The 115,343-nt window shown below is 64.3% G+C and carries 94 protein-coding genes and 1 other RNA gene (2 of these 95 running past the window's edge); 36 read left to right on the top strand and 59 right to left on the bottom strand.

All coding sequences use genetic code 11. The features are described from left to right. Together YH64_RS01525 and YH64_RS01520 are read right to left on the bottom strand one after the other, a co-directional pair. Positions 1-384 carry the 5' portion of an electron transfer flavoprotein subunit beta/FixA family protein gene (locus YH64_RS01525; RefSeq protein WP_046802734.1) on the bottom strand. 366 nt of this gene lie to the left of the window's left edge, so 384 of the gene's 750 nt are visible here — the first part of the coding sequence; its start codon is at positions 382-384; its stop codon lies off the left edge, out of view. A gap of 70 nt (positions 385-454) precedes the next feature. Further along, positions 455-1,378 carry a histone deacetylase family protein gene (locus YH64_RS01520; RefSeq protein ID WP_082134324.1) on the bottom strand — a complete coding sequence of 308 codons (924 nt, stop codon included), beginning with the start codon at positions 1,376-1,378 and terminating at the stop codon, positions 455-457. 10 nt (positions 1,379-1,388) lie between these two features. On the opposite strand from YH64_RS01520, the gene mltB reads away from it, so the two are divergent. Beyond that, positions 1,389-2,543 carry a lytic murein transglycosylase B gene (mltB, locus tag YH64_RS01515; RefSeq protein ID WP_046802733.1) on the top strand — a complete coding sequence of 385 codons (1,155 nt, stop codon included), beginning with the start codon at positions 1,389-1,391 and terminating at the stop codon, positions 2,541-2,543. A gap of 92 nt (positions 2,544-2,635) precedes the next feature. Here the strand turns inward: mltB and cysM are convergent, their stop codons facing one another. The 15 genes from cysM to gyrA all read right to left on the bottom strand — a co-directional run bounded on the left by cysM (position 2,636) and on the right by gyrA (position 19,296). Further along, positions 2,636-3,544, bottom strand: coding sequence for a cysteine synthase CysM (gene cysM, locus YH64_RS01510; RefSeq protein ID WP_046802732.1), 909 nt, complete (start codon positions 3,542-3,544; stop codon positions 2,636-2,638). 81 nt (positions 3,545-3,625) lie between these two features. Further along, positions 3,626-4,120 (bottom strand): DUF655 domain-containing protein, encoded by a 495-nt coding sequence (locus tag YH64_RS01505; protein ID WP_052945920.1) that lies wholly within the window; start codon positions 4,118-4,120, stop codon positions 3,626-3,628. 193 nt (positions 4,121-4,313) lie between these two features. After that, positions 4,314-5,303 carry an ADP-glyceromanno-heptose 6-epimerase gene (gene rfaD / locus YH64_RS01500; RefSeq protein WP_046802731.1) on the bottom strand — a complete coding sequence of 330 codons (990 nt, stop codon included), beginning with the start codon at positions 5,301-5,303 and terminating at the stop codon, positions 4,314-4,316. Next, positions 5,300-6,241 carry a D-glycero-beta-D-manno-heptose-7-phosphate kinase gene (gene rfaE1 / locus YH64_RS01495; RefSeq protein WP_046802877.1) on the bottom strand — a complete coding sequence of 314 codons (942 nt, stop codon included), beginning with the start codon at positions 6,239-6,241 and terminating at the stop codon, positions 5,300-5,302. The genes rfaD and rfaE1 overlap by 4 nt, the downstream gene beginning before the upstream one ends. Beyond that, entirely contained in the window at positions 6,238-7,452 is a 1,215-nt protein-coding gene (gene lapB, locus YH64_RS01490; protein WP_046802730.1) for a lipopolysaccharide assembly protein LapB, read from the bottom strand. The genes rfaE1 and lapB overlap by 4 nt, the downstream gene beginning before the upstream one ends. 66 nt (positions 7,453-7,518) lie before the next feature. Continuing rightward, positions 7,519-7,833, bottom strand: a complete 315-nt coding sequence (locus YH64_RS01485; RefSeq protein ID WP_046802729.1) for a lipopolysaccharide assembly LapA domain-containing protein — start codon at positions 7,831-7,833, stop codon at positions 7,519-7,521. Positions 7,834-8,010: 177 nt separating this feature from the next. Beyond that, positions 8,011-8,370 carry an integration host factor subunit beta gene (locus YH64_RS01480; RefSeq protein ID WP_046802728.1) on the bottom strand — a complete coding sequence of 120 codons (360 nt, stop codon included), beginning with the start codon at positions 8,368-8,370 and terminating at the stop codon, positions 8,011-8,013. A 3-nt stretch (positions 8,371-8,373) separates the two neighbouring features. Continuing rightward, positions 8,374-10,086, bottom strand: coding sequence for a 30S ribosomal protein S1 (rpsA, locus tag YH64_RS01475; protein ID WP_046802876.1), 1,713 nt, complete (start codon positions 10,084-10,086; stop codon positions 8,374-8,376). 251 nt (positions 10,087-10,337) lie between these two features. After that, positions 10,338-11,033: a (d)CMP kinase gene (gene cmk / locus YH64_RS01470; protein WP_046802727.1), complete on the bottom strand. Its 696-nt coding sequence runs from the start codon at positions 11,031-11,033 to the stop codon at positions 10,338-10,340. 12 nt (positions 11,034-11,045) lie between these two features. Beyond that, positions 11,046-12,368 (bottom strand): 3-phosphoshikimate 1-carboxyvinyltransferase, encoded by a 1,323-nt coding sequence (gene aroA / locus YH64_RS01465; RefSeq protein WP_046802726.1) that lies wholly within the window; start codon positions 12,366-12,368, stop codon positions 11,046-11,048. A 5-nt stretch (positions 12,369-12,373) separates the two neighbouring features. Continuing rightward, positions 12,374-13,276 (bottom strand): prephenate dehydrogenase/arogenate dehydrogenase family protein, encoded by a 903-nt coding sequence (locus tag YH64_RS01460; protein WP_046802725.1) that lies wholly within the window; start codon positions 13,274-13,276, stop codon positions 12,374-12,376. Next, on the bottom strand, positions 13,273-14,394 hold the full coding sequence (gene hisC / locus YH64_RS01455) for a histidinol-phosphate transaminase (protein WP_046802724.1): 1,122 nt from the start codon (positions 14,392-14,394) through the stop codon (positions 13,273-13,275). The genes YH64_RS01460 and hisC overlap by 4 nt, the downstream gene beginning before the upstream one ends. Positions 14,395-14,403: 9 nt before the next feature. After that, positions 14,404-15,489, bottom strand: coding sequence for a prephenate dehydratase (gene pheA / locus YH64_RS01450; protein WP_046802723.1), 1,086 nt, complete (start codon positions 15,487-15,489; stop codon positions 14,404-14,406). Next, complete coding sequence (gene serC, locus YH64_RS01445) at positions 15,482-16,612, bottom strand: 3-phosphoserine/phosphohydroxythreonine transaminase (RefSeq protein ID WP_046802722.1); 1,131 nt, start codon at positions 16,610-16,612, stop codon at positions 15,482-15,484. Before serC ends, pheA begins: the two co-directional genes overlap by 8 nt. Further along, a complete protein-coding gene (gene gyrA / locus YH64_RS01440) occupies positions 16,612-19,296 on the bottom strand; it encodes a DNA gyrase subunit A (protein WP_046802721.1) in 2,685 nt (894 codons plus the stop codon). The genes serC and gyrA overlap by 1 nt, the downstream gene beginning before the upstream one ends. Positions 19,297-19,709: 413 nt before the next feature. On the opposite strand from gyrA, the gene ompA reads away from it, so the two are divergent. The 5 genes from ompA to ssrA all read left to right on the top strand — a co-directional run bounded on the left by ompA (position 19,710) and on the right by ssrA (position 24,220). Continuing rightward, entirely contained in the window at positions 19,710-20,291 is a 582-nt protein-coding gene (gene ompA / locus YH64_RS01435) for an outer membrane protein OmpA (protein ID WP_006225153.1), read from the top strand. A 154-nt stretch (positions 20,292-20,445) separates the two neighbouring features. Then, positions 20,446-21,174 carry a bifunctional 2-polyprenyl-6-hydroxyphenol methylase/3-demethylubiquinol 3-O-methyltransferase UbiG gene (gene ubiG / locus YH64_RS01430; protein ID WP_046802720.1) on the top strand — a complete coding sequence of 243 codons (729 nt, stop codon included), beginning with the start codon at positions 20,446-20,448 and terminating at the stop codon, positions 21,172-21,174. Beyond that, positions 21,171-21,845 (top strand): HAD-IA family hydrolase, encoded by a 675-nt coding sequence (locus YH64_RS01425; RefSeq protein WP_046802719.1) that lies wholly within the window; start codon positions 21,171-21,173, stop codon positions 21,843-21,845. Before ubiG ends, YH64_RS01425 begins: the two co-directional genes overlap by 4 nt. Positions 21,846-22,539: 694 nt before the next feature. Beyond that, entirely contained in the window at positions 22,540-23,718 is a 1,179-nt protein-coding gene (locus tag YH64_RS01420) for an MFS transporter (protein ID WP_046802718.1), read from the top strand. A 112-nt stretch (positions 23,719-23,830) separates the two neighbouring features. Then, positions 23,831-24,220: a transfer-messenger RNA gene (ssrA, locus tag YH64_RS01415) on the top strand. Positions 24,221-24,387: 167 nt separating this feature from the next. On the opposite strand, the gene YH64_RS01410 is transcribed toward ssrA, so the two are convergent. Both YH64_RS01410 and YH64_RS01405 read right to left on the bottom strand, forming a co-directional pair. After that, positions 24,388-25,065 (bottom strand): carboxymuconolactone decarboxylase family protein, encoded by a 678-nt coding sequence (locus tag YH64_RS01410; RefSeq protein WP_046802717.1) that lies wholly within the window; start codon positions 25,063-25,065, stop codon positions 24,388-24,390. A 145-nt stretch (positions 25,066-25,210) separates the two neighbouring features. Further along, positions 25,211-25,735: a cupin domain-containing protein gene (locus tag YH64_RS01405; RefSeq protein ID WP_046802716.1), complete on the bottom strand. Its 525-nt coding sequence runs from the start codon at positions 25,733-25,735 to the stop codon at positions 25,211-25,213. Between the two features lie 131 nt (positions 25,736-25,866). Here YH64_RS01405 and YH64_RS01400 point away from each other — a divergent pair, with 131 nt between their 5' ends. The 5 genes from YH64_RS01400 (at position 25,867) to YH64_RS01380 (ending at position 35,062) form a co-directional block, all read left to right on the top strand. Then, entirely contained in the window at positions 25,867-26,775 is a 909-nt protein-coding gene (locus tag YH64_RS01400) for a LysR family transcriptional regulator (protein ID WP_046802715.1), read from the top strand. Between the two features lie 196 nt (positions 26,776-26,971). Next, positions 26,972-28,132: a non-hydrolyzing UDP-N-acetylglucosamine 2-epimerase gene (gene wecB / locus YH64_RS01395; protein WP_046802714.1), complete on the top strand. Its 1,161-nt coding sequence runs from the start codon at positions 26,972-26,974 to the stop codon at positions 28,130-28,132. Between the two features lie 141 nt (positions 28,133-28,273). Next, the gene (locus YH64_RS01390) at positions 28,274-30,490 is read left to right on the top strand and encodes a cellulose biosynthesis cyclic di-GMP-binding regulatory protein BcsB (RefSeq protein WP_046802713.1); all 2,217 of its coding nucleotides are present in this window, start codon (positions 28,274-28,276) and stop codon (positions 30,488-30,490) included. Positions 30,491-30,503: 13 nt separating this feature from the next. Continuing rightward, complete coding sequence (locus YH64_RS01385) at positions 30,504-32,198, top strand: glycosyl transferase family protein (protein ID WP_046802712.1); 1,695 nt, start codon at positions 30,504-30,506, stop codon at positions 32,196-32,198. Continuing rightward, positions 32,195-35,062: a tetratricopeptide repeat protein gene (locus tag YH64_RS01380; protein WP_143215211.1), complete on the top strand. Its 2,868-nt coding sequence runs from the start codon at positions 32,195-32,197 to the stop codon at positions 35,060-35,062. The genes YH64_RS01385 and YH64_RS01380 overlap by 4 nt, the downstream gene beginning before the upstream one ends. Here the strand turns inward: YH64_RS01380 and YH64_RS01375 are convergent. From YH64_RS01375 to YH64_RS01355, 5 genes are all read right to left on the bottom strand, one after another. Further along, entirely contained in the window at positions 35,059-36,009 is a 951-nt protein-coding gene (locus tag YH64_RS01375) for a DUF4434 domain-containing protein (RefSeq protein ID WP_082134322.1), read from the bottom strand. The genes YH64_RS01380 and YH64_RS01375 overlap by 4 nt on opposite strands. Positions 36,010-36,072: 63 nt before the next feature. Then, positions 36,073-36,486: a YidB family protein gene (locus YH64_RS01370; protein ID WP_046802709.1), complete on the bottom strand. Its 414-nt coding sequence runs from the start codon at positions 36,484-36,486 to the stop codon at positions 36,073-36,075. 119 nt (positions 36,487-36,605) lie between these two features. Continuing rightward, on the bottom strand, positions 36,606-37,847 hold the full coding sequence (locus YH64_RS01365; protein WP_143215210.1) for a lytic murein transglycosylase: 1,242 nt from the start codon (positions 37,845-37,847) through the stop codon (positions 36,606-36,608). Between the two features lie 2 nt (positions 37,848-37,849). Then, positions 37,850-38,563, bottom strand: coding sequence for an MOSC domain-containing protein (locus YH64_RS01360; RefSeq protein ID WP_046802708.1), 714 nt, complete (start codon positions 38,561-38,563; stop codon positions 37,850-37,852). Then, positions 38,560-39,405 (bottom strand): ferritin-like domain-containing protein, encoded by an 846-nt coding sequence (locus YH64_RS01355; protein WP_046802707.1) that lies wholly within the window; start codon positions 39,403-39,405, stop codon positions 38,560-38,562. The genes YH64_RS01360 and YH64_RS01355 overlap by 4 nt, the downstream gene beginning before the upstream one ends. A 95-nt stretch (positions 39,406-39,500) precedes the next feature. Here YH64_RS01355 and YH64_RS01350 point away from each other — a divergent pair, with 95 nt between their 5' ends. Beyond that, entirely contained in the window at positions 39,501-40,631 is a 1,131-nt protein-coding gene (locus YH64_RS01350; RefSeq protein WP_046802706.1) for a GNAT family N-acetyltransferase, read from the top strand. Between the two features lie 19 nt (positions 40,632-40,650). Here the strand turns inward: YH64_RS01350 and YH64_RS01345 are convergent, their stop codons facing one another. Both YH64_RS01345 and YH64_RS01340 read right to left on the bottom strand, forming a co-directional pair. Continuing rightward, on the bottom strand, positions 40,651-41,121 hold the full coding sequence (locus YH64_RS01345) for a DUF1854 domain-containing protein (protein ID WP_046802705.1): 471 nt from the start codon (positions 41,119-41,121) through the stop codon (positions 40,651-40,653). Positions 41,122-41,142: 21 nt separating this feature from the next. After that, the gene (locus tag YH64_RS01340) at positions 41,143-43,428 is read right to left on the bottom strand and encodes an ABC transporter ATP-binding protein (RefSeq protein ID WP_046802704.1); all 2,286 of its coding nucleotides are present in this window, start codon (positions 43,426-43,428) and stop codon (positions 41,143-41,145) included. Between the two features lie 269 nt (positions 43,429-43,697). Between YH64_RS01340 and cphA (YH64_RS01335) the strand changes: the two genes are divergently transcribed. Both cphA (YH64_RS01335) and cphA (YH64_RS01330) read left to right on the top strand, forming a co-directional pair. Then, complete coding sequence (gene cphA / locus YH64_RS01335; protein ID WP_143215209.1) at positions 43,698-46,313, top strand: cyanophycin synthetase; 2,616 nt, start codon at positions 43,698-43,700, stop codon at positions 46,311-46,313. Positions 46,314-46,327: 14 nt separating this feature from the next. Continuing rightward, positions 46,328-48,898 carry a cyanophycin synthetase gene (gene cphA / locus YH64_RS01330; RefSeq protein WP_046802702.1) on the top strand — a complete coding sequence of 857 codons (2,571 nt, stop codon included), beginning with the start codon at positions 46,328-46,330 and terminating at the stop codon, positions 48,896-48,898. 220 nt (positions 48,899-49,118) lie between these two features. On the opposite strand, the gene YH64_RS30435 is transcribed toward cphA (YH64_RS01330), so the two are convergent. Further along, entirely contained in the window at positions 49,119-49,247 is a 129-nt protein-coding gene (locus YH64_RS30435) for a hypothetical protein (protein WP_255444064.1), read from the bottom strand. 388 nt (positions 49,248-49,635) lie between these two features. Between YH64_RS30435 and YH64_RS01325 the strand changes: the two genes are divergently transcribed. From YH64_RS01325 to YH64_RS01315, 3 genes are all read left to right on the top strand, one after another. Further along, the gene (locus YH64_RS01325) at positions 49,636-49,836 is read left to right on the top strand and encodes a CsbD family protein (RefSeq protein WP_046802701.1); all 201 of its coding nucleotides are present in this window, start codon (positions 49,636-49,638) and stop codon (positions 49,834-49,836) included. Between the two features lie 45 nt (positions 49,837-49,881). After that, positions 49,882-50,046, top strand: a complete 165-nt coding sequence (locus YH64_RS01320; RefSeq protein WP_006218179.1) for a DUF1328 domain-containing protein — start codon at positions 49,882-49,884, stop codon at positions 50,044-50,046. A 93-nt stretch (positions 50,047-50,139) separates the two neighbouring features. Next, positions 50,140-50,478 (top strand): BON domain-containing protein, encoded by a 339-nt coding sequence (locus tag YH64_RS01315; RefSeq protein WP_046802700.1) that lies wholly within the window; start codon positions 50,140-50,142, stop codon positions 50,476-50,478. A gap of 254 nt (positions 50,479-50,732) precedes the next feature. Here YH64_RS01315 and YH64_RS01310 read toward each other — a convergent pair whose 3' ends face one another. From YH64_RS01310 to YH64_RS01265, 10 genes are all read right to left on the bottom strand, one after another. Then, positions 50,733-51,605, bottom strand: coding sequence for a PhzF family phenazine biosynthesis protein (locus YH64_RS01310; RefSeq protein WP_046802699.1), 873 nt, complete (start codon positions 51,603-51,605; stop codon positions 50,733-50,735). Between the two features lie 88 nt (positions 51,606-51,693). Continuing rightward, complete coding sequence (locus tag YH64_RS01305) at positions 51,694-53,106, bottom strand: 4Fe-4S binding protein (RefSeq protein ID WP_046802698.1); 1,413 nt, start codon at positions 53,104-53,106, stop codon at positions 51,694-51,696. 39 nt (positions 53,107-53,145) lie between these two features. Next, positions 53,146-53,997 (bottom strand): FTR1 family protein, encoded by an 852-nt coding sequence (locus YH64_RS01300; RefSeq protein WP_046802697.1) that lies wholly within the window; start codon positions 53,995-53,997, stop codon positions 53,146-53,148. Between the two features lie 13 nt (positions 53,998-54,010). Continuing rightward, complete coding sequence (locus tag YH64_RS01295) at positions 54,011-54,364, bottom strand: cupredoxin domain-containing protein (RefSeq protein WP_046802874.1); 354 nt, start codon at positions 54,362-54,364, stop codon at positions 54,011-54,013. A 2-nt stretch (positions 54,365-54,366) separates the two neighbouring features. Then, positions 54,367-54,903, bottom strand: a complete 537-nt coding sequence (locus YH64_RS01290) for an iron transporter (RefSeq protein ID WP_046802873.1) — start codon at positions 54,901-54,903, stop codon at positions 54,367-54,369. 232 nt (positions 54,904-55,135) lie between these two features. Beyond that, a complete protein-coding gene (gene phaR / locus YH64_RS01285) occupies positions 55,136-55,702 on the bottom strand; it encodes a polyhydroxyalkanoate synthesis repressor PhaR (protein ID WP_006218172.1) in 567 nt (188 codons plus the stop codon). A gap of 121 nt (positions 55,703-55,823) precedes the next feature. Then, complete coding sequence (gene phbB / locus YH64_RS01280) at positions 55,824-56,561, bottom strand: acetoacetyl-CoA reductase (protein WP_046802696.1); 738 nt, start codon at positions 56,559-56,561, stop codon at positions 55,824-55,826. A 76-nt stretch (positions 56,562-56,637) separates the two neighbouring features. Next, positions 56,638-58,272 carry an alpha/beta hydrolase gene (locus YH64_RS01275; protein WP_046802872.1) on the bottom strand — a complete coding sequence of 545 codons (1,635 nt, stop codon included), beginning with the start codon at positions 58,270-58,272 and terminating at the stop codon, positions 56,638-56,640. Between the two features lie 123 nt (positions 58,273-58,395). Next, positions 58,396-59,160, bottom strand: a complete 765-nt coding sequence (pgeF, locus tag YH64_RS01270) for a peptidoglycan editing factor PgeF (RefSeq protein WP_046802695.1) — start codon at positions 59,158-59,160, stop codon at positions 58,396-58,398. Next, a complete protein-coding gene (locus YH64_RS01265) occupies positions 59,148-60,179 on the bottom strand; it encodes an RluA family pseudouridine synthase (RefSeq protein WP_082134321.1) in 1,032 nt (343 codons plus the stop codon). The genes pgeF and YH64_RS01265 overlap by 13 nt, the downstream gene beginning before the upstream one ends. Positions 60,180-60,286: 107 nt before the next feature. Here YH64_RS01265 and YH64_RS01260 point away from each other — a divergent pair, with 107 nt between their 5' ends. Next, positions 60,287-61,075 carry an outer membrane protein assembly factor BamD gene (locus YH64_RS01260; RefSeq protein ID WP_046802694.1) on the top strand — a complete coding sequence of 263 codons (789 nt, stop codon included), beginning with the start codon at positions 60,287-60,289 and terminating at the stop codon, positions 61,073-61,075. Between the two features lie 142 nt (positions 61,076-61,217). On the opposite strand, the gene YH64_RS01255 is transcribed toward YH64_RS01260, so the two are convergent. Continuing rightward, positions 61,218-63,323 (bottom strand): ATP-dependent DNA helicase, encoded by a 2,106-nt coding sequence (locus YH64_RS01255; protein WP_046802693.1) that lies wholly within the window; start codon positions 63,321-63,323, stop codon positions 61,218-61,220. A 214-nt stretch (positions 63,324-63,537) separates the two neighbouring features. Here YH64_RS01255 and tex point away from each other — a divergent pair, with 214 nt between their 5' ends. Continuing rightward, positions 63,538-65,916, top strand: a complete 2,379-nt coding sequence (gene tex / locus YH64_RS01250; protein ID WP_046802692.1) for an RNA-binding transcriptional accessory protein Tex — start codon at positions 63,538-63,540, stop codon at positions 65,914-65,916. 358 nt (positions 65,917-66,274) lie between these two features. Then, entirely contained in the window at positions 66,275-66,781 is a 507-nt protein-coding gene (locus YH64_RS01245; protein ID WP_046802691.1) for a hypothetical protein, read from the top strand. Between the two features lie 78 nt (positions 66,782-66,859). On the opposite strand, the gene YH64_RS01240 is transcribed toward YH64_RS01245, so the two are convergent. The 5 genes from YH64_RS01240 to YH64_RS01220 all read right to left on the bottom strand — a co-directional run bounded on the left by YH64_RS01240 (position 66,860) and on the right by YH64_RS01220 (position 71,338). Next, complete coding sequence (locus tag YH64_RS01240; RefSeq protein ID WP_046802690.1) at positions 66,860-68,212, bottom strand: tryptophan--tRNA ligase; 1,353 nt, start codon at positions 68,210-68,212, stop codon at positions 66,860-66,862. 144 nt (positions 68,213-68,356) lie between these two features. Continuing rightward, positions 68,357-68,680 carry a DUF3325 domain-containing protein gene (locus YH64_RS01235; RefSeq protein ID WP_046802689.1) on the bottom strand — a complete coding sequence of 108 codons (324 nt, stop codon included), beginning with the start codon at positions 68,678-68,680 and terminating at the stop codon, positions 68,357-68,359. After that, positions 68,677-70,404 carry a PepSY domain-containing protein gene (locus YH64_RS01230; protein WP_046802688.1) on the bottom strand — a complete coding sequence of 576 codons (1,728 nt, stop codon included), beginning with the start codon at positions 70,402-70,404 and terminating at the stop codon, positions 68,677-68,679. Before YH64_RS01230 ends, YH64_RS01235 begins: the two co-directional genes overlap by 4 nt. After that, positions 70,401-70,682, bottom strand: a complete 282-nt coding sequence (locus YH64_RS01225) for a DUF3649 domain-containing protein (RefSeq protein ID WP_046802687.1) — start codon at positions 70,680-70,682, stop codon at positions 70,401-70,403. The genes YH64_RS01230 and YH64_RS01225 overlap by 4 nt, the downstream gene beginning before the upstream one ends. A gap of 23 nt (positions 70,683-70,705) precedes the next feature. Further along, positions 70,706-71,338 (bottom strand): DUF4198 domain-containing protein, encoded by a 633-nt coding sequence (locus YH64_RS01220; protein ID WP_046802686.1) that lies wholly within the window; start codon positions 71,336-71,338, stop codon positions 70,706-70,708. Between the two features lie 238 nt (positions 71,339-71,576). Between YH64_RS01220 and YH64_RS01215 the strand changes: the two genes are divergently transcribed. From YH64_RS01215 to YH64_RS01180, 8 genes are all read left to right on the top strand, one after another. Continuing rightward, entirely contained in the window at positions 71,577-72,491 is a 915-nt protein-coding gene (locus tag YH64_RS01215) for a dihydrodipicolinate synthase family protein (RefSeq protein WP_046802685.1), read from the top strand. A 264-nt stretch (positions 72,492-72,755) separates the two neighbouring features. Beyond that, entirely contained in the window at positions 72,756-73,688 is a 933-nt protein-coding gene (locus YH64_RS01210) for a 4-hydroxyproline epimerase (protein WP_046802684.1), read from the top strand. 109 nt (positions 73,689-73,797) lie between these two features. Then, positions 73,798-74,922: an FAD-binding oxidoreductase gene (locus YH64_RS01205; RefSeq protein ID WP_046802683.1), complete on the top strand. Its 1,125-nt coding sequence runs from the start codon at positions 73,798-73,800 to the stop codon at positions 74,920-74,922. Next, complete coding sequence (locus tag YH64_RS01200) at positions 74,919-76,496, top strand: FAD-dependent oxidoreductase (RefSeq protein WP_082134320.1); 1,578 nt, start codon at positions 74,919-74,921, stop codon at positions 76,494-76,496. Before YH64_RS01205 ends, YH64_RS01200 begins: the two co-directional genes overlap by 4 nt. A gap of 10 nt (positions 76,497-76,506) precedes the next feature. Then, on the top strand, positions 76,507-77,382 hold the full coding sequence (locus YH64_RS01195; protein WP_143215208.1) for an inositol monophosphatase family protein: 876 nt from the start codon (positions 76,507-76,509) through the stop codon (positions 77,380-77,382). Positions 77,383-77,424: 42 nt separating this feature from the next. Beyond that, positions 77,425-78,474 (top strand): ABC transporter ATP-binding protein, encoded by a 1,050-nt coding sequence (locus YH64_RS01190; protein ID WP_046802681.1) that lies wholly within the window; start codon positions 77,425-77,427, stop codon positions 78,472-78,474. Then, entirely contained in the window at positions 78,471-80,123 is a 1,653-nt protein-coding gene (locus YH64_RS01185; protein ID WP_046802680.1) for an iron ABC transporter permease, read from the top strand. Before YH64_RS01190 ends, YH64_RS01185 begins: the two co-directional genes overlap by 4 nt. 36 nt (positions 80,124-80,159) lie before the next feature. After that, entirely contained in the window at positions 80,160-81,179 is a 1,020-nt protein-coding gene (locus YH64_RS01180; RefSeq protein WP_052945919.1) for an extracellular solute-binding protein, read from the top strand. Positions 81,180-81,300: 121 nt separating this feature from the next. Here YH64_RS01180 and YH64_RS01175 read toward each other — a convergent pair whose 3' ends face one another. From YH64_RS01175 to YH64_RS01140, 8 genes are all read right to left on the bottom strand, one after another. Further along, positions 81,301-83,715, bottom strand: coding sequence for a TonB-dependent siderophore receptor (locus YH64_RS01175; RefSeq protein ID WP_255444080.1), 2,415 nt, complete (start codon positions 83,713-83,715; stop codon positions 81,301-81,303). Between the two features lie 183 nt (positions 83,716-83,898). Next, positions 83,899-84,870: a FecR domain-containing protein gene (locus tag YH64_RS01170; protein ID WP_046802678.1), complete on the bottom strand. Its 972-nt coding sequence runs from the start codon at positions 84,868-84,870 to the stop codon at positions 83,899-83,901. After that, a complete protein-coding gene (locus YH64_RS01165) occupies positions 84,863-85,396 on the bottom strand; it encodes a sigma-70 family RNA polymerase sigma factor (protein WP_143215207.1) in 534 nt (177 codons plus the stop codon). Before YH64_RS01165 ends, YH64_RS01170 begins: the two co-directional genes overlap by 8 nt. A 111-nt stretch (positions 85,397-85,507) precedes the next feature. After that, the gene (gene zapE / locus YH64_RS01160) at positions 85,508-86,599 is read right to left on the bottom strand and encodes a cell division protein ZapE (protein WP_046802676.1); all 1,092 of its coding nucleotides are present in this window, start codon (positions 86,597-86,599) and stop codon (positions 85,508-85,510) included. 79 nt (positions 86,600-86,678) lie between these two features. Beyond that, complete coding sequence (gene lpdA / locus YH64_RS01155) at positions 86,679-88,106, bottom strand: dihydrolipoyl dehydrogenase (RefSeq protein ID WP_046802675.1); 1,428 nt, start codon at positions 88,104-88,106, stop codon at positions 86,679-86,681. 129 nt (positions 88,107-88,235) lie between these two features. Next, entirely contained in the window at positions 88,236-89,471 is a 1,236-nt protein-coding gene (gene odhB / locus YH64_RS01150; protein WP_046802674.1) for a 2-oxoglutarate dehydrogenase complex dihydrolipoyllysine-residue succinyltransferase, read from the bottom strand. 103 nt (positions 89,472-89,574) lie between these two features. Then, positions 89,575-92,442 carry a 2-oxoglutarate dehydrogenase E1 component gene (locus YH64_RS01145; RefSeq protein ID WP_046802673.1) on the bottom strand — a complete coding sequence of 956 codons (2,868 nt, stop codon included), beginning with the start codon at positions 92,440-92,442 and terminating at the stop codon, positions 89,575-89,577. A 330-nt stretch (positions 92,443-92,772) separates the two neighbouring features. Then, entirely contained in the window at positions 92,773-93,243 is a 471-nt protein-coding gene (locus YH64_RS01140; protein ID WP_046802672.1) for an Lrp/AsnC family transcriptional regulator, read from the bottom strand. 192 nt (positions 93,244-93,435) lie between these two features. On the opposite strand from YH64_RS01140, the gene YH64_RS01135 reads away from it, so the two are divergent. Beyond that, positions 93,436-94,452 (top strand): 1-aminocyclopropane-1-carboxylate deaminase, encoded by a 1,017-nt coding sequence (locus YH64_RS01135; protein ID WP_046802671.1) that lies wholly within the window; start codon positions 93,436-93,438, stop codon positions 94,450-94,452. A gap of 76 nt (positions 94,453-94,528) precedes the next feature. Here YH64_RS01135 and YH64_RS01130 read toward each other — a convergent pair whose 3' ends face one another. Beyond that, on the bottom strand, positions 94,529-95,734 hold the full coding sequence (locus YH64_RS01130) for a urate hydroxylase PuuD (RefSeq protein WP_046802670.1): 1,206 nt from the start codon (positions 95,732-95,734) through the stop codon (positions 94,529-94,531). A 213-nt stretch (positions 95,735-95,947) separates the two neighbouring features. Then, entirely contained in the window at positions 95,948-96,298 is a 351-nt protein-coding gene (gene uraH / locus YH64_RS01125) for a hydroxyisourate hydrolase (protein ID WP_046802669.1), read from the bottom strand. Between the two features lie 195 nt (positions 96,299-96,493). Here uraH and puuE point away from each other — a divergent pair, with 195 nt between their 5' ends. The 4 genes from puuE (at position 96,494) to YH64_RS01105 (ending at position 102,177) form a co-directional block, all read left to right on the top strand. Next, positions 96,494-97,438, top strand: coding sequence for an allantoinase PuuE (gene puuE, locus YH64_RS01120; RefSeq protein WP_046802668.1), 945 nt, complete (start codon positions 96,494-96,496; stop codon positions 97,436-97,438). An 11-nt stretch (positions 97,439-97,449) separates the two neighbouring features. Further along, positions 97,450-99,228 carry a 2-oxo-4-hydroxy-4-carboxy-5-ureidoimidazoline decarboxylase gene (uraD, locus tag YH64_RS01115; RefSeq protein ID WP_046802868.1) on the top strand — a complete coding sequence of 593 codons (1,779 nt, stop codon included), beginning with the start codon at positions 97,450-97,452 and terminating at the stop codon, positions 99,226-99,228. A gap of 4 nt (positions 99,229-99,232) precedes the next feature. Next, positions 99,233-100,462, top strand: coding sequence for a M20/M25/M40 family metallo-hydrolase (locus YH64_RS01110; RefSeq protein ID WP_046802667.1), 1,230 nt, complete (start codon positions 99,233-99,235; stop codon positions 100,460-100,462). Between the two features lie 209 nt (positions 100,463-100,671). After that, positions 100,672-102,177, top strand: coding sequence for a nucleobase:cation symporter-2 family protein (locus YH64_RS01105; protein ID WP_046802666.1), 1,506 nt, complete (start codon positions 100,672-100,674; stop codon positions 102,175-102,177). A 61-nt stretch (positions 102,178-102,238) separates the two neighbouring features. Here the strand turns inward: YH64_RS01105 and YH64_RS01100 are convergent, their stop codons facing one another. Beyond that, a complete protein-coding gene (locus tag YH64_RS01100; RefSeq protein WP_143215206.1) occupies positions 102,239-104,314 on the bottom strand; it encodes an OPT family oligopeptide transporter in 2,076 nt (691 codons plus the stop codon). 219 nt (positions 104,315-104,533) lie between these two features. On the opposite strand from YH64_RS01100, the gene mdeB reads away from it, so the two are divergent. From mdeB to YH64_RS01085, 3 genes are all read left to right on the top strand, one after another. Continuing rightward, positions 104,534-107,221 carry an alpha-ketoglutarate dehydrogenase gene (mdeB, locus tag YH64_RS01095; protein WP_046802664.1) on the top strand — a complete coding sequence of 896 codons (2,688 nt, stop codon included), beginning with the start codon at positions 104,534-104,536 and terminating at the stop codon, positions 107,219-107,221. A 302-nt stretch (positions 107,222-107,523) separates the two neighbouring features. Next, a complete protein-coding gene (locus YH64_RS01090) occupies positions 107,524-109,821 on the top strand; it encodes an NADP-dependent malic enzyme (protein WP_046802663.1) in 2,298 nt (765 codons plus the stop codon). Positions 109,822-109,987: 166 nt separating this feature from the next. Continuing rightward, positions 109,988-110,440, top strand: coding sequence for a DUF2214 family protein (locus YH64_RS01085; protein ID WP_046802662.1), 453 nt, complete (start codon positions 109,988-109,990; stop codon positions 110,438-110,440). Positions 110,441-110,496: 56 nt separating this feature from the next. On the opposite strand, the gene YH64_RS01080 is transcribed toward YH64_RS01085, so the two are convergent. From YH64_RS01080 to sdhA, 5 genes are all read right to left on the bottom strand, one after another. Continuing rightward, positions 110,497-111,612 carry a hypothetical protein gene (locus tag YH64_RS01080; protein ID WP_046802867.1) on the bottom strand — a complete coding sequence of 372 codons (1,116 nt, stop codon included), beginning with the start codon at positions 111,610-111,612 and terminating at the stop codon, positions 110,497-110,499. 110 nt (positions 111,613-111,722) lie between these two features. Next, on the bottom strand, positions 111,723-113,033 hold the full coding sequence (locus tag YH64_RS01075; protein WP_006218129.1) for a citrate synthase: 1,311 nt from the start codon (positions 113,031-113,033) through the stop codon (positions 111,723-111,725). Between the two features lie 20 nt (positions 113,034-113,053). Further along, entirely contained in the window at positions 113,054-113,314 is a 261-nt protein-coding gene (locus YH64_RS01070; RefSeq protein ID WP_046802661.1) for a succinate dehydrogenase assembly factor 2, read from the bottom strand. 41 nt (positions 113,315-113,355) lie between these two features. Then, entirely contained in the window at positions 113,356-114,072 is a 717-nt protein-coding gene (locus tag YH64_RS01065) for a succinate dehydrogenase iron-sulfur subunit (protein WP_006218127.1), read from the bottom strand. 18 nt (positions 114,073-114,090) lie between these two features. Further along, a protein-coding gene (gene sdhA / locus YH64_RS01060) for a succinate dehydrogenase flavoprotein subunit (protein WP_046802660.1) crosses the window boundary here: on the bottom strand, positions 114,091-115,343 show its 3' portion. Its footprint extends 526 nt past the window's final position; only the last 1,253 of its 1,779 coding nucleotides appear in the window; its start codon lies off the right edge, out of view; its stop codon occupies positions 114,091-114,093.

The raw sequence follows: 115,343 nt of genomic DNA, 5'->3' as shown, positions 1-115,343 counted from the left end.
GCCGGTTTGGTTGGCGTCATCATCGATGGCTTGCTTGCCAAGGATCACCAGTTGCGGCTGCTCTTTATCGACCAAGGCCTTCAACAGCTTGGCGACGGCCAGCGGCTGGAGTTCGGCATCGGTCTGAACCAGCACGCCACGATCGGCACCAATGGCCATGGCGGTGCGCAGCGTCTCCTGGCATTGCGCAACGCCGCAAGAAACCGCCACGACTTCAGCGACGGCACCCTTCTCTTTGAGCCGGGTCGCTTCTTCGACGGCGATTTCGTCAAAGGGGTTCATGGACATCTTCACATTGGCGATATCCACGCCAGTCTGATCCGACTTGACGCGCACCTTGACGTTGTAGTCAACGACGCGCTTGACAGGTACCAACACCTTCATCCCGCTGCCTCCAAATGGAAATAAATACCCGGCATGCGCCGGGATCGCATTGCACAATTTTTTCCTGATTCTACAGCTTCGCCAGCGCTCGTATATGCGCAACGACACTGCGTCCCAGTGCAGATAAGTTGTAACCACCTTCAAGCGTGCTGACGATCCGGCCCTGACTGTGCCGTTCAGCCACCTCGACAAGCTGCTCGGTGATCCAGGCGTAGTCGGCCTCGACCAGGCCCATCTGGCCCATGTCGTCTTCCCGATGCGCATCGAATCCGGCCGACACCAGGATCAGTTCCGGGCGGAAAGCTTCAAGCCGGGGCAGCCACTGGTCGGTGACGATCGTCCTGACCGCCGGCCCCACGGTATACGCCGGCACGGGCACGTTCAGCATGTTGTCCGCGGGCTGGTCGGCGCCGCTGTTGGGAAAGAGCGGATGCTGAAAAAAGCTGCACATCAGCACGCGCTCGTCGCCCGCGAAGACGTCCTCGGTGCCGTTGCCGTGGTGCACGTCGAAATCAACGATGGCCACGCGCGACAGGCCATGAAAATCCAGCGCATGGCGCGCTGCGATCGCGACGTTGTTCAAAAAGCAGAAGCCCATGGCCTGCGACCGGCAGGCGTGATGCCCGGGCGGACGCACCGCGCAGAACGCCGTGCGGGCCTCGCCGCCCATGACGGCATCCACGGCCGCGACCCCCGCGCCCGCCGCGTACAGGGCCGCTTCGTAGGTGTGGGGATTCATCAGCGTATCGGGATCGATTGGGTAATACCCTTGGTCCGGCGTATGTTCGCGCAAACTGTCCAGATACTGGACGGTGTGCACGCGCAAAATGTCGTGGCGCGACGCCTGCGGCGCTTGCCGGTCGTCCAGATAGGGCATCAGGCCGCTGGCCAATAGCTGGTCGGAAATGGCATCCAGCCTCTGCGGGCTTTCGGGGTGCCAACTGCCCATTTCATGCAAGCGGCAAGCCGGGTGGGTAAGATACATGGTCTCCATAAGGAAGATTATGTTCATCTGTCGGCGATTACTGCAACTCGGAACGCTTTCCGCCCTGCTGGCGGGCTGCTCCACCACCGCCCCCTCTGCTCCAAATACCCTTTCGGCCCAGCCCGCGGCCGCTTCCGCAAACGCCGCTATCCGCATCGGACCCGCCACGCCGACACCCGGCTCCGAGTTGCCGGATGACGCCCCTGCCACGCTGACGGCCACCGGCGCGCTGCGTCCGGAAGTGCGCAGCTTCGTGCAGGATCTGGCGGCCGAACGCCAATTGCCGCTGGACCCGATGGTCAAGGCGTTGGAAAGCTCGCGCTACAACGCCACGGTATCCAGGCTGATCGCGCCGGCGCCGCCGGGCAAGAAAATCTGGCGCAGCTGGCTGACGTATCGCTCGCGCTTCGTGGAACCCAAGCGCATCGGCTGGGGTGTCGAGTTCTATAACGAAAACCGCGACCTGCTCAATCAGGCCGCCCAGCGCTTTGGCGTGCCGGCCCCCATCATCGCGTCCATCATCGGCGTCGAAACCCTGTACGGCCGCAACATGGGCAACTTCCGGGTGCTGGACGCGCTGGCGACGCTGGCCTTTGACTATCCCGATCCCAACAAGCCCGAGCGCGCCGCGATGTTCCGGGGCCAACTGGCCGACTTCCTGACGCTGGTCATGAAAGACAAGCTGGATCTTGAAACGCAGGGCTCGTACGCCGGTGCCATCGGCATGCCGCAGTTCATGCCCACCAGCATCATGCATTACGCGGTGGACGGCGACGACAACGGCCATATCGACCTGACCAACAACACGCAGGACGCGATCATGTCCGTGGGCAGCTTCCTGGCGCAGCACGGTTGGCAGCGAGGCTTGCCCGTATTTGCGCCGGTGGTGTTGCCGGCGGACCCCACTGCTTTGGTCGACGGCGGTCTTGAACCCAAACAAACCTGGGGCACCCTGTCGGCAGCCGGCGCGCGCTTGCAGCCGGGCGCCAGCAGCAATGGCTGGGGCACCCAACCGCTGGGGGTGGTGGACCTGGTCGAGGAAGCGCGCGGCACGGCGCAATACCGGGTCGGCACGCCCAACTTCTTCGCGCTGACCAAGTACAACCGCAGCTACTTCTACGCGACGTCGGTGGCGGACCTGGCGTACGAGATCGAAGCCCGCGTCGCGCGCTGATCTGCCCGTCCGGAAACGAAAATGCCCCGTCGGGATGAACGGGGCATTTTTTTATTGTGGGGCTGCATGCGCCCCACCACTGCCGTGCGTGATCAGTTGAAAACGCCCGTGGACAGGTAGCGGTCGCCGCGGTCGCAAACGATGAACACGATGGTGGCGTCGTTGACTCTTTCCGCGACACGCAAGGCGGCCACCAGCGCACCAGCGGACGAAATTCCGCCAAAGATGCCTTCTTCGGCAGCCAGCCGGCGCGCCATGGTTTCAGCTTCCGATTGCTCGATGGATTCGTAGGCGTCCACGCGGCTGCGGTCGAAAATCTTGGGCAGATAGGCCTCGGGCCACTTGCGGATACCCGGGATCTGCGAGCCCTCGGCCGGCTGTGCGCCGACGATCTGCACGGCGGGGTTGCGGGATTTCAGGTAAGTCGACACCCCCATGATCGTGCCCGTGGTGCCCATGGCGCTGACGAAATGCGTGATGCGCCCTTCGGTTTGCGTCCACAGTTCGGGGCCGGTGGTTTCCACGTGCGCGCGGGGGTTGTCGGGGTTGGCGAACTGGTCCAGTACCACGCCCCGGCCGTCGGCCTGCATTTCGGTGGCCAGATCGCGGGCGTATTCCATGCCGCCCTTGTCTGCGGGCGTCAGGATAAGCTCGGCGCCGTAGGCGGCCATGGCAGCCCTGCGCTCCACGGACAGGTTGTCGGGCATGATCAAGATCATGCGGTACCCCTTCATCGCCGCCGCCATGGCCAGCGCGATGCCGGTATTGCCGCTGGTAGCCTCGATCAGGGTATCGCCTGGCTTGATATCGCCACGCGCTTCGGCGTGCTGGATCATCGACAAGGCCGGGCGGTCCTTCACGGAACCGGCGGGATTATTGCCTTCCAGCTTGGCCAGGATGACGTTGCCACGCGCGTCGCCCGCAGCACCGGGAATGCGCTGCAAACGCACCAGTGGCGTATTGCCGACGGTCTGCTCGATAGTGGGGTAGGTAGTAGTCATGCAAAAGATAATAACTCTGCCTGGCGCCGGGCGCGGGCAAAAGCCGCGCTCGCGCCAGGGGTTAGCCGCCGACCCGCCTCGTCAGGGTCGGGCAGGCGCCGGTGCCGTGCTGGGCTTGCCCTTGGCCGGTTTGGCATTGGGCGCCGCCCCGCCCTGGCTCTGGCTTTGGCTTTGGCTTTGGCCCGATCCTGCCGCGCCGTCGCCCTCGCCCACCTGCAAGCCGGCCGCCTTCAAGGCCTGCGCCTTTTTCTCGCCAATGCCGCGCACGCGCTCGGCCAGATCTTCGAACGAATCGAAGCGGCCGCCGCGATCGCGTTCATTGATGATGATCTCGGCCGTGCGCGGGCCGATGCCGCGGATGGTCTCCAGCTGTTGCGCGGTGGCCTGGTTGACGTCCACCGCCCGGGCTTCTGGCGCCGTGAAGCCCAGCGCGGCGCTCACCAGCATGACGCCCAGCACGTGTTGCCACAGGCGGCGCCCCTTGTGTGCGCCAGCCGGCGCCTGCGGCAAGCGCGCTTTGCGCCACGGCATGGACACGCCGCGACGGACGATGGCGGGTACAAGAAAAGGGTTCATTAGGGTCTCCGGAAAATAAGGGTGCGGCGAATGCCGAACCACCCCCGGATCATGGACGTTTGCCCTGCCTGCGGGCCGCGCAGTGAACGGATTGATCCACCTCGGAAACTACGGGTGCAAAAAAAGGCCACCCTGAAGGGTGGCCTGGAATTCGCTCGGTGGCGCGCATAGGGCCGCGCTTGGGTAGCCCGTTTCAGCGGCGTGCGCGCCAGTAGCGCACGTACTCGGCAACACCAGTCTGCACGTCTCGCATCGGCGCATGGAAGCCGGCGGTGCGCAGCTGGGTGACGTCCGCCTGCGTATAGCTTTGGTAGCGGCCCTTCAGGTCTTCCGGGAACGGGATGTAGCGGATCAGATCCAGCTCGACCAACTGCGCCAACGTCAGCTCGGCCTCGCCGCGTTCGGCACGCAACGTGTTCACCACGGCAGCGGCCACGTCATTGAAGGGCTGCGCCCGACCCGTGCCGCAATTGAAGATGCCGGATTGATCGGGATGGTCCAGAAAATGCAGGTTGACCGCCACGACGTCTTCAACCGAGATGAAATCGCGGCTTTGGCCACCGTCCACATAACCGTCCCAGCCGGCGAACAGACGCACATGGCCGTGTTCCAGAAACTGGTTCATGTTGTGGAACGCCACCGAGGCCATGCGGCCCTTGTGCTGTTCGTGCGGGCCATAAACGTTGAAATAACGCAGGCCGACCACCTGCGCGGTCAGGCTGTCCATGCGCTTGCGCAATACCTGATCGAACAACAGCTTGGAGTACCCGTAGACGTTCAGCGGCCCTTCGTTGGCCGGGTCCTCGACGTAGACGGACGAGCCGCCGTAGACGGCGGCGGACGAGGCATACAGGAAGGGAATGCGTCGCGTCTGGCAGAACTCGAACAGTTCAAGCGTGACGCGGTAGTTGTTGTCCATCATGTAGCGGCCGTTGCGCTCGGTGGTGTCCGAGCAGGCGCCCTGATGCAACACCGCGCGCACGGCGGGCAGGCTGCCGTCGGCCACGCGGCGGCGGAAGTCGTCCTTGTCCATGTACTCGGCGATCTGGCAGTCGACCAGGTTGACGAACTTGTCGCCTTCGGTCAGGTCGTCGACCGCGATGATGTCATGGATGCCACGGCGGTTAAGCCCGCGCACCAGGTTGCTGCCGATGAAGCCCGCGGCTCCGGTTACGACGATCATGAAATTTCTCCTGCGAGTTCCGCGGCGGTGACGACGGAGGTGCCCAACTTGCCCACGGCGATGCCGCCGGCCTTGTTGGCCCAGCCCATCGATTCGGCCCACGGCAAGCCAATGGCGCGCGACACCGCCAGCGTGGCCAATACCGTATCGCCGGCACCGGACACGTCGAACACTTCGTGCGCCTGCGCATCGATGTGGTCACGTCCCGCATCGGTAAACAATGTCATGCCCTGCTCGGACCGTGTCACCAGCAGGGCTTCAAGATCCAGATCGGCGCGCAGGCGTTGCGCGCGATCGGTAAGTTCAGCTTCGGAATTCCAGCGGCCCACGGCCTGCTGCATTTCGGCCCGGTTGGGCGTGACCAGGGTCGCGCCACGATAGCGCGAATAGTCGTCGCCCTTGGGGTCCACCAGCACCGGTATGCCTGCATGGCGCGCCATGGAGACCAACGTTTCGACGCGCGTCAGCACGCCCTTGGCGTAGTCGGACAACACCAGCACATCGTGGTTGGCCAGATGACGCGCCAGCGCGGCGTCCACGCTGTCCAGGGCGGCTTGCTCGGGATGCTGCTCGAAGTCCACGCGCAGCAATTGCTGCTGACGGCCCAGCACGCGCATCTTCAACGTGGTGTGCAGCGAGGGGTCGGCAATCAGATCGGCACGGATGCCGGCTTCGGCGGACAAGCGGCGGATGCTGTCGCCCGCCTCGTCCTCGCCCAGCACGCCCACCAGCGTCACCTGCCCGCCCAGCGCCGCGACGTTGCGCGCGACGTTGGCGGCGCCGCCCAGGCGGTCTTCACGGCGCGCGACCCGCACCACGGGCACCGGTGCTTCCGGCGAGATGCGTTCGACTTCGCCAAACCAGTAGCGGTCCAGCATCACGTCGCCCACGACAAGGACGCGGCTTTGGGAAATGGCTTCGGCGGGAAAAGGCTTCATTCAAGTTCTTCCAGGCGGCGCGGCGCGTAGGTCTCCCAGGCGTTGCAACCGGGACATTGCCAGTAAAAACGACGCGCTTGAAATCCGCAACTACGGCACGCATAGCGGTCCAGGCGTTGCGTATGCTTGTGAATCAGGCTGCGCAGCAGCGTCAGGTCGGCGCCAGGCACCGGCCCGCCTTCCGCGCCGCTTTCCGGGTTGGCCAGTTCGGCTTCCAGCAGGCGGTCCAGGCCGAGCAAGGACGGATGGCTGCGCAACGCACCGCGCGCGAACGCCCACGCCACGTCCGCCCCCTGCTGCACGCGCAGTTCGCGAAACACCACGTTGAACAGGTCCAGCGACGCGTGCCGTTGATATTGCTTGAGCAGGAAATCAAGCCCCGCCACGACCTGATTGGCGGCGCGATAGTTGGCCAGAAGCGGCTCGGCCACCAGCCCGGCGAATTCCGGCGCGTCGGTCATGACCGATTCCAGATAAAGCCGCTCGCGCTTGGGGTCCTGTTCCAGCGACGCCAGGCGCGCACGCAGCATCGCCGTGCGCACCTTGGCGCCCTTGCCCACCGCCGCATCGGTGGTGGACAAGGCATGGTCGGCGGCGTCCAGCGCTTTGTGCGCCGCGTCCACGTCGGCCGGCTTGGCCGACAGCGCGGTCTGCGCCTGCTCGCAGTAGTAATGCACGATTTGCGGGACAGGCTCATCGACCAGGCCCTGCAAGGTCTTGACCGCTTCGATCGCGCGCGGCCAGTCGTGTTCGGATTCAAAGATACGGATCAAGGAGCGCAGCGCCGGCAAGGCGTAGCGCGTGTCCTTGAGCTGTTCGAAACCGCTTTCGGCGCGGTCCAGCATGCCGGCCTTCAGGAAGTCCTGCGCCAGTTCATGCTGCGCATGTTCACGCTCGGCCTCAGGCAGATCGGAACGGCTGAGCAAGCTTTGATGCACGCGGATGGCGCGTTCCATTTCGCCACGGCGACGGAACAGGCTGCCCAGCGCAAAGTGCAGTTCGGTTGTTTCCGGGTCCAGCTTGGCCACTTCGACGAAGGCGTCGATGGCTCGGTCCGGCTCTTCGTTGAGCAGGAAGTTCAGCCCGCGGAAATAGGAATCGGGCAGGCTGCGCGTTTCGCGAAGCATTTGCCGGATGTCAAAACGCGCGGCCAGCCAGCCCAGCGCGAACAACACCGGCACGAAAATCAGCCACCAAGGTTCAAAATCCACGTTTCGGGCTCTTGCTGTTATTCAGTGCGGGATGCGAGTGCGGCACGTACGGTGATCGGCGCGCCATCAAAGCGGCGACATCGGGGCAACGGCTTCGGGGGGCACGACGGGCGTGGTGCCGTTGGCAGCGGCCTGGACGCGATCCAGTTCGCGGCGCAAGCGCATGGCCTCGCGGCGGCGGCGCATGGCGGCGGGCACAGTCAGCAACAGGCCGAACAACGCGCCGGCAACGAACACGACCAGCATCACGACAATCAGCGGCACATCTTGCACGACGTAGTCAGCGTAGAACTTCACGGCGACCGGGTCGGTGTTCTTCAAGGCGAACATCAACACCGCAATAAACACGAGCAATCGCAGGGCCCAGACTAGATAGCGCATGACGCATGCTCCAGAGAATTCAAGACTGCCAATTGTAAGCGACGTCTTAAGCGTCCAAGAAAAAAAATCCCCGCAAAAGCGGGACGAATCCCAAGCGGAAAAAACAAAGCCCCTTGATTTCTCAAGGGGCCTGTTCTCGGTCCGATCTGCCCGTAGGCAGCCTTACTAGCCGATTCGTCAGTGCATGGCGTGCAAACTTGCCATTGACGTCATCGGTTCACCCGATCCAGAAGACTGGGCGTCCTCGTCATTGCCGCCGACCAGGTCAACCCGTTCGCGCAATTCCTTGCCTGCCTTGAAGTGCGGTACCTGTTTACCAGGCACCAGCACCTGTTCGCCGGACTTCGGATTGCGGCCGATGCGGGGAGACCGCTGCGACAACGAGAAGCTGCCAAAGCCGCGGATCTCGATGCGCTGACCCGAGGCCAGGGCCTGGGTCATCGCATCCAGCACGGTCTTGACGGCGTAATCGGTGTCGCGGGCGGCCAGCTGAGGATAGCGGGCCGCCAAGGCGGCGATCAGCTCCGACTTGGTCACGAATTAACCGTCGTTGCGCTGTTGGTCCAGCTTGGCCTTCAGCAGCGCGCCGAGGTTGGTGGTGCCGGACGAAGCGCTGGCGTCGGACATGCGCTGGATCGTATCGGCGGTCTCGGCGTTGTCACGGGCCTTGATCGACAGCTGGATCGAACGCGTCTTGCGGTCGATGTTGACGATCATGGCTTCGATGTTGTCGCCGGCGTTCAGCACGGTGGTGGCATCTTCAACGCGACCCGAAGAGATCTCGGAAGCGCGCAGGTAGCCTTCAACGTCCACGGACAGCGTGACAACAGCGCCCTTGGCTTCGACGGACTTGATGGTGCCCGGAACAACCGCGCCCTTGTCAAACGTGGCGACGAAGTTGTTGAAGGGGTCGCCTTCCAGCTGCTTGATGCCCAGCGAGATGCGTTCCTTGTCGGTATCGATGCCCAGAACCACGGCTTCGATCTCGTCGCCCTTCTTGAAGTTGCGCACGGCTTCTTCGCCCGTTTCCGTCCAGGACAGGTCGGACAGGTGAACCAGGCCGTCGATGCCGCCAGGCAGACCAACGAACACGCCGAAGTCGGTGATCGACTTGATGGCGCCGCGGACCTTGTCGCCGCGCTTGAAGTTCGTGGCGAACTCTTCCCACGGGTTTTGACGGCACTGCTTCATGCCCAGCGAGATACGACGACGGTCTTCGTCGATTTCCAGGACCATGACTTCGACTTCTTCGCCCAGGGTAACAACCTTGCGCGGGTCGACGTTCTTGTTGGTCCAGTCCATTTCGGACACGTGGACCAGGCCTTCGATGCCGGCTTCGACTTCGACGAACGCGCCGTAGTCGGTCAGGTTCGTGACCTTACCGAACAGGCGGGTGCCTTGCGGGTAGCGACGAGCCAGGCCCACCCACGGGTCTTCGCCCAGCTGCTTGACGCCCAGCGAGACGCGGCTCTTTTCCTGGTCGAACTTGAGGACCTTGGCTTCGACTTCTTGACCCACTTGCAGGACTTCGGACGGGTGACGCACACGACGCCATGCCATGTCGGTGATGTGCAGCAGGCCGTCGATGCCGCCCAGGTCAACGAACGCGCCGTAGTCGGTGATGTTCTTGACCACGCCCTTGACCACAGCACCTTCGTGCAGGGTTTCGAGCAGCTTTTGACGCTCTTCGCCCATGCTGGCTTCCAGCACTTGGCGACGCGACAGCACAACGTTGTTGCGCTTGCGGTCGAGCTTGATGACCTTGAATTCGAGGGTCTTGCCTTCGTACGGGGTGGTGTCCTTGACCGGACGCAGATCCACCAGCGAACCGGGCAGGAACGCGCGGATGCCGTTGGTCATGACGGTCAGGCCGCCCTTCACCTTGCCGGTGATGGTGCCGGTAACCAGCTCGCCGTTTTCCAGGGCCTTTTCCAGTTGCAGCCAGGCCGACAGGCGCTTGGCGCGGTCACGCGACAGGATGGTGTCGCCGTAGCCGTTTTCCAGGGAATCGATGGCCACCGAGACGAAATCGCCGGGTTGCACTTCGAGCTCGCCCTGGTCATTCAGGAACTCTTCCAGGGGGATCAGCGCTTCGGACTTCAGGCCGGCGTTGACGACGACGAAATTATGGTCGACGCGCACGACTTCGGCGCTGATGACCTCGCCGGACTTCATGTCCTGGCTCTTGAGGCTTTGTGCGAAAAGGTCGGCGAAACTTTCGCCGCCGGTGGCGGTAGTGGAAACGGAAGACATGGGGTTGAAATCCATTGGGCCGAAATGGCCGTTAAGAACACACCGCAGCGGATTGCCCGCCACAGTGGAGTCAAAATACCTGCCTGCCGGTTTGCCCTGCGGGGTGGCCCGTGGGGGTTGCGCCTGGCGAGGACAGGGCCTAATCAAATAAAACTAGGCCCGGACGTTGTACGTTCGTAATACGTTGTACCGTCCGGGCGATTTTGCAGCGCAGAATCCGACAAATCGGCTATTTGCCTGGGCTTGTAGCCTCAGCTATCTGCCTTATTGCCGGCCTGCTGCCAAAAATCCAGTATTGCCTGCACCGTTTCTGCAATCGTCAAATCAGAGGAATCCAGTACGTGTGCGTCTGCTGCGGGAGCCAGCGGCGCCGTGGCGCGTTCGGTATCGCGGGCGTCTCGCTCGCGCATGTCTCGCAGAAGGTCGTCTAGATTAGCAGAAATTCCCTTTTCGATCAACTGCTTACGCCGCCTCTCGGCCCGGGCCACCACATCGGCAACCAGGAACACCTTCAGCGACGCGTCCGGGAAGACCACGGTGCCCATGTCGCGACCGTCGGCGACCAGCCCGGGAGGCCGCCGAAACGCGCGTTGGCGCTCCAGCAGCGCCCGGCGCACGCCCGGAAACGCGGCGACACGAGAAGCGAAATTACCGACTTCCTCGCGCCGGATGTCGTGCCCGACATCGACGCCGGCCAGGTATACGTGCGGGCCGTCAAAGCGGACGTCCAGCGTTTCGGCCACGCGCGCCACACCGGGCTCATCGTCGACGGACACGCCTTGGTTCAAGGCTGCCAGGGCGGTCAGGCGGTACAGCGCGCCACTGTCCAGCACGGCCCATCCCAGCGCCTTGGCAACGCGATGAGCCACCGTGCCCTTGCCGGACGCGGTGGGGCCATCGATCGTGATGACGGCGGCAAAAGAGTCAGTCAATGAAGAGGAAGTCATGGTGAAAGTGCGCTAGGCCGACACGAGGCTTGCGTAAACATCAAAATAACCCGGGAACGTCTTGCTGACGCAACCCGGGTCCAAAATTCGAACGGCGGCGGGCCCGAAAGCCGCCAATGAAAAGCACATGGCCATGCGGTGATCGTCCCAGGTGCCGATGTGCGCGTCGCGCCAGGCGTCCTGGGCCGGCGGGATGACCCGTAGCCAGTCGGGTCCGGATTCCACCGTTGCCCCCAGCTTTTCAAGCTCGGTCTGCATGGCATGGATGCGGTCCGTTTCCTTGACGCGCCAGCTGCCGATGTTACGCAGCCGGCAAGGGCCGTCGGCATACAAGGCCAGCGCCGCAGCCGTCATGGCCGCGTCCGGAATCAGATTGAAGTCGGTATCGAAGGCCTTCAGACGCGCCCCGTCCGCCACGCTTACGCCGGCAACCTCGATCCAATCGGGCCCGTAGGTGACCGTGGCGCCCATTTGCGCCAGTGTGTCGGCGAAGGCGACATCGCCCTGAATGCTGTCCGCGCCCACGCCGGTCACGCGCAACGGGCCGCCGCCGATCGCGCCCAGCGCAAGAAAGTAGGATGCTGTCGAGGCATCGCCTTCGACCGCGATCTGGCCCGGGCTGCGGTAGCCCGCCCCGCCTTCGATCACGAACCGGCTCCAGCCGTCGCGCTGCACCTGCACGCCAAACCGCGCCATCAGGTTCAGCGTGATTTCGATGTAAGGCTTGGAGATCAGCTCGCCCACCACTTCGATGGTCACGGGCTTGCCACTGCTGCCGGCCTGCAACGGCGCGGCCAGCAACAAGGCCGTCAGGAACTGACTGGAAACCGAGCCCTGCACGCGCGTAACCGCCTCGTCGGCGATCTGGCCGCGGCCGATATGCAGCGGCGGATAGCCGGGCTGGCCCAGATAATCGATGCGGGCGCCCAGCGCATTCAGGGCATCCGCCAGATCACCGATGGGCCGTTCATGCATGCGCGGCACGCCCGACAGTCGGTAGTCACCGCCCATCAGCGCCAACGCGGCGGTCAGCGGACGGATCGCAGTGCCCGCATTGCCCATGAAAAGATCCGCGCTTTCCACCGGAAAACGACGCACGCCCTCTACCGTGACGCGACCGGCATCCAGGTCGGACACCTGCACGCCCAATTGGCGCAAGGCCCCAAGCATGACGCGCGTGTCATCGGAATCCAGCAGCCCGGTGATCAGCGTGCTGCCTTCGGCAATGGCCGACAACAGCAACACGCGGTTGGAAATGCTTTTTGAACCGGGCAAGGCCATTACGCCGTGCGCCTGCCGCACGCGCGGCAGGTCCAGATAAGGCAAAGCGCCCATGTCAGTTACTCCTGTTGCCACTTGCGGCGCGCCTGGGCCGCAGTGTCCAGCAAAGCCAGCAAGGCTGCGTCGTCGCCATTGGCAATGGCGCGTTCGGCTCGGTCCAGCACGGCGCGCACCTCGGCAAGCTCGGCCAGCATCGCGTCGCGATTGGATAAAAAGATATCGCGCCACATCTCGGGCGAACCCGCCGCGATGCGCGTGAAATCGCGAAACCCACTACCCGCCAGGTCAAGGCGCGTGCGGGCATCGGCGGCCGTGGCCACCTGCTTCATATAGACGGCGGACAGCAGATGCGGCAGGTGGCTGACCGACGCAAGCACGCGGTCGTGCGCGTCGGCGTCCATGTCGATGACGCTGGCGCCGCAGGCTTGCCACGCACGACGCACCAGCGCGATGGACGCGGCGCTGTTCTGCGGCAACGGCGTCAAGATGACGGTGCGGCCGCGATACAGCGAGGCATCGGCGGCGTCGGGGCCCGTGCGCTCGGCGCCGGCAATCGGGTGCCCCGGCACGAAGCGCCCGATTTGCTCGCCCAACGCTTGGCGCGCCGCATCGACCACTTCGGCCTTGGTGCTGCCCGCATCGGTGATGATGGTGTTGGCGCCCAGATGGGGAAGCATCCGCGACAACACGTTTTTCAGGCCACCGACCGGTGTGGATAGAAGAACCAGATCCGCGTGTGCGGCGGCATCTTCGGCGCTGACCGCTTCGTCGATCAGTCCCAGCTCAACAGCGCGCGCCAGCGATGCGGCGTTACGCCCCACGCCCAGCACGCGCCCCACCTGCCCTGCCTGACGCAGCGCGGCGGCAAACGAACCACCGATCAAGCCCACACCCACCACGGCCAATACAGGAATCAGGGGGCCAGCGGCCCCCTGATCGGAAGAAGGTAACGCGTCGTTCATGTGGCCAGGATGTCGGTCAGGGCATCAATAAAGCGGGCGTTCTCTTCAGGCAGCCCGATCGACACACGCAACCATTCCGGCAGGCCATCGCCCGCGACGGGACGAACGATTACGCCACGCTTGAGCAATTCCAGATTGATGCGGGGCGCGTCGCCCACGTGCACCAGCACGAAATTGCCGAAGCTGGGCACATAGCGCAGCCCAAGCCGATCGAAGGCGGTGCAAAGCTGCGCCTTGCCCGACTTGTTCGATGCGTAGGCTTCTTCCAGGTAGGCGGCATCGCCCAAGGCGGCGATAGCCGCTGCCTGTGCCAACGTGTTCACGTTGAACGGCTGACGCACGCGATTAAGCAAGTCGGTCAACGGCGGTTGCGACACCGAAAAGCCCACCCGCAACCCCGCCAGCCCATAGGCCTTGGAGAACGTGCGAGAAATGATCAGGTTCGGGAAACGGCGTGCCAGCGCGGTGCTGTCGAAGCGATATTCCGGATCCAGGTATTCGTTGTAGGCCTCGTCCAGCACCACGGTGACGCGATCGCCGTGAGCGGCGTGCACGCGCTCCAGGAAAGACGCAATCTTGTCGCCAGGCACGAACGTACCGGTGGGATTGTTCGGGTTGGCAATGAACAGCAAGCGCGTGTCGTCGGCAATGGCGTCAAACATGGCGTCAAGGTCATGACCGTAGTCTTTTGCCGGCACCACGATGTGGCGTGCACCGCGCGCTTGCGTGGCAAGCCGATAGACCGCAAACGAATGTTGCGCGTAGACGGCCGACGAACCCGGCTCCAGCAGCGCCAATGCCGCGATTTCCAGGATGTCGTTCGAGCCGTTGCCCAACGTGATCCAGTTCATCGGCACGCCATAGCGTTCGGCCAGCGCGGCCTTCAGATCGAAGCCGTTGGGGTCCGGATAACGCGCCAGGGACTCGGCTGCGGCCAACATCGCGGCGCGCGCCGACTTGGGCATGCCCAAGGGGTTTTCGTTAGAGGCCAGCTTGACGATGCCCGCCGGATCCAACCCGAATTCACGGGCCAGTTCTTCAATGGGCTTGCCCGCCTGATAGGGCGCAATGGCGCTGACGTGCGCCGGGGCAACGAGGGGCTTGGATGCGGTGGTCATGGTGTGGGCTCACGGCGCCGGGTACGAACCCAGCACCTTCAGGTAGGCAACCTGCGCCTGCAACGTGGCAAGCGCGCGCTGAACGTTCGGATCATTACGATGACCCAGGACGTCTACGTAAAAATAATATTCCCACTGGCCGGTGCGCGCGGGGCGCGACTCGAAGCGGGTCATCGACACGCCGTTGTCCGCCAGGGGCGCCAGCATTTCGTAGACGGCGCCGGCGCGGTTGGGCACGGCCAGGATCAGGCTGGTCTTGTCCTTGCCGCTGACCAGCGGCTGGATATTGCCGATGGCCAAGAACCGGGTGCGGTTGTGCGGATCGTCCTGGATGCCGGCCGCGATGACTTGAAGATTCCAGGCGGGCGCGGCCACTTCACCGGCAATCGCCGCGATGGTCGGGTCGCCCGCCGAGGCGCGCGCCGCTTCGGAGTTGCTGGACGCGGCAACCCGTTCCACATCGGGATAGTTGCGTGTCAGCCAGCCCTGGCACTGCGCCAGCGCTTGCGGGTGCGCGGAAATGGTCTTGATGCCGTCCATGGTGCCCGACTGCGACATCAGGCAATGGCGGATCACCAGCGAGCGCTCGCCCAGGATCGTCAGCGGCGTATTCAGCAGCAGATCCAGGCTGCGGTTGACGGCGCCTTCGGTGGAGTTTTCCACCGGCACCATGCCCACATCGGCCTGCCCGCCCTCGACGGCGCGGAACACCTCGTCAAACGACGCGCAAGGCAGCTTCTGGACGGCGTGGCCAAAATGCTCCAGCGCCGCCTGCTCGGAAAACGAACCTTGCGGGCCCAGGTAGGCAACTGTCATGCCGCGTTCCAGGCCTCGGCAGGCCGAGATGATTTCGGTCCAGACCGACGCCACGCCCGCATTCGGAAACGGGCCGGGGTTGATCTGCTGCAAGCGGCGGATGACTTCGGCCTCGCGCTCGGGGCGCAGCACCGGGCCATCGGCTTGTGCGGCGTGCTTGGCTTCGCCGACTTCCAGTGCGGCGCGGGCGCGCTGCGACAGCAGGTCGAGGATCTGCGCGTCCAGCGCATCGATGCGTTCGCGCAAGGGGCGCAACTTGCGTTGCAGGTCTTCATCCATAGCGGCGCTCGAATTCCTTCAGGTACTCGACCAACGCTTCAACCCCCGCAAGAGGTACGGCGTTGTAGATGGACGCGCGCATGCCGCCCACGCTCTTGTGACCCTTCAGTTGGGTCAGCCCCGCCGCATCGGCGCCTTGCAGGAAGGTGTCGTTGAGCGATTCGTCGCGCAGCACAAACGGCACGTTCATGCGCGAACGCACGGGCGCGTGAATGGGATTGCGGTAGAACCCACTGCTGTCCAGGTAGCCGTACAGCAGATCGGCCTTGGCCTTGTTGGCGGCTTCCATGCCCGCCACGCCGCCGTTGGCCTTGACCCACTTGAACACCAGGCCCGCGACATAGATCGCGAAGGTAGGCGGTGTGTTGTAGCGCGAATGTTCGGCGGCCACGTTGGCGTAGTCGAACGCCGACGGGCAGATGGGCAAGGCGTGGCCGATCAGGTCGCGGCGGGCGATGACCATGGTCACGCCTGCCGGGCCTGCGTTTTTCTGCGCGCCGGCATACACCATGCCGCAGCGCGTGATGTCCATGGGCCGGGACAGGAAATGCGACGACGCATCCACCACCAGCGGCACATCGGGCGCGCCCAGCGCGGCGGTGTCGGGCCAGCCCATGAACTCGACGCCGCCAATCGTTTCGTTGCTGCAAAGATGCAGGTAGGCCGATTCCTGGCGCACGTTCCAGGTGTCGACCGGCGGCACCCAGGTCAACGGCGCCTGCTCGCGGCCATCCAGCTGGATGGCTTGCTCGCTGCTGGCCGCCACGTGGGTGCTGCCGTAGCGAGCCGCTTCCTTGTACGAACGCTTGGACCAATGGCCCGTCACGACGAAGTCGGCGGCCGGCGTGCCCCGGCGCCCCATGAGATTCATGGGGACGATGGCGTTCTCCCCGGAACCCCCGCCTTGCATGAACATGACCGCGTAATCAGCGGGCAAGCCCAGCAGATCGCGCAAATCGGATTCGGCTTCGTCGCAGATCTGCACGAAGTGCTTGCCGCGATGGGACATTTCCATCACCGACATGCCACTGCCATGCCAATCCAGCATCTCAGCTGCTGCTTGCTGCAATACCACCTCGGGCAAGGCCGAGGGGCCTGCCGAGAAGTTCCAGGGGCGGGCCATTATTGCTCCGTAGGTTCCGTCGAATCCGTCGAGTCCGCTGCGCCGTTGCTATCGTCGCCGCCTTCCGTCTGACCGTCTTCGGCCTGGACGTCGTCGTCCAGTTCGCCGTCGTCGTCCGCGTCGCTTTCCACAACACGACGCACGCCGGACAGCGTGCTGCCGTCGTCAACGTTGATCAACGTAACGCCCTGCGTGGCGCGACCCATTTCGCGGATTTCCGCGACACGGGTACGCACCAGCACGCCGCCGGTGGTGATCAACATGATTTCGTCGGTCGGGTTGACCAGCACCGCGCCCACCACCTTGCCGTTACGCGAGGTGGTCTGGATGGCGATCATGCCCTTGGTGCCACGGCCGTGGCGCGTGTATTCGCCGATCGGGGTGCGCTTGCCGTAACCGTTTTCGGTTGCGGTCAACACGGTCTGCGTTTCGTCGCCGGCCACCAGCAGCGCGATGACGGTCTGCGTTTCTTCCAGCATCATGCCGCGCACGCCGCGGGCGTTGCGGCCCATCGGACGGACGTCGTTTTCGTCAAAGCGCACGGCCTTGCCCGAATCCGAGAACAGCATGACGTCGTGCTTGCCGTCCGTGAGGTCGGCGCCGATGAGGTAGTCGCCGTCGTCAAGGTCCACGGCAATGATGCCGGCCTTGCGCGGGTTGGAGAAGTCGGACAGCGGGGTCTTCTTGACCGTACCGCGCGAGGTCGCCATGAAGACGTAGTGATCTTCGCTGAATTCCTTGACCGGGAGCACCACCGTGACCTTCTCGCCATCAGCCAGCGGGAACATGTTGACGATCGGCTTGCCGCGCGAGTTGCGCGTGCCTTGCGGCACTTCCCAGACCTTCAGCCAGTACACACGGCCACGGTTCGAGAAGCACAGGAGGTAATCGTGCGTGTTCGCGATGAACAGCTGGTCGATCCAGTCGTTTTCCTTCATCGCCGTGGCTTGCTTGCCGCGTCCACCGCGCTTTTGCGAACGGTATTCGGACAGCGGCTGGCTCTTGATGTAGCCACCGTGCGACAGGGTCACGACCATGTCGGTCGGCGTGATCAGGTCTTCGGTGTCGAGCTCGGTCGCGTTCAGTTCGATTTCCGAACGGCGCGAATCCTTCGTGTTCGTCGAGAATTCGGCCTTGATGGCCTGAAGCTCGTCGCTGATGATGGTCGTGATGCGCTCGGGGCGTGCGAGGATGTCGAGCAGGTCGGCGATGGTGGACATGATGTCCTTGTATTCGCCAACGATCTTGTCCTGCTCAAGCCCGGTCAGGCGTTGCAGGCGCATGTTCAGGATTTCCTGAGCTTGCGTGTCGCTCAGACGGTACAGGCCGTCGCCTTGAAGACCGAACTCGTCGCCCAGGTCATCCGGACGGAAGGCCGCGCGGCCTCCCGGCGTGTCGCCATCGGCGCGCGAGAGCATGTCGCGAACCAGCGACGAATCCCACGATTTGGCCATCAATTCCTGGCGCGCGACGGGAGGCGTCGGCGCGGCCTTGATGATCGTGATGAAGTCGTCGATGTTTGCCAGCGCAACGGCCAGGCCTTCCAGCACGTGGCCGCGTTCGCGAGCCTTGCGCAACTGGAACACCGTGCGGCGCGTGACCACTTCGCGGCGATGCTGCAGGAAGTAGTCGATCATCTGCTTCAGGTTGAGAAGGCGGGGCTGGCCATCGACCAGTGCCACCAGGTTCATCCCGAAGGTGTCTTGCAACTGCGTATTCTTGTACAGGTTGTTCAGCACAACCTCGGGCACTTCACCGCGCTTGAGCTCGATGACCAGGCGCATGCCGTCCTTGTCGGACTCGTCGCGAATATCGGAGATGCCTTCGATCTTCTTGTCGTTGACGAGTTCGGCGATACGTTCCTGCAGCGTCTTTTTGTTGACCTGGTAGGGGATGGCGTCGATGACGATGGCTTGGCGGTTGCCCTTTTCCATGTCTTCGAAGTGCGTCTTGGCGCGCATGATGACGCGACCGCGACCCGTGCGATAACCCTCGCGCACGCCGGACATGCCGTAAATGATGCCGCCCGTGGGGAAGTCCGGCGCCGGGATGATCTCGATGAGTTCATCGACCGTGCAGGCCGGATTGCGAAGGCAGTACAGGCAGCCGTCGACCACTTCCTGCAAGTTGTGCGGCGGGATATTGGTGGCCATGCCCACGGCAATGCCAGAGCTGCCGTTCACCAGCAGGTTGGGCAGGCGCGAAGGCAACAGCAGCGGTTCTTGTTCGCTGCCGTCATAGTTGGGGCCGAAGTCCACCGTCTCCTGGTCGATGTCGGCCAGCAGCTCGTGGGCGATCTTCGCCAGGCGGATTTCGGTGTACCGCATCGCCGCGGCGTTATCGCCGTCGATGGAGCCGAAGTTACCTTGGCCGTCCACAAGCATGTAGCGCATGGAGAAATCCTGCGCCATGCGGACGATGGTGTCGTACACGGATTGGTCACCGTGGGGGTGGTATTTACCGATTACGTCCCCGACGATACGCGCCGACTTCTTGTAAGCGCGGTTCCAATCGTTGTTCAGCTCATGCATCGCGTAGAGCACGCGCCGGTGGACGGGCTTGAGCCCATCCCGCACATCCGGTAGCGCCCGCCCAACGATCACGCTCATTGCGTAATCGAGGTAACTGCGGCGCATCTCTTCTTCCAGCGAAACCGGAAGCGTCTCCTTGGCAAAGGAATCCATATATATAACGACAGAATCGTGTAAGGAGGAACCCGGGCCGGGTAAACAGGAAATTCTATCATTCGATTCCGTTCCCGTTTGCCCGGCTTGCTTGCGGTGTGCCGCAAGGCGTCGGCCCGGGTAGTTGGTCGGACAGGTCCTTGGACCGCCGGGCCACGCCCTCCGCCCCTGTTGTCAAAAACCAACATGGAAAACCGAACGAGCGCCGAAAACGCCGTATCCAGCATTAATGCGCCTCTCCAGGGAAGCCAAAGGTGCCCAAATGCCTTAAGATTGTTTCCAGCACGCAGGAAACCCAGTAGCTAATCCTTTGAACCAGCTCTTGGCGTTGCTATACTGGCCCCGTTTTCCTGATATGCGGCGGGGGTTCGCTGCGAGTCACTTATCCAGCTTCAAGCTCAACGAGGAGAAACATGAACAAACCCTCCAAATTCGCTCTGGCGCTCGCCTTCGCCGCCGTCACGGCCTCTGGTGTAGCTTCCGCGCAAACCGTGGACAACTGGCGCAACCCGTTCGGTAACGTTTGGAAAAACGGTACGAACGAACTGTGCTGGCGCGATGCTTTCTGGACCCCTGCCACCGGTATCCCCGGTTGCGACGGTGTCCCGGTTGCACAACAGAAGGCGAAGCCGGCCCCGATGGCGGCAAAGGTCGTGTTCAATGCTGACACGTTCTTCGACTTCGACAAGTCGACCCTGAAGCCCGAAGGTCGTCAGCTGCTGGATCAAGTCGCCCAGCAAGCTCGCGGTATCGAGCTGGAAACCATCATTGCTGTTGGCCACACCGATTCGATCGGTACTGACGCCTACAACCAGAAGCTGTCCGAGCGCCGCGCCGCTTCGGTCAAGACCTACCTGGTCAGCAAGGGTATCGACCCCAACCGTATCTACACGGAAGGTAAGGGCGAGTCGAACCCGATCGCTTCCAACAAGACGAAAGAGGGCCGCGCCCAAAACCGTCGCGTTGAAATCGAAATCGTGGGTAGCCGCAAGTAATTGCCGGACTAGCTACAATAAGGGGCCTCGCATAGCGAGGCCCTTTTTTTCGCCCGTCATGCACCAGCTTGGTGCCATGGCCTGCGGCTTGCCTCGCCCTTGGGCGTCAGCCGCCCCTCTATATATATAGCGTCGCCTTTCGCTGGACCTTCCCATGACCACGCAAATTCACGACTCCGACCGCCCTGCCGTCAACGCCGACCAAGCCGAACTGGACAAGTTCAGCGCCCTGGCCAGCCGCTGGTGGGATCCCGAAAGCGAGTTCAAGCCGCTGCATGCCATCAACCCGCTACGGCTGGAATGGATTCAGGAATGTGCGGGCAACCTGGCGGGCAAGAAAGTGCTGGACGTCGGTTGCGGCGGAGGCATCCTGGCTGAAGCCATGGCGCGCGGCGGCGCGGAAGTCACGGGTATCGACCTGGCGGACAAGTCCCTTAAAGTGGCTCGCTTGCACGGATTGGAATCGGGCGTAAAGGTGGAATACCGCAACGTGCCGGTTGAAGAGTTGGCTGTCGAACAGCCCGGCCAGTACGACGTGGTCACCTGCATGGAAATGCTGGAACACGTGCCGGACCCGGCGTCCATCGTGCGCGCCTGCTCAACGCTGGTCAAACCGGGCGGCTGGGTGTTCTTTTCAACACTGAATCGCAACGCCAAGGCCTTCCTCTTCGCTATCATTGGCGCCGAATATGTTCTGCGACTGCTGCCGCGCGGCACGCACAGCTACGACCAGTTCATCAAGCCCAGCGAACTGTCCGCCGCCGCCCGCGCTGCCCAGCTTGAGCCGGTCAGCATGCGGGGCATGGAATACAACCCGATTACACAGATCTACTCGCTGTCGTCCGACACCTCGGTCAACTACCTGATGGCTACCCGCAAATGAGCGCCCTGATCCTGTTTGATTTCGACGGCACCCTGGCCGACACCGCCCCCGATCTGGCCGCCGCCGCCAACCAGCAGCGCACGCGTCGCGGCCTGGAGCCCATGCCGTATGAAGCCTTGCGTCCGGTAGCGTCGCAAGGCGCGCGTGGCCTGCTTCGGGTGGCGCTGGACCTGGCGCCCGGCCATCCGGATTACGAGCCGACCCGCCTCCAGTTCCTGGAAGACTACGCGGCCAGCTCCACGGTGCACAGCAAGCTGTTTCCCGGCATCGAGCAATTGCTGGCGAATATTCGCGAACGCGGCCTGTCGTGGGGCATCGTCACCAATAAAGTGACGTATCTGACGCTGCCCATCGTCGAGTTCCTGGATCTGACCCGCGACAGCGCCGTGCTGGTCTGCGGCGACACCACCGCCCACGCCAAGCCGCACCCGCTGCCCCTGCAACATGCGGCTCGTGAAGCCGGGTTTGCCACGGACCGCTGCGTCTACGTGGGCGACGACCTTCGCGATATTCAGGCGGCGCACGCCGCGGGCATGCCCGCCGTGGCAGCCGCGTACGGGTACGTGGGCGAAGACGACGACATCATCAGCTGGCAGGCCGAAACCTGCGCCAATACCCCGGAAGAGCTCTGGGCCGCCATCCAACCGTTGCTGCCCAGCGACGTGCGCTGAAGCGGGCTGGTGGCGGACCCAGGGTCCGCCGCCTTTCACGACCGGCCTCACTCGACCGGCCCCACTCGATCGGCCTGTCCCAATCGGCCTGTCCCGATCGGCGTCCCCCAATCGGCCTGTCCCGGCCGGCCTGTCCCCATCGGCCTCTTCCTTCAGCCTCTCCCTTCAGCCTCTCCCCTCAGCCTCTCCCCTCAGCCTCTCCCCTCAGCCTCTCCCTTCAGCCTCTCCCTTCAGCCTCTCCCTTCAGCCTGCCTGATTCATCCCCCCTTACGCGCCGCCTCCGGGTCGCCCTGCTCGCGCTGATCATCCCAAGCGTCCCGTCCGGCCCGGGGCTGCGCTGGTATTAGCGCTGGTATTAGTTGATCGGGGCGAACAATCTTTCCGCGCGTGCCTGCTTTATCCCGATTTCGAACTCCCTTAAAGTGTGAACCATCCCCGGCAATCAGGAACTTCCCGATAACCGACTCGGCCTTTGCCGGCGCAGGACTGCGGTTTTATCCGCCCCGCTTCCTTCACCGCACACGCATCACCGCACACGCATCACCGCACACGCTTTACCGCACACGCCCTTCCGCAGGCGGACATAGCGCCGCCAGCAGCGCGCCACGCTAATTCCGCGGCGCATACCTGACCTTTTCGACCACAACGCCCTGCCCCGCGCGCCGCCAATCGGCATCGCGCTAGAGGAATGCCTATGCTTTTGCCCATCCTGCTACTTTCCGCCGCCGGTTTCACCATCCTGACCACCGAATTCCTGATCGTCGGCCTCTTGCCCAGCCTGTCCCGCGATTTGGATGTGACCGTTTCACAGGCAGGCCTGCTGGTCACGCTGTTTGCTTTCACGGTTGCCGCCACGGGTCCCTTATTGACGGCCTTGATGGCCAACGTAGAGCGCAAACGCCTGTTTATCGGCGTCTTGGCGTTGTTCGGCGTGTCAAACGCCGTAGCCGCCATGGCGCCAAACATCTGGGTCATGGCCGTGGCCCGCTTCGTGCCGGCCTTGGCTTTGCCCGTATTCTGGTCGCTGGCCAGCGCCACCGCCGTTGAACTGGTGGGCCCCGCGCGTGCCGGCCGAGCCATCTCGCTGGTCGCCTTCGGTATCGTGGCGGCCACCGTGTTCGGCATCCCGATCGGCGTGCTGATATCGGACGCTTTCGGTTGGCGTGCCGCGTTCTGGGTGCTGTCCGGCGTGGCGTTCGCCAAAGCCCTGCTGCTACTGCTGACCTTTCCCAGCACCCGTATCCGCGCCGACAGCGTCAAGCTGGTGACACAGCTACGCATCCTGCGCGACCCGATCGTGCTGGGCCATGTTGTGCTGTCGCTGCTGGTGTTTACCGGCATGTTCACGGCCTACACCTATTTGGCCGATATGCTTGAGCGGCTGGCGGGGTTCAACGGCCAGATCGTGGGCTGGACAATGATGGCGTTTGGCGCCGTGGGCTTGATCGGCAACACGCTGGGCGGCCGCATGGTGGACCGCAGCCCCCTGGGCGCAACGGCGCTGTTTTCTTCCATGATGGCGGCCGGGCTGGTGTTCGTCGCGCCGGTGATGCAATCGCACGGTTTGCTTGCGGTGGCCCTGGGGCTCTGGGGTATCGCCCAGGCGGCGCTGTTTATTGTGTGCCACGTCCGGCTGATGAAGGCGGCTCCGCAGGCGCCGGCCTTTGCCGCGTCGCTGAATATTTCCGGCGCCAATATCGGCATCGGGCTGGGCGCCGTGGTGGGCGGCCATGTCATCGATAACTATGGGCTGGCATCGTTGGGCTGGGCGGCCGCGCTGATCGTGGCGATTTCCGTGGGCTTGGCGCTGGCGCTGATGGCGGCTTCACGCGGCCGCGCGCCCACGGAACCTGCGTGCGCAAACGCCGTCTAAGCCGAGTAAGACACTGGCCGAAACCGCTGTCGCCCCCACGCCACGCCTTGTTTGGCGGGCATGCGGACAGTGCAGCAGGCTATGGCATTTACCAGTACAATAGAAAGTTCTTGGGGCCGATCCGGATTCGACGTGGGTCGCGAAACAACTCAGGGCATGCCGAGCACCAGTTCGCTCGTTAAACCACTGGAAACACTACAAACGCCAACGACGAGCGTTTCGCTCTCGCCGCTTAAGCGGTGAGCCGCTGCACTGATCTGTCCTTGGGTCAGGCGGAGGAAGGCAACTTCCTAGGGGGGTAACCCTCGAACCGCAGCAGCGACATTCACAAGGAATCGGTCTGCGCTGGGGTCACACGGCTCAGATTTAAATTACGTGAATCGCTTTGGTCCGGCCTGTCGGTTGGCTAAGTCCAAAGTTAAAACTAAATAAATCGACTACGCATGTAGAACTGATTGCAGAGGGCTTGCGGACGGGGGTTCAATTCCCCCCGGCTCCACCAAATACCCTTGATGCCGGTTTTTCTGATTTTCGACATTTTGATTTTCAGGAATAACGTTTTTGCCGAAAGGCACATTACTGACCGGCACTGACCGCTAGACGCAAAAAGCCGCTCGACATATCGTCGAGCGGCTTTTTCTTTTGGGATTTCCGAAACGGTTTGGCCGATCAGCCCGCCGCCTTCGTCGCTAAATGGCGGTCCAGCGCTGCACGGGCCCGCTGCGCATACGCGGGATCCGCGCGTTCATCCAGAATCTGCCCAAGGTGACGAAGCTGGCCCTCGGTAATGCCCACATTCATGCTGATGCGCATGTGCGCCTGTAACTGCGGTTCAGTGCCCGGCAGTGCCGACAGCATTGCCACCGTGGCGAGCTCCCGGCTTTGCCAATCCAGATTGTCGCGTTCAAAAATATCGCCGAACAGATGCGCACGCAGGTATTCGTTGGCGACGGGTGCGAAGTCGAACAGCGGCCCCGCCACCTCCCCGCCCGACAGCTTGGTTTGATTGGCGGTGCCCGCCGCAAGCAAGGCGTCGCCTTTCGGGATGGGACGGCTGGGTTCGGTGCCGGGTGCGTCGTTGATGCCGCGCTGCTTGCGCGCCTGCTGCACTTTCATCAACTCGCCCAGGGCGTTCAGGCTGCGCGGGAATCCGGCGTACGCGTAAAGCTGCACCAGCACTTCCTTGGCGTCGCTAAGCGTCATGCCGGCATCCAAGCCTTGATTTAAAGCGGCGTTCAGCTTGCCCAGGTCGCCGGCGGCTGCAAAAGCCGCAATCGGCACAATCGCTTGTTGACGGATAGAAAGCGTCTGGTCGGTAAGCGAAGACGCGGTTTGTGCGGGGGACATGGGTGGGGACTCCTGTGGATTCGCGGCGGACCGGGCGGTCGGGGTGGGCGGCGCGGTCGAGGTGGGCGGAGCAGCCTGGACGCCCGTGCAAGCCAGGCTCAGACTCATCGCCAATGCGCGGCCATAACCCCGCGTAGCGGCGGATTTAGCGCGCGTTATATTGTTCATCGCTGACTTTTTCCATCCAGGTCACGTTCTTGCCTTGAGCCGTGCCGGTGACCGCAAGGTGGGTCATCGCGGTGTGGGGCGCCGCGCCGTGCCAATGCTTGACATTGGGCGGGCACCAGACCACGTCGCCTGGGCGTATCTCCTGCACGGGGCCGCCCCATTCCTGAGTGAGGCCCACGCCCGACACCACGACCAGGCGTTGGCCCGCGGGGTGCGTATGCCAGGCGGAACGCGAACCGGGCTCGAAGGTGACCAAGCCCCCCGACGCGTTGATGTGCGCGTCGGCCGGCCAGACCGGATCCACCCGCACAGGTCCGGTGAAGTAATCCTCGGGCCCGGCCATCGAAGGCTGACTGCCCGCGCGCGTTAGCTGTTGGCTGCCTTTCGCCGGCTTGGATTCGAGCGCTTCGGCGGGGCCCGCGCCGCTCGCAGGGCCCGCGGAACCCGCGGAACCCGTGTGCAGCGCCGCCAGGCAGATGGCTGTTTTACAAAGCGTGTTCATGGATGGGTCCTGTTCTGTGTTGGAAAGGCGGCGCAAGGCCGTTGCGCCGATCGCTTTTTCACACTGTATGATCCGAACCATTAGCTGAGAAGACTGCAAAATACGCACACACCGGTGTACAAAATTCACCAATGGCGAAAGAAAACCTGAACGACCTGCAAGCTTTCGTGGCTGTGGCACGCGAACGCAGCTTTACCCGGGCGGCTGCGCAACTGGGCGTGTCGCGCTCTGCGCTCAGCCATGCCATGCTTGCCCTGGAAGCGCGCCTGGGCGTGCGCCTATTGACGCGCACCACCCGCAGCGTTTCCACCACCGAGGCTGGCAACAGGCTGCTGGACGTGCTGGCGCCCAGGCTTGGCGAGATCGAGCAGGAACTGGCTTCGCTGAGCGCGATGCGTGACAAACCAGCCGGCACGGTGCGCATCACGGCGCACGACCACGCCATCGCCACAGTGCTTTGGCCACGGTTGGCGCCCTTGCTGAAGCAATATCCCGACATCCAGATCGAGTTCAGCGTGGATTACGCGTTCACGGATATTGCCGCGCATCGTTTTGATGCGGGCGTGCGCGTGGGCAACCGGGTGGATAAGGACATGATCGCGGTACGCATCGCGCCCGAACTGCGCATGGCTGTGGCGGGATCTGCGGAATATCTGGCGGGCAAGCCGCTGCCGACCACACCGCATGAGCTGACCGAGCATCGCTGCGTGAACTTGCGCCTTCCCACCCATGGCGGCCTGTATGCCTGGGATTTTGAAAAGAATGGGCAGGCTTTGAATGTCCGCGTTGATGGCCAGACCGTGTTCAACAACACCTTCCTGATGCTGCAAGCGGCGCTGGACGGTCTGGGCCTGGCGTACGTTCCGTTTGACTTGATGAAGCCGCATATCGACAGCGGCCGCCTGATCCCGGTGCTTGAGGATTGGTGGCCCCAATTTCCCGGCTACCACCTCTACTACGCCAGCCGACGCCAGATCTCGCCCGCGCTGGCGCTCGTGATCGAAGCGCTGCGTTACCGGCCCGACGACGCGCAGCCGTAGCAACGCCCCGCAGCAAACCCTTCCTAGCCAGCTCATAAAGTTGGCTTTTTTGCGTCTTAAGAACGGGCCACGACACCTCGCGGTCGTCGTCCCCTGCGTCTCGGAATATTGCAGTTACAGACATAATCCGTCACATATTACGAATACTTTCACGACATAATGGACGCCACCACGCTCTGGGGAGGGTCATCTTGTGATGAAAGTCCTATCCATCTTTGGGACCCGTCCCGAAGCAATCAAGATGGCACCGCTGGTCACCGCGCTTGGCAAAGAGCCACAGATACAGAGCGTGGTTTGCGTGACCGGCCAGCACCGCGAGATGTTGGACCAGGTCCTGGCGCTGTTTGACCTGCGCGCCCAGCACGACCTGGACGTCATGGTCCCCAATCAAACGCTCAACGGCCTGTATGCGCGGCTGATCGCAAGCGTGGACAGGGTACTGGACGCGGAGCAGCCCGACTGCGTACTGGTGCACGGCGACACCAGCACCGCGTCGGCGTGTGCGCTGGCATCTTTCCACCGGCGCGTGCGCATCGGCCACGTCGAAGCCGGTTTGCGCACCGGCAATCTGGCGATGCCGTTCCCGGAAGAAATGAACCGGCGCGTCGTCGATGCCGTGGGCGATTGGTTGTTTGCCCCCACGGCGCAATCGCGCGCCAACCTGATGCGCGAAAACCTTGCCGGAAAAATCACCGTAACGGGCAACACCGTGATCGACGCCCTGGCGATGACCTGCGCCAAGCTGGACCCGGCCGGGCCGCTCGCACAAGGTCTGGACGCGCGCTACGACTGGTTGGACCCCAAGCGGCGCCTGCTGCTAGTCACCGGCCATCGACGCGAGAGTTTCGGCGGTGGCTTCAAGAACATTTGCGCGGCGCTGGCGGAACTGGCGCGCCGCAATGATTTGCAGATTGTGTACCCGGTGCATCTGAACCCGCAGGTGCGCAATGTGGTCATGACGGACCTGGCCGGGCTATCGCATGTCCATCTGATCGATCCCCTGGATTACCTGGATTTCGTGTGGTTCATGCAGCGCGCCCATCTCATCCTGACGGATTCGGGTGGCGTGCAAGAAGAGGCGCCCTATCTGGGCAAGCCGGTCCTGGTGATGCGCGACGTGACCGAGCGCCCCGAGGCCGTGGAAGCCGGCACGGTGGCCCTGGTGGGCACCGACACGAGGCGGATCGTGACCCAGGTCAACCGGCTGCTGGACGACGCCGACCAGCACGCCTCGTTCTCACGGCGCATCAACCCCTACGGCGACGGCCGCGCCAGCCAGCGCATCGTGGACGCGCTATGCGGGCGGGAGGTTTCCGAGTTCGATCCGTACCGGGACGCCAACGCGCCCTCGCCCTGACGTCACGCCCCCCGCCCCGATCAATAGCCCCGATCAATAGCCCCGATCCATAGCCCTGAACAGAAGCCCGATCAGCCATCCCGAGCCGTTGCCTTAATCCGCCCGACCTTATTCGCGACGCATTCCGCCCCGGAGCCCCCAATGCACCCCAGCGCCCTGCCCGTCCCCGTTGCCCGAGTCCTTTGCCATGCCTTGATGATGGCGGGGTTGGCCATGCCGCTAAGCAGCCTGGCCAGCCCGGCCGGCGATGCGTTGCGGCGCTTGCAGGGCGACGGCTGGATCACGCGCGACACCACCTTGCTGGACCTGGGCGTCAAGGACCCCGTCGTCCTCAGCAACAGCGATGCACGCCAGGAGTTCTATCTGCCCGTGCCGCGCGGCGTGCCGATCTCGGACGCCACACTGACGTTTGATGCCAGATATGCCAAGGGCGAGGCCGGCCGGACCACCTTGGTGCTGTGGCTGGATGGCGTGCCGCAAACGGCGGAGCGCATCGCCGATGGCGACGGGTCGGTCACACGCAGCCTGAACGTTGATAACCGCAACCGCGAGTCCGGCTTCTTGCGCCTGCGCGTGGACTGGCAATCGGAGATCGCGCTGCGCCGCTGCGAAAGCAACCGCGCCACCGCCAATGCGCTGGTCATTTCACCGCAAACGCACCTGAGCTATCGCTACGACGCCTCGGCCATCGGCAATCTGGACGACGCGTGGGGCACGCTGCCCGGCAAGCCAGTGCTGATGGTGGCGGGCGCCAAGCTGGACCAGCAGGCCTTCGACAGCGCCTGGCGCCTGGGGGTGGCGTTGGAAAGGTCGGGCAAGCGCGTCGCGGTTCGTGCGTTCCCATCGGTAGGCGACGAGGTCGATACGCGTGGCCTGCAAGCACCGGCGGGGCTGGAACAGGTTGCGGCATTTGCCGCCGTTGCCAACAAGCCTGCGCATAAACTGGCCGGCCCGGCGGAAATCGGCGCGCTGCTGGTGTTGGGCGCCCCCGCCGTCAGCGGCGACGTCGTGATTGCCGACGCCGCGCTGCGCGGCCGCTATAACGAAGCGCTGGATGCGCTGGCCGCGCAGCTTGCCGTCGACACCGATGCGGCCGCCGCCTTCAAGAGCTGGCGCCAGGCGCGCATGCCGCTGGCAGGCACCGACCTGCCCTCGGGCGATATCCGTTTGCTGCCGCTGGGCCGGCAGGCCGTCATCGCCGTGGCGGCGGATGCCGGCGCGCAAGCGGCGGGCGCGTTCGACAGCGCATGGCGCCGCATCCTGGTCACACGGCAGGTCAACGTCAAAACGGCCACCTCGCCGCAGGCTTCCGACGACGGCGCCGTGCGCCTGACCTCGTTGGGCGGATCGGCGACCAGCTTCGACGTCGTGGCGCGTGGCGACTGGACCACCACTTTCCCGCTGGGGACCGTGTCCTCGGACGGCCTGATGCCCGACGAGCTTGTGCTGGACCTGGCGGCGGCCCCCGGCGCATCGTCGACGCGGCCCGTGGCATCGGTGTTCTGGAACGGCATCTTGCTGGCCGCCCGGCAGATGGATGCCGACGGCAAACCCGAGCGCCTGACGGCGCGCGTGCCCGGCTATGCCCTGGGGGTGACCAATGCGCTGCGCGTCCAGTTCCAACGCCAGCCCGTATCGGTCGACTGCAACGAAATTTCCCAGGGCTACCCGGTAAACGTGCTGCCCACCAGCTACGTAAAGCCCGGCAAGCCGCAGCCGGACGGCACCTTTGTGGGGCTGTTGCCGCTAATGGCCGGCAACCCGCAAGTGATCATTCCGGACAGCTACCTGGCCGACGCGCCAGACAACATCAAGCGGGTGATCGGCATCGCTTCGGCAAGCGGCGTGTCGCCCACGCGCGCTGAATTATCGGTGGCGCCGGCAGGCCAGCCGTTCAAGCCGGCCCGCGCCTTCCTGGCCATGGAAGTGCCGGTGGACGGCGCCAAGCCCATGGTCCAGGTCACCGACCGCAAGCAATTGAAGGTGGATGGCCGCAACGCAAGCTGGCTGGACATCTCCGGGCTGGACCACCTGAGCACCGCCGAAGTGGTGCGCGGTAATGGCCAGGACGGTGTGCTGTGGCACACCGTGGGCCAACACCCGGGCATGCTGGACGCGCCTTTCGTGCTGAACCGCGGCAACGTGGCCGTCGTCGGCGTCAACGGACCGATTGCTTGGATAGACAGCGCCAACCCGCAAGCCAGCAACCCCGCGGGCCCCGGCGGCAGCGCGTTCTTCGAATGGCGCCGCTACATCGCCTGGAGCGTGCCGGCGATCAGCGTAGCGCTGCTGGTCCTGATATTGATCCTGATCGTGGCGCGGCGCGTGGGCCGCAAGAAGAACCGCGGCAACCCGTAAGCCGGACACCGCCATGTCTTCGCTTTATTGGCCGTATTTCATCGCGGACTATTACCGCGGGCTGGAAGTGGTGACCGCCGTCGTGGGGGTCATCATCCTGCTGTCCAGCCTGGATGATCTGTTCATCGACGCCTGGTTCTGGCTGCGCGAGCTGCGCCGTTCGCTGACCGTCAAGCGACGCTACACCGCGCTATCCGCCGAGGCGTTGCGCGCCAAGCCCGAACAGCCGCTGGCAATCATGGTGCCTGCCTGGCTGGAGTACGACGTGATCTCGTCGATGCTTGAAACCATGGTGTCCACGCTGGAATACAAGGACTACATGATCTTCGCGGGCACCTACCAGAACGACCAGCGCACCATCGACGAAGTCGAGCGGATGCGGCGGCGTTACCGCAAGCTGATCCGCGTTGAAGTGCCGCATGACGGGCCTACCTGCAAGGCCGATTGCCTGAACTGGATCGTGCAGGCCATCTTCGCGCAGAACGCGAAGCAGCCCGTGCCGTTTGCCGGCGTCATCCTGCACGACAGCGAAGACGTGCTGCATCCGCTGGAGCTCAAGTACTACAACTATCTGCTACCGCGCATCGACTTCATCCAGCTGCCGGTCACGTCGCTGGAACGTCACTGGCACGAGCTGGTGGCCGGCACCTACATGGACGAATTCGCCGAATGGCACACCAAGGACCTCGTGGTGCGCGAGAGCTTGTCGAAGATGGTGCCGTCCGCCGGCGTGGGCACCTGCTTCTCGCGACGCGCGCTGGAGGAGCTAGCGGCCGAAACCAACAACCAGCCGTTCAATACCGACACGCTGACGGAGGACTACGACATCGGGGCGCGGTTGGCGCAGCGCGGCATGAAGCAGATCTTCGGCAAGTTCGAAGTGGAATACGTCACGCGCCGCCGCTCGTGGTTCGGCCTGGGGCCGGAAAGAGTTTCCACGATCCGCATGCCGCTGGGCGTGCGCGAGTATTTTCCGAACACGTTTCGCACCGCGTACCGGCAAAAGGCGCGCTGGACATTGGGCATCGGTTTGCAAGGGTGGCAACAAGTGGGCTGGACCGGGTCCCTGGCCAATCGGTACTTGCTGTTTCGTGACCGCAAGGGTCTGGTGACGTCCTTTATCGCCATCCTGGCCTACGTGTTGCTGGCGAACTTCTTCGTGTTCTTCCTGGCCGATAAATTTGGATGGTGGAAGGTGTACTACCCCTCGTATTTCCGGCCCGGAGGATGGTTGGTGATTTTGATGTGGCTCAACGCCGTGGCGCTGCTGCTTCGCGTTGTGCAGCGCGCGTACTTCGTCGGGCGCATGTATGGCTGGGAACACGCGGTGCTGTCGATTCCCCGCATGATCGTGGGCAACTTCATCAACGCCATGGCCGCGGCGCGCGCGTGGCGCCTGTTCATCGCACACCTGATCACGGGCAAGCGACTGGCATGGGACAAGACCATGCACGACTTCCCCAGCACGGACCAGTTATCGCAGCAACGCCAGCGGCTTGGCGAATTGTTGTTGTCCTGGCAGGCCATTGACCAGGACACGCTGGCGCGCGCGCTTGAGATCCAGGCGCGCGAAAAAAAGCCGTTGGGACAGATCCTGACCGAGCAAGGCTGGTTGGACGAAGGCACGCTAAGCGAAGCCATCGACTTTCAACAATCAGGACAGGCGACCACACCGCCGCACTCCAAAGACAAACCCGCGCCGACATGACACCGTTGACCCGTTCGCTGATTCTGTCCGCCGCCCTGGCCGGCATGGGGGTTGCGCCGCCAGCCAGCGCGCAAAGCGCCACGCCCGCCACCGCGAAAACGGAAGCGCCGCTGGAAGGCGCCGCGTTTCGGTTCGCCGAAGAGGCTTACAAGAATTTCGATGCCGGCAACTATGAGCTGGCTGCGCGGCAGGCCGCATCGGCCATTGTGCTGCGCCCGGACGTGGAACGCTTGCACCTGCTGCGAATCTACGCGCTGCAAAAACAAGGCAAGCTGAAAGAAGCCGACCAGGCCGCCGCCGACACCATCAAGGAAGGCATCGATACGCCAGCGTTACGGCAGGCCCGCGCCAATCTGCGCCCGGCACCGCCAGCCGCCCCGGCTTCCACGCCCGCCCCGGCGCCCGTGCCTGGGCCAGGGCCGGGGCCCGGTACTGCTGCCGCCACCGCGCCCGGCTCCGCATCGGCCGCTGCATCGCCTGCCGCATCCCCCGCCGCCTCGGCCTACCGTCGCGGCTATCCCATCGCCACACGCGCCTACGCCGACTACAAGCGCGGCGACTATGCCGCTGCCGCAAGCGGCGCCGAGCGCGCATTTCGCATCGACCCCAAGCAAGGTGCGTGGGCCATGCTGTGGCTGGACGCATTGGAATCGCAGAACCAATACGCCCAGGCCGACGCCGCCATCGACCGCGCAATTGCGCTGGGCGCTCCGAACAAAAAGGATCTGGCTGCTCGGCGCCAGACGATGGCAGCGCGCATGGCCGCCAAACAGGCCGACGCCGCCTACCAGGCATTAAGCAACAACCGTGTGGATGATGCCGTGCCGTTGGCGCGCCAGGCCGTGGCGGCGTCACCCGACACCGCCAGCTATCGCATGCTGCTGATAACAGCGCTGATGCAAAGCGACCGCCTGGCCGAAGCCGAAGCGGCCGCCACCGACGCCATCAACGCCACCGCCGGCGCCGAAGCCACCCCCGCCACCCGCGCGCCCAGCGGCAACGTTACGGCACTGGTCATGCGCGGCTACCTGCGCCAGCGCCAAGGCAAGACCGATCTGGCGAACGCGGACTTTGACGCGGCGCTCAAGCAAGGACAATTAACCGATGCCCAGCGCCGCAACGTCCGGCTGCTGGCCGCCGACGCCGCATTGGCCGGCGGCGAAAATGCCCGCGCCCTGGCTTTGATGACGCCATTGGGCAACCAGGACAACGCCGCCGATGCGCGGATAAAACGTGCGCGTTCCCGGCCCGCCGTGCCCGCCACGCTGACGCTGGCCAATTACCCCGCGCCGGTCCAGGACTGCCGCAACACATCGCCCGGCGCCTACTGCGAACTGCTGCCGTCCGACGCGGTCGGCAGCGGCGGCCCCGCCGCGCGGGCCTATGCCGCCTATGCGCGCGAAGATTACGCCGAAGCCATCGCTCAGGCCCGCCTGGCCGTCGAGCAAGACCCGGCCAACCCGGAATACCAGCGGCTGTTGACCACCACGCTTGCGGCCGGCAAAGGCGCACAGCTGGCCGAGGCCCTTCAACGCATGACCGACGCGCTGGTGGCGCAACCCAACGACCCCACGCTGCTGATGCAGCGCGGCTACCTGCGCCAACGTATGAAGCAGCCGGCCCTGGCATTGCAAGATTTCCAGGCCGCGCGCGCCACCGGCAAGGCGCCGCCCACGGTGATCCTGGACGAAGGTTATGCGCGCGCCGGCGCGGGCGACAAGCGCGGCGCGGTGGCGGATTTAAAGCACGCTATCGATGAAGCCGATGCCGGCAAACTGGAACTGACACCGCAGCAGCGCTTCGACACGCGCAGCGGCGTTGCCGAGTTGTCGCGCGAATGGGGCGGCTATGTGTCCGCCGGCTATCGCGGCGCACGGCCGGCGTCCTCCGGGCTGGGCGGCGCGGCAATCACGGTGCCTGGCGACGCCGTCTTCAGCACGGCCGAGATCTTCTGGCGCCCGGCTGACTTCCTGAATTCGGCCACGCAGACCTTCGAGTTGTATGGCCGCTTTTCCAACACCTTATATGACAAAGGCGGCAAGACGACCGGCCAGACCGTCGCCGACCCATGCGGGGGCAGCATCGATGTCGCAGAGACCCGCAACGAAGGCATCGCGGGCTTGCCCACGACGGTCGGGTCGCTGGGCATGCGCTTCACGCCATCCACCGAGGTGGGCCTGACGTTCGGCATTGAACGGCAGTTCAACCTCGGCACTGCCACGCGCCAGGGCACGTTCAGCCCCGCGCCGGCGGCCCTGCGTTGCGCGCTGAATCAGACGAATCAATCGCCCCACTACCAGACCACGGCGGACAACGGCGCGTGGCTGGCCTACATCACCTATGGCTTGTACGAAGGCACGAACCTGCGCATCGACCGCCCCGACTGGTTCACGATGGAAGGCTATTTGCAGGGCGGCTATTCCTGGCAGGACATGCCCGCAAAATTCTGGCTGCGCAACAACGCCACCGGCGAAGACGGCGACAAGGTCTCGGGCCGCATGAAACGCGACCAGGCGTTTGGCGCCGGTGAACTGCGGATGGGCCGCAGCTATCGGATGGATGCCATCAGCGACCGGCTGGTGTTCTTTCCGTATGCGGTCGTGGGCGCCGACTGGCTGTGGAACAAGAACCGCGCCTCCTTCAACATCCAAGGCGATTCATATTCCATCGACCAACAAGGCAATGGCTCGTCATGGTCACTGGGCGCGGGCCCCGGCTTCAACGTGCGTTACTGGTTCCGCGAAGACCACTACAACGCGCCACGATCCTATCTGGACCTGACCACGCAGTACCGTTTCAACATCGGCGGGGGCGCGGCCGACCGGGCGCGCGGGCTGTTCGTCAACCTGACGCTGTCGTACTAGACGCGCGCGTCCAGCCAGGCGCGCATCAGCGCTCGCGCCTCGGGCGTGTTGTCGATGACCCAGGGGTCAATCGCAAACGCCACCACCCGCTTGGCGCCATAGCCGCGCGCGACTTCCCACTGTTGCTTGACCCGATCGAAGTCCGCCGAGCGTGCCTTGAAGGTCGAGCCGTCGGTGCTGCCCGAGGGCAGTTCTTCGAACAGTTCCAGGACCAGATCGAACGATGCGCGGCGCGCCAGCAGCATGTCGTGCAGCGGCGCAAGCGCCTGGTAGTTGGCCAGGCCGGACACGCCCACGCCATCCTGGATCATGGGATGAATCGCCACCTGGTCCAGGATGGCGCTCCACAGATTCATCAGCGAACCGTCGGTGGGCAGGCGGGAATGGTAGGTGGAAATACAGGGCGGGCGCCCCCGGCTGGTGTCCTGCGCCGCGCGCGACAAGGCGTCCAGCCACGGCATCAGCAACGCTTGCCGCGCGGCAGAGGCCCAGTTGTATTGTTCCAGCTCGTAGGGCAGGTACCACCCACGAAACGACCTGCGCTTGGGCCAGGGCGCGGCCTGCATGTAGGCCACGCCGCGCGTGCGGGTGTGGTCCAGGTAGGCTGCCAATGCCCGCGGGTTGGCATTGCCCAGCATCTCCCACCAGCGTTGGTCGTAAGGCAGGCCCACATGCACGCCCAGGCCCTGGTGTTCGGCCTCGTCGAAAATCATGCGCAGCGTGGTATCGGACGCCATCCAGTCGTCAGGGCGTCCGCCTTCCAGGCCGACCCATTGCAGGAAGATCTCGCGGCATCCCAGGCGCCGATAGGCCGACAGCCGCACGCGCCAGTCTTCAGGCGTCAAATCCAGATGGCTGCGCCACAATTGCAAAAACGTGGCGTTCAAGGACAGAGGTGGCGCACAGGCGGCCAAGGGCGCCAGCGCGCCCACGGCCAGCGCCTGCAACAGGCGCCGGCGGGTGGGAGAGGAAAGCGGTTGACGTATCAGGGGTAAGCCCGTCCCGCTGGGTCAGCCCCGATTGCCGAACATGCCGGACAACGAGGCCAGCAGATCGGTGGGGTTGAAATCCTGGCCAGGCTGGACCTCGCCTTGCGGCGTGGCGTTGTCCACCAGTTGCGGCAACAGCGACGACAGCGAGCCCAGCACCGAATCGGTGTCCTGCCCGGTCTTGGCGGCCAGTTCGTTGACGACGCCCGGGTCCAGCACGGCGCCCAGCTGGTCGGGACTGACGGGCAGGTTCTGCCCCGTGCCCACCCAAGACGCCACGATTTCGCTCAAGCCGCCCTTCTGAAAGCTGGCGATCAGGCCAGTAAGACCACCCGGATATTTGTTCAATTGTTCGATCAGCGCCGGCAGCAGCGATGCCGAGCCTCCTTGCTGACCGCCGCCGGCCATCGAGGCCAAGGTATCCAACAAGCTCATCGCGGTGCTCCTGAAAAGTGGGAAATCCAGTATAGGGCCGCGACCGGCGCGCGGCATGTCAAGGCGGTTACCCGAGGCCGGATCTTTGCAAAACTTGTAAATCCGGCCGCTGGGCGGGATCAACGCGGCAGAGTGGGCGCCTGAGATGCCTGCGACGCCCGCAGCGCCCGCAGCGCTTTCTGGCCCGCGCGCCCGTCGGCGGGCAGCCCCAGTTCACGTTGGGCGGCTTGCAAGGCCTGACGCGTGCGGGTGCCCACCATCCCATCGGGTTCGCCCACGTCATAGCCCTTGGCGATCAACAAGCGTTGCAGTTCGCGGCGTTCCGCCCGCGACAGCCCCGGGTCGTCGGTGGGCCAGGCTTGCAGCAGCGGGCCGCCGCCGCGCAAGCGGTCCGACAGATGGGCGATGGCCAGGGCATAGCTTTCGGCCGCGTTGTACGAATACAGCGCATCGAAATTGCGAGTTACGAGAAACGCGGGGCCTTTCCTGCCGGCCGGCAACAGCAGGCCGACGGGCGTATCGCCCGCGGGCAGCGCTTGCCCGTCCGCGCGGGTCACGCCTTGTTTTGCCCACGCGGACATTGCCCGTTTGTTCTTGCGCCCCGCCCCGGCCGTATCCAGCGCGGCGGGCAGGCGGACTTCATAGCCCCAGACCAATTGCGGATTCCAGCCGGCGCGTTTCAGGAAATTGGCGGTTGAGGCCAGTGCGTCGGGCACGCTGTCGACCAGGTCGCGGCGGCCGTCGCCATCAAAATCCACCGCCAGCCGAAGATAGGTCGACGGCATGAACTGCGTTTGACCAAATGCGCCGGCCCACGAACCCACCAGCCGCTCCGGCGCGATGTGTTCGTCCTGGATGATTTTCAGCGTTGAAAAAAATTCGCCTCTGAAATACGCTTGCCGCCGGCCAAAGCACGACAGCGTGGACAGGGACGTCAACAAGGGGCGCCCGCCCAGCGTACGGCCGAAGTTGCTCTCCACACCCCAGACCGCCGCGATGGTGGCTGGGTCAACCTGATAGCGCGACGCCGCACGCGCCAGGTCAGCCTGCCAGCGCGCCATGCCCGCCTGCCCGTCCGCCACGCGCTCGTCATCCACCAGGCCCGCCATGTAGTCCCAGATGGGCGTCTTGAATTCGGGCTGCGCGTCCAGCAGATCGATGACCGCCATGTCGGGCGACAAGCCCGCCGTATGGGTGTCGAAGGTGGCGGCGGACACGCCCGCTTTCTGCGCGGGGCCGCGCAGCTGCGACAGGCAGGCGGCGTAAGGGTCGGCCGCCTGGGCGCCGAAAGCAGGCACGGCAAGCGCCGCGCAGCAAAGTGCCCGGGCCAGGGCGGATGTGGTCGGTAAGGACACTTTCATGTTTAACGTTCCTGCGATGTCGGGGCGTCCACATCGCCTTGCAGGCGGCGGGTCCAATCTTCAACCTGCCCGGCCTGGGCGCGCTTTTCGAACAGCGCCCGCCAGTTCGGCGACAGTTCGGGCAGCGCGGCCAAGGCGTGCAGCACATCGGCCTCCAGCACGCGCCGGTTCAGCACGTCTTGCACGCGGGCAAGCGGCCATTGTGCATGCGGGCGTTCGGACAGCGTCAGCGTGTCGCCCGCGCACAGCCAGCCCTCTTGCAGCACGCGGTAATACCAGCCCGTCATGCCGCTGGCCTGCACGCGGGCCGCCATGCCGCGCCGGGCGAATCGGTGATCCAGTTTCCAGCACGGCTGGCGCGCTTGCGACACCTGGATCAAGGCGGTGCCCGCGCGGAACACATCGCCCACGCAAACGTCGGCTTCCGTCATGCCTTGGGTGGATATGTTTTCACCGAATGCGCCCGGCGCCTGCAATACCCCGCGTTCGCCCAGCTCGGCTTGCCAGGCGGGATAGTGTTCGCGGGCGTAATGATGCAGCGCCTTTTCCGGGCCGCCATGAAAACGGCGGTCGGCTTGTTCGTCGCCGCGCAGCCCTTCGGCCCCCAGCCACAGGCGCTGGGCAACCGGGTGTTTGTCGATACCGCTATCGCGGCCGGAATCGCCCAGCGGACGCACGGTGCCGGTCAGCAAGGCATCAATGGTGATCGGTGTCATCGGGTGTTCAGTTCCGGCTGGTCGGCTTGCAACGCGGCCAGCTCGGCGTCGTCGAACCCCGCCGCGCGGCGCGCTTCCAGGTTGAACGGGCCGCGCAACCGGGGGGCGTCATAACGCCGCGCCAGGTCGGCGTAGCAGGCCACGGGTTCCAGGCCCGATTGGGCGCATAGGTGCTTGAACCAATGGTTGCCGATGGCCACATGGCCGATCTCGTCGCGCAGGATGATGTCGACGATGGCCGCGCTGGGCGCGTCCCCTGCCCCGGCCAGCTTGTTGCGGATCATGGGCGAGGCGTCCAGCCCGCGCGCCTCCAGCGTACGCGGCACCAGCGCCAGGCGCGCAAGTAGGTCGCCCCGCGTGCGCTCGGCCATGTCCCATAACCCGTTGTGCGCGGGAAAGTCGCCATAGGCGTAGCCCAGCGCCGCCAACCGCTGGCGCAACAGGTCGAAGTGATAGGCCTCTTCGCGCGCCACGCGCAGCCAGTCGCGATAGAACGCGTCGGGCATGCCGGCAAAACGCCACAGAATATCCAGCGCCAGATTGACCGCGTTGAATTCAATATGGGCCAGCGCGTGCAGCAGCGCGGCGCGGCCTTCGACCGTGGCCATGGACCGATGCCTGACCTGCGCGGGCGGCACCAATTCTGGATGCTCCGGCCGGCCGGGCAAGCCGTGCGGCGCGACGAATTCGCGGGTGCGGTCCAGCGGCGCGCTATCGGCGATCAGGTGCACGGCCGCCAGTTTTTCCGGCCACGTCTTGGCGGCAAGCGCGGCCAAGGCCTGCCCGCGCAAGCATTCCGCAATCGGCGCGGCATCTGCCGCGGCGATGGTGTTGCTGTCCATGGTGTTTCCAATCCCAGGCGGCCCGTGCCGCCGCAATCCCTGAAAAAGCCCACGGTTTCAAACCCGCGTGCTGGCGAAGACTTTATCATTCACGGATGGATTCCCTGCGCTTGACCATTGAAACCGACCTGTCCCGCATCGACGCCCATGCCTGGGACGCGCTGGCCGGTGATCAACCCTTTCTGCGGCACGCGTTCTTGTGCGCACTGCATGAGACGGGATGCGCCGCGCCGGCCTCGGGCTGGGCGCCGCATTATCTGGCACTGTGGCGTGACGGCGCGCTGGCTGCCGCCACGCCGCTTTACCTGAAGTCGCACTCGCGTGGCGAATACGTGTTCGACTACGCCTGGGCCGACGCCTTCCAGCGCCACGGCATGCGCTATTACCCCAAGCTACTGTCGGCCATTCCGTTCACGCCCGTCACGGGGCCGCGGCTGTTGGCCACCAACGACGAAGACCGCGCCACGCTGGTGCGCGGACTGGTCGCCTTTGCCGAGGAAATCAAGGTGTCGTCGCTACACCTGCTGTTTCCGGCGGACGAGGACATGCACGTGCTGCGCGAGGCCGGCTTCATGATCCGGGAAAGCGTGCAGTTTCATTGGACCAACCCGGGCTACGCGGATTTTGACGCATTCCTGGCGCTGATGAGCCACGACAAGCGCAAGAAGATCCGCCAGGACCGCAAGAAGGTCGCCGCCGCCGGCTTGTCTTTCCGCTGGTTGTGCGGTGGCGACATTACCCCCGCCGACCTTGGCTTTTTCTACGATTGTTATTGCCGCACGTATTTCAACCACGGCAATCCGCCCTATTTAAACCGCGATTTCTTTGAACGCGCGCATCGGGAACAGCCGGACGCGTTTGTATTGATCCTGGCCGAACGCGACGGCGTGCGGGTGGCGGCAGCGCTGAATCTGGCGGGCGGCGACGTGCTGTATGGGCGCTATTGGGGCGCCACCGAATACGTGCCGGGCCTGCATTTCGAGACCTGTTATATGCAGTCGATTGCGTACTGCATCGCGCATGGCATCCGCCGTTTTGAAGGCGGCGCGCAAGGCGAACACAAGATGGCGCGCGGCTTGTTGCCGACGCCGACATGGTCGGCGCACTGGGTGGCGCACCCCGGTTTTGCCGAGGCGATCCAGAACTTCCTGGACGAAGAAACCTCGGCGGTCACGGACTATCTGGGCGAACTGGAATCGCACACGCCGTTCAAGGGCAGCGCCTAGCGCGCCAGCGCGGTAATTCCTACAGAAAGCGGTCCAGCAGCTTGCGGCTGTGCTTGTCCAGCGCCAGGATGTCGCGCACCAGATAGAAGATGCCGTGGCTGTCGGCAATCAGCAGCGTCTGCGGGCTGAGCCGGCGGATGTCTTCCTCGCCGCGCAGCGTGAAAGACGTGGGGCCTCGATCCGTTTCAACCTTCCAGGTGCTGGGCGTGGCAAAGGTCGATACGCTGGCCAGCTTGCGGATTTCGGGCATGAATTCACGCCCGGCAAGCTCTTCTTCTATCAACGCCCGTTGCGGCGCCGGCACGTCGGACAGGTGTTCGATCCACAGCAGTTCGTGGCCGTCGCTGGTCACCAGCGACAGGCCGCGTCCCGCTTCGCTGATGGGGAAGGCGCGCACGGGGATGACGCCTTCGTGCGTCTGGCCGTCGGCGGATTGATATTCCAGACGCCCAAAGGCATTGCGGCGTAGCTGAAAGGTCGGCAACGTCATGAAGATAATCCCGGTTCGGCGTCAGGCCACGGCGGCCATGTCTTCGCTGCCCGACGCCTGCGCGTCGGCTTCCGCCTGGCGCGCTTGCGCCTGGTAGAGGCGATAGTAGGCGCCCTCGCGGGCCATCAGTTCTTCGTGCGGCCCTTGCTCGACGATCTGGCCACGGTCCAGGACGACCAGCCGATCCGCCTTGCGCAGCGTGCTCAACCGGTGCGCGATGGCGATGGTGGTGCGGCCACGGACCAGGTTGTCCAACGCCTTCTGAATTTCCTTTTCGGTGGTGGTGTCCACCGACGACGTGGCTTCGTCCAGGATCAGGATGCGCGGGTCGATAAGCAACGCACGCGCAATCGAGATGCGCTGGCGTTCACCGCCGGACAGGGCTTGGCCGCGCTCGCCCACCAGCGAGTCGTAGCCGTGCGGCAGTCGCAGGATGAATTCATGCGCATGGGCCGCACGGGCCGCTGCGACGATTTCATCGCGGGTGGCATCAGGCTTGCCGTAGGCAATGTTCTCGGCAATGGTGCCGAAGAACAGGAAAGGCTCTTGCAGCACCAAGCCGATGTTGCGCCGATAGTCGGTCACGCGCACCGAGCGGATGTCGATGCCGTCCACCAGCACGGCGCCTTCGGATACGTCGTAGAAACGGCAGATCAAGTTGATCAACGTGCTCTTGCCCGAGCCGCTGTGACCGACCAGCCCAATCATTTCGCCCGGGGCGATGGTCAGGTTCAGCCCGCGTATCACCTGGCGGTTGCCGTAGCGGAAACCCACGTCGCGCAATTCGATGCGGCCGTTGATGTGCGGCAGCGTGGCCGGCTTTTGCGGTTCGGGCACGCTGGACACATGGTCCAGCACGTCAAAAATGCGCTTGGCGCCGGCAGCGGCCTTTTGCGTGACCGACACAATGCGGCTCATGGAATCCAGGCGCAGATAAAAGCGCCCGATATACGCCAAAAACGCAGCCAATACGCCGACCGTGATCTGCTTTTGCGACACCTGCCAGATACCGAATATCCACACCACCAGCAGCCCCACTTCCGTCAACAACGTGACGGTGGGCGAAAACAGCGACCACGTGGTGTTGACGCGGTCGTTCACTTCCAGATTGCGATTATTGGCTTCGCGAAAACGCGCGACTTCACGCTTTTCCTGGGCGAATGCCTTGACCACGCGAATGCCGGGAATGGTGTCGGCCAGCACGTTGGTGATTTCGGACCAGATGCGGTCGACCTTTTCAAAGCCGTGGCGCAGGCGGTCACGCACGGCGTGAATCATCCAGATAATGAACGGCAGTGGCACCAGCGTCACCAAGGCCAGCCACGGGTTGATCGACACCAGGATCACCGCCGTCATCACAATCATCAGGATGTCGGTGGCGAAGTCCAGCAGGTGCAAAGACAGGAACACGCAAATGCGGTCGGTCTCGCTACCAATGCGGGAAATCAGGTCGCCCGTGCGCTTGCCGCCAAAGTACTCCAGGGACAGCTGTTGCAAGTGCTCATAGGTAGTGGTGCGCAAATCGGCGCCGATGCGCTCGCTGACCCAGGCCAGGATGTAGGTTCGGGCCCACCCCAGCCCCCAGGCCAGGAAGGCGGACGCCAGCAAGCCGCTGAGATACATGCGCACCTTGCTGTAGTCGATAGGCGCGCCGTTCTGGAACGGAATCAACACGTCGTCCATCAGCGGCATGGTCAGGTAAGGCGGCACCAAGGTCGCGGCCGTGCCCAGCAACGTCAGCACGAAACCGACCAGCAAGTGGCCGCGATACGGCCGCGCAAACCGCCAAAGCCGCAACAACGCCCACGTGGACGACGGTGCGGCTTGTTCCTGGTTGCAGGTCGGGCATTCTTCCTCGCCTGCGGGGATAACGTTATTACAGACGGTGCAATTGCGTTCCTGCGGCGCTTCTTCGGCTTTGCCCGAAAGCCGGATCGCCTGCTGCGATTCAAACTGCGCCAGCAGGCGCAGCGCGGCCGGGTTGCGGGCCAGCGTGAAACGCCAGACGGCCAGACGCGCCGTGTCGTCGTGCAATTCCAGCACGGCGGCCCCAGCGTGGTCCGTCAGATTAAGTGTTAATTGCGGCCCGTAGGCCCACGAATCCCAACCGTTATCGGCGGAATTTCGGGCTAGAAGGCGCCGGTCAGTCGCGGCGACCAGCCCGGGCTGGAACTTCAGCCGCTGGTCCAGGTCTATTTCAACCCAGGCCAGCAAGGTTTCGCCATCCGCTAATTCAGCGCGGATTTCATCCCGCCAGCGGGCAGGAAAGGCATCGGCAAGGCCGGAAAGCAGGTGTGGTTTTTTCATTGGAACGCATACCGGGCCAGGACTCTGCCCTACTAGGCGGCAACCGGTTTACCACCTATGGCGGCAAACGTGTCCCTTCCTTACAACACAACGAGTTCACGCCTTGAAGGCGTCGTATAGTAGCAGCCGATTTTTCTAATTAGGAATATCTGGGATCCCCCACTCGTTGGCATTATTCTTACAGCGCAACCCCAAAAATTCGCAATAAATTCGCGGTCTTACATAGGGGCGTCCGCGCGTGCCAACCTGCTTCTCAAGTAAATTAAAACATGAAAAAGAAAGACATTGAATTTCTCGATGTCGTGGCTTTGCGCGGCCCGAACATTTGGACGTATCGCCCGGTCCTTGAAGCATGGGTGGATATTGGTGAATTGGAAGACTATCCGTCCAACACCATTCCCGGGTTTTACGAGCGCCTGTCCGAATGGCTGCCGACGCTGATCGAACACCGATGCAGCCCTGGCGTGCGCGGCGGTTTCCTGGCCCGCCTGAAAGAAGGCACCTGGCCCGGCCACATTCTTGAACATGTCACGCTGGAATTGCAGAACCTGGCCGGATTGCGGGGCGGCTTCGGCAAAGCCCGCGAAACGTCGACCCGCGGCGTCTACAAGGTGGTGGTGCGCGCCTGGCAGGAACAGGTCACCCGCACCGCCCTGAACGAAGCGCGCGACCTGGTCATGGCCGCCATTGAAGACCGCCCGTTCGACGTGCCCTCCACCATTGCCAAGCTGCGCAGCCTGGTGGACAAGCACTGCCTGGGCCCCAGCACCGCCTGCATCGTGGATGCCGCCGATGACCGCGACATTCCCTATATCCGCCTGTTTGAAGGCAACCTGGTGCAATTCGGCTACGGCTCGGCCCAGCGCCGCATCTGGACGGCCGAGACCGACCGTACCAGCGCCATCGCCGAAGGCATCTCGCGCGACAAGGACCTGACCAAGGAACTGCTGTCGACCTGCGGCGTGCCGGTGCCCGAGGGCCGCCTGGTGCGCAGCGAGGACGACGCCTGGGAAGCCGCCGAAGACATCGGCCTGCCCGTGGTGGTCAAGCCGTATGACGGCAACCATGGCCGTGGCGTCTTCACCAACCTGACGACCCGCGAAGACGTGGTGTCCGCCTACCGCGTGGCGGTGGACGAAGGCAGCGGCGTCATCGTCGAACGCTTTGTGCTGGGCAACGAACACCGTTTGCTGGTGGTCGGCAACCGCATGGTGGCCGCTGCTGCCGGCGAACCGGCGTGGGTGACGGGCGACGGCAAGTCCACCATCACCGAATTGATCGACAGCCAGATCAACATCGATCCGCGCCGTGGCCGCACCGAAAACCATCCGCTGAACCTGGTCCGTCTGGATTCAGCCGCCCGGCTGGAAATTGCCCGCCAGGGCATGTCGGAAGACAGCGTGCCGGCCGACGGCCAGCGCGTCTTGGTGCAGCGCAGCGGAAACGTGGCGTTCGACGTAACCGACCGCGTGCATCCCAGCATTGCCGCCACCGTCACGCTGGCCGCCCGCGTGGTGGGCCTGGACATTGCCGGCGTGGATCTGGTGGCTGAAGACATCACGCGCCCGCTGGCGGAACAGCGCGGGGCCATTGTTGAAGTCAACGCCGGCCCAGGCTTGCTGATGCACCTGAAGCCGGCCGACGGCGCCCCGCGTCCGGTGGGCCGCGCCATTGTCGACCACCTGTTCCCCGACGGCGACGCCGGCCGCATTCCCATCGTGGGCGTCACGGGCACCAACGGCAAGACCGTGGTGGCACGCCTGGTTGCGCGCTTGTTGCATCTGTCCGGCAAACGCACCGGCCTGGCGTGCAGCGAAGGGCTGTACCTGGACCGCCGCCTGGTGCAAAAGGGCGACCGCGCCGATTTCGCGTCCGGCACCCGATTGCTGATGAACCGCAACGTGGACGCAGCCGTCATCGAAAACGACAGCGGCGTCATCCTGGGCCAGGGCCTGGCCTATGACCGCTGCCAGGTCGGCGTGGTGACCAATATCGACGACGCCGACCATCTTGGCGACTTCGACATCAACGAAACGGAGCGCATGTTCAATGTGTTCCGCACGCAGGTCGACGTGGTGCTGCCGACGGGCGCCGCCGTGCTCAACGCGCGCGACCCCCGCGTGGTGGAAATGGCCGAGCTGTCCGATGGCGCGGTGATCTTCTTCGGCATCGACCCCGCCCTGCCCGCCATTGCCGCGCATTTGCAGCAAGACGGCCGCGCGGTGTTTGTGCGCGACGGCGGCATCATCCTGGCGCAAGGCACCCTCGAAGAACGGCTGGCCGACGTGGCCGCCATCCCGTTGACGCATGGTGGCCGCGTGGCCTTCCAGGTGGAAAACGTACTGGCCGCCGTGGGCGCCGCCTGGGCGCTGGACATTCCCGTGGAGCTGATCCGCGCCGGTATCGAAACCTTCGATATCGATCAGGCCGACGCGCCCTGGCAGTTCACGCTGTTTGAACGCAACGGCAGCACGGTAGTGGTGGACGACGTGCACAACGCGTCCGCCCTGCGCCCGCTGATTGCAGCCATCGACCAGTTCCCGTCAACGCGCCGCGCTGCGGTGTATTCCGCCGGCGCCGACCGCCGCGACGCCGACCTGATCGAACAGGGCCGCCTGCTGGGCGACGCCTTTGACCGCGTCGTGCTCTATGACGACATGACCGTGCAAAGCAAGCGTCCCGAAGGCCAGGCGCGCGCGCTGCTGCGCCAGGGGCTGTCGCAAGGCAGCCGCGTGAAAGACATCCAGGACGAGCCGGATCATGGCAAGGCCATCGAAAGCGTGCTGAACGGCATTGCAGCGGGCGACTTCGTCCTGCTGCAATCCGACGAAGCCTTTTCGGGCCCCACCATCGATCTGGTCCGCCGCTGGATTCAACAATACTGACAGGAATACCTGCCATGGAAGTTTCCCGTATCCGTGCCCTGCGCGGCCCCAATCTGTGGAGCAAGAACACCGCGATCGAGGCCATCGTTTCGTGCGCCGACGCCGAGTGCTCCATCGATAACCTGCCCGAGTTCGAAGCCCGCCTGCGCGCGCGCTTGCCGCAAACCGGGCTGATGCGGCCGGAAGGCCATCAAGGCGCGGTGTCGATCGCGCACGTGTTGCAGATCGTCGCGTTGACGATGCAGGCGCACGCCGGTTGCCCCGTCACCTTCGGGCGCACCTCGTCCACCGTCGAGCCCGGCGTGTTCCAGGTGGTGGTCGAATACAGCGAAGAAGAAGTCGGCTTGCTGGCCATGGAGCTGGCGCAGCAACTGGTGCGCGCCGCGCTGGACGACACGCCGTTCGACTTGCCCGATGCGCTGAAGCGTTTGCGCGATCTGGACGAAGACGTGCGCCTGGGACCCAGCACCGGCTCTATCGTGAACGCCGCCGTCGCCCGCAACATTCCCTATCGCCGCCTGACGCAAGGCAGCATGGTGCAGTTCGGCTGGGGCAGCAAGCAGCGCCGCATCCAGGCCGCCGAGACCGACCTGACCAGCGCCATCTCGGAATCGATCGCGCAAGACAAAGACCTGACCAAGATGCTGCTGGACGCGGCCGGCGTGCCGGTGCCCATGGGCCGCTCGGTAACGAGCGCCGAAGAGGCATGGGAAGCCGCGCAAGAGCTGGGCGGCCCCGTGGTCGTCAAGCCGCGCGACGGCAGCCAGGGCCGGGGCGTGGCGGTCAACATCGAAACGCGGGAACGCGTGATCCAGGCATTCGAAGTGGCCGAGGAAGTCAGCTCGGAAGTTATCGTCGAACGCTATATTCCCGGCCACGACTTCCGCCTGCTGGTGGTGGGCGGCGCGCTGGTTGCGGCATCGCGCCGCGACCCGCCGCAAGTGACCGGAGACGGGCAGCACACCATCCGCGAACTGGTCGACCAGGTCAACGCGGACCCGTTGCGCGGCGACGGGCACGCTACCTCGCTGACCAAGATCCGCTTTGACGACATCGCGCTGGCCACGTTGCAAAAACAGGGCTTTGACGCGGATTCCGTGCCGCCCCCCGGCACCCTTATCTTCCTGCGCAACAACGCAAACCTGAGCACGGGCGGATCAGCCACCGATGTGACCGACGAAGTGCACCCCGAGATGGCCGCGCGTGCGGTCTCCGCCGCGCGCATGATCGGTCTGGACATCTGCGGCGTGGACGTGGTGGCCGAAAGCGTGCTGTACCCGCTGGAAGAGCAGCATGGCGGCGTGGTCGAAGTCAACGCAGCGCCGGGCCTGCGCATGCACCTGAACCCGTCGTTCGGCAAGGGCCGCGCGGTGGGCGAGGCCATCATCGCCAACATGTACGCGGACGGCGACGACGGGCGTATTCCGGTCGTGGCCGTGGCCGGCACCAACGGCAAGACCACCACGGTGCGCCTGACGGCCCACCTGCTGGGCGCCGCCGGCAACCGCGTCGGCATGACCAATTCCGACGGCGTGTATATCGACAACCTGCGCATCGACACCGGCGATTGCAGCGGCCCGCGCAGCGCGCGCAGCGTGCTGATGCACCCGGACGTGGACGCCGCCGTGTTCGAAACCGCGCGTGGCGGCATCCTGCGCGAGGGCCTGGCGTTCGACCGCTGCAACGTGGCCATCGTGACCAACATCGGCATGGGCGACCATCTGGGCCTGGGCTACATCAGCACCGTAGAAGACCTGGCCGTGGTCAAGCGCGTAATCGTGCAGCACGTGCACCCGTCGGGCACCGCCGTGCTGAACGCCGCTGACCCGATCGTGGCCGAGATGGCCGCCAGTTGCCCGGGTTCAATCACGTACTTTGCGGAAGACCGCAACCACCCCGTCCTGGCCACGCACCGCGCGCAGGGGCTGCGGTCGGTGTACCGCGACGGCGATGCGATCGTGGCGGCGCAAGGCGCCGAAGAAACGCGTTTCCCGCTGGCCGACATTCCGCTGACGCGCAATGGCACGATCACCTTCCAGGTTGAAAACGCCATGGCCTCGATTGCCGCGGCATGGGCGTTGAACCTGGACTGGGACGTTGTACGCCGGGGCCTGGCCACGTTCGTGAACGACGCGCAGACGGCCCCGGGCCGCTTCAATGTGTTCGACTATCGCGGCGCCACGGTCATTGCCGACTACGGCCACAACCCCGACGCCATCCTGGCGCTGGTACGCGCGGTGGACGCCATGCCGGCCAAGCGCCGCTCAGTGGTCATCAGCGGGGCGGGCGACCGCCGTGATGAAGACATCCGCATGCAGACGGAAATCCTGGGCGCCGCCTTTGATGACGTGCTGCTGTACCAGGACCAGTGCCAGCGCGGACGCGCCGACGGCGAGGTGCTGGCGCTGCTGCAAGAAGGCCTGGTGGGTGCGCCGCGCACGACGCACATCGAGGAAATCCATGGCGAATTCCTGGCCATCGATACGGCGCTGGGCCGCCTGAAAGCGGGCGATCTGTGCCTGATCCTGGTTGACCAGGTGGAAGAAGCGCTGGCGCACATCGCGCACCGCATCGCCCAGCCCTGAGGGGCGGCGCGGCGGACACGCCGCAATACGCAAACGGGGCGCAGCGCGCCCCGTTTGCATTTCAAGCGCGGCATTTCAAGCGCGGCATTTCAGCCGCAGCTTTTCGGCCGCCGCATTTCAGTCCCCGCATTTCTGCCGACGCATGCCACTCACCGCATGCCGCCCGCCATGTTCTCGCCCGCCGTGCGCAAGACGAGATGGGGCGTGTGATCCCCTGCGTTCAGGTGCGGGGCGTGGCCGCTTCCAGCGCGGGGCCGGTGGCCTGGTACTTGTCCGTCACGTGCGTGCATCCCACCGCCGCCAGCGCGGCCAGCGTCAGCAAGAGAGCGCTGCAAAGTCGTTGCGTCATGCGTACCTTCCTTTTTCGTTGATGAAAAGCTCGAGGGTTGGGCACGACTATACCGGCCAGGCCTTGCCGCCACCAGCATGGCGAAGGCGCTTGCCCCACGCGCCGCCTGGGAAATCGACGCATCTTCCGTTACCAGCCCCGCTCAAAAGGGGACAAGACATTGCCGGAATGTAACTCCTGCGAGACGCTTTCCCCCGGGATTTTTCCCTCGAAAAATCGCGTCCGCCAAGCCATCCGGCGCTGTTACATATACCCACAGCCGCGTTTGACAGCCCCTTTGGCCACTCGTAAGTTAGGGGCTAGCTGATCAGCGTTCAAGTCAACCGCGACAGCAGGAACTTATAGGCCATAAGCCCTGTGTCGCACGAAGATAAGAAGAGAGGTCACCATGAATAACGACATCATCGCCGGCAAGTGGAAGCAAATGACTGGCAAGGCCAAAGCCGCCTGGGGTGAGCTCACCGATGACGAACTGACCCGCACGGAAGGCAACGCCGAACGCCTGGCTGGCCTGATTCAAGAGCGTTATGGCAAGACCAAGGATGAAGCGCAAAAGGAAGTCCGGGATTTCTTCGACCGCAATCCCTGAATCCTCCCACCGCCTTGATCGGTCGAACTCACTGGAGAAGCTGACATGTTGCATTACGCCGTAGTTTTCTTCGTCATCGCGATCATCGCGGCGGTTCTCGGCTTCGGCGGTATTGCCGCCGGGGCCGCGGGTATCGCCAAGATCTTGTTCTTCGTATTCCTGGTGCTGGCGCTCTTGTCCATCTTGAGCGGCGCGCTGCGAAAAAAATAGAACACGCCGATAGCACGCATACCCTACTGAAAATTTGATCCTCTGCCGCGCAGACGCATCACGCGGCAGACCATACTAATAAGGAGCACGACTATGGAATTTCGCAAGCTGATCGCCGCCGCCGCACTGGGAACTGGCGCTGTCTTCACTTCCATGGCTTTCGCGGCGGATGATGGCAAGCCCAAGCAATCCGTGGGCGAATATGCCTCCGACGCAACCGTAACGACTAAGGTCAAGGCCGCTTTCGTTGCCGACAAGCAGCTGAGCGCGTTGGACATCGCCGTGGAAACCAACAACGGCGTCGCGACGCTGACCGGTACCGTGGGCACGGCGGCTGAAGCCGACCACGCCGCTACCGTCACCCGTGGCGTTGAAGGGGTGAAGCAGGTGAAGAACAACATCAAGGTCGACCCGGCCAAGAACAAGAAGTAAGGCAGGTTTGTCAGGACGGCCGCGTTCCATACCGGGGCCTAGAGAGAGAGGGCGGCGCCTGTGGAGACACAGGCGCCGTTTTCTATGGGCGAACACAATGCAGCGGCGGCAATACAGCAGCCATAATGCAGCAGCCGCAGCGCAGCCGCACGGCGCCGCCACCGCCAAGAACCGGCCACCGCGCAGCGCCCGCCTTGCCCCGGGCGGGATGCCCCGGGTCGTACGCCCCAAACCACACGCCCCCAATCAGATCGTCAGATCGTGACGGTGCCCCGCCCGATTTCCAACGCACGGCCGCCCACCTGGATGCGGCCATCGGCATGCACGTCCAGCAGCAAGCGGCACGGCCGGCCCATCTGGTCGCCCTGCTCGACCAGGATGCTGGCGGGCAAGGGCTGCTGCTTGTGGATCAACCAACCGCCCAGGTTGGCGCAGGCCGATCCCGTGCCGGCGTCCTCGTCCACGCCGCCGCCCGCCTTGGCAAAGAAGTAGCGCGCCACGACCACCTGGCGTGCATCGCGCACATTGCCTTCGTCAAACGCGAACAGGTACATCGTCTTGCGGCCCAGGCTGCTGGCTTGCCAGCGGCTTAGCTTGGCGGAGTCGGGCATGGCGCGGCGCACCGCGTCCACGCTGGCCAACGGGACCAGCAATTGGTCCGCCCCGGTATCCACCCAGATGGGATCGCTTGCCAGGTCATCGGCCGACAATCCGACCAGCGACGCGATTGCCGCGCGGTCTTGCTCGGGCGGCGCCGTCTGCACGCCGTTGGGGCACGGCGCGGTGAATGTCCAGGCATCGCCTTGGGCCTGCACCGGCACCACGCCCGCGGCAAATTCCAGCGTCAACGCATCGCCGGTGCCACGAATGTCGCACACCACTTGCGACGTGCCGATGGTGGGGTGGCCGGCAAACTTCATTTCGTAGCCCGGCGTGAAGATGCGCACGCGCGCATCGGCCTTATCGGACGGCAGGATGAACGTGGTTTCGGACAGATTGAACTGCGCGGCCAGGTTCAGCATGGTGGCGTCGTCCATACCGCGCGCGTCTTCAAACACGCAAAGCTGGTTGCCGCCGAAGGTGGACGACGCAAAGACGTTAAGCAGGCGAAAGGCGTAGGAGGTCATGAGGGAAATCAAGCAGGGAAAGCGCCGGCGCACCCGGCAAGGCTTCCCACTTTATCGCAGCGCCCCGCCGTGATCCATCGCGCATCGCTTACCAGATTGCAAAGAAAAACACCCATGCCATGCAGAAGGGTGCCAAGCCTGCGGCCAGCACCACCCACGCCGCTACCTTGCGCGTGGCGGTGACGGGGCGCGGCGCCAGCAGGCGGGCAAACAGGCGCAAGGTCCACAGCACGGCAAGCGTCAACAGCGTGAAGCGCACCGGGCCAGCCCAGCCTGCTTGCACGCCTTCGTGCTTGAGCAGGTTAACGGTGGTGGCGGACAGGCCCAGGAACACCCCAATGCCGGCCGACGGGATCAGCGCCTGCGCCAGCTTGTGCACGCCGGGGCGGATCCAGCGCGTTGCGGCGGCATCGACCGAGGCGGCGTCGACCGACGGCGCAGCGGGCGCCAGGCGGTCGGCCAGCCACAGCGACAGGAAGCTCGCGCCGCCCACGATCACGGTGGCGCCGATGACGAACATCAGGATGCCCGCGCCGTCCAGCCACGAAAAGCTGTCGTTGACGTCGGGGTAGTGCGTCAGGATGAACCAGGGCGCGTTGTCCATCAGCGGCCACATGATGTCGTGTTCGACCAGCCACGTCGCGGCCCATTGCTTGGCCGTCACGTACCAGGGGCTGGCGCTCCAGAGGAACGCGCCGATGGCGATGCCCATCAGGCCGAAGCACAGCAAGGCGGTCTGCCAGGCGTCGCCATCCGAAACGTGCACGATTTCTTCTTCGGGCGAACGCGGCGTCAGGGCGATGGCGCCGCGATAATCGCTGCACCGACCGCACATGTGGCAATCGCCCGCGCCCTTCATGTGGCGCAGCGGCACCAGCGGCGCGCAGTTGATGGGCTCAATGCGGATGACGGGGTGACGCCACTTTTCTTCATCGACCTTGAAGTGCCACGGCGCCAGCTTGGCCAACAGATTGAACACGCCGTTGACCGGGCACAGGTATTTGCACCACACGCGCTTGCTGCGGCCATACCGCCAGCCGACGATCATGGCGGCCACGGTGGAACCGCCCAGCACAGCCAGCACCGCCAGCGGGTATTGATACACGCTGACCAGTTGGCCGTACACCGTCGTCAACGCAAACGCCACAAACGGCCAGCCGCCCCAGCGCATCCACTTCGGGATGGCGCGGCCCTGCCCGCGCTCGCTGGCCCATTCGGTCAGCATGCCTTCCGGGCAAAGCCAGCCGCACCACGCGCGGCCCAGGATCGGCATCGATATCAGCACGAACGGCCACCAGACGCCCCAGAAGGCAAACTGCGCAACGATGGTCAGGTTGTTGAACACCGATGCCGCGTTGTCGGGCAAGGGCATGATTGCGGGCACGATCAGCAGGAACGCGTACAACGCAACAATGCCCCACTGAAGCTTGCGCAACAGCGGGGCATGGTCACGGAGAAAATCGGCGATCCGGGAAGTCACCCTCCCGAGTACAGCAGCCATGGTCAAACCTTCAATGTTCAGTCCGGCATCACGTCGGAATCAAGATGGGTTGCGTGCGGGGACCGGCGCGCGGGCCGGCTTGCCGCCCACCCAGCGCAGCAGCGCCCACACCACGATCCAGTAAGCCACCCACAACAACACCGAAATCAGGGCGGGCAGCGCGCGGTAGCCTGCGAAGTCGGCCAGGACCTTGCCCACGCCGGTGCTGTCGCTCAAGAGCCAAGAGCTATCCCAGACGGGGTCGATGAGGGTGGGCAACACGTCCAGCGAAATCAGGTGATCCAGCCCGCCGACCAGCAGCGAACCGGCCAACAGCAGCAGCAGGATTTCGGTCACGCGGAAGAAGCGGCGCCACGTAATCATCTTGCCGCCCAACTGCAACAGCCAGAACGTCAGCAGGGCCACGGCAAAACCGGCCACACCGGCCAGGGCCAGCTTGGCCATGTCGCCGCCGCCCTCGCCCGCCGATACGGTGCCGTACAGAAACACCACCGTCTCGCTGCCCTCGCGCGCCACGGCAATGGCCACCAGCACGAACAGCCCCCACCAGTTGTCATTGGCAACGGAACTGCGCGCACCGCTTTCCAGTTCGCCTTTGAGCGTGCGGCCATGCTTTTTCATCCACACGACCATCTGCACGACCAGCGCGCAAGCGGCTAGCGACATGATGGCCTGGAACCATTCCTGGCCTTCGTCGCTAAGCCAGGACGACACGCCAAGCAACACCAGGGCCAGCGCCACGGCCAGCGCCAGGCCCGCCGCCACGCCGCCCCACAGGTAGTTCAGCCCGCGCTTGCCTTCCGGCGTCGCGCGCAGCCAGGTGTACAAGATGCCTACCACCAGCAGGGCTTCAACGCTTTCGCGCCAGACGATAAAAAGGACCTGTTCCATGTATGGCTACCGCTTATTCCTTGGGCTTGACGACCAGGGTGCCTTTCACGCTTTGGTGAAAGTCATCAAAGAAGGGGTACTCGCCGGGGCGGGAAATGGTGATGACGACGAAGGATTTAACCCCCGGCCCCAACACTTTTTCCTTGCGCAGCGGAATGCTCTCAAATTCCACCGGCTCGTTGCTTTCGTTGATGAGTTCAATCTTGAAACGGCCGGCGGGCACTTCCAGGGTTGCCGGCTCGAACGTGCCGTCCGGTTTGAACCTGAGCGTGAACGTCGGCAATTCGTCCGCCTGCGCGGGCGCCATGCCGGCAAGGCCGGCCAGGCCGATCAGTGCGGCGGCAACAACGCGAAGCAGGCGGCGCACGATCAATATCCGCCCTTCTTGCCGGTGCCGGCGTAGACGAATTCGTATTCCAGTTCAAAGGGCTCGAACCACGGGCCCACGCCGGTTTCCTTGTCGACGTGGCGGCCGAAGTGGGCCATCTTGTTTTCGGACGGCGGCAGGATCGAGTACTTCAGCTTGTACTTGCCCGGGCCTTCCAGCTTGACGTTGTCGCCATAGTGCGGACCGTCGTTGGCGACCATCGGCATGAAGGTGCCTTTCTGCACGTTCTGGCTGCCGACCTTCTGGATCTCAAAATTCACGACCAGGTAAGGCACCCATTCGCCTTCCGGGAAGCCGGTTTTGTTGCCGGCCGTGGCGTGGATATCGGCCTCAAGGTGCACATCGGAATCCTTGGCGGGGCGCATCATCCCGGGCGGGTCCATTTCAATCGGCTGCAAATACACCGCGCCGATTTCCATGCCGCCCTTCTCAACCGGCTTGCCAATGGGGTATTCGGCCGCGTTGGCGGCCGACACGCTCATTGCAACAATGGCCAGCGCCAAGGCTTTCTTGATCATGTGCATCATCCTGAGAGACTCAAATTGGGTATCGGCTCTAAAAACATAAACAAGAACCGTTTGCATTAATGTAACGAAAAAAACTGACATATCCCTGAACCGAAAGGCCCGGAATGCATCAGTTCGTTGCGTTATCTCAAAGGGAAAAGCGGCCACAAAAAAGCCGGCGGGGACGATGCCACACCGGCTGCTGGCAGGGCAAAAAGCGCGGATGCGCCCTTGCCGCTTGGCGCTATTTGCGGCCCTGGCCCGGCGTGCTGCCCGGCGTGAACGGGAACGTCGAGAACATCGCGCGCGTCTGGTCCTGCATTTGATCCTGCATCTGCACGAACAGGTTTTTGCTCTGGTCGATGTAGTTGTTCATCATGTTTTGCAGCATGGGCGTTTGCACGTTCATGAACTGCGTCCAGGCTTCCGGCCCGAACTGGCTGCCGTACAGCCCCTTGGACTGTTCCGCCATGCGCGTCTGGATTTCCATGAAGGCCTGGATGTTCTTTTCAAGGTAAGAACCCATGATGCCCTGCATGGCGTGCCCGTAGAAACGGATGATCTGCGACAGCATGTTCGACGAGAACATGGGCATGCCGCCGCTTTCCTCTTCCAGAATGATCTGCAAGAGGATGCTGCGGGTCAGGTCTTCGCCGCTCTTGGCGTCGACCACCTGGAATTCTTCATTGGCCAGGACCAGTTGCTTGACATCTGCCAGAGTGATGTAGGTGCTGGTCCGGGTGTCGTATAGGCGACGGTTGGGATATTTTTTAATCAGGCGCAGGCTGGCGCCGGTTTGTGCTTGCGTCATGTGTGTCCCCGGATCGGGCGATCTCTAAGACTTCGAATAGGGTGGAGTGTAATGCCGGAAGGCCCTCTCCCCGAGGCCTTCCAGCGCCTTGAGCCGCCGGGGGGCGGCCCGCTAGCCTTCATCAGCCCATGTGCAGGCCGCCGTTCAGCGAGAAGTCCGCGCCGGTCGAGAAACCGGATTCGTCCGACGCCAACCACGACGTCATGGAGGCGATTTCCTCGGGCGTGCCCAGGCGTCGCACCGGAATGGTCGCCACGATTTTTTCAAGCACTTCGGGGCGGATGGCGCGAACCATGTCCGTGCCGATGTAGCCCGGCGAAATCGTATTGACAGTGACGCCCTTGCTGGCCACTTCCTGCGCCAGCGCCATGGTGAAACCATGGATGCCGGCCTTGGCCGTGGAGTAGTTGGTCTGGCCGAACTGGCCCTTCTGACCGTTCACCGAGCTGATGTTGATGATGCGGCCCCACTGCCGTTCAACCATGCCCTCGATGACCTGCTTGGTCACGTTGAACAGGCTGTTCAGGTTGGTGTCGATCACCGCGCGCCAATCGTCGGCGCTCATTTTGCGGAACAAACCATCGCGGGTGATGCCCGCGTTATTGACCAGCACGTCGACCCCGCCCAGCTCCGCGGTGACCTTTTCAAAGGCCTTCACCGTGGATTCCCAGTCGGACACGTTGCCCACCGACGCATAGAACGTGTAGCCCTGCGCAGCCTGCTCATCCAGCCATTGCTGGTAGTTGCGGCTGGGGCCGCAACCTGCCACGACGCGAAAGCCATCCTTGGCCAAGCGCTGGCAAATAGAGGTGCCGATACCGCCCATCCCGCCTGTTACGTAAGCCAGTTTTCCGCTCATTGGACTTCCTCCTGTGTGCGACGGACGCCTCGTTGATTAACTTCTTATTAGCCGGGGTAAACCGCGTCGTGCGGTTTCAGGCTGCCCGGACCTTCACATACCTGCCAGGCGCCGGCTCGATCGGCTGGTACTTGGCATTGCCTAATTTTGTGCGCGCCTTGATCTGCTTGCCCGAATGGTCAGCCAGCCAGGCCGTCCAGTCGGGCCACCAGCTGCCCGCGTGTTCGGTGCTTTGCGCGAACCAGGCGTTCGGGTCGCCCGGCATGTCATGGCCTTTCTTGCCCAGCTTGTCCGCGACCCAATAGCTGCGGCGCTTCTTGGCGGGCGGGTTCACCACGCCCGCGATGTGGCCCGAGGCCCCCAGCACGAAGCGCTGCGGCCCGCGCAGCAATTGCGTGGACGCATAGGCAGACACCCAGGGCACGATATGGTCTTCGCGCGAGCCAAAGATGTACGCCGGCATCGTCAGGCGCGTCAGGTCCAGCGATGTGCCGGCCGCTTGCGCGCGGCCCGGCACCTTCAGGTTGTTTTCCAGGTAGGTATTGCGGAAGTACCAGGAAAAGAACGGCCCGGGCAGATTGGTGCTGTCGCCATTCCAGAACAGCAGATCAAACGGTGGCGGCTTCTGACCCTTCAGGTAGTTGCCGACCACGTAGTTCCAGACCAGCTCGTTGGGCCGCAGGAACGAGAATGTGGTGGCCAGGTCACGGCCGGGCATCAAGCCGCCGTTGCCCAGTTGTTGATCGCGCAGCAGCGCATGGGCTTCGTCGACAAAGACCTTCAGCACGCCCGTGTCGTGAAAATCCAGCAGCGAAGTCAGCAGCGTCAGCGACGCTACCGGCTGTTCACCGCGCGCCTCGGCCAGCGCCAGCGCCGCGGCCAGCATCGTGCCGCCCACGCAGAAACCCAGCGCGTTGACCTTGGTTTGCTTGGTGATGTCGCTGGCCACGCGCAGCGCTTGCAGCACGGCGTCGTCCAGGTAGTCGGTCCAGGTGGCGCGGTCCACGCCGTCGGTGTCGCTGGCCAACGGGTTGCGCCAGGAAATCAGGAATACCGTGTAGCCCTGCCCCACTGCGTGGCGCACAAAGGAATTTTCGGGTTGCAAGTCCAGGATGTAGAACTTGTTGATGTTCGGCGGCACGATGACCAGCGGCCGCTCGTAGACCGTGGCGGTCGAGGGCGCGTACTGGATCAGCTGGAACAGCTTGTTCTCGAACACCACTTCGCCGGGCGATACGGCCACGTTGCGGCCGATCTCGAACTGCGATTCATCGGTTTGGGTGATGCGGCCTTTCTTGACGTCGCCAAGCAGGTTGGCCAGGCCTTCATTCAACGCGCGGCCGGCGCTTTCGACGATGGACTGCTGGGCGTCTGGATTCAATGCCAGGAAGTTGGACGGCGACAGCGCGTCCACCCACTGCATGATGGAAAAACGCAGGCGCTCGCGCATGGGTTCGCTGACCTGGGCGGCGTCGACCATGCGCTGCATGGCGCGCGCGGACAGCAGGTACGTGTGGGCCAGCAGCAGGTGCGAGCCATTGGCGGCCCAGGCGTTGCCGGCAAAGCGGCGGTCAGCGGGAGGCACAAGCGCGCCGCGCCGGGCGTCGTCACAAAGGCGCTGCCACTCGCGAGAGAATTCGGCCTGAATTTCGGCCAGGATTTCCGGTGCCACGCTCACCGGAATGGGTCCTGCGGAGAGATTGGCGTTCACTTCCACACCTTGTTATCGACACTGCTCGATTGATGTTGCATTCCGGGTCCATCACTGTCAATGCGGGTATACAAGGAGTTTCGCCGCACGGGTTTGCGCCCTGTGCAGCGGCCTTGCGCCAGATCAAAGCGGGTCGAGCCAGGCCAGCAACGCCATGCGTCCGGTTTCGGTATCGCGGCGGTATGAAAAGAAGCGCTGCGGGTCCGACACCGTGCACATGCTGCTCAGGGCCACTTCTTGTACCCCGGCGCGGCGCAGGCGGAAATCGGCCAGGCCGGCGAGGTCGGCCAGCCACTTTCCCGATAGACCGGGACGCGGCGTGAAGAACCGCAGCGTGGCCGGGTCGTCCGCCGTGAAGGCGTCCAGCACGTCTTGCCCCACTTCGAATTCGGTCGGGCCGATGCCGGGGCCGACCCAGGCGCGCCAGCCGCCGGCGTCGGGCGCCTTGGCTTGCATGGCCGCCAGCGTGTGTTCCAGCACCCCGCCCGCCAGGCCACGCCAGCCGGCATGCGCCGCGCCCAGCACCTGGCCCCGACCGTCGGCGATGACGACGGGCAGGCAGTCGGCCACCATGATGGCCAGCACGCGCCCCGGTTGCGCCGTGACGCTGGCGTCCACCGCGGGTTCGTCGGGCAAGTCAGGCGCATCGGCATCGACTACCTCGCTGCCGTGCACCTGACGCAGCCACAGGGGCTCGCCCGGGACGGCGGCGCGCACGCGGCGTCGGTTTTCGGAGACCGTGTCGGGGTTGTCCCCGGCGCGGCGCCCCAGGTTCAGGGAATCATGCGGCGCCACGCCCACGCCCCCGGCACGGGTCGTGCAGAAGTACGAGACGCCCGGCCACGACGGGCCGGTCACAACAGGCAGGCTGGCGATCACGCGGTCCATGCAACGGTTTCCTGAACTAACGCCATGTCGGCCGGAACGTCAGCGGTGAATTGCACGTCGCCGTTGCCGCCGGGGTCATCGAAATGCAGGGCGCGCGCGTGCAGCATCTGGCGCGTGGCCCCGGCAATGTTCTTGCCGCCATAGATGGTATCGGCCAGCAGCGGGTGCCCCAGGCTGGCCATGTGGACGCGGATCTGGTGGGTGCGGCCGGTTTCCAGGCGACACACCACTTCCGTGACGCGACCACCCGGGTCCACCTGCCCGCGCCGGACCGGCGCGTAATTGGTAATGGCGGGTTTGGGGGCAACGGGGCGCTCGACGCTCATGCGCACGGGCACGCGGGCATCGCGCCCGATCGCGCGGTCGACCCGGCCGGCCGCCGCCATCCAGCCATGGGCCAGGGCGACATATTCGCGGCCCATGCTGCGTGCCTGCAATTGGCGCACCAGATGCGTCTGGGCCTTTTCATTGCGGGCCACGACCATGAGCCCCGAGGTGTCTTTGTCCAGCCTGTGTACGATGCCGGCACGCGCCACGGCCGCCAATTCCGGGTAGCGGTACAGCAGCCCGTTGAGCAGCGTGCCGCTCCAGTTGCCGGCGCCCGGATGCGTCACCAGGCCCGCGGGCTTGTTCACGACGATCCAGTCGGGGCTTTCGTCCACAACGGTGAATTCAACGGGTTCGGGGGTGAAGGCGCGCGCATCAGGGGCGGGCTGGGCCCACACCAGCAGTTCGTCGCCCGGGCCAACGGTCTGGCGAATCTTGCCGGGCGCGCCGTTGACGTGCACGTTCCCGGATTCGATCCAGCCTTGCAGCCGGCTGCGGGAATGGTCGGGCAGCAAGCCGGCCAGCACCTTGTCCAGCCGGTCGGCGCGGGTGCTGGAAGGCACGGTTACACGTTGCGGTTCACCCCGGCTTTCGGCGGGGTTTGCCTCGGTGATTTCGTCGGAGTTTTCGTCAGGAAGGCCCAGGAGTTCGTCGTCGGAAACGAGATCTGTGCCGGCGGCTGTATCGGACATGGAGACAAATCATATAATCAGCCTGCCATGCTAACACCAAGGATACGATTCTCGTGATTCACCACCCCGCAGCTCCCTCGAACCCCGCATCCCGAAGCGGGCCGGTTTTGCGCGTGGTTATCGCGCTATTTGCCGTCATCGTCATCGCCGGTTGCGGCTCGACCAACAGCAAATATGACAAGACCACCAACTGGAGCGCCGAACAGCTCTACGCCGACGCCAAGTCGGAAATGTCCTCCGGAGGCTGGAAAGAAGCGCGCGAGCGCCTGACCGCCATCGAAAGCCGCTACCCCTTCGGCGTGTACGCCCAGCAAGCCCTGCTTGAGCTGGCCTACGTCAACTGGAAAGACGGCGAAAACGAGCAGGCCCTGGCCGCCATCGATCGCTTTCAGCAGCTTTACCCGAACCACCCCGGCACCGACTACGCGCTGTACCTGAAAGGCCTGATCAACTTCACGCCCGCCAGCGCGTTCATGACCAACATCACGGGCCAGGACCCCGCCGAGCGCGACCCCAAGGGCCTGCGCGCGTCCTACGACGCGTTCAACGAACTGATCAAGCGCTACCCGGAAAGCAAGTATTCGGTTGATGCCGAAAAGCGCATCGCCTGGCTGGTCAATACCATCGCCATGAACGAAGTCTATGTGGCGCGCTACTACTACGAACGCGGCGCCTACGTGGCCGCCGCCAACCGCGCGCAAACCGTCATCACCGACTTCGAAGGCGCCCCCGCCACCGAAGAAGCGCTTTACCTGATGGTCGAGTCCTACGACAAGCTGGGCATGACCGACTTGAAGAACGACGCGCAGCGCGTCTACGACAAGAACTTCCCCAACAGCGAATTCAAGACCAAGGGCCTGAAGGCCGACCGCAGCTGGTGGAATCCGTTTGACTGATTGATCAGCGGATTTGCCCGCATGGGAAAAAGCCCCCCGGATCCTGGATTCGAGGGGCTTTTAATTGGGCCCGAGGGTTGTGCGTTGGCGGCGCTGACGAAATAAACCTTCGCGCCGCAACGTCGGCGGCAACGCCCGTGCCCTACGCCGCCACGTCGTCGTCGCCCTGTTTGCGCCGGTAGAACGCCAGCACCTCTTCCAGTTCGCGCGTGCGAGCAAACGGCGGCAGGCCCCGCCACAGGCGTTTGCCGTAGGGCTTTTCGACCAGGCGCGCATCACCCACCATCAACACGCCCCAGTCCGATTCCGTGCGGATCAAACGGCCCGCGCCCTGCTTGAGCGAAATGGCGGCTTCCGGCAACTGGTATTCCGAAAACGGATTGCCCCCGTGTGCCCGACACGCGCGCAAGCGCGCTTCGATGACGGGATCGTCAGGCGGCGCGAACGGCAGCTTGTCGATGGCTACCAGCGTCAGCACGTCGCCCGGCAGGTCTATGCCTTCCCAGAAGCTGGCGCTACCCACCAGCACCGGGTGCTTGAGCTTGCAGAAGCGGTCCAGAAGATCCCGGCGCGTACCCTCGCCCTGCTTTAACAGCGGCCAGTCATGGCCGGCGTCGTCAAACGCGTCGGCCAGCAACGTAGCCACTTTTTCAACGGCGCGCAGCGTCGTGCACAGCACCAGCGTGCCACCCGGGCTGGCTTCCAGCAGCGGCATCAGCGTGTCGACAAAGCGATCCAGGAATTGCGGCGACTGCGGCTCGGGCATGCCGCGCGGCACGAATAGCAGCGCCTGTTCGGGATAGTTGAACGGGGATTCCCACTTGCCCGTGCGCGCTTGTTCCAGGCCAAGCTGGCTGGTGAAGTGGGTGAACTCGCCATTCACCGACAGCGTGGCCGACGTCATGATCCAGGCCTGCCCCGGCTTGCGGTATTTGGAAAACGCCTGCGCCACGGACAGCGGCGCGGAATGCAGCCGCACATGATGCAAACCGTGTTCGACCCAGCGCACGGCCGGGCCGGTCCATTGCTGGGCGGCCGCCACGCCTTCCAGGATGGCGGCGGGTGTGGACGGCCCGTCGGCCAGCGCGATGTCGGCGGCGGGCTCGGGCGCCTGGTCATCACGGCCCCAGCCTTCGTCTTCCATGTGGCCACCCGCGCGGCCCGGCGTGGCCCAGCGTTTCAGCCGAATCGATATTTCGGCGCCGCTGCGCGCGGCCGCCATCAGGTCGGGGTGCTTTTCAGCCACCACGCCCAGCGCCTTGGTCGCCGTGTCCACGGCCTCGCGCAAGGCGGCAAGTGCCTCGTCGAATTCCTCGGGGTTGGGGATGGCTTCAAACGTGGCTTTGCGGCCGGGCATCTTGTCCAGCGGCGCACAGGCCAGGCGCAATTCGCGCGCGGCGGTTTCCAGGTGGCGGCTGACGTCGCTCCACTTGGCGGCTTCGCGCGCATACGCCAGCCCGGCCACTTCCAGCGCGCGGCCAAAGTCCATCAATTGGTGCGTGGACACGCTGCTGCCCAGGAAGCGCGTGGCGGTGTCGGGCAGTTGATGGGCTTCGTCGAAGATGACGGTGTCGGCTTCGGGCAGCAGATCGGTAACGCCTTCTTCGCGCAGCACCAGGTCAGCCATGAAAAGCGCGTGGTTGACCACGACGACATCGGCCTCCTGGGCCTGCCGGCGCGCCTTGACGACAAAACAGTCGCGAATGCGCGGGCATTCCTGGCCCAGGCAGTTTTCGCGGGTCGAGGTCACGCGCTGCCAGATGTCGGCGTCTTCGGGCACTTGCGCCAGATCGCTGCGGTCACCGGTCTTGGTAATGCCCGCGAACACCTGGATCTGGCGCAGCTGCTGGATTTCGGTGCGCGACTTCAAGGCCCGCTCATCGCCCTGCAGGCGTTCAAGGTGGTAGTGGCAGACATAGTTGCCCCGCCCCTTGAGCAGCGCGGCGGTGACGGGCGCGGCCAGCGCGGCGCGTACGCGCGGCAGGTCGCGCGCGAACAACTGGTCTTGCAGCGTGCGCGTGCCTGTGGAAATCAGCACCTTGCCGCCCTGGATGAAGGCGGGTACAAGATAGGCCCAGGTTTTGCCGATGCCGGTGCCCGCTTCGGCCACCAGCGTGGCGCGGTCCTGGATGGCGTCGCCGATGGCCTGCGACAGCTCCACTTGCGAAGGGCGAGGCTTGTAGCCGGGCATGGCCGTGGCCAACGGCCCGTCCTCGTCAAAGAATTCGGAAATATCCAGGTCCAGCATTACGGCAGCCTAGTGTCGGTCGGAGTCTATGGTGAACCGGTACCGGTAACGGTTCGGGCGCCAGACACTGATGTGGGAAAGGACCAAATGATACCCCTTGCCACGCCGCCTTTCCGGCTGAGCAAGGGACAGATCGGTCCCCCCTGGCACGTTTTGTAATAGCCGCTTATGGCACAATCCGCCCCTTGTTTTTCCTTTTTGCCGTCGTATAGAGATGTCTGAAACTTCCGCTATCACGTACGTCGCCGCCGGCGTCGACAACGCCCGCATCATCGCGCAGCTTGCCACCGAGCTGGGCGCGCGCACCTCCCAAATCGCTTCGGCGGTGGAACTGCTGGATGACGGCGCCACCGTGCCGTTTATCTCGCGCTATCGCAAGGAAGCCACTGGCGGCCTGGACGATACCGTGCTGCGTAACCTGGAAGTGCGGTTGGGCTACCTGCGCGAGCTCGAAGAGCGCCGTGGCGCCATCCTTGAGTCCATCTCGCAGCAGGGCAAGCTGACGTCCGCGTTGCAGCAAGAAATCGCCACGGCCGACACCAAGCAGCGCCTGGAAGACTTGTACGCACCGTACAAGCCCAAGCGCCGCACGCGCGCCCAGATCGCCCGCGAGGCCGGTCTGGAGCCCCTGGCGGACGCCATCCTGGCCGACACCGCCTGCGACCCCGCCGCGCTGGCCGCGCAATACCTGAACCCCGAGGCGTCCATCAACGATGCCAAGGCGGCGCTGGACGGCGCGCGCGACATCCTGGCCGAACGCTACGCCGAAAATGCGGACCTGCTGGCCGACATGCGCGAGCACCTGTGGTCCACCGGCCTGATCTATTCCAAGATGATCGACGGCAAGGAAACCGAAGGCGCCAACTTCCGCGACTGGTTCGACTTCAACGAGCCGCTGCGTACCCTGCCCTCGCACCGCATCCTGGCGCTGCTGCGCGGCCGCCAGCAAGGCGTGCTGGAATTGCGCCTGGGGCTGGAAGCCGAGCTTGAAGCGCAGGTGCCGCACCCGTGCGTCGCGCGCATCGCCAACTTCCTGAAGCTGGGCAACGGCCTGTTCGCGCTGGACGCGACGCCGCGCGCCCGCTGGTTGGGCGAAGTGTGCCGCTGGACCTGGCGTGTGAAGCTGCTGACGGCGTTCGAAAGCGAACTGATCGGCCGCCTGCGCGAAAGCGGTGAAGCCGAAGCCATTCGCGTGTTCGCCGCCAACCTGAAAGACCTGCTGCTGGCCGCGCCGGCCGGCCCCAAGGCCGTGCTGGGCCTGGACCCGGGCATCCGCACGGGCTGCAAGATCGCCGTCATCGACCAGACCGGCAAGGTCGTGGACACGACCACCGTCTACCCGTTTGAACCGCGCCGCGACCGCGACGGCACGATCAACACGCTGGCCGCGCTGGTGGCGCGCCACAACGTGGACCTGATCGCCATCGGCAACGGCACCGCTTCGCGTGAAAGCGAAAAGCTGGTGGGCGACATGATGGAACGCTTCCCCGACCTGAAAGTCACCCGCGTGGTGGTCTCCGAAGCGGGCGCATCCGTGTATTCGGCCTCGGAAATGGCTGCGCTGGAATTCCCGGATCTGGACGTGACGCTGCGCGGCGCCGTGTCCATCGCCCGCCGCTTGCAGGATCCGCTGGCCGAGCTGGTCAAGATTGATCCCAAGGCCATCGGCGTGGGCCAGTACCAGCACGACGTCAACCAGCGCGAGCTGGCCCGTTCGCTGGACGCCGTGGTCGAGGATTGCGTGAACGCCGTGGGCGTGGATGTGAACACGGCGTCGGCCGCGTTGCTGGCACGCGTGTCGGGCTTGAACTCGCTGCTGGCCAAGAACATCGTTTCCTGGCGCGATGAAAACGGCGCGTTCCCCACCCGCGAAGTGCTGCGCAAGGTGCCGCGCTTTGGCGAAAAGGCGTTCGAACAGGCTGCGGGCTTTTTGCGCATTCCCAATGGCGAGAACCCGTTGGATGCCTCGTCGGTGCACCCGGAAGCCTATCCCGTTGTCGAACGCATCGTTGCCAAGATCAAGGCCGAGGTCAAACAGATCATCGGCCAGCGCGAGGCCTTGAAGGGCGTATCGCCGTCCGACTTCACGGACGAACGATTCGGCCTGCCGACGGTGCGCGACATCTTCGCCGAACTTGAAAAGCCCGGCCGCGATCCGCGCCCGGAGTTCAAGACGGCGCAGTTCAAGGAAGGCGTCGAAACACTGAACGACCTGTACCCCGGCATGGTGCTGGAAGGCGTCGTCACCAACGTGGCCAACTTTGGCGCGTTTGTCGACATCGGCGTGCACCAGGACGGCTTGGTCCACATTTCGGCCTTGGCCGAAAAGTTCGTGAAAGATCCGCGCGATGTCGTGCGTGTTGGCCAGACGGTTAGCGTGAAGGTGCTGGAAGTGGACGCGGCCCGCAAGCGCGTGGCGCTGACCATGCGCCTGAACGACACCGCCGCTCCCGCACGCCGCAGCGGCGACGCCCCCAAGGGCGGCGACCGCCCGCGCCGCCCGCAAGGTGACGGCGGCCGTGGCAACGCGGCAGGCGGTGTCGGCGGCATGAACAGCGCCATGGCGGATGCCTTCGCCAAGCTCAAGCGCTGATCTTTTCGCGCGGCGCTAAAACAAAGCCAGGGCTGATGCCCTGGCTTTTTCTTTTCCCGTTTTCTTTGCCCGCTTCTTCGTCCGCTTCTTTGCCCGCTTCTTTGTTCGCTTTCTTTGCCGATCCCTACCCTAGGACTTTCCCCTAGATTGGGCGTTTTCCTTGCGCGCGCTCAATCAGGAAATCTAAAAATAAGGGAAAATATCGAATTGTGTCCAAATAATAAAAGCCGGTGGCGTTGGGGAACACGGCAGACGCAAACATCCATGATCAGGCGAACTGCGGCGCGAACCGTCTATCAGGCAAGAAGTAAAAGAAAAAGCGCCCCACCCTGATAGCCCCCCCGGAGAGCCATTGAACATGAGCACGACCATTACGCTTGCCGCCAATGAAGCGGCAACGATCACCGAAAAAGAAGTTGGCCACAGCGGCACCTACGCCGAAGTCACGCTGGGCCAATACTCGCACTTGGTCGTTGACGGCGCCGAAGTCGCCTTCAAGCACATCACCCTGGAACGCCTGGGCAGCCGCGTAATTGAATTGCGCAACGGCGCGCAGCTTCAAGTGGGCGCCCTGGGCTTTGCCAGCATGGGCGCCAGCATCGTGTACCGCATCGGCGTGGGCTGCGCGCTGACTTTCGACGCCAGCCAATGGGACCCGGAAGTCGTGGCCAACACAACGTTCGACTTTGCCAGCCAGGGCAGCGGCACGCTGAAGTACTTTCCGTTCATCAACCCGGAATGGCTCGACTGCCCGAACGTGACCGGCTATTCAGAAGGCGATCTGCTGGAAATCGCCGGGCAAGGCAGCGCACAGCGTTTCCAGGTGCGCGATGGGCGCATCGTGGCGGGCGCCCGTACGGCGTAACGGCGCACGAGCGGTAGACGGTGGCGGGCAGCAGGCAGCAGGCAGCAGGCAGCAGGCACTGACGCGCTGCCCGGCCGCTTATTCTTTTGCCAGTGACGCCAGCGCGTCGCGCGTGCGCGTCAGGCGCGACTCTGCATCGCCTTGCGCGCCGGCCGGCGCTTCGGCAACCGTCTCGCCGTCAATGACGGCGGTGTAGGTTTCGCCGGACGCTTGCAGCACGGTGTCAGGCGATTCTTCTTGCAGCCGGCGCATCAAGGCGCCCGCCTGCTTCGGGTCCGCGAAGCGTTGCGACAACAGCAGCTCTTCACCATCAGCCGCCAGCAAGCGGAAGCGGAAGCCGCCCGTTTCATCGCGGAAGCTGACAAAGCGCGCGCCCTTGTCCTTGTCTTTCTTGCCCTGCGACTTCGCCGTCGCCGCGCCCGCATTCAGGTTGCGCAAGCCGACGGCCACGCGCAGTTCCTGCATCAACGGCAAGGCTTGCTTGCGCGCCTTGTCGGCGCCCGCCTGAAGAATGTCTTCGATGCGGCCCGGGTTGGCGATCAGGTCCACATATTTTTCGCGCATCGGCGCCAGCAGGTTTTCCAGGTGCTCGTACAGCGCCTGCTTGGCGTCGCCCCAGCCCATGCCGTCTTCCAGCTGCTTGCGGAACGCCGCCGATTCCGCCTGCGTGGCGAAGGCACGGTACAGCGTGTACAGGTGCGAATTTTCGGCGTCCTTGGCTTCGCCCGGCGCGCGCGAATCGGTCACGATACGCATCACGGACGCGCGCAGCGCCTTGGCGCCACCTTCGAACAGCGGGATGGTGTTGTTGTAGCTCTTGGACATCTTGCGGCCATCCAGGCCGGGCAAGGTCGCCACGTCTTCTTCAATGGCTACCTCGGGCAGCGTGAAATAGTCGCGGCCATAAAGATGATTGAAGCGCTGCGCGATATCGCGCGCCATTTCCAGATGCTGGATCTGGTCGCGGCCCACCGGCACGCGGTTGGCGTTGAACATCAGGATGTCGGCGGCCATCAGCACCGGATACGAGAACAAGCCCATCGTGATGCCGTCGTCCGGGTCCACGCCCTTGGCCACGTTCTGATCCACGGACGCCTTGTAGGCGTGCGCGCGGTTCATCATGCCCTTGGCGGTGACGCAGGTCAGCAGCCAGCTGAGCTCGGGAATTTCGGGAATGTCGGATTGCCGGTAGAACGTCACGCGTTCGTGGTCCAGGCCCACCGCCAGCCAGGTGGCAGCGATTTCAAGGCGGGAACGCGCCACACGCGCCGGGTCATCGCACTTGATCAGCGCGTGATAGTCCGCCAGGAAGAAGAACGCGTCCACGCCAGGCTGGGTGCTGGCCTGCACGGCGGGCCGGATAGCTCCCGCGTAATTGCCAAGGTGGGGGGTGCCAGTGGTGGTAATGCCGGTAAGGACGCGGGTATTCATAAGGCGAAGAGGCGTGTGCTAGGGGAAACAAGCAGTGTAACGTGCCGGCGCATCGGCGCCTTGCCCCGTGGCGACGGCGGGTGGCCACCTGGCGTTGGGCAAATCGCCATCGCGCACGGTGCGCCGGCTTGGCGAGCGACCCGCCTACAGAACCGCAAGCACCGGCGCGGCCAGCGCGCAGATTCCGCCCGTGGTCAACGCCGCGCGCGGACGGAACGTCAGGAACCAGATCAGCAGCAAGCCGGCGATGCTGAGGATGCCGATCCATTCCACCGTGCCGTAGCTCCAGCCCCAGACCGTGGCCGATGCGTACAGCGACAGGGCCAGCGCGATCCAGCCGAAGATGCGCAACGGCACGCGGTGGCGGCGCGGGATGGCGCGGTCGAACAGATCTTCGTAGTGGCGGTCCATCCCCAGGCACAGCGCGGAAAAACCGGCGTAGGCCAGGCAGAAAGCGGCAAGCGTCATGGCGTATCACCTCGCGGTTCATAAACGACGGCGCCGGGCGCAGCGGGCGTTGGGGACGTTGGGGCCGTTGCGGACTTTCCGGACTTTCCGGACTTTCCGGACTTTGCGGTCGTTGTGGCCGTTGCGGTCGCAGGGGCCGACGCATTGGCCCGCCCACGAGCTGGCCCCTTGGCCGGCGCACGACGCGCGCGCGCCGCCTTGCGCGACATCCAGGCGAACAACACGGCGCTGGCCAGGCAGGTCAGATCAAACCCGGCCATGACCCAATCGCCCTGCGGCAACGACACGCCCAGGTGGCGCGACGTGGTCAACGCGTTGACCACCGGCACCAGGGCCAGCGCGGCGGCGGCAATTCCCAGCAGGTCCTGCCACTTGCGGCGCTGGAACAAAAAGGCATAGACCAATGACACGGCCCACGCCGCGAAGAAGCTACGGGACTCCCACAACTGGCGCCCCGGCAGGTCGGCCGGCAGCAGGCGGTTGGCAAGGAAGAACACGGCAACGCCCAGCACCACCCCGGCGATGGTGCCGGCATTCAGGCCGTCCACCAGCCGCAACGAAAACGCTTCGCGCGCATCTTGAGGCCGCGCCTTCTGGCGGCGCTTGGCGATCCACAGCACCAAGCCCGTGGCCACCATGCCGGTGCCGGCCAGGCTGACCAGGAAATAGAACCAGCGCAGCAAAGGCTCGGCGAACAAACCCAGGTGCAGCCCGGTGATCGTGCCGGCGGTTCTGGCGGTAGCGCCCAATTCGTCCTGCCCTTCCGTAAGCTTGCCGGTCACCCCGTCAAACCGCATCCACGGCGCCATCAAGCCGTACGACACGCCGTCGGCCGCCGCCTGCGTCAACGTCACGGTGGCCCCGGCGTCGCCCGGGTTGTTGACCGTGACGCGACCCAGTCGACCTTGCCACTGCTGCTGCGCCTGCTCCACCAGCGGCGCAAGCCGCACCAACGGCGCGGGCTGGTTCAGCGGCGGCGTGACCTTGAACGACTTGAAGACATCATCCGTGTACTGGCGCGGATTGTCGTAGACGGCCTTGATGCCGGCCGGCATCAACATCACCATGAACAGCACCAGGCCGCTGAAAGTGATCATCAAATGAAAAGGCAGCCCCAGCACCGACAGGGCATTGTGGCCATCCATCCAGGCGCGTTGCCCGCCCTTTCCAGGACGGAAGGTAAAGAAGTCGGCAAAGATTTTCTTGTGGGTAATGATGCCGCTGATGATCGCCACCAGCATGAACATGCCCGCGATGCTGGCCAGCCAGCGCCCCCACGGGAACGCGGTCTCAAGTTCGAAATGGAAGCGGTAGAAAAAATCGCCGCCGCGTGTTTCGCGCCCCTGGACCGCCTGCCCGGTGGCGGGGTCCAGCTTCACGCGCACAAACCCGCGCTCGCCCGGCTTGGGCTTGGGCAGTTGGTACAGCAACAGAATCAGCGGCTCGCGATCGGACGGCGGCGTGATGAACCAGCGCTTGGCGTCCGGCGCATGTTCGTCCAGATAGCGCTGCGCCATCTCCACCGACTGCACCGCAGGCGCCGGCTGCACGTGGATTTCGGGCTGCATCCAGCGCGTGATCTCGGGCCGGAAGAACGCCAGCGAGCCGGTCAGGAACATCGCGAACAACACCCATCCGAATATCAACCCGGCCCAGGTGTGCAACCACGACATCGATTGGCGCAGGCCTTCTTCGCCCTGCGCTTTGGGCTTGCGTGCCGTCATGCCATCCCCATCCCGCGCCCTGCCAGGAATAGACCGCCCAACAATGCGGCCGGCAGCAAAATTCCGATCCAGGCGCGCCACGCGCTACGCGTGGCAAACACCCAGATCACGCCGCACGTGTAGACGACGAACGACAACATCAAGGCGGTGGTGACGGCGTCTGCCCGCCCCATCGGCAGCCAGACGGCCAGGCACGCCGCAGCCGCCGAGGCAAGGGCATAGCCGCCCAGAATGGCGGCTGCCGCCCTGGAAAACACGGCCATGCGATAGCGCATCATGCCTGCGCCGGCTGCGGGAGCTTTCACGGATTCACGTTGAAGGTCAGGGTGGAAACGTAGCGGATCTTGGCGTAGGTCTTACCGTCGGCCTCGCCCGCCTTCTCTTGCATGTGCGCCGCTTCCAGCACGTACTGGCCCGGCCACGGCGTCGTGATTTCGATACGACCGTTTTCATCGGTCCAGAAGCGCTTTTCCCACTTCGGCGGACCAAAGACGGTCACTTCGGTCTTGGCCAGCGGCTTGCCTTCAAAGTTCAGGACAAAAGAGTTGGCGCCGGCGGCGGTGGGCACCAGTTCCAGGTCCAGCTTGGCCTGCGTATCGGTGCGGCCGGCCTTGGCGCCGTACTTGACCAGCGTTTCCTTGAACTGCATCGGCTGGGCCAGGCGTACGTCGCCCTTTCCAGACACCGCGTACTCCACAAAGTCCGTGCCCTTGGCCGAGGCCTTCAGCACGGTGCCGTCAGCGGCGGTCACGACAGGCGCCACCAGGACCTTGCCCAGCAAGCCATCCTGCTTTTCGCGCACGTCGTCGGCCCATTCGCCGAAGTACGCCTTGGCCGGGCCTTCGCCGCCCCGTTCCAGCCAAACAAAGTGTGCCTGCGCAGCGCCCGCGCACCCCATGAGGGCGATGGCCGCCAAAGTCCTTGCAAGGTTCATTCTGGTTCCTTTGGTTTTTTAGTCTGATAAAGACAACAGATAAGCCCCGCGGCCGATGCCTGTTTTTTATCGGCCTGAATTATAACCATTCTCACTACCACTTCCATCGAAATTTGGGCCTGAACGCCGGGCGCTGTTAACCCCATTCCTGGTTAACCCCCATTCCTTTAACCTGTGGATTAAATATATTAGCCATATATCTGAAGCCACCCACCGCACGTGAACCCTGGAGTTCCTCATGACGCACCCACGCTGGACAGGCATCTTTCCCGCCATCACCACCAAGTTCCACGCCGATGAACGGATCGACGCCGAAGGCACCGCCAAGCACATCGATTTCCAGATCCGCAACGGCATCCATGGGATGGTCACCTGCGGTTCCCTGGGCGAGGCCAGCACCTTGACGCTGGAAGAAAAGCTTGAGGTCACCAAGATCGCGCTGGAGGCGTCCGGCGGCCGCGTGCCGGTGCTGGCGAACGTATCCGAGACCAGCACGCGCGAGGCGCTGCGATACATCGAAGGCGCCAACAAGCTGGGCGTGGCGGGCTTCATGGTCATGCCGTCGCTGATCTACGTGGCGGACGCCCGCGAGGCCATGCTCAATGTGCGCACCATGGCCGAGGCCGCGCAGCAGCCCATCATGGTCTACAACAACCCGCTGGCCTATCGCGTGGACCTGACACCGGCCCACATGGCCGAGCTGGCCGATTGCAAGTGGATCGCCGCCGTCAAGGACAGCTCGGGCGATACCCGCCGCGTGACCGACCTGCGCAACACCGTGGGCGATCGCTACCAGATCTTCCTGGGCGTGGACGATCTGGCCTACGAAGGTCTGGCGCTGGGTTGCGATGGCCTGCTTGCCGGCGTGGGCTGCGCGTTTCCCCGCGAAACCGTCGCACTTTACGACCTGATGAAGGCCGGCAAATACGCCGAAGCGTTGTCGCTTTATCAATGGATGACGCCGTTGCTGCATCTGGACGTATCCGCCAAGCTGGTTCAGAACCTGAAGCTGATCGACGCGCTGGTTGGCGTGGGCACCGAGCACGTGCGCCGGCCCCGCTTGCCGGTGATCGGCGAAGAGCGCGCGTTGATCGAACGCGTGGTGGCGCAGGCCTTGGCAACGCGCCCCGCGCAATACCAGTCGGTGCCCTGACCGCCCTTGCCGCCCGGCGATGACTCCATCCGATGACATCCAGGAATTACCTGCAATGTCATGGAGTTATCGCTGAATCGCCAAGTGAAAAATTGCGTGGCGTTGCGGTCTCTACGACACGACGCCACGCGTTTAATTGCCTAGACTAGCCCGTTCGCTTGTTCGTTCGCTTGTTCGTTCGCTTCTTGTTCGTCCGCCGGCAAGCCACGGCTTGCCGGACCGCTTTCTCGCTGCACGTCCACAACCTCTGCACAAGGCGCGTCAATGAATCAGATCCGTGTCATCGACTCCCACACCGGCGGTGAACCCACCCGGCTGGTCGTCTCCGGTTTTCCCGATCTGGGTGCCGGAGACATGGCGCAAAGGCAACGCCGCCTTGCCGACAAGCACGACGCATGGCGCGCGGCAACCGTCCTTGAACCCCGAGGCAGCGACGTCATGGTGGGCGCCTTGCTGTGCCCCCCACAAAACCCGGCCAATGCCGCCGGCGTGATCTTCTTCAACAACGCTGGCTACCTGGGCATGTGCGGCCACGGCACCATCGGGCTGATCGCCACCTTGGCCTACCTGCGCCGCATCAAGCCCGGCGCGCACGGTATCGAAACGCCGGTGGGCACGATCCGCGCCACCCTGCACGAAGACGGCTCGGTCAGTGTGCGCAACGTACCCGCCTACCGGTTGCGCCAAGGCGTTTGCGTCGATGTACCCGAATACGGCAAGGTCATCGGCGACGTTGCCTGGGGCGGTAACTGGTTCTTCCTGGTCAGCCAGCACACGCAGCGCGTTGCGCCAGACAACCTTGACGCACTCACCGAGTACGCCTGGGCCATCCGCCAGGCGTTGCAGGCGTCGGGCATCACCGGCCGCGATGGCGCGGAAATCGACCACGTTGAACTGTTCGCCCCCGACCCCAACGCCGACAGCCGCAACTTCGTGCTGTGCCCGGGCAAAGCCTATGACCGCTCGCCGTGCGGCACCGGTACCAGCGCCAAGCTGGCCTGCCTGGCCGCGGACGGCAAGCTGGCCCCGGGGCAGATCTGGCGGCAGGCCAGCGTCATTGGCAGCACCTTTCAGGGCAGCTATGAACTGATGGAGGGGCAGATCATTCCCACCATCCGCGGGCGCGCGCACATCTGCGCCGAATCCACGTTGCTGATCCAGCCCGACGACCCCTTCGGCTGGGGCATCCGGCTTTGATCGCCGGCCGTTATTTGGCGGCCGTAATTTGCTGCCCGTTATTCGCTGAACGCTGATCGCCGTTTGCAGATCGCTATCGCTAATCGCTAATCGCCACGGAAGCCTACGCATGCCACACCCCTCGAAGGACGTGCTGATCGTCGGCGCGGGCATTATCGGCGCTGCCTGTGCACACCACTTGGCGGCCGCCGGCCTGTCGGTGCATGTGCTGGATGCCGGCCTGAAAGGGGCCACGCAGGCCGGCATGGGGCATCTGGTCGTCATGGACAGCGACCCCGCCGAACTCGCGCTGAGCAGCCTGTCGATGGACGCTTGGCGGCAATGGGGCCCGCGCATGAACGCAGCGGACCCCGCCTGCGCCTACACCGAATGCGGCACGCTGTGGGTCGCTGCCACTAGCGACGACATGACCGAAGCCGAACGCAAGCACGCGCGGCTTGGCCACCAGGGGGTAGCCGCCACGCTGCTTACCGCGCGTCAACTGGCCGACGCCGAACCATTCTTGCGCAGCGGCCTGGCCGGCGCGCTGCACGTACCCGGCGACGGCCTGGTGTACGCCCCCAACGCGGCGCGCTGGCTGTTGACGCATGCGCCACCCGGCGTGTCATTCGAGGCCGTCCGCGTCGACATGATCGACGAGCAAGGCGCCATGCTGGCCGATGGCTCGCGGCGCAATGCCAAGGCCGTCGTGCTGGCGGCAGGCATGTTGGCCGCCCACCTTTGCGACGACTTGCCCCTTGCACCCAAAAAAGGGCATCTGGCCATCACGGACCGCTACCCAACCGGCATCCGCCACCAACTGGTCGAGCTTGGCTACATGGCCAGCACCCAGCAGCGCGACGGGGCCGCCGTGGCATTCAATGTGCAGCCCCGTCCCACCGGGCAACTGCTGATCGGCTCTTCACGGCAGATCGGGCAAGCCGATTCCGACATCGATCCCATGGTGCTGGCCCGCATGCTCAAGCGGGCCACCGACTTCCTGCCGGGCCTGTCGGGCATGAACCTTATCCGCACCTGGACAGGCGTGCGTGCCGCCACACCCGACGGCCTGCCGCTGATCGGTCCGCATCCCACCCGCGCCGGGCTCTGGCTGGCCTTGGGCCATGAAGGCCTGGGCGTCACCACCGCGCCCGCCACCGCCGCCTTGCTGACCGCCCTGATGACCAACGCAACGCCGCCGCTGGCTGCCGCGCCCTTTGCACCATCCCGCTCATTTGACGAGGTAACGCCATGACGCATCCGCGAGACTCCGCCCGCCTTCGTATCCTGCTGGACGGCCGGCCGATGCGGGTGGAGCCGGGCAGCAGCGTCGCCGCCGCGTTGGCCGCCAGGTCGCCCGGCAACTCGCGCGTATCGGTGTCCGGCGAAAAACGCGCGGCATTCTGCGGCATGGGCGTCTGTCACGAATGCCGGGTCCTGGTCGATGGCCACCTGCGCCTGGCCTGCCAAGCCCGCTGCCACGAAGGCATGCGCGTGGACACGGTACTGGAGCACGGCACCCCGCCTGACGCCCCCCTTGCACAAGACGATGCCGCTAACGCCTGCGACCTGCTCATCATCGGCGCCGGGCCTGCGGGGATGTCCGCCGCGCTGGCGGCCGCGCCCAGCGGACGCGCCATTGTGCTGGTCGACGACAACGCCGCACCCGGCGGCCAGATCTGGCGTGATGGGCCAGGCGCCTCCGTGCCCGCCCTGGCCCGACGCCTGCGTGAACAACTGGCGCGATATTCGAATATCACGCTGCTTGGCGACACCCGTGTCATCGGCATGGCCGGCTTGCCTGGCCAACGGGCGCTGATGCTGGAGAATGCGCGCCAAGGTTGGGCGCAGCACTATGGCGCGCTGATCCTGTGCACTGGCGCTCGCGAGCTCCTGTTGCCGTTTCCCGGCTGGACCTTGCCTGGCGTGACCGGCGCGGGCGGCCTGCAAGCCTTGATAAAGGCGGGCGTAAGGCTGCGCGGCAAGCGCATCGTCATCGCCGGCACGGGCCCCTTGCTGCTTGCCGCGGCGCATGCCGCCCATCGGGCGGGCGCGCGCGTCGTGCGCATTGCCGAGCAAGCAGACTGGCGCGCCTTACTGCGCTTTGGCTATCGCTTGCACCGCTGGCCCGCCAAGGCCGCGCAGGCCGCCGCGCTGTTCAACCCGCACTACCGAGCTTCCAGCCACGTGCTGGAAGCCACCGGCGATGGGCGCGTGCAACAGGTGCGGCTGCGCCGAGCCGACGGCGAAGAAACCATCGCCTGCCATCGCTTGGCCTGCGGCTTTGGCCTGGTGCCCAACATCAAGCTGGGCCAGATGCTGGGCTGCGAATTGGACACGCACGCAGGCCTGCAAGTGGATGACATGCAGCAAACCACCGTCCCGGGCATCTTCGCGGCAGGCGAATGCACGGGCATCGGCGGCAACGAACGCGCCCGGGTACAGGGCGCGCGCGCCGGCCATGCGGCGGTGGGCGAACTTACCCAGGCCGCGCGCCTGTCGAACGATCTTGCACGTTGGCAGGAGTTCGCCGACGCGCTACGCACCCCCTTCGCGCTACGCGCGCCGCTGTTGTCCCTGGCACGCCCCGACACCCTGATTTGCCGTTGCGAAGACGTGCCGCAATCCGCGCTTGCGGCGCATCAGAACTGGACCGACGCCAAGCTGCACACGCGTTGCGGCATGGGCGCCTGCCAGGGCCGCATCTGCGGCGCCGCCACCCAAGCGCTTTATGGCTGGCAGCCCTTACCCCCGCGGCATCTGCTTGCGCCCGCCCGCATCGACACGCTGGCGGCCCTCGCGTCCTCATCCGGCAATTCGCTCGACTAAGGAAACCTTCATGACGAACACCCTGGACGCCCACATCGCGTTCGCGCAAGGCTTGGCTGACGAGGCGCGGAAAATGTACGCGCCATACCTGCGCGACTCTGTCTACGCCGATAGCGGCAATGCCAGTGCCAGCGCCAGTGCCGACGCCAGTGCCAGCGCCGACGCCGCCACACCCCGCCTGCCGCGCACGGAAATCAAACCGGACCGCAGCCTGGTCACCGCCCTTGACCAGGCCATCGAAGCGCACCTGCGCGAGCGCATTGAAGCCGCCTACCCGCAACACGGCATCTACGGAGAAGAAGGTGGCACCGTCCGGCTGGACGCCGAGTATGTCTGGGTGCTTGACCCCATCGACGGCACCGCGCCCTTTCTTGCCGGCGTGCCGGTCTTCGGCACCTTGATCGCGCTTATGCAGCGCGGCACGCCGGTGCTGGGCGTCATGGATTTCCCCGCCACGGGCGACCGCTGGGTCGGCGCTGCCGGACGCCCCACCCTGCATCACGGCGTGCCCTGCCACACGCGCGCCTGCGCCCAACTGGGCGATGCGATGCTCAGCACCAGCAACCCGGACTTCTACGCGCCCGACGAGCTTCCCGCCTTCCAGGCGCTGCGGGAACGTACCCGCTGGCGCATCTACGGCGGATGCTGCCTGGCGTATGGGCTGCTGGCCGCCGGCCGCACCGACATCGCCATCGACGCCCGCCTGGCGCTTTACGACTACGCGCCTTTCATCCCCGTCATCCAGGGCGCCGGGGGCGTCATTACCGACTGGAACGGCCGGCCGCTCGGGCTGGACAACCCGGCGTCGCGCATCCTGGCCGCGGGCGACCCGGAACGCCATCGGCAAGCCCTGCAGCTGGTGCGCCACGCAATGGCAATGGATTGATTCTTCCACCCCAACACTTGCACGCATCAGGAGCCCCCGGGCATGGACATCCGCATTGAAAAACTCTGCATTTCGTACGGCGATCAGCGCGTCATCGACGGCCTGAGCCTGGATATTCCTCCCGGCGCCTTTTTTACCTTGCTGGGGCCCAGCGGCTGCGGCAAGACCACCCTGCTGCGCGCCATCGCGGGATTCACGCCCATTGCATCCGGCCACCTGCGTTTCGGCGGCAAGGACGTGACCCGCCTGCCCGCGCACCAACGCAACATCGGCATGGTGTTCCAGGACTACGCACTGTTTCCCAACCGCAGCGTGTTCGACAACGCGGCCTACGGGTTGCGCGCAAGAAAGGTGGCGTCCGCCCAGATCCAGCAGCGGGTGACCGCGGCATTGGAACGGGTGGGCCTGGGGCAATACGCGGCAAGACTACCCGCCGAATTGTCCGGCGGACAGCGGCAGCGCGTCGCGCTTGCACGCGCGCTGGTCATCCAGCCGCAGGTGCTGCTGATGGATGAACCGCTTTCCAACCTGGACGCCAAGCTGCGCATCCAGGTACGCCAGACCATCGCCGAGCTCCAGCGCGAGGCCGGCATCACCACCGTCTTTGTCACCCACGACCAGGAAGAAGCGCTGGCGCTATCCGACCAGATCGCCGTCATGCAGCAGGGCCGCGTGGCGCAGTTGGGCACGCCGCGCGACATCTACAGCCAGCCGGCCAGCGGCTACGTGGCGGACTTCATCGGTGCGGCCAACCTGCTGCCCGTGCAATGCCACGCGCATGAGATCGGGCCGGTCCGCTTGCAGGTCGATGGGCACCCCGTGGCCGCGCATGCCCCGGTGCCCGTGACGGGCCAGGCCGTTCTGGTGGCGCGCCCCGAAGACATCCTGCTGTCCACCACCGCCGGGGCCGGCGTGCCCGCGCGGATCCTGACGCAGCAGTACCTGGGCATCAAGACAAACTACCGCGTCGAACTGCCCAGCGGCCGCCATATGAACGTGGACGTGCACGGCGACCCGATCGCGGCGCTGGCACGAGGAACCGAGGTGGACCTGGTGTTCAACCCGCAAAAAACCCTGGTCTTGGCATCATGAAGCGCCTGGTCCCCATTCTGCGGTCGCCCTGGACGTGGTTGTCGCTGGCGGTGCTGGCCGTGTTGCTGGTATTCCTGGTGTGGCCCGTGCTGAACATCCTGTCGGCCAGCGTGCTGGCCCGCAACGACGAAGGCCTGTCCGGCTGGCAGATCATGCTGGCGGATCCGCGTTATGTGCGCGCCATCGGCAACACCTTGCTGCTGGGCGCCGGCGTCACGCTGCTGGCCGCCGCCATCGGCGTGCCGCTGGCCTACCTGACCGCGCGACACCGCTATCCCGGCAAGGCCTTGGTGTCGATCCTGCCATTGATCACGCTCATCATTCCCGAAGTCATCGGCGCGCAAACCTGGCTGATGATCCTGGGCAACAACGGCGTGCTGACGCGCGCGCTGCGCGACGGTCTGGGGCTGGACCCACCGTCGTTCTACGGCTGGCCGGGCTTGCTGACCGTCATGACGTTCACGTATTACGCGTACATCTACATAGGCACGCTGGCCGCTATCCGTGGCTTTGATGCGCAGCTTGAAGAGGCCGCCCAAAGCCTGGGTACGTCGCCGCCGATATCGCGCCTGAAGGTGATGGCCCCCGTCGTGCTGCCCGCCGTGCTGGCCAGCGCGCTGCTTGTCTTCACCATGGTGGTGGGCAATTTCGCCACGTCGATGATTCTCGGACATCGGGTCGAACTGCTGTCGGTATTGACCTATCAGGCGTCCGTGTCCGAAACCGGCAGCGACCCGGTCATGCAAAGCACGCTGGCCACCACATCGATTGCCCTGGTGATGCTGGCCCTGTTCCTGCAACGCTGGATCGTGTCGCGTGGCCGCTATGAAATCACGCAAGGGCGCGCCGCGCCCGAGACGCCGATACGCGGGCCGGGCGGGCTGGCGATGGCGGGGGCGGCGCTGGCTGTGATGACGCTGTCCATGTTGCCGCTGGCCACCCTGGCCGTGGGCGCCTTCACGCGCGCGCACGGCCCGGTCATGCGTTGGGGTGAATGGACGCTTGCGCATCTGGAACGCGTGCTGATCAATGCCCCCGGCCCGGTGCTGAACTCCGTCTTGTTCGCCGGCGCCGCCACGCTGATCGCCATTGCCTTCAGCACGCTGGCCAGCTACCTCATCGTCAAGAAGCGCAATGTGTTGACGCCTTGGCTGGATTACCTCAGCTCGATTCCGTTGGCGCTGTCCGGCACGGTAATCGGCATCGGCCTATTGATGACCTTCGGCCATGGCGCGTTCGATTTGTCCGGCACCGCGTCATTGATCGTGCTGGCCTACATCGTGCGGCGGCTGCCGTTTGGCGTGCGCAACGCGTCGTCCACGCTGTTCAACCTGCCCGATTCCATCGAAGAGGCATCCATCAGCCTGGGGGTGCCGCCGCTGGCGTCCTTCTTGAAGGTGGTGCTGCCCTTGATGGCGCCCGCGATCGCCGCGGCCGCCGTCCTGACCTGGACCACCACCGTCTCCGAACTGAGCGCGTCAGTCATTGTGTATTCGCCGGGCCATGAAACGCTGCCCATCCAGATTTTCCGCTTGATCGACAGCGGCCTCATGGCGCAGGCATCGGCCTATGGTCTGGTGCTGATCGCCGTGATTCTGGCGCCGGTGCTGCTGGCGACCCGTGTCTTCAATATCCGGCTCTTTGCCTGAGCCGGGCTCTTACACCCCACCCAACAAGGAACCGCCATGATCCAGCTTCCCTCTTTCAACCGCCGCCAGGTGCTCAAGCTGCTGGCCGTCACCGGAGGCATCGGCGCGCTGCCCGCCCAGGCGCTGGCGCAGCGGGCCGAAAAAGTCGTTCTGTACACCACCTTGAACGCGCAGTCCGTCGAGACCGCCAGCGATCTCGCGCGCGACCTGCTGCCCCATATCAAGCCCAGCACGGTGGCGGGCGGCAGCAGCCAGTTGCTGAAACGAATCGAAGCCGAAGCGGGCCAGCCCAAGGGCGATCTTTTCTGGACATCCAGCGCCAACGTCATGCACGGCTACCGCGCCTTGTTCGAGCCTTACCGCTCAAAGCACATCGCCGCGATTCCCGAACCCCTGCATGGCCCGGACGACCTCTGGATGGCCGCCAACCTGCACGTCGTGGTCGGCATGGTCAATGCGCGGCAGCTGTCCGGCCCCGCGCCCACGTCTTGGGCCGACCTGACCGACCGCCGCTTCAAAGGCAAGGTCATCATCGGCGACCCCGGCAACAGTTCCACAGCCTTTACCGCGTTGTGGGGCATCGAGCGTGTCCTGGGTACCGACGGCTTGCGGGCGCTGGCGCGCAACGTCAGCGTCTCCAGCGCGGCCTCGCATGTGGTTCGCAGCGTGGGCCAGGGGGAATACGCCGTGGGCATCACCTTCGAATCGACGGCGTATCCCTATGTGGCGGGCGGCCAGAAGGAAATCGGCATCATGTACCCGTCGGACGGCACCTTCACCGTGGCCGACAACATGGCCATGGTGAAGAACTCGCCCAACCCGCAGGCCGCCGGCCTGATGTACGACCTGCTGCTGTCGCGTGAGATGCAATTGGCATTGCTGCAAAACGCCTATCGCCGCCCCAGCCGCGACGACATCGACGTCAGCAAGCACCTGGACATGCCGCCGCTTGCCGACATCAAGATCGTGCCGGTCGATGAAGCCGAAGCTTCTGCCGGTCGCGAGGCCTTTCTTGCACGCTGGCGCGCGTTTGTCGCAGAGGCGCGCAGCGCCTGAGGCACGGTGCTTGAAACGCAGCCTCCGGGGTGCAGCCCCGGAAGTGCAGCCCCTGAAGTGCAGCGGGCGGGCCATCGGTCCGCCCGCTGCGGCGCAACCTGCCGCGCGTCGTACTCCCGCTTTACCAGCGATAACGCACGCTGGCCTTCACCGAACGCTGGTAACCGTACCAGCACCAGGACTCACCCAGGCACGACGCGACATACTCCTTGTCGAACAGGTTCTGCACGTTCAACGCCACTTGCATGCCCTTCAACGAAGGCGACACGCGGCCCAGGTCATAGTCCAGCATCAAGTCGAACAGCGTGACGGAAGGCACCTTGTAGGTATTGGCTTCGTCAACGAACGACGAGCCGATATAACGGACGCCACCGCCCACGCCCATGCCCGCCAGCGGCCCCCCTTGCAGCTGGTAGCGTGCCCATGCGGACGCCTGTTGCGACGGTACGCCGGCCGGCGATTTACCTTTGAGGTTCAAGCCCGCCAGGTTCGGATTGGCCTTGGAATATTCGTTGTCCATCAGCGAATACGCCGCCACCAGCGTCAGGCCGCGCAGCGGCTCGCTCTTGGCTTCCAGCTCGATCCCCTGCGTGCGCAGCTCGCCCGCCTGGATCGAGCAGCGCCCGCCGGCCGTGCCGCATACGTGGGTGGGATCCGGATCGGTTGTCGTCATGTTCTCGCGTCGGATATCAAAGGCGGCGAAGGTCAGCAACGTTGCGCTGCCCGGCGGCTGGTACTTGATGCCGACTTCGTATTGCTTGCCCTCGATGGGCTTGAACGGCACGTTTTGCCAACCCGTGCCCGACTGCGGCTCGAACGATTCCGAATAGCTGAAGTACGGCGCCACGCCATTATCGAAGTTGTAGATGACGCCCGCGCGGCCCGTGAACTTCTCGGCGGTTAGCGACGACGGGGTGACGCGGCCGCTGGAAATTGCCGTGGTTTCGCCCACGGTGCGGGCCCAGTCATAGCGCCCGCCCAGCAACACCGACAGGCGGTCGATCTTGATCTGGTCCTGGAAGTACAAGCCGGCCTGGTACTGCCTGGACGTGGCATCCGACGAAAATGCCGGAGTGGCGATGTGCTGTCGGTTATCCGGGTTCAACACGTACAGCGGCGGCGCGCTGCCCGATCCCGACAACGTGTCTGTCTTCACGTGCTGGTAGTCAAAGCCCAGCAACGCGGTGTGACCAAAGCTGCCGGTGTTGAAGCGGGCCTGCACATTGTTGTCGATGGTCAGTGCGCCCACGTCCACGTCCGTGGCGATCGCCGCGCGCTGCTGGTACAGATAGGTGCGGTCCGTATAGCCGTAGTTGTTCGTCATGGCGCCGTAGACGCTGCGGTACTTGGCTTCGGAACGGGTCCAGCGCAGGCTTTGCGTGGCTTTGAACGTGTCGTTGAACCGGTGGTCCAGCACGTAGCCCAATGAATAGCTCTTGCGGTCGCTCTTTTCGAAATTGGCGTCGCCATCGTAGTAATCCGCCGGCAGGCGGATGCCGTCCGGCGCCGACAACAGCGTACGCATGGACGACACGCTGCCGTACGAACCCATGTCCGGATCGCGCTGGAAATTGGTCAGCACGGTCAGCGAGGTATCGCCACTGGGCTTCCACGTGAAGGCCGGCGACACAAAATAGCGGCGCTCTTTGGTGTCCTTCACCTGGCCGTCCGACATATAGCCGGCGCCGACCAGGCGATACAAGAACTTGCCGTCTTCATCGACCGGCCCGCCAAAGTCGAAGTTGGCTCGGCCATAGTCGTAGTTGCCGACCTGCACCTCCACTTCGCGCAGCGTCTCTTCCAGCGGTCGCTTGCTGACCTGGTTCACCACGCCGCCCGGGCCTCCCTGGCCGTACATGACCGACGCCGGGCCCTTCAGCACGTCCACCCGTTCGAGACGATAGGCATCGACTTGCGGCAGCGCATCGCGGCCACCGAATACGCGCAGGCCGTCCAGATAAGACGATGCGGAAAAGCCCCGCACATTGAACTGGTCCAGCCGCGTGGCGGTGGCGCCGCGCGATTCGGTCGCCACGCCGGCGGTGTATCGCAGCACCTGGTTGAGCGTCTGCGCGCCCTGCTCCGTGATCTGTTCGCGCGTGATGACCGACACCGATTGCGGCGTTTCAATCAGCGGTGTGTCGGTCTTGGTCGCGCTGACGCTGGCGCTGGCCACATAGCCCACCGTGGGCGCCAGCGCGCTTTCCGCCATGCCGGACACCGTCACCGGCGCCAGCACATGCGCGTCACCTGACGGCGAGGCAGGCGCGGGCACCAGCGTCCAGGTATTGCCGGATTGCGCACGCGCCTGCAGGCCGCTGCCCGACAAGACGCGCGCAAAGCCGGCGCCCACGGAATAGCCACCATTCAAACCGTCGGATCGCTGGCCGCGCACCAAAGCCGGATCGAACGACAGCACCACGCCAGCCGTGCGGGCGAACTGCGTCAACACATCGGCCAGCGCACCGGCGGGAATCTGGTAGCTGCGCTGCGCGTTGGCGGCGGCGGGCGCGGACTGTGCCCACGCAGCGGGCATGCCGGCGGCAAGCGCGCCCGCGCAAGTGGCGGTCAGCACGGCCTTGCGGCCGGCCGTCAGTGTGGCGCGCAGGCGCGATTGAGATGAAGCAGACACGAAACTCTCCCTGTACGGTGATCTATCCCTGCCTTTCCGTACGGGAAGCAAAAACCTGCAAGACATCCGGCAAAAAAGTTGTAACGCTCAGATTTGCCGAGGATCGACCTGCAACCAATACTGCGTGTGCCGCGTGACCGTGATGGGCAGCGCGGGCTCAAGCGCCTTCAACGCCCGTTCCGCATCGTCCAGCGGGAACACGCCCGACAGCGTCAGGGCGGCCACTGCGGGGTCCACGCGGATCACGCCCACGCGCTGGCGCGCCAGATAGCGCGCAAACGCGTCCAGCCGCCACTCCTTGGCCACCACCATGCCATCCACCCAGGCCAACCGATCGGGGTCAACGGCGCTGCGCACGAGCTCGTCGGCGCCGGCGTCGGGGTCGGTGTAGGCCAGCCGCTCGCCGGCGTCGGCGTGCGTCCAGGCGCCCTGGCGCAACAGTCCCACGCTGCCTTCGTACACGCCCAGCCTCAAGCCTGCGTCGGTGCGATGCAGATCGAACCGCGCGCGCTCGGCACGCAGTTCGCCATCGCCCGCGATCACGCGCAGCGCATCCACGCCCGCGCGCGGTTGCGTATTTACCAACATCTCGCCGCGCAGCAGGTCGATGCCGCGCGCGGCGCCCGACAGATGCAGGCGCACGGCGCTATCGCTGTTCAGCGTGATGGTCAGGCCGTCGGCCAGCGCCACGGTACGGCGTTCCCCCACGCGGGTGCTAAGGTCAGCCGCCAGGCGTTGCCAGGGCGTGTGCCGATAGCCTGCCCATCCGATGGCGGCCACGCCCGTCAGGCTCAGCAAGCCGCGCAATGCGTTGCGGCGGCCCCGGGAGCTTGGCGAGCTCAACGCGGCATGGGCCAACGCCGCCGGCACGCGGCGCGTATCGCGGCCGATGGCCTCCAGGCGATCCCAGGCTTGTCGATGGGCAGCATCCGCATCCAGCCACGCGCGACAGGACTCGTGGTCGCGGGCATTCGCCACGCCACTTTGCAAGCGGGTCCACCAGGCGATGGCCTGGCGCACCACGGCATCCGGCGGGGCGCCTCGGGCGGCGTTATTCATAGAATGCGGCATAGCAGGCGGCCATCGCCCGCACCATGTACTGCTGAACGGAACTGAGCGATACGCCCAGACGCTGCGCGATGTCGGGATAGGTCAGCCCATCCAGCTGCGACATCAGAAATGCGGAACGCGCCTTGGACGGCAAGCCGTCAAGCAGGCGGTCCAGACGCACCAGCGCTTGCAGTTGTTCGGCCTGTGTCTCGGGCGACGGGGCGTAAGCCTGCTCAAGCGTGGCCAGGTAGTTCAGATAGGCATATTCCAGCGCGGCATGGCGCTGATGGTCCACAACCAGCCCCTTCGCGATCGTGGTCAGCAAGGCGCGTGCATCGGTCGCGCGCACCGCCTTGCGGCCCTGAATCAGCCGGACAAAAACGTCCTGTGCCAGATCTTCGGCGCGATGCTCGCAGCCCAGCTTGCGGCGCAACCATCCAAACAGCCATGGCCGGTGCTCGCGATACAGCCCGTCAACAGGCGCGATCGCGGCGTCCGCGCACGTAGCCGGTGGGGAAAACAAAGAGGAAGACACAATTGAGACCGCGGTGCGGAACCTGAAGTGTCAAAATCTTAAGTGATAATGACTTGCATTACCAATGCTATGTACAAGCGGCTCGCCCCAGACGGGCCGCTTGCGGCATTACTACAACGTCGCCGTCAGGCGGCGCTCGGATTCCAGATATTCGCGCGATTGCATTTCAAGAATGCGCGAGACGGTGCGATGGAATTCGTTGGCCAGCGCCCCTTCCGTGTAGATCTCTTCGGGCTCGCACTCAGCCGACATGATGAGCTTGACGCGGTGGTCGTAGAACACGTCGATCAACCAGGTGAAGCGGCGCGCCTCGGATGCCTGGCGCGGGCCCATCCTGGGCACGCCCGACAGGATCACGGCGTGGAATCGGTTGGCCAATTCCAGGTAGTCGTTTTGCGAACGCGGCCCGCCGCAAAGCGTGGCGAAATCAAACCACACCACCGAACCGGCCAGCGCCACGGCGCGGATCTCGCGGTGCTCGATGTGCAGCAAGGGCTCCTGCGGCGGCGTATCGGCAAGGCTGTCGAACGCCTTCTTCAGCGCAGCCTGCGCGTGTTCGTCCAGCGGCGTGTGATAACACTGCACCTGCTCCAGCGAGCGGCGGCGGTAGTCCACGCCCGCGTCCACGTTCATCACGTCCATGCGCGACTGGATCAGCGCAATGGCGGGCAGCACGCGGTCGCGGTGCAGGCCGTCCGTGTACAAGGTGGACGGTTCGTAGTTGGACGTCATGATGAACGACGTGCCGTATTCAAACAGCTTGAGCAGCAGCCGATGCAGGATCATCGCGTCGGCCACGTCCGACACGTGGAACTCGTCAAAGCAGATCAGCCGGTAACGCTTGGCGACGCGCTTGGCCACTTCGTCCAGCGGGTCTTGCATGCCCTTTACTTCTTCCAGCTCGCGATGCACGCCGCGCATGAACTCGTGAAAGTGCAGGCGCGTCTTGCGCACCACGGGCACGGTCGCGTAGAAGGCGTCCATCAGGAAGCTCTTGCCGCGCCCCACCCCACCCCACAGATACACGCCACGCGGCACGTCGGGCCGGTTCAGCAGCTTTTTCAGGGCATTCGAGCGCATCGACTTGAACTTGACCCACTCGTCGTAATAGCGCTGCAAGCGGTCGATGGCCAGCTTTTGCGCGGCATCGGGCTTGTAGCCACGTTCGGCCAGGGCGTGTTCGTAGTATTCGAGGACGTTCATGGGGTTCAGCTCAAGCAACCAAAATGAAAAAAGGGCGGGTCCTTGAACCCGCCCCCTGTCTAGCTCAGGTCAAGGACGCTTAGAAATTCAGCGCGCGCTTGTCCACGGCCAGAGCGGCTTCCTTCACGGCTTCCGACAGCGTCGGGTGCGCGTGGCAGATGCGGGCGATGTCTTCGGCGGCGCCACGGAATTCCATGATGGTCACGGCTTCCGAGATCAGTTCCGAGGCCATCGGGCCCACGATGTGCACGCCCAGGACTTCGTCGGTCTTGGCATCGGCGATCACCTTGGCAAAACCGGTGGTGTCGCCCAGCGCGCGGGCGCGGCCGTTGGCCAGGAACGGGAAGCTGCCGGCCTTGTACTCGCGGCCTTCGGCCTTGAGCTGCTGCTCGGTCTTGCCGACCCAGGCAATTTCCGGCGACGTGTAGATCACCCACGGCACGGTGTCGAAGTTGACGTGGCCATGCTGGCCGGCGATGCGCTCGGCAACCGCCACGCCTTCTTCTTCGGCCTTGTGCGCCAGCATCGGGCCACGCACGACGTCACCCACTGCCCAGACGTTTTGCAGGTTGGTCTTGCAGTCGCCGTCCACGGCCACGAAGCCGCGTTCGTCCAGCTTCAAGCCCACGGCGTCGGCGTTCAGGCCGCCGGTGTAAGGCACGCGGCCGATCGAGACGATCAGCTTGTCGACCACCAGCTTTTGTTCGGCGCCCTTGGCGTCGACGTAAGGCACGGTCACCGACTTGGCGGTGGCCTTGATCTCGCCGATCTTCACACCCATCTGGATGTTCAGGCCTTGCTTGGTGAACGCCTTCAGCGCTTCCTTGGCCACCTGGCTGTCAGCGGCGGCCAGGAATTCCGGCATCGCTTCCAGGATGGTGACGTCGGAACCCAGGCGGCGCCACACGCTGCCCATTTCCAGGCCGATCACACCGGCGCCGATCACGCCCAGCGTCTTGGGGACGCCGCCGATGTTCAGCGCGCCGTCGTTGGACAGCACAACCTTTTCGTCGAACGGCAGGCCGGGCAGTTCGCGAGCCGACGAACCGGTCGCCACCACCACGTGCTTGGCCACCAGGTCTTCTTCGGCGGTGCCGGTGACCTTGATGGCCCAGCCGCCTTCCACTTGGCCGCTGAACGCGCCCTTGCCGTGGAAGAAGGTGACCTTGTTCTTCTTGAACAGGTACAGGATGCCGTCGTTGTTCTGCTTGACCACCGTGTTCTTGCGGCCGATCAGCGTATCGAGCTTCAGGCTGACGCCCTTGACTTCGATGCCGTGTTCGGCGAAGTGGTGGTTGGCTTGTTCAAAGTGTTCGGACGATTGCAGCAGCGCCTTGGATGGGATGCAGCCAACGTTGGTGCAGGTGCCGCCGGGAGCCGGGCCGCCTTGGCCGTTTTGCCAGGCGTCGATGCAAGCGACCGACATGCCCAGTTGGGCTGCGCGAATAGCGGCGATGTAGCCGCCAGGGCCTGCGCCGATCACGACGACGTCAAATTGTTTGGACATAGTGTTCTCGCGGATGAGTGTGGGGTGGAACACGCCCCGCCCGACGCTAGTGAGCCGGAGGCCGGCGCCGGGCCGGCCGGGGCGCCGCGATCCGGAAGGCCCGGAGCGGCGCCACGCGGGGCGTCGAGATTACAGGTCCAGCAACAGACGCTGCGGATCTTCCAGGGCGTCCTTCATGGCGACCAGGCCCAGCACGGCTTCGCGGCCGTCGATGATGCGGTGGTCATAGGACAGCGCCAGGTAATTCATCGGGCGGATGACGATCTGGCCGTTTTCGACAACAGCGCGATCCTTGGTGGCGTGCACGCCCAGGATGGCCGATTGCGGCGGGTTGATGATCGGGGTCGACAGCATCGAACCGAACACGCCACCGTTGGAGATCGAGAACGTACCGCCGGTCATTTCTTCAATGCCCAGCTTGCCGTCAGCGGCGCGGCGGCCGAAGTCGGCGATGGTCTTTTCGATTTCAGCGATGGACAGCTGGTCGGCGTTGCGCAGGATCGGCACCACCAGGCCACGCGGGCTGCCGACAGCGATACCGATGTCGAAGTAGCCGTGATAGATGATGTCCTTGCCGTCGATCGAGGCGTTGATCAGCGGGTACTTCTTCAGGGCAGCCACGGCGGCCTTGACGAAGAACGACATGAAGCCCAGCTTGATGCCGTGTTCCTTTTCGAACTTGTCCTTGTACTTGCTACGCAGATCGATGACCGCTTGCATGTTCACTTCGTTGAACGTGGTCAGGATTGCGTTTTCTTGCTGCGATTGCAGCAGGCGCTCGGCGATGCGGGCGCGCAGGCGGCTCATCGGCACGCGCTGTTCCGGACGGCCGTCCAGCGACAGCGTGGTCGGGGCGGGAGCAGCCGGCGCCTTGGCCGGAGCGGCCTTGGCGGCAGGAGCGCCGGCGGCCAGGGCGTCGCCCTTGGTCACGCGGCCGTCGCGGCCGGTGCCGGACACGGAAGCGGCGTCAACGCCCTTCTCGGCCAGGATCTTGGCGGCGGCGGGCGATGCCACGCCGGCGGCAGCCGACGAAGCGGGCGCGGCGGCGGGTGCCGGGGCGGCAGCGGCTTGTTCAGCGGCCTTGGGGGCTTCGGCCGGGGCGGTCGCGGCGGCGGCGGCCTTGGCGGCGGTGTCGATGCGGGCCAGCACTTCGCCCGAGGTCACGGTGCTGCCATCGCCCTTGACGATTTCAGCCAGCACGCCCGAGGCGGGAGCCGGCACTTCCAGCACGACCTTGTCGGTTTCGACTTCGATCAGGATTTCGTCCGCTTCAACGGCAGCGCCCGGCTGCTTCTTCCAGGTCAGCAGGGTCGCTTCGGAGACGGATTCGGAAAGTTGGGGGACGACGACGTCGGTAATAGCCATTTTGTTTGTTCCGTAAAGTGTGTGTTCTGGTCACGCGGCGCGGCAAGGTTCGAAAGCAGGTTCCAAAACGCTTGCCGCGCGCAGCGCGTGCATCAAGTCAGGGTTACTTCGTCAACATGACCTTGAACTTGGGCGCGAAAGCCGTCTCGATCAGGGCCTTCTGCTGTTCCTGGTGCTTGGCCAGGTAGCCCACGGCCGGCGATGCCGACGCGGCGCGGCCGGCGTAGCCCAGCTTCTGGCCTTCCACCATGTTCTCGTACACGTGATGCTGAACGTAGAACCAGGCGCCTTGGTTCTGCGGTTCGTCCTGAACCCAGATCACTTCGGTGGCCTTCGGGTACTTGCGCAGTTCCGTTTCGAACGACTTGTGCGCAAACGGGTACAGCTGCTCGACGCGGACGATGGCGACGTTGTCGGCGCCACGCTCGCGGCGGGCGTTGACCAGGTCGTAGTACACCTTGCCCGAGCAAGCCAGAACGCGCTTGACCTTGCTGGCGTCGATGGTGTCGTCGACTTCGCCGATCACCGGCTGGAAGCTGCCGCCCGCCAGATCGGTCAGGGGCGAACCCGCGTCCTTGTTACGCAGCAGCGACTTCGGCGTGAACAGCACCAGCGGCTTGCGGAACGGGCGGATCATCTGGCGACGCAGAACGTGGAAGATCTGCGAGGCAGAGGTCGGCTGGACCACTTGCATGTTGTTGTCGGCGCACAGTTGCAGGAAGCGCTCGATGCGGCCCGACGAGTGCTCGGGGCCTTGGCCTTCGTAGCCGTGCGGCAGCATCAGGGTCAGGCCCGACTGGCGGCCCCACTTGGCTTCGCCGGAGCTGATGAACTGGTCGATCACGACCTGGGCGCCGTTGACGAAGTCGCCAAACTGGCCTTCCCAGATGGTCAGCGTGTTCGGTTCAGCGCTGGAGTAACCGTATTCGAAGCCCAGCACCGCCTCTTCGGACAGCACGGAGTCGATGACGGTGAACGGAGCCTGGCCTTCCGAGACGTTCTGCAGCGGAATGTAGGTGCCGTCGTTCCAGCGTTCGCGGTTCTGGTCGTGCAACACGGCGTGGCGGTGCGTGAACGTGCCACGGCCCGAGTCCTGGCCGGTGATGCGGATGGCGTAGCCCGAGGAAACCAGGGTTGCGAAGGCGAGGTGTTCGCCCATGCCCCAGTCCAGGTTCATTTCGCCCTTGGCCATCGTGCGGCGGTCGTTCAGCAGCTTGGCGACCAGCGGGTGCACCGTGAAGCCTTCCGGAACCGTCGTGATGCGTTCGCCGATGCGCTTGAGTTCAGCCAGCGGCACGGCGGTGTCGGCCTGGTCCGTCCACTTGGCGCCCAGGAACGGGGACCAGTCGATGGCGTACTTGCTCTTGTAGTCGGTCAGCACGGGTTCAATCGTGCGCTGGCCGTCTTCCATCAGTTGACGGTAGTCCTTGACCAGTTGATCGGCTTCGCCTTCGGCCAGCACGCCTTGCGTGGTCAGCTTGTCGGCGTACAGCTTGCGCGTGCCGGGGTGATGGCCGATGCGCTTGTACATCAGCGGCTGCGTCAGCGACGGGGTGTCTTGTTCGTTGTGGCCCAGCTTGCGGAAGCAAACGATGTCCACAACGATGTCATGACGGAATTGCAGGCGGTAGTCCAGGGCCAGCTTGGTGACGAACACCACGGCTTCGGGGTCGTCGCCGTTGACATGGAACACCGGGGCTTCGATCATCTTGACCACGTCGGTGCAATACAGCGTCGAACGCGAGTCACGCGGGTCGGACGTGGTGAAGCCGATCTGGTTGTTGATGACGATGTGCAGCGTGCCGCCCGTACCGTAGCCGCGTGTCTGGGCCAGGTTCAGCGTTTCCATGACCACGCCTTGGCCGGCAAAAGCCGCGTCGCCGTGCACCAGCACCGGCAGAACGGTCTTGCCTTCGGTGTCACCGCGGCGTTCCTGGCGAGCGCGTGCGCTGCCTTCGACGACGGGGTTGACGATTTCAAGGTGAGACGGGTTGAAGGCCAACGACAGGTGGACCGGACCGCCACGGGTGGACAGGTCGGACGAGAAGCCGTTGTGGTACTTCACGTCGCCGTCGGTCAGGCCTTCGGCGTGCTTGCCTTCGAACTCCGCGAACAGGTCGCCAGGCATCTTGCCCATGATGTTCACGAGCAGGTTCAGGCGGCCGCGGTGGGCCATGCCGACCACGATTTCCTGGACGCCGTTTTCGCCGGCGTGGTTCACCACTTCGTCCATCGAGGCGATGAAGCTTTCGCCGCCTTCCAGCGAGAAGCGCTTCTGGCCGACGTACTTGGTGTGCAGGAAGCGCTCAAGCCCTTCGGACTCGGTCAGCTGCTGCAGGATGTGGCGCTTTTCTTCGACCGAGTAGGCGGGCGCACCCAGCGTGGTTTCCAGGCGTTCCTGGATCCAGCGCTTGGCGGCGGGGTCGGAGATGTGCGTGAATTCAGCACCGATGCTGCGGCAATACGTGTCGCGCAGCGCCTTCAGGATGTCGCGCAGCGTCATGGTGCTGGCGGTCGTGAAGTAGGTGTTGGTGGCCGAGTAGGTCTGGTCCAGGTCGGATTCGGTCAGGCCGTAGAAGGCGGGATCGAGTTCCGGGATCTGCGGACGTTCCTGGCGCTTGAGGGGGTCCAGATCGGCCCAGCGCGAACCCAGCGAGCGGTAGGCGGCAATCAGCGATTGCACCGACACTTGCTTGCTGGCGACGCTCAGGTCGGGTTCGGCGGAGCGTTGCACGAAGGCATTGGCCTTGGCGCGCTGGGCGAACGATTCGACGATGGGAGCGTGGGCCTGGTCGCGAGTGGATTCCTGGCCGTCGGTTGCGGGAGCGTGCTGCAACTGGTCGAAATATTCGCGCCAGTTATCAGGAACCGAACCGGGATTGTCGAGGTAGGCTTCGTAAAGCTCCTCAACATATGGCGCGTTACCGCCAAAGAGATAAGACGTGGATAGAGATTCTATTTCCGAAGACATATCGCTTCACCTTTACGAGTGCTTCACTCGACACGATGCAGGAAAAACCTTCCGCGACACGGGCTTCCCGTTTAGCGGATCGCAGGGGGCAGAAGGCGCGTACAAGCCTTGAAAGCCGTATGCCGAGCAGTATAACCCTTTGAGTTTACGGGCGTCTTGAGACATTTTTGTGGCGCAAAAGCCCTTTCGGAATGCCTGCATGCGGCCGTGGAATGTCCGGCCAACCCCTGACATTGCGACGTCTACGCGCCATCAATTTCCGCCATTCCAAAATGCCGCAGTGCGTCATTGCCAAGCACGTCGATGCGTGAGTGTTGTGCATTAGCCGCGTCACACCGGCAAGACAGTCGTCGACAAGATCTCTTTCAACACAAAAAAGGTGCGAATCTGGCGTACGCCAGGCAGCTTGATGATCTCGCCCGCATGCAGCTTGTTGAAGCGCTCCAGGTCGCGTATGCGCAGCATCAGGAAGTAGTCGAATTCGCCCGCCACCAGGTGGCATTCCAGGCAGCCGCTGATGCCGCGCGCCGCTTCCTCGAAGTCGGTGAAGGAGTCGGGCGTGGAACGGTCCAGCACCACGCCCACGATGACCAGCGTGGCCATGTCGACGTCGGCCGGCTCCAGTAGCGCCACCGTCTTTTTGATGATCCCTTCGGCCTTCAGCTTTTCCACCCGGCGCAAGCAGGCGGCCGGGCTCAGGTGCACGCGCGCACTCAAATCCAGATTGGTGATCTGTGCATCGTCTTGCAAGAGACGAAGGATGTGGCGATCAATACGGTCCAATCCGGCAAGCGCGCTCATTGCATGCGTCCCTAAAAATATTATCTCGTTATTGTTTTTCTTCCGAAAATATTAAATCTAAATTATCTTTCTTTGCTATTTTTAATATCGCGTTCATCCATAAATACGCAATTGACCGCTACCGCCCGCGATTCCTATGATTTTTCCACCCGAGCCTCACTTGCCGGCCGGAATCCCATCACAGGAGCCCGCATGGATCTGCAACGCTTTCCCCGACATCGCCTGACCTTCGGCGACACCCCCATCGAAAAGCTGGACCGCCTGTCCGCGCATCTGGGCGGCAAGGTCGACATCTATGCCAAGCGCGAGGACTGCAACAGCGGCCTGGCGTTCGGCGGCAACAAGCTGCGCAAGCTGGAATACCTGATTCCGCAAGCGCTGGAACAAGGTTGCGACACTCTGGTCACCATCGGCGGCATTCAATCCAACCACACCCGCATGGTGGCCGCGGTGGCCGCCAAGCTGGGGCTGGCTTGCGTGCTGGTGCAGGAAAACTGGGTGGACTATTCCGACGCCGTCTACGACCGCGTCGGCAACATCATGATGAGCCGCCTGATGGGCGCCGACGTGCGCCTGGTGGACCAAGGCTTTGACATCGGCTTTCGGCGCAGTTGGGAAGAGGCGCTGGAAGACGTGCGCAAACGCGGCGGCAAGCCCTACGCCATTCCGGCCGGCGCGTCCGACCACGAACTGGGCGGGCTGGGCTATGTGGGCTTTGCCGAAGAGGTGCGGCGCCAGGAAGCCGACCTGGGATTCAAGTTTGACTACATCGTGGTCTGCGCCGTCACCGGCAGCACGCAGGCCGGCATGGTGGTCGGGTTTGCGGCGGACGGCCGGGCCAACCGCGTCATCGGCATCGACGCATCGGCCACACCGGAACAAACCCGCGCGCAGATCCTGCGCATCGCGCGCCGCACGGCGGATATGGTCGGGCTGGAAGCAGGCATCGCCGACAGCGACGTGGTGCTGGATACGCGCTACGCCTATCCTGCGTATGGCTTGCCGTCAGCCGAAACCAACGACGCCATCCGCACCTGCGCGCGGCTGGAGGGCATGATGACCGACCCTGTGTACGAGGGGAAGTCGATGCAGGGCATGATGGATCTGGTTCGCCGAGGCGAGATTCCGGCTGGGTCGAAGGTTCTGTATGCGCACCTGGGAGGGGTGCCGGCGATCAACGCCTACAGCTTTCTGTACCGCAACGGCTGAGGCCGACGGCCCGCCCGCCGGCTTCGGGGCCATGGGCTGGCCGGCCGGCGACTTGCGCTGACCGGCCCCGCTCCGGCTACCGGGTTTTTGCGCCGGCCTGAAACCACGCGCCAATCAACGCGCGTTCGTCGTCGGTCATGCCGGTGGAATTAGCCATCGGCATGATTTTCGACACCACCACTTGCTGGTATACGGCCTGGGCGTGAACCGCGATCTGCTCAACGGAATCCAGGCGCACGTTCTTCATCTGCACCTGTGCGCCGTGGCATAGCAGGCACCGCTGGTCGAATACATGGCGTACTTCCGCAAACGCCACCTCGGCGGGCGCGGCCACCGCCGCCGACGCCGCCACGGGCGCGGGCCGCATCCACACGATGGTCAAGCCCAGCACCGCCACGCCGAGCAGCACATACGGCAGCGGGTTGCGCGCGTTGCCCAGCTTGAAGCGATGGCGCACCACGAAGAATTGCCGGATCGCCGCGCCGCCCAGCATGATCAGCAGCAGAACGATCCAGTTGTACTGATGGGTATAGGTGAAGCTGTAGTGGTTGCTCATCATGGTGAACACCACCGGCAGCGTGAAATACGTGTTGTGCACGCTGCGCTGTTTGCCGCGCTGACCATGGACGGGGTCGACGGGCTTGCCCGCCCGCATCGCGGCCACGTTCTTGCGCTGCCCAGGGATGATCCAGAAGAACACGTTGCCGCTCATGGTGGTGGCCATCATCGCGCCCACCAGCAAGAACGCCGCGCGGCCCGCGAACCAGTGGCAGGCCAGCCAGGACGCCAGGGCGATGAACACCGCCACCAGCACCCCCACGATCGTGTCACCGTGCTTGCCGCGCCCGAACAGGCGGCAGATGCCGTCGTAGACCATCCAGAACACCACAAAGAAGGCCAGCGCGACGGCCACGGCGGTGCCGGGCTGCCAGTCCATTTTTGACCGGTCTATCAGGTAGGTGCTGGCGTTCCACAGGTACGACATGGTGAACAGCGCAAAGCCGGTCAGCCAGGTGCTGTAGCTTTCCCAGAACGACCAATGCAGATGTTCGGGCAGCTTTTTGGGCTGCACCGCGTACTTCTGCATGTTGTAGAAACCGCCGCCGTGCACGGCCCATTGCTCGCCGCCCACGCCCTTGGCGAGCGATTCGGCGTCTTGCGGTTTTTCAAGGCTGTTGTCCAGCATCACGAAATAGAACGACGTGCCGATCCATGCGATGCCGGTAATGATGTGGGCCCAACGCAGCAACAGGTTGACCCAATCCAGGTAGTAACTTTCCATCCACGCCCCCGCAGTGGGCGGGCCTTGATAGGCTCCGCCGCACTGCCTACCACCGCGGGCGCTGTAAGCAGAAGATAGATCGCGCACAAGGCTAAAGGGCCCCGCACCGCTGCGATCAGGATGGACGAAATTGTATGCAGGTTTTGTTCACAAGGCTATGCGCGCGCACCCCCTGTGGCATCAGGAATACCCTGATGTGAGGGGCCTTGCCGCTTACGAGCCCCGATACGTGGAATAGCTCCAGGGGCTGACCAACAGCGGCACGTGATAGTGCTGGTCCGCATGCGCCACCCCGAAGTCAAGGCTGACCCGATTCAAGAAGTTGGGCTCGGGCAAGGCAACGCCGCGCGCCTGGAAGTAGGCGGCAACGTCGAACACCAGTCTGTAGGTACCCACTTTCAAGTCCGCCTCGGCAAACAAGGGCTTGGCGCTGCGGCCGTCCTGGTTCAGCGTGAATTCCTGGATCAAGGTGGCGGATTCGCCGCGTGTGGCGTATAGCGCCACGGACATGCCCTGGGCCGGGCAACCGTGCATGGTGTCGAGTACGTGCGTGGTCAGTCCCATGTTGTCTCCTGTGTGCCCCGAAGGCTGCGGGGCGGTCTCATGGTTATCCTTAATGATGTACATAAATTGTATACAGCTAATTGCTTTCCAGCTATTGTTTAGCCCATCATGAAACCGTCCGTTCATCCGCGCTTGGCCCACTGAGTTCTTTCCTTACCGCTGCGCGCGCCTCCAGGCTCCATGCCCGCTCTATTCATGAACACCTACGACTCCACGCTTCCGTACCCCCGCGACCTGATCGGCTACGGCCGCAATCCGCCGCACGCGCAATGGCCCGACCGGGCCCGCATTGCCGTGCAATTCGTTTTGAACTACGAAGAAGGCGGCGAAAACAGCGTGCTGCATGGCGATGCGGGTTCTGAACAATTCCTGTCGGAAATGTTCAACCCGGCCAGCTACCCCGACCGCCATCTCAGCATGGAAGGCATCTACGAATACGGGTCGCGCACCGGCGTCTGGCGCATCCTGCGCGAATTTGAAAAGCGGCAGTTGCCCTTGACCGTGTTCGGTGTGGGCATGGCGCTACAGCGCCACCCCGAACTGACGGCGGCGTTCACGGAATTGGGCCACGAAATTGCCTGCCATGGCTGGCGCTGGGTGCATTACCAGAACGTGGACGAAGCCACCGAACGCGAACATATGCGCCTGGGCATGGAAGCTATCACCCAGCTGACAGGCAGCCGCCCGCTGGGCTGGTACACCGGGCGCGACAGCCCGCGCACGCGCCGACTGGTGGCCGACTACGGCGGCTTCGAATACGACAGCGATTACTACGGCGACGACCTGCCCTTCTGGATGCAGGTGAAAAAGAGCGACGGCGCCGTCGTCCCGCAACTGATCGTGCCCTATACGCTGGACTGCAACGACATGCGCTTCGCGCTGCCGCAAGGCTATTCGCACGCCGACCCCTTCTTTCAGTACCTGAAGGACAGCTTCGACGTGCTTTACGCCGAAGGAGACGAAGCGCCCAAGATGCTCAGCATCGGCATGCACTGCCGGCTGCTGGGCCGCCCGGGGCGCATCACGGCGCTACAGCGCTTTCTGGACCACATTGCCCGCCACGACCGCGTCTGGGTATGCCGCCGCCTGGACATCGCCCGGCACTGGAAAGCCACCCACCCCTATCTCCCCAACCGTTGAGCGCCCCCACCATGCCCCACACGCTGGAACAACTCAATGCCGCCACGCCCGACGCGGCGCTGGCCATGCTGGACGGCCTGTACGAACATTCGCCGTGGATTGCCCGCCAGGCGCTCGCCGCCCGGCCTTTTCGGTCGCTGGCGCATTTGCAGGATCAGTTGCGCCACGTGCTGGATCAAGCCGATATCGACGCACAACTGGCGCTGATCCGCGCGCACCCGGAATTGGCGGGGCGCGCCATGCAGCAAAACAGCCTGACCGCCGAATCCACCCAGGAACAGGATCAGGCGGGACTTACGCATTGCTCGCCCGACGAACTGGCGCGGCTGCAACAACTGAACAACGACTACAACGCGCGCTTCGGTTTTCCGTTCATTCTGGCCGTGCGCGGCGCGCGCGGCACGGGCCTGTCGCGCCAGCAGATCATCGATGAATTTGCGCGGCGGCTGGATAACCCGCCCGACGTCGAAATCCGAGAAGCGCTGCGCAATATCCATCGCATCGTCGAAATTCGCCTGACCGACAAGTTCGGACGCGACCTGACCTTGGGCAACGACATCTGGGACTGGCAGGAACGGCTCAGTATCCACAGCGATCCCGGTTACGCCGAAAAAGGCCAGCTGACCGTCACGTACCTGACCGAAGCGCACCGCGCCTGCGCGCAGCGCATCTCGCACTGGATGCGAGATTGCGGCTTTGACGAAGTTGAAATCGACGCCGTCGGCAACGTGGTGGGCCGCTATCGTGCCCAGCAGCCCGACGCCCCCACATTGATGACGGGCAGCCACTACGACACCGTGCGCAATGGCGGCAAATACGACGGCCGCCTGGGAATTTTCGTGCCCATGGCCTGCGTGCGTGAACTGCATCGACAAGGTCGCCGCCTGCCCTATCACCTGGAAGTCATCGGCTTTGCCGAAGAAGAAGGCCAGCGCTACCGCGCCACCTTCCTGGGCTCCGGCGCCTTGATTGGCGACTTCAAGCCCGAATGGCTGGACCAGAAGGACGCGCAAGGCGTCACCATGCGCGACGCCATGCTGCATGCCGGCCTGTGCATTGACGACATTCCGAAGCTGCGCCGCGACCCGGCGCGCTATCTAGGGTTTGTCGAAGTCCATATCGAGCAAGGCCCGGTGCTGTATGAAATGGGACTGCCGCTGGGCATCGTCACATCGATCAACGGCAGCGTGCGTTATCAGGCACAGATCTTCGGCATGGCCTGCCATGCCGGCACCACGCCGATGAACCGCCGCCGCGATGCCGCCACCGCCACCGCCGAACTGGCCTTGTATGTCGAACAACGCGCCGCGCGCGATGGCGATTCGGTAGGCACCATCGGCATGCTGGAAGTGCCTAGCGGATCCATCAACGTCGTGCCGGGCGAATGCCGCTTTAGCCTGGACCTGCGCGCGCCCAGCGATGCGCAACGCGACGCGCTGGTCAATGACGTGCTGGCCGAACTTGACGCCATCTGCACGCGCCGGGGCCTGCGCTATGCGCTTGAAGAAACCATGCGCGCCGCCGCCGCGCCCAGCGACCCTGCCTGGCAACAGCGTTGGGAACGCGCCGTCGACGCGCTGGGCGTGCCGCTGCACCGCATGCCCAGCGGTGCCGGGCACGACGCCATGAAGCTGCACGAAGTCATGCCGCAAGCCATGCTGTTCGTGCGCGGCCAGAACCACGGCATCAGCCACAACCCCCGCGAATCCACCACCCGCGACGACATCCAGCTGGCCGCGCATGCCATGCAGCACCTGCTGGACGACCTTGCCAATGACATCAAACGCTAACGCCATGACCGATTACGCCCGACTAGACGCCTGGATCGACGCCCACTTCGACGAGCAGGTGAGCTTCCTGCAATCGCTGGTGCGCGTGCCCACCGACACGCCGCCCGGCAATAACGCGCCGCACGCCGTGCGCACCGCCGAACTGCTCAAGGAAATGGGCCTTGAGGCCGAAGCGCACCCCGTGCCCGCGCAAGCGGTGCAGGACTACGGCATGCAATCCATCACCAACCTGATCGTGCGGCGCGAATACGGCGCTGGCCGGCGCATCGCGCTGAACGCGCACGGCGACGTCGTGCCCCCGGGCGACGGCTGGCAACACGACCCTTACGGTGCCGAAATCGAAAACGGCAGCCTGTACGGGCGCGCCGCCGCAGTCAGCAAAAGCGACTTCGCCAGCTTCACCTACGCGGTGCGCGCCCTGGAAGCGGTGGCCAAGCCCAGCCACGGCGCGGTCGAACTGCACTTCACCTATGACGAAGAATTCGGCGGCTTGCTGGGCCCCGGCTGGCTGCTGTCGCAAGGCCTGACCAAACCCGACCTGATGATTGCCGCGGGCTTCAGCTACGAGGTCGTTACCGCGCACAACGGCTGCCTGCAAATGGAAGTGACGGTACACGGCAAAATGGCGCACGCCGCCATTCCGTCCACGGGCGTGGACGCGCTGCAAGGCGCGGTCAAGATCCTGAACGCGCTGTATGCGCAGAACGCGCTGTACCAGAACGTCACGTCCGAGGTGCCCGGCATCAGCCACCCGTACCTGAATGTCGGACGCATTGAAGGCGGCACCAATACGAACGTGGTGCCCGGCAAGGTCAGCTTCAAGCTGGACCGCCGCATGATTCCCGAAGAAAACGCCGTTGAAGTGGAAGCAGACATCCGCCGGATCATCCAGGAAGCCGCTGCCGCCACCCCCGGCATCACCATCGACATCAAGCGCCTGCTGCTGGCCAATTCGATGCGTCCGCTGCCGGGCAACCAGCCGCTGGTCGACGCCATCCAGAAACACGGCGAAGTGCTGTTCGGCGAACCGATCCCGGCCATGGGAACGCCGCTGTACACCGACGTGCGCCTGTACGGCGAAGCCGGCATTCCCGGGGTGATCTACGGCGCCGGGCCGCGCACCGTGCTGGAATCCCATGCCAAACGCAACGACGAACGCGTCGTGTTGGAAGACCTGCGCCGCGCCACCAAGGTGATTGCGCGCACGTTGGCCGACCTGCTGGCACCGGCCTGATCGCGCCGGATCGTGGCGGGGGCCGCCGGGCTCCTGTCCCATCGCGCGGCCCAGCTGCGACAATTCCTACATAACGTAACTAAACATGTTTATATGATGCGGGTTTTCCTCCATTTCGAGGACCGCGCATACCTGTATACATTCCTCGTACACAAGAACGCTTTTCAGGATTTTCCGACCGACATCCCACTCCGCCAGGAGACACTCCCATGCAGGCTGCATCGCCCGCGCCGTCCGGCGCGTCTCAAGACCTCCATCCCGTCGACCAGCGCCTGCCTACCGGCAAACTCGCGGCGTTGGGCCTGCAACATGTGTTGGTGATGTATGCCGGCGCGGTGGCCGTGCCCTTGATCGTCGGCCGCGCCTTGAACCTGACGCCAGACGAAGTCGCCATGCTGATCTCGGCCGACCTGTTCTGTTGCGGGCTGGTCACGCTGATCCAGACCCTGGGCGCCACGCAGTGGTTCGGCATCAAGCTGCCCGTCATGATGGGTGTCACGTTCGCGGCCGTGGCGCCGATGGTCGCGATGGCCAACGCCAACCCGGGTCCGGGCGGCGCGCAGCTACTGTTCGGCACCATCATCGGGGCCGGCATCATTTCGATTTTGATCGCCCCGGTCATCAGCCGCATGCTGCGGTTCTTCCCGCCCGTGGTCACGGGCACCATCATCACGGTCATCGGCATTACGTTGATGCGCGTCGGCATCAACTGGGTGTTCGGCAACCCGTCCGGCCCCACCGCCCCCGTCATCGTCGACCCCATCTATGCCAAATGGCTGGCCGACGTCACCTCACCGGGCAGCGCCATCCCGCCCGTGCCGCAGGGCTTCGCCATCATGCCGTCGATGCCGAACCCGCGTTATGCCGACCTGACCGGCTTTGGCATTGCCGTGCTGGTGCTGGCGTCGATCCTGCTGATCGTGAAATTCACCAAGGGCTTCATCGCCAACATTTCGGTGTTGCTGGGCATCGTCATCGGCGCCATCGTGGCATCGGCCACCGGCATCATGACGTTCGAAAAAATCGGCCAGGCGGATTGGTTCGACATCGTGCTGCCCTTCCATTTCGGCATGCCCCGTTTCGACCCCATGTTGATCCTGAGCATGGCGTTGATCATGGTCGTCGTGATGATCGAATCGGCGGGCATGTTCCTGGCGCTGGGGGAAATGACCGAACGCGAAATCAGTCAGCAGAACATGGCGCGCGGCCTGCGCACGGACGGGCTGGGCACCTTGATCGGCGGCATCTTCAACACGTTTCCGTACACCAGCTTTTCGCAGAACGTGGGCTTGGTTGCGGTAACCGGCGTGAAGAGCCGCTTCGTGTGCGTCGCGGGGGGCATCATCCTGCTGGTGCTGGGCTTGCTGCCCAAGATGGCCGCGCTGGTGGAATCGTTGCCCACCGTGGTGCTCGGCGGCGCGGGCATCGTCATGTTCGGCATGGTGACGGCGACCGGCATCCGCATTCTGTCTGGCGTGGACTTCAAGGGCAACCGCCACAACTCCATGATCGTGGCCGTGTCGATCGGCATCGGGATGGTGCCGCTGATCGCGCCCAACTTCAAACAATGGATGCCGCATTCGCTGCACACCCTGATCGAATCGGGCATCTTGCTGGCCTCGCTGTCGGCCGTGTTGCTGAACCTGTTCCTGAACGGCGCGACGCACGACCGCCGCGCCATCATCGCGGCGGCCTTGCAGGCCGAGGAACATTGATTTGATGGCGGGCAGCGGCGGGCGCGTCGCGACGCGCCCGTCTCAATGCCCATGGCCCGGCTCAGGCCAGCCGCATCACGCGCCGCCAGAACAGCACCGCCACCCATACAAACACGGCCAAGCCCAGGTACGACGCCGTCACCGCGAAGCCCTCGCCCGCGATGGCCAGCGGCGCATCCGTACCCGCCGCGCCAATGATGCCGGCCATCAACACCCCCACCAGGCTTTCGCCCACGATCAAGCCCGACGCAATCAGCACGCCACGCCGGTTCGCGGCGTCGGCGAATTGCTCGTATGGCTTGCCCGCCGCGGCGGCGCGACGACGCAGCGCGCGTTCCAGCAACCACGCCAGCACCGCGCCGGCCACGATTGGCGCGGCCACCGTGGGCGGCAGATAGATCCCGATGCCCACGGCCAACACCGGAATGCGCGCCACGCGGCAGGTGCGCTTCAGGATTTCGTCCACCACGATCAGCGCCACGCCCACCGCCATGCCGATCAGGATCATCGTCCAGTTCAGTTGGTGCGTGAAGATGCCACGCGTAATCGCCAGCATCAGCGTGGCCTGCGGCGCGGACAAGGCTTGCGCCGGGTCCATGCCCGCGCGTGGCATCGCATCGGCAAAGCCGTAGGCGTTGTAAAGCAGTTCCAGCACGGGTGAAATCACCGCCGCGCCCACCACGCAGCCAATCAGCAAGGCTACCTGTTGGCGCCATGGCGTGGCGCCAACCAGCCAGCCGGTCTTCAGATCTTGCAGGTTGTCATTGGAAATGGAAGCCACGGCCACCACCGCCGACGTACTGAAAATGGACAACGCAATCGCCATCTGCACGCCGTTTTGCGCCTGTAGCAGTTCGCCGCCCAACGTCAGCATCAACAAAGACACCAACACGATGGCCACGATGCCCACGCCGGAAATCGGGCTGGTCGACGAACCCACCAAACCCGCCATGTAGCCGCAAGCGGCCGCCACCAGAAACCCAAACACAAAGGCGAACAGCACCGCGTACGCCACCAGCTTCCAGACGGCGGCGGCCGACACGGGCGCGCCCGACAGGAACACCTGGAAGGTCACCACCAACACCGCCACCAGCACCAGCGTCACTATTGAAATCCAGCCGGCCGACAAGTCGCGTTCGGTACGAGGCGCTTTGCCGGCACGGGCCGCGCCCGCGCTGGTCAGCGCCGAGAACGAGGCCTTGACGCCACGCGCCATCGGCATGAACAGGGTTGCCAGCGTCCAGATGGCGCCCACGCCGATCACGCCCGCGCCAATGAAGCGCACTTGCGACGCCCACAGGCCGGTGGCGTATTGCGCCAGCGATTGGCCGGCCGGCATGTCGCCCATCGCGGTCAACACCGGCACGGCGATGCCCCACGAAATGATCAGCCCCGTCAACATGGCCAGGCCCGCCACGACGCCGATCAGGTAACCCGCGCCCAGCAAGGCCAACGAAAAGCCCATGGGCAACCGGAACACCGCGCCGCCCAGCGCGAACCACCCGCTGACGCTATCGCCCAGCACCCGCAAGCCGCTGGCCGCAAAGCTGACCGCCGCCGCCACCACGCCCCCGGCGACGATGTCACCCATGCCGGTCGCCACCGGCTTGGTAGCGGTATTGGTCACCGGCTGCCCCGACGTTGCCTGGGCATCGTCTGCCGCATCTTGTGCGCGTTCGGCACTGCCCACGCGCAGGATTTCGGCCGCCGCAACGCCTTCCGGATACGGCAGATTGCTTTGCACCACCATGACGTGGCGCAGCGGAATCGTGAACATCACGCCCAACATGCCGCCCGCCGCGCAGATGCCCAGCGTCTGCCAGAAAGGAAAGCCTTGCCAGTGGCCCATCATGACCAGCGCGGGCAGGATGAAAATGATGGAAGACAAGGTGCCGGCCGCGGAAGCCTGCGTCTGCACCATGTTGTTTTCCAGGATGTTCGCGTCCTTGAACAGGCGCAACACCGACATCGAAATCACGGCTGCCGGAATCGCGGACGAAAACGTCAGGCCCACCTTCAGCCCCAGGAAGACGTTCGACGCCGTGAAGATCACGGTGATCAGGGCGCCCAGCAAAATGCCCCGGAACGTAAGCTCGGGAAGCGTGACATTTGCCGGGACGCTGACGGGTTGGGTCATTGAAGTCTCCCGTTATGAATGCGAATAAAGCGCGCATTCTAGCGCTTTGGCGTCCACCCAGTGGTCACCACGAGTAAGCGCATGCACACCGCAGAAGCTGCCGGCATTGGAAATATCCACAAAATATTATGCTGAAATTCACGGCGTCTTCCCCGCAATTTGATGACTCATGCCATCCACACAGGTCTAGGATGGAGCGATAACAGGAGACAACACCCCATGCGTGACGCAAGCCACCCCGCCCCGGGGCATGACCACCCCACCGATGCCGACCCGGCCGAAACCGCCGAATGGCGCGATGCCCTGCAATCACTGGTCGACGCGGACGGAGCAAGCCGCGCGGGCTACGTGCTGGACAGCCTGCTGGGGCATGCCGCGTCCCTGGGCCTGCGCGCCAACAGCCAGACGCGCACCGCCTACCTGAACACGATACCGGCCGACCAGGAACCGCCTTTTCCCGGCAACCTGGCCGTTGAAGAACGCATCGCCCGCATCAACCGCTGGAACGCGCTGGCCATGGTCGTGCGTGCCAACCAGGCGCACGGGGAACTTGGCGGCCACATTGCCAGCTATGCATCGGCCGCCGACTTGTTCGAAGTCGGCTTCAACCACTTCTTCCGCGCGCAAACGGCCGACGGCCCGGGTGACTTGGTCTACATGCAGCCGCACTCCGCGCCCGGCGTGTACGCCCGCGCCTTCCTTGAAGGCTTTCTGGGCGAAGACGATCTGGCGCATTTTCGACAGGAAATCACCGCCACCGCGCGCGGCCTGCGCGGGTTGTCGTCCTACCCGCACCCCTGGCTGATGCCGGACTTCTGGCAGTTCCCGACAGGGTCCATGGGCATCGGACCCATCAACGCCATTTACCAGGCGCGCTTCATGCGCTACCTGGAACACCGCTCGCTGGTGCCCCCCGGCGACCGCAAGGTCTGGGGCATTTTCGGCGACGGCGAAATGGACGAACCCGAATCCATTGCCGCGCTGACGCTCGCCGCACGCGAAAAGCTGGACAACCTGGTGTTCGTCGTCAACTGCAACCTGCAACGGCTGGACGGCCCGGTGCGCGGCAACGGCCGCATCATCGACGAGCTTGAAACCCTGTACGCCGGCGCCGGCTGGAACGTCATCAAGCTGGTGTGGGGCAGCGACTGGGACGCCCTGCTTCGCCGCGACACCAACGGCGCGCTGGCCCGAGCCTTCGCCAACACGGTGGACGGGCAATTCCAGACCTTTGCCGCCAATGACGGCGCCTTCAACCGCGCCCACTTCTTCAACCAGAACCCGGAACTGGCGGCGCTGGTGGCCGACTGGACCGAGGAAGCCATCGACCGCCTGCATCGCGGTGGCCATGACATGGTGAAGATCCATGCGGCTTATCACCGCGCCGCGCAGCATCGCGGACAACCCACCGTGATTCTGGCGCAGACGAAAAAAGGCTTCGGCATGGGCGCCGCGGGCCAGGGCAAGATGACGACGCATCAGCAGAAAAAGCTGGACGATGAAGCGCTGCTGGCGTTTCGCGACCGCTTTGCCTTGCCCATTTCAGATGCCGACTGCCTGGCCCTGAAGTTCTACCGCCCGGCAGAAGACAGCGCCGAACTGCGCCACCTGCAAGCCCGCCGCGCGGCGCTGGGCGGCCACATCCCCCGCCGTCGCACCGAATCTCCACGCCTGGCGCCGCCCGCCGTCGAACAGTGGGCGCGCTTTGCGCTGGCCGCCGACGGCAAGGAAATGTCGTCCACCATGGCCATCGTGCGCATGCTGACCGGGCTGCTGAAAGACGCCACGGTGGGCTCGCGCATCGTACCCATCGTGGCTGACGAGGCCCGAACCTTCGGCATGGCAAACCTGTTCCGGCAGATCGGCATCTATTCAGCGCAAGGCCAGTTGTACGAACCCGAGGACATCGGCTCGGTGCTGTATTACCGCGAAGCGCGCGACGGGCAGATCCTTGAGGAAGGCATTACCGAAGCCGGCGCGATTTCGTCGTGGACGGCGGCGGGCACCAGCTATTCGGTCAACGGCTTGCCGATGTTGCCCTTCTATATCTATTACTCGATGTTCGGCTTCCAACGCATCGGCGACCTGATCTGGGCCGCCGCTGACCAACGCACGCGCGGCTTTTTGATCGGCGCCACGTCGGGCCGCACCACGTTGGGCGGCGAAGGCTTGCAGCATCAGGACGGCTCCAGCCACATCATGGCCGCCGCCGTGCCGAACTGCCGCGCCTACGATCCCGCGTATGCGTTTGAAGTGGCCGTCATCGTCGAACACGGCATGCGCCGCATGCTGGACGAGCAGCACGACGAATTCTTCTACCTGACCGTCACCAACGAAAACCTGGCGCAGCCCGACATGCCCGCCGACCCCGCCGTGCGCGTCGGCATCCTGCGCGGCATGTACCGGCTGCGGGCCGCGCGCGTACAGGCACAGGTCCGGCTGCTGGGCGCCGGGCCCATGCTGCGCGAAGCCGACATGGCGGCCGACCGGCTACACGCTGACTACGGCGTGGATGCCGAGGTCTGGAGCGTGACCAGCTTTTCTGAGTTGGCCCGCGATGGCCGCCAAGCCGAACGCGCCCGCGTCCTGGGCCTGGAAGCCGCCGACGACGCGGATTGGGTTCGCACCTGCCTGGGCGGCAGCGACGCGCCGGTGATTGCCGCCACCGACTATGTGCGCGCCGTGCCTGAACAGATCCGCGCCTGGGTGCCCGCGCCATACCGCACGCTGGGCACCGACGGCTTCGGCCGCAGCGACACCCGCGCGCAACTGCGCGACTTCTTCGAAGTCAGCGCCGACTGGATCGTGCTGTACGCGCTGGACAGCCTGGGCCGGCAGGAAGACGCCGACGCCCTGCGTCAGCGCCTGAACGCGGGCACGCGCCAGACGCCGCCCTGGGAGTTGTAGACGAGGCACAAACCGGTACGGGTACGGGCTACGGGCTACGGCGGCCGCGTCGAAGCGCGTGCCCGCGCCTTCAGCAAAGGCATCGCCGGCTTTCAGCGCAGCTTCAAACAAATCCGACGGGTTTTTGACCAAACCCGCCTGATCGCTGCACTGCAACAACCAAGCGCCCGCGCTTTCTGGTGAAATACGGGTGTTCCCTAAGCATTTCGCAAAGAAACCGGCGGGCCGCGAGCCCGCCGTTTGTCATCTTCGCTTTTCATCCCGTTTTCTTTCTCAGTTAGTGCCTCAGAGGCCCCGATCCCATGGACGAAACTCTTACCAAACTGGCGTTGGATTACCACGCCTATCCCACCCCCGGCAAAATCTCGGTCGTGCCGACCAAGACGCTGGCCAACCAGGACGACTTGTCCCTGGCCTACTCGCCCGGCGTGGCGGCAGCTTGCATGGCCATCTTCGACCAGGGTGAAGACGCGGCGTCCAAGTACACCTCGCGCGGCAACCTGGTGGGCGTGATCACCAACGGCACCGCCGTCCTGGGTCTGGGCAACATCGGCCCGCTGGCCGCCAAGCCGGTCATGGAAGGCAAGGGCTGCCTGTTCAAGAAGTTTGCCGGCATCGACGTGTTCGACATCGAACTGGCCGAGAACGATCCGGACAAGCTGGTCGACATCATCGCGGCGCTGGAACCCACGCTGGGCGGCGTCAACCTGGAAGACATCAAGGCGCCCGAGTGCTTCTACATCGAGAAGAAGCTGCGCGAGCGCATGAAGATTCCCGTGTTCCATGACGACCAGCACGGCACCGCCATCATTTCGTCGGCGGCCATCCTGAACGGCCTGAAGGTCGTGGGCAAGGACATCGGCGCGGTCAAGCTGGCTTGCTCGGGCGCGGGCGCTGCCGCCATCGCCTGCCTGGACCTGCTGGTGCACCTGGGCGTCAAGCGCGAGAACATCTATGTGGTGGACTCGCGCGGCGTCATCTGGGACGGCCGCGATGAAAACATGGAAGCCAACAAGAAGCGCTACGCGCAAAAGACCGACGCGCGCACGCTGGCCGATGTGGTCAACGGCGCCGACGTGTTCCTGGGCTGCTCGACCTCCGGCGTGCTGACGGGCGACATGGTCAAGACCATGGCCGACCGTCCGCTGATCCTGGCGCTGGCCAACCCCGAACCGGAAATCCGCCCGGAAGTGGCCAAGGCCGCCCGCCCGGATTGCATCATCGCCACCGGCCGTTCGGACTACCCGAACCAGGTCAACAACGTGCTGTGCTTCCCGTTCATCTTCCGCGGCGCCATGGACGCCGGCGCCTCGCGCATCACGGAAGAAATGAAGCTGGCTTGCGTGAAGGCCATTGCCGAGCTGGCACAAGCCGAACAAAACGATGAAGTGGCCCGCGCCTACGCCGGCCAGGAACTGTCGTTCGGCCCCGACTACATCATCCCCAAGCCCTTCGACCCGCGCCTGATCTTCCAGATTGCGCCGGCCGTGGCCCAAGCCGCCGCCGACTCCGGCGTGGCCGCCCGCCCCATCGAAGACATCGAGGCCTATCGCCAGAAGCTGATGGGCTTTGTGTACCACTCGGGCCAGCTGATGCGTCCGCTGTTCGCCCAGGCCAAGAAGGCGCCCAAGCGCGTCATCTACGCCGACGGCGAAGACGAGCGCGTCCTGCGCGCCGTGCAAACCGTGGTCGACGAAAAACTGGCGCGCCCGATCCTGATCGGCCGCCCGTCGGTCATCGAAATGCGCATCAACAAGGCCGGCCTGCGCCTGGTGGCCGGCGAGCACTTCGAAATTGTCGACCCTGAAGACGACAGCCGCTTTAACGAAACCTGGAATGCGTACTACCAGCTCAAGGGCCGTGAAGGCGTGACCCCGGCCATCGCCAAGGCGATGATCCGCAAGCACAACACGCTGATCGGCGCGATGCTGCTGCGTCGCGGCGACGCCGACGCGCTGCTGTGCGGCGTGGCCAGCAAGTACGACAACCAGCTCAAGTACGTCGACGAAATCATCGGCAAGAAAGAAGGCCAGACGTACGCCGCGCTGAACGTGCTGATGCTGCCCGACCAGACGCTGTTCGTCACCGACACCCACGTCAACGAAAACCCGACGGCGGAAGAAGTGGCCAACATCACCATCCAGGCCGCGGACGAAATGCTGCGTTTTGGCGTGGTGCCGAAGATCGCCCTGCTGTCGCATTCGAACTTTGGCAGCCGCGTCACGGAATCGTCCAAGAAGATGGCTGCCGCCAGCAAGCTGGTGCAAGACCGCGCGCCGGATCTGGAAGTAGACGGCGAAATGCACGCCGACGCCGCCTTGTCGGAAAAGATCCGTGTGCTGGCCTACCCGGACAGCACGCTCAAGGGTCGCGCCAACCTGCTGGTCATGCCGAACCTGGACACCGGCAACATCACGTACAACATGCTGAAGATGACGGGCAGCAATGGCGTCGCGATGGGTCCGATCCTGCTGGGCGCCGCGCGCCCGGTGCACATCCTGACGACCAGCGCCACCGTGCGCCGTATCGTCAACATGACGGCGCTGGCCGTTGTGGACGCGCAGCAGGAAGCCGCCGACGCCGCCAAGAAGCGCCGTTGATACCGCGCTTGTCCTGACGCAAAGGCGCCCTTCGGGGCGCCTTTTTTCATGCTGTCTTTTCGACGGCGCCGGCTGATCGCCCCGGTGCGTTTTTTTATATCCACCGCACCACGCGCCGCCACCGGCCAATGGTAAAACCATGCTTCACCCCTACCCTGGAGACGACATGCTGGCCGACGCGCTATACGCCTGGTTCCATTACCTTGCGATATTTGTACTGGTGGTTGTGCTGACCGCCGAAGCCGTATTGCTACGCCCGGACCTGACCGCCGCGGGCGTCAAGCGCCTGGTGATCTACGACCGTCTTTACGGCGTCAGCGCCGTGCTGGTGCTGATTACCGGTCTGCTGCGCCTGACGCAGGGCGTGAAGGGCGCGGCGTTCTACATGAGCAGCCCGTGGTTTCACGCCAAGATCACGCTGTTCGTCATCATCGCGCTCTGTTCGATCCCGCCCACCTTGGCGATTTTCCGTTGGGCAAAACAGTCGCGCCAGCAGGCTGGCTTCGTGCCCACGCTGCCCGAGATCAAGCGCGTGCGTCGCTGGGTGATGATCGAATCACACCTGTTTATCTTCCTGCCGCTGTTCGCGGTGCTGATGGCGCGCCATATCAGCGTGTAGGCGCGGCGGGTGCGACTGCCCGGCTGCGGCGGTGCGCCCGTGCAAGCGCCGCGCCGCTACTGAGGGCAGCGCGCCCGAGCCGGTGCGGTCGGTGCTTCGTCGCCAACGCTGAACGTTGCAAACTTGAAGACGCCGACCTCATCGTTCGTGACGATGCCCAGCAAGGTTCCATCGAACGCCTGCATGACGGACATGCCCGGCGGCACGTCCGCATGGCCTTCCCGCTCGGCCACCTGCCCCGATGACGGGCTGAACACGAGCACGCCGGGAAAGGGTTCCCGCTGCCCATCAATCACACGCCTGATGGTCTTGACCTGCGTGCCCTCGGCGTAGTCAAAGCCGCCGAACCGTACCCGGCAGGCAAGCTCCGAATCGCTGACGCGCAGCAGATGGCGGTCTGCATCCAGATAAATCCTGGGCTCGCTCAACATCAGTCCGAATACCTTGACCGCCACGGGGTCCTTCACTTCAATGCGCCAGCGGTCAGGGTCGGTCGAGCCATCCACGTACACCGTACCGGTCGAGCCATATAGCACCGAGCCCGCGTGAATGGCCATGCCGTCGACGTTGTTGCCGGTACCCAGGCGGCATTGGTCCAAGGCCTTCATGGTGCCGTCGGGCTGGGTATCGAATTCGATGTCGTGCGTACTGTCACAGCGCCATCCCAGCACGGTCTGATCGCCTTGGCCTTTCAGGATGATGCTGCGGGGATACCGGCGGATCAGCGCGTACGTTTCTTTTTCGTATTCGGCGTCCAGATAGCGGCGCGCCAGTGTGGCTTGCACCTCGAAGATCGGGGTGGGTGCCGGGAATTCGGCCGCCACATATGTTTCCCACTGCCCTTCGTCTTGCAGCTTCAGGCGGGTGCCGGCGGGCATGGCCACGCCACCCACTGTGCTTGCCTGTTCCAGCGTGACATTGCGCGCAGCCTCGGCCCGTTCGCTCTCGCGTTCGATCTGGCCGATGATGATCTGCACCCAGGCGAAGAACGCAAAGGGCACCGCCAGCACCACGAACAACGCGGCCGACGTCTTCCAATATTTGCGGACGGTGCGGCGATGGCTGGCGCTGATGGCCAGCACCAGAGCCCACACGCCCAATACGACGCCGGCAAGCATGCCGAACAAAAGCAGCAGGTAAAAATTGGCCGATGGCAATGAGATGGGAATCATGGCCAGCATGATATCCGGATATCAATCGCGCCATCGCCGCCGCCGAGCGCGCAACAAAAAACCGCCCGAAGGCGGTTTCTTGTCACTGACTTGCCGAAACGGAAAGCGGATTAACGCTTGTCCATCGGGGGCACGTCGCGGGTCACCGAACCGGTGAACAGCTGGCGCGGACGGCCGATCTTGTAGTCGGGATCCGACAGCATTTCGTTCCACTGGGCAATCCAGCCCACCGTGCGGGCCAGCGCGAAGATGGCCGTGAACAGCGACGTCGGGATGCCGATGGCGCGCTGGACGATACCCGAGTAGAAGTCCACGTTCGGGTACAGCTTGCGCTGGACGAAGTACGGATCCGACAGGGCGATACGTTCCAGTTCCATGGCCAGCTTGAACAGCGGGTCGTTTTCCAGGCCCAGGGCCGAGAGCACTTCCTTGCAGGTTTCCTGCATCAGCTTTGCGCGCGGGTCGTAGTTCTTGTAGACGCGGTGGCCAAAGCCCATCAGGCGCACGCCCGAGTTCTTGTCCTTGACCTTCTCCATGAACTCACCGACCTTGTCGATGCCGCCGTTGGCTTGCAGCTCTTCCAGCATTTGCAGGCAAGCTTCGTTGGCGCCGCCGTGAGCCGGGCCCCACAGGCAAGCCACGCCAGCCGAGATGGCCGCGAACGGGTTGGTGCCCGACGAACCGCACAGGCGCACGGTCGAGGTCGAGGCATTTTGCTCGTGGTCGGCGTGCAGGATGAAGATGCGATCCAGCGCGCGTTCAACAACTTCGTTGACCTTGTAGTCTTCGCACGGCGTGGCGAACATCATGCGCAGGAAGTTGCCCGTGTAGGACAGGTCGTTCTGCGGATAGATGAACGGTTGGCCTTGCGAGTACTTGTACGCCATCGCAACCAGCGTCGGCATCTTGGCGATCAGGCGGATGGCCGAGATGTGACGATGCTGCGGGTTCGTGATGTCGGTGGAGTCGTGGTAGAACGCGGACAGCGCGCCAACCAGGCCCGTCAAAACGGCCATCGGGTGGGCGTCGCGGCGGAAGCCACGCAGGAAGAAGTGCAGCTGTTCGTTGACCATCGTGTGATGGGTCACTTGCGAATCAAAGTCGGCCTTCTGTTCCTGGTTCGGCAGTTCGCCGTTCAGGATCAGGTAGCAGATGTCCATGAAGTCGCAATTGACGGCCAATTGCTCGATGGGGTAGCCGCGATACAGCAGTTCGCCCTTGTCGCCGTCGATATACGTGATACCCGATTCGCAAGCCGCGGTGGACATGAAGCCGGGGTCAAACGTGAACATGCCCGTCTGGCCATACAGCTTGCGGATGTCGATCACATCCGGACCGACCGTGCCCTTGTAGACAGGGAACTCAATGGGTGCGCTGCCATCCGAGAAGGATAGAGTGGCTTTTTTGTCAGACAGGTTCATGTTTATTCCTCTCACATTAATCAGAGTGCGCGCATCTGGCCAATAATGCCCCGAAGCCTGGGAGTATCCAGTTCACCTTCGAGTTCCTTGCGGGCCAGCAGCAGGTCGAGAAGATCGTTGTCTCCCATCTCGAACAGCTGGGTCAATGCGGCCACATCATCATCGGTAAGTTCAGCCTCGTAAGCGTCAAGATACCGAGTGATGATCAAGTCGTTTTCGAGCAGGCCGCGGCGCGCCCGCCAACGCAGACGCGCCCGCTCCAGTTCAGTTAGCCTGCTCATCTTTACACCATAAAAACAAAAGTCTTCACGCTAGATAGACACTAGACCGTACGGCGGACCATCAGTTCCTTGATCTTGCCGATTGCCTTGGTCGGGTTCAGCCCCTTGGGACAGACGTCGACGCAGTTCATGATGGTGTGGCAACGGAACAAGCGGTACGGATCTTCCAGATTGTCCAGGCGCTCGCCGGTGGCTTCGTCGCGGCTGTCCGCAATGAAACGGTAGGCTTGCAGCAGGCCGGCCGGGCCGACGAACTTGTCCGGATTCCACCAGAACGACGGGCAGGACGTGGAACAGCACGCGCACAGGATGCACTCGTACAGGCCGTCCAATTCTTCGCGTGCCTCGGGCGATTGCAGGCGCTCTTTTTCGGGCGGCGGCGCATCGTTGATGAGGTACGGACGAATCGAGTGGTACTGGTTGAAGAAGTGCGTCATGTCCACGATCAGGTCGCGGATGACGGGCAAGCCCGGCAGCGGACGCAGAACGATGGGTTCCTTCAATTCACGCAGGTTCGTCGTGCAGGCCAGGCCGTTCTTGCCGTTGATGTTCATGGCGTCCGAACCGCACACGCCTTCACGGCACGAGCGGCGCAGGGCCAGGCTGTCATCGACGTCGTTCTTGATGCGCACCAGCGCATCAAGCAGCATCTTGTCGGTGGGCTGGAGTTCAACGTCCAGCTTTTGCATGTAGGGGCGCTCGTCCTTGTCCGGATCGTAGCGGTAGATTTCGAACTTGACGATTCTCTTGGTGCTCATAATGGGCTCTATCCGGACTTAGAAGGTACGCGCCTTGGGCGGGAAGGACTCAACGGTGAGCGGCTTCATCTGCACGGGCTTGTAATCCAGGCGGCTGCCTTCGGAATACCACAGCGTGTGCTTGAGCCAGTTCTCGTCGTCGCGCGTCGGGTGGTCGTCCAGCGCGTGAGCGCCACGGCTTTCCGTACGGGCAGCGGCCGACTTGATCGTGGCGCGGGCCACTTCGGTCATGTTGGCCAGTTCCAGCGCTTCGACGCGCGCGGTGTTGAACACCTTGGACTTGTCCTTGAAGTAGATGCTGTCGGCTTGCTTGGCCAGATCTTCGATCTGCGTCACGCCTTCGTTCAGCAGTTCCAGCGTGCGGAACACGCCGCAGTGGCGCTGCATCGAGAAGCGGATGGCGTTGCCGATGTCTTGCGTCTTTTCGCCCGACGTACGCGATTCCAGCTTGTTCACGCGGTCCAGCGAGAAGTCCACGGCTTCCTTCGGCAGATCCTGATGCGCGCGCTGGCGCTCGGGATGCGAATTGACAATGTGGTTGCCGGTGGCGCGACCGAACACGATCAAGTCCAGCAGCGAGTTCGTGCCCAGGCGGTTGGCGCCGTGCACGGACACCGCGGCGCATTCGCCGATGGCGTACAGGCCGTTGACGACCTTGTTCTCGCCGTTTTCGCGCGACAGCACCTGGCCGTGGTAGTTAGCCGGAATGCCGCCCATCTGGTAGTGGATGGTCGGAACGACGGGGATCGGTTCCTTGATCGGGTCGACGTTGCCGAACTTGATGGCAATTTCGCGGATCGAGGGCAGACGCTTGTTGATGACGTCGGCGCCCAGGTGGTCAAGCTTCAGGACGACGTAGCTGCCGTCCGGACCGCAACCGCGGCCTTCCTTGATTTCCTGGTCCATCGAGCGCGACACGAAGTCGCGCGGGGCCAGGTCTTTCAGCGTGGGCGCATAGCGCTCCATGAAGCGTTCGCCATCCTTGTTCAACAGGATGCCACCTTCGCCACGCACGCCTTCCGTGATCAGCACGCCCGCGCCGGCCACGCCGGTGGGGTGGAATTGCCAGAATTCCATGTCTTGCAGCGGGATGCCCGCGCGCGCTGCCATGCCCAGGCCGTCACCGGTGTTGATGAAGGCGTTGGTGGAAGCGGCCCAGATACGGCCGGCGCCGCCGGTGGCCAGCACCGTGGTCTTGGCTTCCAGGATGTAGATTTCGCCCGTTTCCATTTCCAGGGCGGTCACGCCCACGACGTCACCGGCTTCGTTGC

This window comes from Achromobacter sp. LC458, from assembly GCF_001005835.2.
GTDB classification, from domain to species: domain Bacteria; phylum Pseudomonadota; class Gammaproteobacteria; order Burkholderiales; family Burkholderiaceae_B; genus Achromobacter; species Achromobacter spanius_B.
Note: the sequence above shows the minus strand (reverse complement) of the source record. Positions and strands in the feature narration are given on the sequence as shown.

What these genes read in the sequence shown, in the direction of transcription:
- odhB (WP_046802674.1), bottom strand. Translation starts at nt 89,471, where the DNA reads ATGGCTATTACCGACGTCGTCGTCCCCCAACTTTCCGAATCCGTCTCC.
- YH64_RS01185 (WP_046802680.1), top strand. Translation starts at nt 78,471, where the DNA reads ATGAAGCGCCTGGTCCCCATTCTGCGGTCGCCCTGGACGTGGTTGTCG.
- zapE (WP_046802676.1), bottom strand. Translation starts at nt 86,599, where the DNA reads ATGAACGTCCTCGAATACTACGAACACGCCCTGGCCGAACGTGGCTAC.
- tex (WP_046802692.1), top strand. Translation starts at nt 63,538, where the DNA reads ATGTCTGAAACTTCCGCTATCACGTACGTCGCCGCCGGCGTCGACAAC.
- YH64_RS01340 (WP_046802704.1), bottom strand. Translation starts at nt 43,428, where the DNA reads ATGAAAAAACCACACCTGCTTTCCGGCCTTGCCGATGCCTTTCCTGCC.
- YH64_RS01420 (WP_046802718.1), top strand. Translation starts at nt 22,540, where the DNA reads ATGCTTTTGCCCATCCTGCTACTTTCCGCCGCCGGTTTCACCATCCTG.
- YH64_RS01105 (WP_046802666.1), top strand. Translation starts at nt 100,672, where the DNA reads ATGCAGGCTGCATCGCCCGCGCCGTCCGGCGCGTCTCAAGACCTCCAT.
- cphA (WP_046802702.1), top strand. Translation starts at nt 46,328, where the DNA reads ATGGAAGTTTCCCGTATCCGTGCCCTGCGCGGCCCCAATCTGTGGAGC.
- phbB (WP_046802696.1), bottom strand. Translation starts at nt 56,561, where the DNA reads ATGAGCGGAAAACTGGCTTACGTAACAGGCGGGATGGGCGGTATCGGC.
- cphA (WP_143215209.1), top strand. Translation starts at nt 43,698, where the DNA reads ATGAAAAAGAAAGACATTGAATTTCTCGATGTCGTGGCTTTGCGCGGC.
- YH64_RS01220 (WP_046802686.1), bottom strand. Translation starts at nt 71,338, where the DNA reads ATGAACCTTGCAAGGACTTTGGCGGCCATCGCCCTCATGGGGTGCGCG.
- YH64_RS01300 (WP_046802697.1), bottom strand. Translation starts at nt 53,997, where the DNA reads ATGGAACAGGTCCTTTTTATCGTCTGGCGCGAAAGCGTTGAAGCCCTG.
- YH64_RS01385 (WP_046802712.1), top strand. Translation starts at nt 30,504, where the DNA reads ATGTCTTCGCTTTATTGGCCGTATTTCATCGCGGACTATTACCGCGGG.
- rfaD (WP_046802731.1), bottom strand. Translation starts at nt 5,303, where the DNA reads ATGATCGTCGTAACCGGAGCCGCGGGCTTCATCGGCAGCAACCTGGTG.
- YH64_RS01320 (WP_006218179.1), top strand. Translation starts at nt 49,882, where the DNA reads ATGTTGCATTACGCCGTAGTTTTCTTCGTCATCGCGATCATCGCGGCG.
- YH64_RS01100 (WP_143215206.1), bottom strand. Translation starts at nt 104,314, where the DNA reads ATGACCCAACCCGTCAGCGTCCCGGCAAATGTCACGCTTCCCGAGCTT.
- lpdA (WP_046802675.1), bottom strand. Translation starts at nt 88,106, where the DNA reads ATGTCCAAACAATTTGACGTCGTCGTGATCGGCGCAGGCCCTGGCGGC.
- YH64_RS30435 (WP_255444064.1), bottom strand. Translation starts at nt 49,247, where the DNA reads ATGACGCAACGACTTTGCAGCGCTCTCTTGCTGACGCTGGCCGCGCTG.
- uraH (WP_046802669.1), bottom strand. Translation starts at nt 96,298, where the DNA reads ATGGGACTGACCACGCACGTACTCGACACCATGCACGGTTGCCCGGCC.
- YH64_RS01380 (WP_143215211.1), top strand. Translation starts at nt 32,195, where the DNA reads ATGACACCGTTGACCCGTTCGCTGATTCTGTCCGCCGCCCTGGCCGGC.
- YH64_RS01235 (WP_046802689.1), bottom strand. Translation starts at nt 68,680, where the DNA reads ATGACGCTTGCCGCTTTCTGCCTGGCCTACGCCGGTTTTTCCGCGCTG.
- cmk (WP_046802727.1), bottom strand. Translation starts at nt 11,033, where the DNA reads ATGACTTCCTCTTCATTGACTGACTCTTTTGCCGCCGTCATCACGATC.
- uraD (WP_046802868.1), top strand. Translation starts at nt 97,450, where the DNA reads ATGCCCCACACGCTGGAACAACTCAATGCCGCCACGCCCGACGCGGCG.
- YH64_RS01255 (WP_046802693.1), bottom strand. Translation starts at nt 63,323, where the DNA reads ATGCTGGACCTGGATATTTCCGAATTCTTTGACGAGGACGGGCCGTTG.
- YH64_RS01310 (WP_046802699.1), bottom strand. Translation starts at nt 51,605, where the DNA reads ATGACCTCCTACGCCTTTCGCCTGCTTAACGTCTTTGCGTCGTCCACC.
- YH64_RS01110 (WP_046802667.1), top strand. Translation starts at nt 99,233, where the DNA reads ATGACCGATTACGCCCGACTAGACGCCTGGATCGACGCCCACTTCGAC.
- YH64_RS01140 (WP_046802672.1), bottom strand. Translation starts at nt 93,243, where the DNA reads ATGAGCGCGCTTGCCGGATTGGACCGTATTGATCGCCACATCCTTCGT.
- YH64_RS01365 (WP_143215210.1), bottom strand. Translation starts at nt 37,847, where the DNA reads ATGAAAGTGTCCTTACCGACCACATCCGCCCTGGCCCGGGCACTTTGC.
- YH64_RS01230 (WP_046802688.1), bottom strand. Translation starts at nt 70,404, where the DNA reads ATGACGGCACGCAAGCCCAAAGCGCAGGGCGAAGAAGGCCTGCGCCAA.
- rfaE1 (WP_046802877.1), bottom strand. Translation starts at nt 6,241, where the DNA reads ATGAAGCCTTTTCCCGCCGAAGCCATTTCCCAAAGCCGCGTCCTTGTC.
- YH64_RS01175 (WP_255444080.1), bottom strand. Translation starts at nt 83,715, where the DNA reads ATGCCCGCTGCGTGGGCACAGTCCGCGCCCGCCGCCGCCAACGCGCAG.
- YH64_RS01215 (WP_046802685.1), top strand. Translation starts at nt 71,577, where the DNA reads ATGACGCACCCACGCTGGACAGGCATCTTTCCCGCCATCACCACCAAG.
- YH64_RS01345 (WP_046802705.1), bottom strand. Translation starts at nt 41,121, where the DNA reads ATGACGTTGCCGACCTTTCAGCTACGCCGCAATGCCTTTGGGCGTCTG.
- pheA (WP_046802723.1), bottom strand. Translation starts at nt 15,489, where the DNA reads ATGGATGAAGACCTGCAACGCAAGTTGCGCCCCTTGCGCGAACGCATC.
- YH64_RS01405 (WP_046802716.1), bottom strand. Translation starts at nt 25,735, where the DNA reads ATGAACACGCTTTGTAAAACAGCCATCTGCCTGGCGGCGCTGCACACG.
- YH64_RS01195 (WP_143215208.1), top strand. Translation starts at nt 76,507, where the DNA reads ATGACGAACACCCTGGACGCCCACATCGCGTTCGCGCAAGGCTTGGCT.
- YH64_RS01210 (WP_046802684.1), top strand. Translation starts at nt 72,756, where the DNA reads ATGAATCAGATCCGTGTCATCGACTCCCACACCGGCGGTGAACCCACC.
- hisC (WP_046802724.1), bottom strand. Translation starts at nt 14,394, where the DNA reads ATGACCACCGCATCCAAGCCCCTCGTTGCCCCGGCGCACGTCAGCGCC.
- YH64_RS01245 (WP_046802691.1), top strand. Translation starts at nt 66,275, where the DNA reads ATGAGCACGACCATTACGCTTGCCGCCAATGAAGCGGCAACGATCACC.
- YH64_RS01315 (WP_046802700.1), top strand. Translation starts at nt 50,140, where the DNA reads ATGGAATTTCGCAAGCTGATCGCCGCCGCCGCACTGGGAACTGGCGCT.
- aroA (WP_046802726.1), bottom strand. Translation starts at nt 12,368, where the DNA reads ATGGGCGCTTTGCCTTATCTGGACCTGCCGCGCGTGCGGCAGGCGCAC.
- YH64_RS01170 (WP_046802678.1), bottom strand. Translation starts at nt 84,870, where the DNA reads ATGAATAACGCCGCCCGAGGCGCCCCGCCGGATGCCGTGGTGCGCCAG.
- YH64_RS01425 (WP_046802719.1), top strand. Translation starts at nt 21,171, where the DNA reads ATGAGCGCCCTGATCCTGTTTGATTTCGACGGCACCCTGGCCGACACC.
- YH64_RS01325 (WP_046802701.1), top strand. Translation starts at nt 49,636, where the DNA reads ATGAATAACGACATCATCGCCGGCAAGTGGAAGCAAATGACTGGCAAG.
- YH64_RS01180 (WP_052945919.1), top strand. Translation starts at nt 80,160, where the DNA reads ATGATCCAGCTTCCCTCTTTCAACCGCCGCCAGGTGCTCAAGCTGCTG.
- YH64_RS01400 (WP_046802715.1), top strand. Translation starts at nt 25,867, where the DNA reads ATGGCGAAAGAAAACCTGAACGACCTGCAAGCTTTCGTGGCTGTGGCA.
- YH64_RS01130 (WP_046802670.1), bottom strand. Translation starts at nt 95,734, where the DNA reads ATGGAAAGTTACTACCTGGATTGGGTCAACCTGTTGCTGCGTTGGGCC.
- YH64_RS01075 (WP_006218129.1), bottom strand. Translation starts at nt 113,033, where the DNA reads ATGAACCTGTCTGACAAAAAAGCCACTCTATCCTTCTCGGATGGCAGC.
- YH64_RS01265 (WP_082134321.1), bottom strand. Translation starts at nt 60,179, where the DNA reads ATGTCCGATACAGCCGCCGGCACAGATCTCGTTTCCGACGACGAACTC.
- YH64_RS01485 (WP_046802729.1), bottom strand. Translation starts at nt 7,833, where the DNA reads ATGCGCTATCTAGTCTGGGCCCTGCGATTGCTCGTGTTTATTGCGGTG.
- YH64_RS01390 (WP_046802713.1), top strand. Translation starts at nt 28,274, where the DNA reads ATGCACCCCAGCGCCCTGCCCGTCCCCGTTGCCCGAGTCCTTTGCCAT.
- pgeF (WP_046802695.1), bottom strand. Translation starts at nt 59,160, where the DNA reads ATGGACCGCGTGATCGCCAGCCTGCCTGTTGTGACCGGCCCGTCGTGG.
- YH64_RS01355 (WP_046802707.1), bottom strand. Translation starts at nt 39,405, where the DNA reads ATGGACAGCAACACCATCGCCGCGGCAGATGCCGCGCCGATTGCGGAA.
- gyrA (WP_046802721.1), bottom strand. Translation starts at nt 19,296, where the DNA reads ATGGATTCCTTTGCCAAGGAGACGCTTCCGGTTTCGCTGGAAGAAGAG.
- YH64_RS01520 (WP_082134324.1), bottom strand. Translation starts at nt 1,378, where the DNA reads ATGGAGACCATGTATCTTACCCACCCGGCTTGCCGCTTGCATGAAATG.
- YH64_RS01080 (WP_046802867.1), bottom strand. Translation starts at nt 111,612, where the DNA reads ATGATTCCCATCTCATTGCCATCGGCCAATTTTTACCTGCTGCTTTTG.
- phaR (WP_006218172.1), bottom strand. Translation starts at nt 55,702, where the DNA reads ATGACGCAAGCACAAACCGGCGCCAGCCTGCGCCTGATTAAAAAATAT.
- rpsA (WP_046802876.1), bottom strand. Translation starts at nt 10,086, where the DNA reads ATGTCTTCCGTTTCCACTACCGCCACCGGCGGCGAAAGTTTCGCCGAC.
- YH64_RS01505 (WP_052945920.1), bottom strand. Translation starts at nt 4,120, where the DNA reads ATGAACCCTTTTCTTGTACCCGCCATCGTCCGTCGCGGCGTGTCCATG.
- YH64_RS01460 (WP_046802725.1), bottom strand. Translation starts at nt 13,276, where the DNA reads ATGAACGACGCGTTACCTTCTTCCGATCAGGGGGCCGCTGGCCCCCTG.
- ompA (WP_006225153.1), top strand. Translation starts at nt 19,710, where the DNA reads ATGAACAAACCCTCCAAATTCGCTCTGGCGCTCGCCTTCGCCGCCGTC.
- YH64_RS01240 (WP_046802690.1), bottom strand. Translation starts at nt 68,212, where the DNA reads ATGAATACCCGCGTCCTTACCGGCATTACCACCACTGGCACCCCCCAC.
- YH64_RS01090 (WP_046802663.1), top strand. Translation starts at nt 107,524, where the DNA reads ATGGACGAAACTCTTACCAAACTGGCGTTGGATTACCACGCCTATCCC.
- ubiG (WP_046802720.1), top strand. Translation starts at nt 20,446, where the DNA reads ATGACCACGCAAATTCACGACTCCGACCGCCCTGCCGTCAACGCCGAC.
- YH64_RS01145 (WP_046802673.1), bottom strand. Translation starts at nt 92,442, where the DNA reads ATGTCTTCGGAAATAGAATCTCTATCCACGTCTTATCTCTTTGGCGGT.
- YH64_RS01070 (WP_046802661.1), bottom strand. Translation starts at nt 113,314, where the DNA reads ATGAGCAGGCTAACTGAACTGGAGCGGGCGCGTCTGCGTTGGCGGGCG.
- YH64_RS01305 (WP_046802698.1), bottom strand. Translation starts at nt 53,106, where the DNA reads ATGGCTGCTGTACTCGGGAGGGTGACTTCCCGGATCGCCGATTTTCTC.
- wecB (WP_046802714.1), top strand. Translation starts at nt 26,972, where the DNA reads ATGAAAGTCCTATCCATCTTTGGGACCCGTCCCGAAGCAATCAAGATG.
- cysM (WP_046802732.1), bottom strand. Translation starts at nt 3,544, where the DNA reads ATGACTACTACCTACCCCACTATCGAGCAGACCGTCGGCAATACGCCA.
- YH64_RS01135 (WP_046802671.1), top strand. Translation starts at nt 93,436, where the DNA reads ATGGATCTGCAACGCTTTCCCCGACATCGCCTGACCTTCGGCGACACC.
- YH64_RS01370 (WP_046802709.1), bottom strand. Translation starts at nt 36,486, where the DNA reads ATGAGCTTGTTGGATACCTTGGCCTCGATGGCCGGCGGCGGTCAGCAA.
- YH64_RS01410 (WP_046802717.1), bottom strand. Translation starts at nt 25,065, where the DNA reads ATGTCCCCCGCACAAACCGCGTCTTCGCTTACCGACCAGACGCTTTCT.
- YH64_RS01200 (WP_082134320.1), top strand. Translation starts at nt 74,919, where the DNA reads ATGACGCATCCGCGAGACTCCGCCCGCCTTCGTATCCTGCTGGACGGC.
- YH64_RS01360 (WP_046802708.1), bottom strand. Translation starts at nt 38,563, where the DNA reads ATGACACCGATCACCATTGATGCCTTGCTGACCGGCACCGTGCGTCCG.
- YH64_RS01065 (WP_006218127.1), bottom strand. Translation starts at nt 114,072, where the DNA reads ATGAGCACCAAGAGAATCGTCAAGTTCGAAATCTACCGCTACGATCCG.
- YH64_RS01350 (WP_046802706.1), top strand. Translation starts at nt 39,501, where the DNA reads ATGGATTCCCTGCGCTTGACCATTGAAACCGACCTGTCCCGCATCGAC.
- YH64_RS01290 (WP_046802873.1), bottom strand. Translation starts at nt 54,903, where the DNA reads ATGATCAAGAAAGCCTTGGCGCTGGCCATTGTTGCAATGAGCGTGTCG.
- YH64_RS01225 (WP_046802687.1), bottom strand. Translation starts at nt 70,682, where the DNA reads ATGATGCGCTATCGCATGGCCGTGTTTTCCAGGGCGGCAGCCGCCATT.
- YH64_RS01085 (WP_046802662.1), top strand. Translation starts at nt 109,988, where the DNA reads ATGCTGGCCGACGCGCTATACGCCTGGTTCCATTACCTTGCGATATTT.
- mltB (WP_046802733.1), top strand. Translation starts at nt 1,389, where the DNA reads ATGTTCATCTGTCGGCGATTACTGCAACTCGGAACGCTTTCCGCCCTG.
- puuE (WP_046802668.1), top strand. Translation starts at nt 96,494, where the DNA reads ATGAACACCTACGACTCCACGCTTCCGTACCCCCGCGACCTGATCGGC.
- YH64_RS01205 (WP_046802683.1), top strand. Translation starts at nt 73,798, where the DNA reads ATGCCACACCCCTCGAAGGACGTGCTGATCGTCGGCGCGGGCATTATC.
- YH64_RS01190 (WP_046802681.1), top strand. Translation starts at nt 77,425, where the DNA reads ATGGACATCCGCATTGAAAAACTCTGCATTTCGTACGGCGATCAGCGC.
- mdeB (WP_046802664.1), top strand. Translation starts at nt 104,534, where the DNA reads ATGCGTGACGCAAGCCACCCCGCCCCGGGGCATGACCACCCCACCGAT.
- serC (WP_046802722.1), bottom strand. Translation starts at nt 16,612, where the DNA reads ATGGCCCGCCCCTGGAACTTCTCGGCAGGCCCCTCGGCCTTGCCCGAG.